Consider the following 115,343-nt stretch of genomic DNA (forward strand, 5'->3'; position numbering starts at 1 on the left):
CGGGAACGCACGCCCGGCGAACCCAACTCGACCGCCCTCTCTGCCGGCCGCTGCAGGTCGCTTTTTCGCCGAGCAAAATGCCGGTCTCGCCGAAGGCCCGAAGTCTCGGAGCCCCACGCCGGCGGCGGACCACCACCGACCCGGGCCGGCCCCGCACCGGCCACCCGCAACCGAAAGCCCTCAACCCACCCGAAACGGCCGCGCACGGTCCGACCCCATTTCCGTTCGAGCCCCCGTCGTCCTTTCCCCTTCGGACGACGAGGTCTCGGCGCGTGGTCGTCTACCCCGCGGCCGCCGCGCAGACGTCGGCCAGTTCGTCGAGGGTGCCCTCGAAGTCGGGGGTCAGGGTCGTGAAGACGACCCAGGCCTCCGGGTTGGGGCCGATTCGCTTCGCGAGTCGCGCGAGTGCGGGGCGCGGGGCGGCCTTGGACCAGTGGTTGGTGTCGATCGAGGTCAGGGCCGCCAACGCGAAGCGGACCGGGCGGGCGTGGCGGACGACCTCCTCGCAGTCGATGTCGCCGTCCGCGGCCGCTGTGACGAGCCAGGAGTGCCACTGTTCGAGGGGGCTGTCCCGCAGTCGCTCGCCCGGGGGGCGGCGGTGCTCCGGGACGGGGGGTTCGGTGCGTGGGCCCCGGTCCCACTTGGCGCGCAACTCCCTTAGGGGCGCGGGGTCTTCGGCGGCCAGAGCCGCCTCGGCCGTGGTCCGGATCCGGTCCGGGAACAGGTCGCGGTGGCGGGTGAGGACATCGCGCGCGACCCGGGGGTCGGCGCGCTCCCACAGGTTCAGCACCACGTCGATCCAGTCGATGCGCCGCAGCTTGCGGGCCTCGCAGCGGGGCAGCGCGAAGTCCACCACGGCCGGATCCCCCGACCGGGCCATCGCCTCGTACTCGGCGCTGTACGCCGGAGTCTCCAGAAGCCGCGTGCGCAGATCCGGGTGCATCGGGACAAGGGGCCGCCCAGGTCGCCGGCCGGTGTAGATCTCCCGGCGCAACTCGGCGGTGACCCCCGAGTCGTTGTTCACCAGGAGCAGGTCGAGCGAGTCCTCGCCGAGGTCGCGCAGCCGGGTCGCGTACTGCCGTCCCACATGCTGGTGTTCGGCCAACGCGGCCAACAGCGCGGGGTGGCCGCACCGCAGCGCCGCCTCGGCGACGTGGGTCAGCGGCGGGACGTTGCCCGGGAGCAGCGCGACGGCCGTCGCGTCGTCCAGGTGCGGGATGACGGCGGTGAGTTCGTCCTCGTCCAGACGACGCAGCAGGAAGCCCACCGACGGGCGTACGGCGGCCGGCACCCGGATCGCGGCCTCGCCGGTGTGCGCCGTCGACTCGGCGAAGAGCTCCGGCAGGGTACCCGCGAATCGCCCGAGCGCCCGGGACAGATGCGCCCACGCGGCCGAACTCGTGCCCAGGGTTTCCACGATCATGGGCCGCAGCAGCTCGTGCACGGCCATCTCGCCCGTGACATAGGCGTGTTCGCGCGCGACCACCGCGAGCACCTGGGCCGCGACCCGGGCCGGACGCATCCGGAGCAGGATCTCGCGCGGCGCCGACACCCCGGCCCGCAACGCGGATCGGGCCTGGTCCAGGGCCTCGGTACGGGTCACCGGCGCGTCGGGCGAGTGCAACAGGCTCACGCTCCCCGCCTGGCGCGCGGTGTGCGCGAGGACGGGATGGGCGCGCAACAACTCGACGGCCCGCCCGGCGGATGTGCCGGGCCGCCGCAGCTCCGCCCGCCCCCGATCGAGCCCGCCCGCCGAACCGTCGACCGCGGAGCCCTCACCGCCCGCATCGGCCGGCGCCCCGCCCCCCGGCGACTCGACGTCCGGAGGAAAGGCCCCGGCCACCACCGCGTCGCCCCCGGCCTCGATCAGCAGGCACAGCTGACGTGCCGTCAATCGAGGGTTGGCGGCGGCCCGTACCAGCTCCGCGCCGCTGCCGATCCGGGCGATCTCGGCCACCACCGCGTCCGACAGACACACCTCGTTCGGCATCATCGCGTCGATCCCGCGCAGTCCCGCCAAGCGCGGGAAGACACCCGCCGCGTCGGCTTCGGAAAGCTCGCGCAGCACCAACACCAGGCCCCGGTCCATGTATGTCCTCCCTCGGGCGCACACGCTAACGCCCGCCTCGGACGCCGACCCGAGGCGCCCCGGGGGCCGATCCTCAGCTCAGCACCAGCCGCAGGATCCGGTCGTCGCCCTTCCGGGGCGTGCCCCGGCCGTCGGTCGCACCGGTGACCAACCACAACTCGCCACCCACGGCGACCACGGTGCGCAACCGGCCGTAGCGGCCCTGGAAATACGCCTTGGGCTCGCCGACGGTGGAGCCCAGGATCGGAGCCTGCCACAGCCGTTCGCCCTTGAGGCCGGCCAGGTAGACCACGTCGCCCAGGATCGCGATGCCGCTCGGCGACGCGTCGTCGGTGGCCCACTGGGCGACCGGGTTCATGTACTCGGGCCGGTCGCTCGCGCCCTCCACCTCCGGCCAGCCGTAGTTGGCGCCGGAACGGATCAGGTTGAGCTCGTCCCAGGTGTCCTGGCCGAACTCGCTCGCCCACAACCGCCCGGTGGAGTCCCAGGCGAGGCCCTGCACGTTGCGGTGCCCCAGGCTCCACACCGGCGAGTTCGGGAACGGGTTGCCGGGCGCCGGGCGGCCCTCGGGGGTCAGCCGCAGGATCTTGCCGCCGAGCGAGGATTTGTCCTGGGCCGCCTCCTTCCGCCCGGCCTCGCCCGTGCCCGCGTACAACATGCCGTCCGGGCCGAACGCGATCCGGCCGCCGTTGTGGTTCGAGCCGGCCGGGATCCCGTCGAGCAACACCTCGGGTTGGCCCAGCGGTTGCCCCGGCACGTAGGTCATCCGGACGATCCGGTTGTCCCGATCGGTGGTGAGGTACGCGTAGAGGAAGTGATCGGTCGCGAACTTCGGCGACACCGCGATCCCGAGCAGACCCCCCTCCCCACGATGCACGGAGCCCGGCACCGTCCCGACCGGCACCGGCGGCACCGTGCCCGGCCCGAACCGGGTGATCGTCCCGGTGTCGCGCGAGGACACCAGCGCGTCCCGATCCGGCAGCACCGCGACACCCCACGGCGTGTTCAGGTCCCGGGCCGATTCCCCGGCGACGACCGGCTCGGGCGGCTTGGCCGCGGTCGGCCCGGTCGGCACGTTCGGCGCCCCGGTCCCTGGCACGGGCGGGCCCGAACGCCCGGGCGTGGCCCGGTGATCGGCCGACCCGCCGTCACCTCCGCACGAGGTGAGCCCGGTCGCCAGCGCGACGACGAGCACGAGGGAGGACCAGCCGGCCCTCGGACGCCTACTGCGCACCGGAAACACCACCCACCATCTCGGAACTCCTCGACCCTAATGCGCCCCCGCCCCCCGGCGGATGGATCGCCGTCCGACATCTACAGTTCCTGCCATGGTCAGCGACGGCAGGATCTGGGTCCCCTACAGCCTCGAACAACTCGCCCCCATCCCCGCCGCGCTGAGCGGCGCGGGCGGCGCGGACGGCTCGGGCTCCCGCATCGACGTCTACGACGGAGCCGACGGCCCGGTCCCCGACACCGCCGCCGAGGTCGAGCTGTACGTGCTGCCCTACACGTTCGCCCCGCACACGCTGGAGCGGATCGCGGACATGCCCCGCCTCCGGATGATCCAGACGCTCACCGCCGGCTACGAGCACGTGCTGCCCTACCTGCCGCCCGGCGTCCTGCTGTGCAACGGCCGGGGCATCCACGAGACCAGCACCGCCGAACTCGCCCTCGCCCTGACCCTCGCCGCGCTGCGCGACATCCCGGGCTTCGTCCGCGGTCAGGACGCGGGGGAGTGGCGCTTCGGGTTCTACCCCGCGCTGGCCGACAAACGGGTGTTGATCCTCGGGTACGGCGCGATCGGCGAGGCCGTCGACCGCCGACTCCAGGGCTTCGAGGTGGACGTGGTCCGGGTCGCGCGCACCCCGCGCGACGGCGTGCACGGACCGGTCCGGGCGATGAGCGAACTGCCCGACCTGCTGCCGCACACCGACGTGATCATCCTCACCGTGCCGCTCACCGAGGACACCCGCGGCCTGGTCGACGCCGACTTCCTGGCCCGACTGCCCGACGGCGCGCTGGTGGTCAACGTCGCGCGCGGCCCCGTCGTGGACACCGGGGCGCTGCTCGCCGAGGTGCGGAGCGGCCGGCTCCGGGCGGCCCTGGACGTCACGGATCCCGAGCCGCTGCCCGCCGACCACCCGCTGCGCTTCGCCCCCGGTGTGTTGATCAGTCCGCACGTCGGCGGCAGCTCGTCCGCCTTCCTGCCGCGCGCCCTGCGATTGATCCGTCGGCAGCTCGAACGCTGGTCCGAAGGGGTGACTCCGGCCAACATCGTGCGTCGTTGAGCAACCAAGACCGTTCGATCGCGCTCTGCTGGGACGTGGGGCCGGCACCGATACGGTGTGCCCCGCGCACGCGACCGGGACGGAGAGACATGGACGACAGGGGGATGGCGCACGGCGCTGTTCACGAGCGGTTCGAGGCATCGGGACCGGCCGCGCCGGGCGATGCGCCAACCGCCCCGGCGGTCGCGGAGGGGGCGATCATCGCCCCCCGATCGGGTGAACACGACCTCCGCCTGCGCACCGTGGTCGAGCGTGCCCGGGGCCGGATCGGCCCCGGCGGCCTCCCGTACCTGCTCGCCGCGATCTTCTTCGCGATCTACGCGGCCCACTCGCTGTTGCGCCACCGCCGGATGGAGACGCACGCGTACGACCTGGGTCTGTTCGAACAGGTGGTCCGGTCCTACGCGCACTTCGAGGCGCCGGTGTCGGACATCCGGGCGCCCGGGTTCAACGTGCTCGGCGAACACTTCCACCCGATCCTGGCGCTGCTCGGCCCGATCTACCGGATCTTCCCCGGCGCCGCCACCCTGCTGGTGGCCCAGGCGTTCCTGGTCGCGATCTCGGTGGTGCCGATCACCCGGATCGCCGCGCGCGCGTTCGGCACCCTCGGCGCCGCCGGCGTGGGCATCGCGTACGGGCTGTCCTGGGGCATCCAGTCGGCGATCTCCTTCGACTTCCACGAGATCGCGTTCGCGGTGCCGCTGCTCGCCTTCGGCCTCGACCGGTTCCTGCTCGGCCGGCATGTCCAGGCGCTGGCCTGGTGGTTGCCGCTGGTCCTGGTCAAGGAGGACCTGGGACTGACCCTGGCCGCCGCGGCCGTACCGCTGCTCGTGCTGCGCCGCTGGAGGTTGGCCCTCGTACATGTGCTGATCGGCGTCACCGCGTTCGCGCTGGCGATCTTCGTCCTGCTGCCGGCGATCAACCCCAACGACACCTACGCGTTCTGGGGGAACCTCGACTCGTCCCAGCGCTCCGGCGCCGCCGACCCGTCCACCTCGCTGAGCCAGGTGCCGCTCACCGATCTGGTGATCGAACTGCCCAAGTCGATGGTGTTCCCCAGCGTCAAGTGGATGACCCTGTTCATGCTGCTGCTGCCCACGGGGTTCATCGCGCTGCGCTCGCCGCTGGTGGCGATGATCGCGCCCACCATCCTGTGGCGGTTCACCTCCAGCAACACGTTCTACTGGGGCACCTACTTCCACTACAGCGCGGTGCTGATGCCCATCGTGTTCGCCGCGTTCGTGGACGGCGTGGTGAAACTGCGCGCGTCGCACGTGGACTGGCTGCGGCGCTACGCGGTCAAGGCGGCGATCGTGCCGTTGGCGGTGTCGATGGCGTTCGCGCGCGACTTCCCGCTGATGGACCTGCTGCACAAGCGCACCTGGATGGTCCAGGACCGGGTGCACTCCGCGCACAAGGTGCTCGACCGGGTCCCGGACGACGCCACGGTGTCGGCGACGATGAGCTTCTCGCCGCAGTTGACCTCACGTGCGCGGGTGACCGACTTCCCGACGATCCTGCCCGGTCCGGGTTACGCGGCGATCGAGGTGTGGGGCGACAACAAGGACTGGGCCCGGTACTGGATCGCCTTCCTGATCGGGCAGGGGTTCGCCGAGGTGGCCCGGGAGCCGGGCGCGGTACTGCTCAAGCGGAACTGAGGCGGAGCGGGCGGGCGGTGGAACCGACCCGTTCCCGCGAGACCGCGTCCCCGCCGTCCCGCCGTCCCCGCCGCGAGCCCACCCCGTGAGCCCCGTCCCGCCCCGCCCGTGAGCCCTCCGCGCCGGTTCCGCGCTCGGCCGTCCGAGTTCTCCCGCCGCGCCGCCGGTCGCCGAGTCGGGCATCGGTCGGCGACCCCGATCGAGCCCCGTCGTGCCCTTCGGAGGGGTGCGAATCCGCTCCCGGGGCCCGCGACGGCCCGTGGACGCTCCTTGAAACTCCCAGGTTTTCCCTGATCAGAGCCCCTTTTTCCGCCCAGTGTCGGGACTTTGTCACAAATGCGCGGGAAGGGACTCCCATGCCAGGCATCATTAGTTACTCTGTGTTGAGAAAGACAAGCTCACAGTGACGGGTTGGTGTATCGTCCGAGTCGTGGGGCGTTGAGAGACGCGCACGGTCGGGTGTCGCCCCCCCGTCGCGCCGGCGCCGACCGCCCCGCCTCACGGCTGGGGTGTGAGGGCCGGTGCAGTGCCATGAAGCGCCGTGGCGGCGACTTCGGGCGGAGGGGAGTGCGGAATGCCGGGGGACCACTGCCGGAGTGGCCGAGCCACGACGACCCGGTGCGGCTGCTGATCTTGGCCGACACCCCTGCGCAGCGGCAGTTGAAGTACCTGATCGTGCCGTTGTGCCTCGTGTATGCGATCGGTGCGCTCCAGGGTTGGGGCAATCCGACGCTGTCGCTCGCGATGGGCGACTTCGGCCTGGCCGCCGCCGCGGCCGTGGCGGCGGTCTCGTGTGCGCTCAAGGCCGTGCACGAATCCGGCCGGGCCCGGTTGTCCTGGGCGCTGTTCGCGTTCTCCGCCACGATGGTCTCGCTCGGCAACGGCATCTGGGGCTGGTACGAGGTCGTGCTCGGTGTCCCGGTGCCCACGCCGGGGCCGACCGACGTGATCTTCCTGCTGTTCGCGCCGCCCACCATCGTCGGCCTGCTGCTCGTCGCGCAACGCCCGCGCGGGATCGCGGCCTGGACCTGCATGGCCCTGGACGGCTGGCTGATCGCGGGCTCGCTGTTCACCCTCGGCTGGAGCCTGGCGCTGGCCCGCAGTACCAGCGGGGATCGTTCGGACATCATCAAGATCGTGCTCACGCTCGCCTATCCGGTGCTCGACATCCTGATGATCAGCATGGTCCTCGGATTGCGATTTCGGGCCGGTTCCGGAGATCGCGCGGCGCTGAATCTGGCCCTGGTCGGCCTCGCGGTCACGGTGATGAGCGACGCGTTGTGGACCACCCCCGGGCTGAACAGCGGATATCGCTCCGGAGGGCTGCTCGACGCGGGTTGGTTCGCGGGCAGCCTGCTGCTCGCCATCGCGCCGTGGACGGGCCAGGGGGTCGAGGCGCACGAGCGGCCCCGGCACCGGACCATCTCGATGTTGTCCGCGCTCACCCCCTACATCGCCGCCGCGGTGTGCACCGCCGGTGTGCTCGGCGGCGCGGTGGCCGGCCACGCGCCGGACACGGTGGTGCTCGGGGTCGGCGCGACCGTGCTGGTCACGCTGGTACTGCGGCAGGCCATCACGCTGGTCGACAACGTCTTCATGGCCCAGGAGTTGTCCGCCAAGGAGAGCCACTTCCGCTCCCTCGTCCAGGGCTCCAGCGATGTGATCATGATCGCGGCGAGCGACGGCGTGCTCCAGTACGTCAGCCACGCGGTCCGCCGGGTGTACGGGTTCGAGCCAGAGGAACTGGTCGGCACCCGGCTCGAACTGCTCATCCACCCGGAGGAGAGCGCCCGGGTGCAGCGCGAGTTGCGGGCGTTCCTGGACGGTGCGCTGCCCGCGGGCGAGGCGGACCCCGCGATGGTGCGGGTGGAGTGCCGGATCCGCTCGGCGGGCGGCACCTGGCTGCACACCGAGTCGGCGGTCAACCGCTACGGCGACGGGCTGATCTTCAACAGCCGCGATGTCACCGACCGGATCAAGTTGCAGACCCAGCTCGAACACGACGCCTTCCACGACCGGCTCACCGATCTGCCCAACCGGGCCCTGTTCGAGGACCGGATCCAGCACGCGCTGGCCCAGCGGCGCGGGGTCACCCCCACCATCGCGGTGTTGTTCGTGGACCTGGACGGGTTCAAGGCGGTCAACGACAACTACGGGCACACCGCGGGGGACGAACTGCTCGTCCAGGCCGCGCGCCGGCTGGAACACGCGGTCCGGATCGGCGACACCGTGGCCCGGTTCGGCGGCGACGAGTTCGCCGCGCTCCTGGTCGGCGACCCGAGTCCGCGCGCGATCCGCGAGATCGCCGAGCGGTTGTTGTCCACGCTGTCCTCGCCGTACCGGATCGCCGACGGCGAGGTCCGGGTCGCGGCCAGCATCGGAATCGCCTTCTCCGCGCCCGGGATCGCCCCGGCCGACCTGATGCGGCACGCCGACGCCGCGATGTACCGGGCCAAGGACGGCGGCAAGGGCCGCGTCGAGGTCTACACCCCGGACATGGACGCCGACGTCGAACGCCGGGCGGCCCGGGCCGCGGGCCGCCGACGGGTGGACCGCGACGGACGGCTGGCCGTGTCGTACCAGCCGGTGGTGGACCTGGACACCGGCCGGGTCCACGACGTCGAGGCGGCGCTGTGCCGCGTCGAGGACGGCGCGGTGCCCGCCCGGGCCGACCACGTGCGGTTGACCGCGGGGGTCGACGGGCGGCTGTCACCGGTGGGTCGCCGCCTCCTGGAGGAGAGCGCGCTCGCCGCCGCGACCTGGCGCGCGGGCGGCCACGAGATCGGCGTCACGGTCGGGCTCGCCGCCCGCCAGCTCACCGGTCCGGGCTTCCTGGAGGTGCTGGAGGAGACGCTGCACACGGCCGATCTGCCGGCCACCGCGCTCACCCTGGAGATCATCGACAACGTACTGCCCGACGGCGACGAGTTGTTGCTCGGTCGGATCGCGGTGCTGCGGCGGCTGGGCGTGCGGTTGTCGCTGGACGACTTCGGCACCGGCCACTCCTCGCTGACCTACCTGCGCCGGCTGCCGGTGGACGCGCTCAAGATCGACCGCTCGTTCGTCGCCGAGGTCGGCACGTGTCCACACCTGACGGTGCTCACCTCGACGATCGTGCGGCTCGGCCTGGAATCCGGGCTGACCCTGGTGGCGGCGGGCATCGACAGTCACGCGCAGGTCGACATACTCCGCGAAATGGGCTGTCAACGGGGCCAGGGCACATGGTTCCACCCGGCGGTCCCCGGCGACGCCATCTTCGACGTCCTGGGCCAAACCCCCCTGGGCAACAGCGCCGTCCGAGGCCCGAGACCCGACCCCCTCCCGGAAGCCCGCACCCCCCTGCCGGTCCAGGTCCCCCGCCCCCAGACCTGACCTTCGCGGCTCTGCCCGACACCCGTCCCCGTCTCCCACCGCGCCCCGCCGCCCGTGCCCCCTCGCCGGCCTGCGAGCTTGATCAAATCTGGACATCGAGTCTCGCATGGTGAGACGTGCGAGAGCCCGGCTTGACACGTATACCGGCGCAGAGGGAGAGTCGCGGGCATGCAGACCCGAATCCTCGTACTTGAGAAGCGCGTGAACTGACCACCGAGTCGGTTCGCGCGCCCCCCTCGCTTGCCTAACGGCACGGGGGGTTTTTTTGTTGCAGTCCGACGGGTCCGGGCCTCGCGCCCCACTCGATATGCCGACTTCAGATCGAGAAGAGACGACAGCATGACCGATCAGGTGACAGGAGCCCAAGCGCTGATCCGCTCCCTGGAAGCCGCAGGGGTGGACACGGTCTTCGGCATTCCCGGGGGCGCGATTCTTCCCGCCTACGATCCGATGATGGACTCGACGAAGGTGCGCCACGTCCTGGTCCGGCACGAGCAGGGTGCCGGCCACGCCGCCGAGGGATACGCCCAGGCCACCGGCAAGGTCGGGGTGTGCATGGCCACCTCCGGCCCCGGCGCGACCAACCTGGTGACCCCGATCGCCGACGCGCACATGGACTCGGTGCCGATCGTCGCCATCACCGGCCAGGTGGCCAGCGCCGCGATCGGTACGGACGCCTTCCAGGAGGCGGACATCTGCGGCATCACGATGCCGATCACCAAGCACAACTTCCTGGTCACCGATCCGGCCGAGATCGCGCCCACCATCGCCGCGGCGTTCCACATCGCCTCCACCGGCCGGCCCGGCCCGGTCCTGGTCGACATCTCCAAGGACGCCCTCCAGGCGACCACGGACTTCGTCTGGAACGGCACCCCCGAACTGCCCGGCTACCGCCCGGTCACCCGGCCGCACGCCAAGCAGATCCGCGAGGCCGCCCGGCTGCTCGGCGAGGCCAAGCGCCCGGTCCTGTACGTCGGCGGCGGCGTGCTCAAGGCACACGCGTCGGCCGAGCTGAAGATCCTCGCCGAGCTGACCGGCGCACCCGTGGTCACCACGCTGATGGCGCTCGGCGCGTTCCCGGACAGCCACCCGCAACACCTGGGCATGCCCGGGATGCACGGCACCGTCGCCGCGGTCACCGCGTTGCAGAAGTCGGACCTGATCTTCGCCCTGGGCGCCCGCTTCGACGACCGGGTCACCGGCCGGCTGGACACCTTCGCGCCGCACGCCACCATCGTGCACGCGGACATCGACCCCGCCGAGATCTCCAAGAACCGCACCGCCGACGTGCCGATCGTCGGCGACGCCCGCGAGGTGATCGCCGACTTGGTGGTCGCGGTCCAGGCCGAGCACGAGGCCGGCCGGTTCGGCGACTACCAGGAGTGGTGGACCGCGCTGAACCGCTGGCGCGACACCTACCCGCTGGGCTACGACCTGCCGGCCGACGGCTCGCTGTCGCCGCAGCTGGTGATCGAGCGCCTCGGCGCGATCTCCGGCCCGGACACGATCTTCGCCTCGGGCGTCGGGCAACACCAGATGTGGGCCTCGCAGTTCATCCGCTACGAGAAGCCGTACACCTGGCTCAACTCCGGCGGCGCCGGGACCATGGGCTACTCGGTGCCCGCCGCGATGGGCGCCAAGGCCGGCATGCCGGACACCACGGTGTGGGCGATCGACGGCGACGGCTGCTTCCAGATGACCAACCAGGAACTGGTCACCTGCGCGGTCAACGACATCCCGATCAAGGTCGCCATCATCAACAACGGCACCCTGGGCATGGTCCGCCAGTGGCAGACGCTCTTCTACAACGAGCGCTACTCCAACACCGACCTGCAGAGCCGCCGGCTGCCCGACTTCGTCAAGCTCGCCGAGGCGATGGGCTGCGTCGGACTGCGCTGCGAGAGCCCGGACCAGCTGGACGAGACCATCCACAAGGCGATGTCGATCAACGACGCGCCCGTGGTCATCGACTTCGTCGTCCACCAGGACGCGATGGTGTGGCCGATGGTCGCGGCCGGTTCCTCCAACGACGAGGTCATGGCGGCGCGCGACGTGCGTCCCGACTTCGGCGACTCGGACGACTGAACAGGCCGACAGGGCATCAGGAAGGCATAGGAGTCCAGCGATCATGTCCAAGCACACCCTCTCGGTCCTCGTCGAGAACAAGCCCGGTGTCCTCGCCCGGATCACCGCACTGTTCTCGCGCCGGGGCTTCAACATCGACTCGCTCGCGGTCGGCACCACCGAGCATCCGGACATCTCCCGGATCACCATCGTGGTCAGCGTGGTCGAGGAACTGCCGCTGGAGCAGGTGACCAAGCAGCTGAACAAGCTGGTCAACGTGCTCAAGATCGTCGAGCTGGACCCGCCCGCGTCGGTGCAGCGCCAACTCCTGCTGGTCAAGGTGCGCGCCGACCACGAGACCCGCTCGCAGGTGGTGGAGATCGTCCAGCTCTTCCGCGCCAAGACCGTCGACGTCTCGCCGGAGGCGGTCACCGTCGAGGCCACCGGCGGCCCCGACAAGCTCGCCGCGATGTTGCGCATGCTGGAGCCGTTCGGCATCAAGGAACTCGTCCAGTCCGGCGTCGTGGCCATCGGTCGCGGCGGCCGCTCGATCACCGACCGCTCGCTGCGGTCGGTGGAGCGCTCGGCCTGACACCGGCTCGGCCGGACCCCGTACCCCCGGTCCGGCACGGTCCACATTGCAGACCGCGGACCCGCGCCCCGCTCGTGATTTGGGAAGATGACGAGCGGGGCGTGGCCCCCCGGAAACACCCGTCTTGAAGGAGAACCCCGAAGTGGCCGAGCTGTTCTACGACGACGACGCCGACCTGTCCATCATTCAGAACCGCAAGGTCGCGGTGCTCGGCTACGGCAGCCAGGGCCACGCCCACGCGTTGTCCCTGCGGGACTCCGGCGTCGACGTGCGGGTCGGTCTGCTGGAGGGCTCGAAGAGCCGGACCAAGGCCGAGGAGGCCGGTCTGCGCGTGGTCACCCCCGCCGAGGCCGCCGCCGAGGCGAGCGTCATCATGATCCTCACCCCGGACCCGGTCCAGGCCAAGGTCTACGCCGAGGCCGTGGAGCCCAACCTCCAGGACGGCGACGCGCTGTTCTTCGGGCACGGCTTCAACATCCGGTTCGGCTTCATCAAGCCGCCGGCCAACATCGACGTGTGCATGGTCGCCCCCAAGGGCCCGGGCCACCTCGTGCGCCGGCAGTACGAAGAGGGTCGCGGCGTGCCGTGCATCGTCGCGGTCGAGCAGGACGCGTCGGGCGAGGCCCTCGCGCTCGCGCTCTCCTACGCGAAGGGCATCGGCGGCACCCGCGCCGGCGTGATCAAGACCACCTTCACCGAGGAGACCGAGACCGACCTGTTCGGCGAGCAGGCGGTGCTCTGCGGCGGCGCCTCGGCGCTGGTCAAGGCGGGCTTCGAGACCCTGGTCGAGGCCGGCTACCAGCCGGAGATCGCCTACTTCGAGTGCATGCACGAGCTGAAGCTGATCGTCGACCTCATGTACGAGGGCGGCCTGGAGAAGATGCGCTGGTCGGTCTCCGAGACCGCCGAGTGGGGCGACTACATCACCGGCCCCCGGATCATCACCGCCGACACCAAGGCGGAGATGAAGAAGGTCCTCGCCGAGATCCAGGACGGTTCGTTCGCGACCGCGTGGATGGCGGAGTACGAGGCGGGTCTGCCCAAGTACAAGGAGTACGTGAAGGCGGACGCCGAGCACAAGCTGGAGACCACCGGCAAGGAACTGCGCAAGATGATGAGCTGGGTGACCAACGAGGCCTGATCCTCGACGAGTTGCCCGCCACGCGGCGGCACGGGTGCCCCGGACCGGATCGGTTCGGGGCACTTTCCGGATCGGGCCCCCGTCGTTCACGCGGGCTTCACCACGCGACGGTTTCGAGCGCCATCCCATGATCGCTTGACTCGGCGATCATGAGTGATCCCTCCAAGATCCGGACCGTCCTGAACCCCGGTATGCCGCAGAGCGTGATCCCGCCCGGCAACGGCGGCACCACCGGCCCGAACGACAAGACCAAGGTCGAGGCGCAACAACTGCGCACCTCCGCCAAGACGTTGCACCTGACCGCCGGCGAGGTGAACACCGTGCGGTCGGTGCCGGACGCGCTCGGCGCCAGGACCGCGTGCGCCGGTTGGCGGTTGGCCGCCCCGCTGACCACCGCACGGTGGAAGGACCAGATCGCGCGGCTGACCGCCGATCTGGGCGAGATCTCCGAGGGTCTGTACTCGATCGCCGACAACTACGACCGCAACGAACACGCCGTCACCATCTCCCTTGCCGGGAAGGTGGGTTGACCGTGGTCGACTTTGCCCGGCTGCGCGACCTGCGGATCGAGGCGCTGCGCGAATCGGCCCAGGAGTTCTACGACTTCGCGTCCTGGCTGGACCACAACCAGCAGCTGATCCGGGTCGACGCAAGGGCGTTGACGGTGACCGGACAGTGGGACGGCCCCTCCGCCAAGGCCACCCTCGCCCGATACCGGGGCCTGGACGAGGTGTTCGAGGGCGGCAAGACCGAACTCCGGGCGATCTGCGCGATCCTGCGCGACGCGGCGGACGACATCGGCGGGGCGAAGAAGCGACTGACGGACGCCATCGCCGACGCCCGGGCCCACGAGTTGACGGTGGGGAACGACGGCTCGCTCACGTGGGGACCGCTCGAGCAGCAGGGCCATCAGCCGGATCCGCAGGACATCGAGGCGCACACGAACAGGATGCGGGGACTGGCGGAGGAGTTCCGGCACAGGTTCGCGAGCGCGCTCGACGACGCGACCGACGCCGACGCACGTGCCGCCTCGGCGCTCACGGGCGACATCGGCGCCGACGGCACCTCGTTCAACGCGAACGCGGTCGGCGGCGGCGAACTGCCCGACTCGATCCGTGCCGCGGAGTTGGCCAAGCGGGTCGACTCGCTGACGCCCGAGGAGGTGGAGGAACTGCGCAACCTGCTGCACGGCAACGAGAAGTCGTCGATCTTCGCCACCAACCTGCTGAACACCCTCGGTCCCGAAGGGCTGTTGCACCTGGAGACCGACGTGGTGAACAAGGGCCGGAACGGGACCGGCGTCGACATCCCCGAATCCACCATCGCCGAGCTGCGCGCGATCCAGGACTCGCTGGGCGCCAACCTGGCCACCGCCACGCGGTCCACCGAACGGCCGCACGTCACGCAGACCTGGATCGACGGGCTCAAGGCGGCCGGCCGCGAGTCGTACGAGCTCCGGGACATCCCCACGCACCACCTCGCCGGGTACCAGCTGATCGGCAACTGGCTGCACCGGGGCGACTGGGACACGCGGTTCCTCGCCGACGTGGGCAAGGACATGGTCGCCTTCGACCGGGACGGCTACCACCCGCACGAGCCCGTCCCGCTGACGTCCGACCGGTTCCCGGTGTTGGCGGCGGCGATGGGACCCGACGGGCACGACCTCGATCAGCTGTCCGGTCTGATGCACGCGCTCGGCCGCGATCCGAGCGCCGCCGAGCAGGTCTTCGACCCGAAGTCGGGCGACAACCTGCACTACCTGATGAAGCGGCGGGACTGGGGCAACGAGACCGGACCCGGCTCGCCGGCCGACCTGTTCGGCCAGGCCTTCGAGGCCGCCGCCACCGGGCATCCGGCGGGCGCGACCGCGGGCGGCGCGCACACCGAGGCGGGCGCGCGGATCTTCGCCGACGCGATGCACACCGTGGGACAGGAGGGCCCCGGCGGGCACTTCGCCGACTACCGGGACAGCGTCACCAACGCGGTGGCCTCGTACATGCCCGACATCCACAACGAGTTGCGCAACGACCGCGCGGGCGGATCCCCGGGCCCGGACCCGCTGTTCCCGAACTCGGGGGAGGCTCGGGCCGCTTTCCTCGGCGGCACCCCCGACCACGACCTGATCCGCACGATGGCGGTCCTCGCCGAGGACCCCGGGGCGTTCCGGCGGATGGCCGACGCCGAACACGCCTTCATCGCGGTCGGCCTGGAACGCATCTCGACCGGCAACCCGCCGGCCGGCATCTCCGCCGATCAGCATCTGGCCGACTCGGCCCAGGTGGTCGGCATGCTGGACGAGGTGCGCACCGAGGCGATGCGGCACCAGCAGGTGGTCGCCGACGAGGAGTACAACGACCGGACCACCTGGACCGGCAAGGGCGCCGCCAACGTGGTCGCCGGCGCGGTCAAGACGAGTCCGCTGCCGACCATGGTCGCCGAGCCGCTGTCCCGGGTGGTCACGCTGACCGCCGACTACGCCGCGCAGAACAGCCAGGTGGACACCTCGGCCCAGGCCGACCGCGAGATCGCCGACCAACACGCGTGGGGGCGCGGCTACATGCAGCAGATCGCCGCCGACTGGGCCCACACGCACGGTCGGGACGACGAACTGCCCGGCTACGACACCACGTCGAACATCAACTTCACCGTCGGCAAGGACCGGGCCCGGGAGGCGATGGGCCGGCCGTGAGGGCGATCCGCCCGACCGCGCGCCCGGGCGCAACCCCCGCGCGCCGGCGCGCGTGTGCACCGTACCGGACGTGTCACACGGCCCGGCAGGGTGAGTGACGGGGGATGCACGACCATGACCGAGGAGGAGGCGATCGCCGGTGTGTTCGGCGCGTTCGAACGTGATGTGGGTCGCCTCCTCGCCGCCGCTCCGGGCGCCGGGCGCCCCTCGATCCGAGCGCTGTGCGCCCGGCGCGGGCACGTCCGCCGGATGTGGCTCGGCGCCGGTCTGACGGTGGCGCTGGTATGCGTCGCCGGGACTCGGCTGGTCGGTACACGGAACCGATCACCGCTTCGCGTGCGTGGGTGGGGGAGAGAAACCCGGGCCGGGGATTCGGCGACCCGAACCGGGATCGGATGCCCGCCCGGGGCCGGATAAAGTACCGGGTCACGGCAGGACGAAACACGCCGCGACGGGACGCGGGGGAACACAATGGGACGGGACAAGGGCGATCGCCCCGATTTCGACGTGTTCTACGCGGAGAGCCACGGCGCCCTGGTCGCCCACCTGTACGCGCTGACCGGGGATCTCGGCGAGGCCCAGGAGGCCGCGCAGGAGGCGTACATCCGGGCCTGGAAGGACTGGGACCGGATCAGCTCGTACGAGAACCCGGTCGCGTGGATCCGGCTCGTCGGCCAGCGCATCGCGGTCAGCCGCTGGCGGCGCACCCGGACCGCGCTCAAGAGCTGGATCCGACACGGTCCGGACCGCGACCTGCCCGCGCCCGGCCCCGAATCGGTCGCGCTGGTCACCGCGTTGCGGCAGATCCCCGAGGCGCAGCGGCGCGCGGTGGTGATGCACCACATGGGCGGTCTGTCGGTGGCCGAGATCGCCGCGCACGAGGGGGCGCCGGAGGGGACCATCAAGGCCCGCCTCTCGCGTGGCCGAGCCGCGCTCGCGGGGCTGCTCGCGGACGGCTCGGAAGCGGTCCGGACCGGGCGGTCCTGAACCCGTGTGCGAACCCCGCGTCGAACCCGCGTGCGCGTCGGGTGTCGGTGCGCGCCGGCCGGGCGCCGTGCCGGGGCGCGCGCGGGGGACCGTCGCCCGCGCGATCCGGATGCGTCGAAGCCGGCGGATCCGGGAAACCCGAAGGAATTGGCCTCCGGTTCACATGCCACCGGCGTATTCGAGGCAGCATGCTTGAACGAGGCAGTGCTATCGCCGCACCGGACTTGCCGTTCCGGTCCGACATCGTGGAGCGTGAGACACATGAGGGGCAGAGGGGACTCGGGTCGGGAGACGACCGTGCCGGCTCGCGGTGGCTTCCCGGAACGGACGCTGCGGCAGGACGAATTGCGCGCGGAGCGGCCGGCCGCGGTCGACGACGACATCTTCGGCGACCTCTACCTCGACTTCGAGGACGCGCCGACCCGGGCGCCGGTCGAGCCGCCGGCCGCACCGGAGCCCGCGGCCGAACCCGCCGTCGAGGCGCGGGCGCCACGGGGGTTCGACGACACCTTCGCGGCCGGGACGGATGACCCGGCGGACCCGGCGGACCGGCCGGAATTCGACCACGACGCCGACCCGGCGCGGCGGCCGGATCCCGACCACGCGCCGACCGCGGTCGGCGAGCCCGACGGCGCGGCGCGGGCGGCGTCCCCGTGGGACCGGGCGCCCCGACCGGCCGAGACCGTCGGGGCCGGGGGGCAGGACGCCGCGCCCGACCCGGTGCCGCACACGGTGACCCCGCCCGCGGTGCGCTCCGAGTCCCGGGCCGAGGCGGTGCCCCCGCCGCCCACGATCGCCGCCGCCGGTTCCACCGACACCACGCTCGCCGCCGCGCACGCGGTGCCGCCCCTGCCCACGGTGCCGCCGATGCCCACGGCGCCGCCGCGCGTGCCGGAGCCGCCGTACGCGCCCGAGGCGGCCCGGGTGCCGCAGACGCCGTACGCGCCCGAGGCGGCGCGCGGGCCCGAGACGCCCCACGCGCCGGAGGAGGCCCCGACGCCCGAGTCGCGGACCGAACTGCTGCCGGTCGCCGTGCCCGTCGACGAGGCCGCCGAGGGGGCCGCCGAGGAGCCCGACGAACTCGACGTGCCCACCACCTCGCGCAGCGACAGCCTGCGCCGCGCCGAGGCGACCGAGGAGGAGATCCGGGCCCGCAGCGGCCCGCCGCTCGGCGTGCAGGCGTCCGCCTGGTCCACCTCCTCCCACCCCGGCCGTCGCCGGGCCGCCCGCCGCGAACGGCGCGGCCTGGGCCCGGAGCTGACCGCCCGGGACAACGACGACCGCTACGCCGCGACGGGCGAGGTGTTCATCGTCGCCGACGGCCTCGGCGGCCACCCCGCCGGTTGGTACGCGGCCGACGTCGCGGTCCGCACCCTGGTGTCCGAACTCGCCGCCGCCGACCTGGCCGCGGGCTGGAGCGACCGGCTCGGCGCCGCGATCGCGGTGGCCGACCTGGCGGTGCGCCGGCACGGGGTCGCGCAGTACGAGGGCATGCGCACCACCGTGGTGGCCGCCGTCCTGCAACACGGCCGCCTGCACCTGGCCGGGTGCGGCGACAGCGTGTGCTGGCTGGTCCGCGGCGGCCGGGCGTTCCGGCTCACCGAACAGGGCAACGCCGCCGAGTTCGGCCGCCCCTGGCTGCTCACCTCCACCCCCCTCGGCGGCTCCCAGGCGCCCGAACCCGAATTGCAGCGCATCGAACTGCACCCCGGGGACCGTGTGGTCCTCGCCACGGACGGCGTCGGCCACCTGCCCGACGAAACGGTCGCCGACCTGGTGCACGGCGACCCCTTCCACGCCGCAACGACCTTGACCAGGACGGCCGTCGAGAGCGGTGACGACGACGCCACGGCGGTCGTGGTCGAGTGCGACGCACTGCCCGTTCCGGAAGGTCATCGCTCCGGCGCCGACCCCAGGGAACAATCGGAGGATGCGTCGGGTACCCCCGGGGCCCTACGGTCGGACGGCGGAACGGCCTGGTGACGGTTCACCGGGCGAAGATGGGCGATGCCCCAGGGCGGGGCACGAGACCGGACGGATGGCGATGCTCGAACTGATCCTCACCGTGGCGACGTCGGACGACGCCGACCAGCAGGAGTCGGACCTGGCCCGGCCGCGCACGGTGAAGGTGCAAAGCGAGCCCGGCAAGAAGATCGCGATCGGCCGGGACCCGTCGCGCTGTGGCCTGGTCACGCCGAAGGACTGGCGCTTCGTATCGCGCGTGCACCTGGAGTTCGTCTACTCCCTGGAACGCGGCTGGAGCGTGGAGTGGCTCCAGGGTTCGCACCCGCGCCCGGTGGCGCTGGTCCAGATCGACCGCGAGGGCGTGTCCGAACCGGTGCCCTACGGCGCGACGCTGCCGCTGGGTTCGCTGCGCCCGGGCCGGGTGGTGGTCACCGACCTCGCCCGGCGACGTCGGGTCCTGGTGGAGTGGCGGGTGTCCCTGCCGCAACGCCCCGGCGAGGAGCCGACCGAGCCCGACGTCGGCGTGCCCGAGACCCAGGACGTCGCGCCGTTCGTGTTGCAGAACCGCCTCTCCGAGACGGAGATGGAGGTGCTGGCCGCGCTGTCCTGCGACTGGGTGCACGGCCGTCCGGTCAAGCGCGCCAAGTCGACCAAGGAACTGTGCGACCTGCTGCACCTGTCGGCCGCCACGGTCGAGCGGTACAAGACCAAGTTGCGCCGCGAGTTCTACAGCTCCGGCCTGTGCCCGGAGCTCAACTCCCTGCTCGGTCCGAACTACCTCGACACCGTGCGGCACGTGCACGGCGGCTGGGACCTGATAGCGCAGACGGCGGTCACCCACGGAATAACGGGACGCGGTCCCTGCCCGTGTGGTGCCGACGCCCCGCACGCGGGTACCAGGTGAGCGGTGGGACCCGGGAGGGGGCGAGGGGAAAATGCTCGAACTGAACATGTCGTTCACGGCGTTGGAGGACGGTCGCGAGGCGGAACGTGATCCGCTGCCGAACCCCAAGAGCGTGCGTACGCCCGGTGTGGCGGGCACGCGGGTGTTCGTGGGCCGCGATCCCAGCACGTGCCGACCGCTGCTGACTCCGCACGACTGGCTGTTCGTCTCCCGCAAGCACCTCGTGTTCGAGTACAGCGAGGACCGCGGCTGGACGGTGGAATGGCCGCGCGGGACGCGGGACACACCGGTGGCGATCGTGCGGATCAAGCGCGGCGAGACGTCGCAGGACATGCCGTACGGCGCGATCCTGCCGCTGCCGGCGCGGACCAGCGGCAGCATCCTGGTCAGCGATCTGGCCCGTCGACGCAGCGTGGTGCTCGCGTGGCGGGCGATGCAGCCGATCCGGCCGTCGGACCCGGCCGGTATCGCGCGCGGCGCCGGGGTGGACACGACCGACGTGGGCCCGGAGCAGTTGCGCGCCAAGCTGCACGGGGTGCGTCTGGAGGTGCTGGCGGCGATGTCGTGCGACTGGATCCACGGCCGGGCCACCAAGCGCCCCCGCACCACCGACGAGTTGTGCGAGATGTTGTACATGGCCAAGGCCACGGTCGAGCGCTGCAAGACCGAATTGCGCAGGGATTTCTACAGTTCGGAGCTTTGCCCCGAACTGAACCATCTGTTGGGACCCGACTATCTGGACACCACCCCGCACGTCCACGGCGGGTGGGACCTGATCGCGCAGACCGCGGTCGTCTGCGGCATTGTGGGTGGCGAACCGTGCCCGTGCGCCCGGCGCGGCGGGTCGATCGACTGAACGGCGAGCCGGCCCGAGGGGTGGGACGGCACGGGGGACCGACCGAGGATCTGACGACCAGGAGCGTGGGGGAGGAACCGGTGCTCGATCTCAACATGGCGTCGACGTCGGGGGCGGACGACGCGGCGACGGTTGCCATGCTGATGGCAAGCGCGCCGAGCCGGCCGGGGGCGACGTTGGCGGTCGGTCGCGACGCGACCCGCTGCCACCTCGTGACACCGGCCGACTGGCTGTTCGTGTCCAGGGTGCATCTCGAATTCCAGTGCGGCGACGACGGCATCTGGTGGGTCACCTGGCGGCGCGGCTCGCAGGACGCGCCGGTGGCCGAGGTGCAGGTCGACGACGGCGAGGCACGCCTGCTGCCCTACGGCGGCACCGCGCCGTTGCCCCGGCCCGGGTCCGGCGAGGTGGTCATCCTCGACCTCAACGGGCAGCGCCGGGTCACCATCGGCTGGTTCCTGGCGGCCGACTGAGCACCGCCGCGGGCCGCCCGGAGCGGCCCCGCCGATCGGCACCTCGACCTGACTGACCATCAGAAATTGTGCCTCGTCCGCCCGCGTCCACACATCGGACATCTGTGAAGTCCTTCACAAGGCGGCGGTAGGATCGGCCACGCGTCAGGCCACCCGTCGTGCGGCTTCGCGCGCGACCACCCGTCATCGCAGCAGGCGAAGGAAAACCGTGAGCAAGCCCGTCGTTCTGATCGCCGAGGAACTGTCGCCGGCCACCGTCGACGCCCTCGGACCCGACTTCGAGATCCGCCACTGCGACGGTGCCGACCGCGGTGAGCTGCTGTCCGCGATCGCCGACGTCGACGCCATCCTGATCCGCAGCGCCACCAAGGTGGACGCCGAGGCGATCGCCGCGGCCCGGCAGCTCAAGGTCGTCGCGCGCGCCGGTGTCGGTCTGGACAACGTCGACGTCCCCGCCGCCACCAAGGCCGGCGTGATGGTCGTCAACGCGCCGACCTCCAACATCGTCACCGCCGCCGAACTGGCCTGCGGCCTGATCATCTCGGTCGCGCGCAACATCCCGCAGGGCAGCGCCGCGCTCAAGAACGGCGAGTGGAAGCGCAGCAAGTACACCGGTGTCGAGCTGTCCGAGAAGACCCTCGGCGTGGTCGGCCTGGGCCGGATCGGCGTCCTGGTCGCGCAGCGCATGTCCGCGTTCGGGATGAACATCGTGGCCTACGACCCCTACGTGCAGCCCGCGCGCGCCGCGCAGATGGGCGTGCGACTGCTCACCCTGGACGAGGTCCTGGAGCAGTCCGACTTCATCACCGTGCACCTGCCGAAGACCCCGGAGACGCTGGGTCTGATCGGCGAGGACGCGCTGCGCCGGGTCAAGCCGACGGTGCGGATCGTCAACGCCGCGCGCGGCGGGATCGTCGACGAGGTCGCGCTGGCGTCCGCGCTCAAGGAGGGCCGGGTCGCCGGCGCCGGGCTCGACGTGTTCGCCAAGGAGCCGTGCACGGACAGCCCGCTGTTCGAGTTCGACAACGTGGTGGCCACGCCGCACCTGGGGGCGAGCACCGACGAGGCGCAGGAGAAGGCCGGCGTCGCGGTGGCGAAGTCGGTGCGGCTCGCCCTCGCCGGCGAGCTGGTCCCGGACGCGGTCAACGTGCAGGGCGGCGTGATCGCCGAGGACGTGCGCCCGGGTCTGCCGCTGGCCGAGAAGCTGGGCCGGATCTTCACCGCCCTGGCCGGCGGCGTCGCGGTCCGCCTCGACGTCGAGGTGCGCGGCGAGATCACCCAGCACGACGTGAAGGTGCTGGAGCTGGCGGCGCTCAAGGGCGTGTTCGCCGACGTGGTGGAGGAATCGGTCTCCTACGTCAACGCCCCGCTGCTCGCCCAGGAGCGCGGCGTGGAGATCCGGCTGACCACCGGTTCGGAGAGCCCCGACCACCGCAACCTGGTCACCGTGCGCGGCACGCTCGCCGACGGCGAGGAGATCTCGGTCTCCGGCACGCTCGCGGGCCCCAAGAACATCGAGAAGATCGTCGAGGTGCACGGCTTCGACGTGGACCTGGTGCTCACCGCGCACATGGTCTTCCTGCGCTACGCCGACAAGCCCGGCGTGGTCGGCGTGATCGGCCGCCACCTCGGCGAGGCGGGCGTCAACATCGCCGGCATGCAGGTCGCCCGCGCCGCCAAGGGCGGCGAGGCGCTGGTCGCGCTCACCGTCGACACCACGGTCGAGCCGCACATCCTCAACGCCATCGCCGAGGAGATCGGCGCCGCGTTCGTGCGCTCGGTGAACCTGGAGGACTGACCGCGCTTCGCGCGGCCCCTTGTCGCCGCGCCGCGCGACACGACGTCCGCCGCTTCGTCCGCAAGGCCCGGGAGGTTTCCTCCCGGGCCTTCGGCATTTCGTCCGGGGCCGTGTCCCGTCGGCCGGACCACGCCTGGGCCGTTCGGGGGGAGTCGGTCTCAGATAGTAGGAACTCCGAGTAAATTGCAGACATCGATGTCGTTCGTCGCCTACCGTGAAGGAAGACGGCTCCTTCCGTTTCCGGAAATCCCCGTACGGCAGGAAATTTCGGCACGCCCACAAGGCCCTCGCACGTGTCCGTCGCACACCGTGTAGTCGCCAGCCTTGTGAAGGAAGTGCAGTCATGGACGAAACCACGCGCCGCAACGCCGCCCGAGCCCTCCAGCGCGCCCTCGACCGGCGCGACAACGGAGGCCCGGCCGACGAGGAGCGCTGAGCGTCCCATCATCCGGACGCCACATGTCGGCCCATGGGACGAAAGGTAGGGTCCCCGCATGTCTCGCAGCATTCGTCTCGCAGTGGTTCCCGGTGACGGCATCGGCCAGGAAGTGGTCGCGGAGGGCCTGAAGGTCCTTGGCGCCGTACTCCCCGCCGACGTCAAGGTGGAGACCACCGAGTACGACCTCGGTGCCCGCCTGTACCACCGCACGGGAGAGACGCTGCCCGACAGCGTGCTCGCCGAGTTGCGCGACCGGGACGCGATCCTGCTCGGCGCCATCGGCGACCCGAGCGTGCCCTCGGGGGTCCTGGAGCGGGGCCTCCTGCTCAAGCTCCGCTTCGCCTTCGACCACCACGTCAACCTGCGCCCGGCCCGCCTGGCGCCGGGCGTCGTCTCACCCCTCGGACCCGACGCGAAGATCGACTTCGTGGTGGTCCGCGAGGGCACCGAGGGCCCGTACACCGGCAACGGCGGCTCGCTGCGCACCGGCACCGAGCACGAGGTGGCCACCGAGGTCAGCGTCAATACCGCGTTCGGCATCGAGCGGGTCGTGCGCGACGCGTTCGCCCGCGCCCAGGCCCGGCCGCGCAAGAAGCTGACCCTGGTGCACAAGAACAACGTGCTGGTCCACGCCGGACACCTGTGGACCCGGATCTTCCAGGCCGTGGCCGCCGACTTCCCCGACGTCACGACCGACTACCTGCACGTGGACGCGGCGACCATCTTCATGGTCACCCAGCCCGAGCGCTTCGACGTGATCGTCACCGACAACCTCTTCGGCGACATCATCACCGACCTCGCCGCCGCCATCGCCGGCGGCATCGGCCTCGCGGCCAGCGGCAACATCAACCCGTCGGGCGAGTTCCCGTCCATGTTCGAGCCGGTGCACGGCTCCGCGCCGGACATCGCCGGCCAGGGCAAGGCCGACCCCACCGCCGCGGTGTTGTCGGTGGCCATGCTGCTCGAACACCTCGGCCGGACCGAGGAGGCCCGCCGGGTCGAGGCCGCCGTGTACGCCGACCTCGCCGAGCGGGCGACCCTCGGCGCGCGCACCACGTCGCAGATCGGCGACGCGCTCGCGGCCCGAGTAGCCGGCTGACTCGCCGGCACCACCACGTCCGTCGACCGGGACCGTCGACGCGTGCCCCCTGCCGGACCGGCGAGTCGGTCGTTCGGCGGGACGGGGGCCGCGCCTGTCGGGATCCCGGTCGACTGCGTTAACGTCTCACCGGGTGGAACGCGGGTGCGGTTCCCGGGACACTTCCAGTACGTCCATGTGCGGGAAGCCGGGTACCCGCAGCCCCAGCCCCGCCATACTCCACGGTGAAGGACGAGAACCAGCCATGACGACTGCCGCCCCACAGGAGCCCGCCCTCCAGGCATCCCTGTCGATCGACCTCAAGCCCACCGCGCATCCGCTGAGCGACACCGAACGCGCCACGCGCCTGGAGAACCCCGGCTTCGGCCGCGTGTTCACCGAGCACATGGTCACGATCAAGTGGAGTGCCGGACGCGGTTGGTACGACGCGCAGCTCACCCCCTACGCGTCCCTGGACATCGACCCCGCGAACATGACGCTGCACTACGCGCAGTCCATCTTCGAAGGGCTCAAGGCCTACCGCCGCCCCGACGGCGGCGTGGCCACCTTCCGGCCCTACGCCAACGCCGAGCGCTTCCAGCGCTCCGCGCGCCGCCTGGCCATGCCGGAGCTGCCCCAGGACCTGTTCGTGGCCGCGGTGGACGCGCTGATCCGCCAGGACATCGCCTGGGTGCCCGGCGAGCCCGAGGAGAGCCTGTACATCCGGCCCTTCATGTTCGCCACCGAGGTCGGACTCGGCGTGCGCCCCTCGAACGAGTTCCTGTTCGTGGTCATCGCCTCGCCCGCGGGCCCCTACTTCGCGGGCGGCGTCAAGCCGGTCTCGGTCTGGCTCTCCCAGGAGTACGTGCGCGCGGTGCCCGGCGGCACCGGCGCGGCCAAGTGCGCCGGCAACTACGCCGCGTCCCTGGTCGCCCAGGCCCAGGCCATCGAGCAGGGCTGTGACCAGGTGGTCTGGCTGGACGCGGTGGAGCGTCGCTGGATCGAGGAGATGGGCGGGATGAACCTGTACTTCGTGTACGGGGAGGGCGAGGACGCGCGGATCGTCACCCCGCGCCTGACCGGCTCGCTGCTGCCCGGCATCACCCGCGACTCGCTCCTGCGGCTGGCCGCCGACCGCGGCTACGCCGCCGAGGAGGCGCAGATCTCGGTCGACGACTGGCGCGAGGGCAACGCGAACGGCACCCTCACCGAGGTCTTCGCCTGCGGCACCGCCGCGGTGATCACCCCGGTCGGCTCGGTCAAGTCCAGCACCGCGAGCTGGACCGTCGGCACGGGCGAGGCGGGCCCGATCACGATGGAACTCCGCAAGGCCCTGGTCGACATCCAAACCGGCCGGGCCGAGGACGTGCACGGCTGGACGCACACGATCGCCTAGGCACGACGGCGGCCTCCGACCGACCCCCGGCACCGACGAGCCGGGGACGCGGCCGGGGGCCGTCCCCGCGGTGATCCGCGGCTCGCACCGACCACATGGTGAGACCGCCCGACCACGCGCCGCCGAGTATGCCAAAATCATGAACCATGCAGCAGTGGCTCATTATTAGCCGCAGCGTGCCGGCAACGGGCCGATCCCCCCACAAGGGGTGAGCGAACCGCCCACCGCCCGCACGCAGACCTCTCGCGACCGCGAGGGGTCTTTTTGTTTGCCGCGCCACCCATGCGGTGAGCACCCGCGCGCGGGCCCGCCATTTCTGACCTATGGGAGAACCCATGCACCCCACGACGACCGACCCGAGCTCCTTCCACGTCTTCGACACCACGCTCCGGGACGGTTCACAACGCGAGGGCATCAACCTCACGGTGTCCGACAAGCTCACCGTGGCCCGCCATCTGGACGACTTCGGCGTCGGCTTCATCGAGGGCGGCTGGCCCGGCGCGGTACCGCGCGACACCGAGTTCTTCCGCCGGGCCAAGGACGAACTGCGGTTGGTCAACGCCGTCCTGGTCGCCTTCGGCTCGACCCGCAAGGCCGGTACCACCGCCGCCGCCGATCCCCAGGTGCAGGCCCTGCTGGACTCCGACGCGCCGGTCGTGTGCCTGGTGGCCAAGTCGCACGACAAGCACGTCTCGCTCGCGCTGCGCACCACGCTCGACGAGAACCTGGAGATGGTCCGGGACACCGTCGCGCACCTGTGCGCGCAGGGCCGCCGGGTGTTCGTCGACTGCGAGCACTTCTTCGACGGCTACCGGGCCAACCCGCGATACGCGCTGAGCGTGGTCGCCGCCGCGCACGACGCCGGGGCCGAGGTGGTCGTGCTGTGCGACACCAACGGCGGCATGTTGCCCACCGGGGTCCGCGAGATCGTCACCGAGGTACACGCGAGCACCGGGGCCCGCCTCGGCATCCACGCGCAGGACGACACGGGCTGCGCGGTGGCCAACACCCTCGCGGCCGTCGAGGGCGGCGCCACGCACGTCCAGTGCACCGCCAACGGCTACGGCGAACGTGTCGGCAACGCCAACCTGTTCCAGGTGGTCGGCAACCTCGAACTCAAGCAGGACATGCGCGTGCTGCCCGAGGGCAAGCTGCGCGAGATGACCCGGATCTCGCACGCGATCGCCGAGGTGGTCAACCTCGCCCCCTCCACCCACCTGCCCTACGTGGGCGTGTCCGCGTTCGCGCACAAGGCCGGCCTGCACGCGTCCGCGATCAAGGTCGACCCCGACCTGTACCAGCACATCGACCCGGCCCGGGTCGGCAACGACATGCGCATGCTGATCTCGGACATGGCCGGCCGCGCCTCGATCGAACTCAAGGGCCGCGAGCTGGGCTACGACCTCTCCGACGACAAGGACCTGGTCGGCCGGGTGGTCAACCAGGTCAAGGAGCGCGAGGCGGCGGGCTACACCTACGAGGCCGCCGACGCGTCGTTCGAACTGCTGCTGCGGGACGAAAGCCTGGGCCGGGCACGGTTCTTCGCCCTGGAGTCGTGGCGCGCGATCAGCGAACAGCGCGGCGACGGGGTCCCGGTCAACGAGGCGACGGTGAAGCTCCACGCCAAGGGCGAGCGGATCGTGGCGACCGGTGAGGGCAACGGCCCGGTGAACGCGCTCGACCGCGCGCTGCGGCTGGCCCTGGAGCGCATCTACCCGCAGCTCGCGACGTTCGAGCTGATGGACTACAAGGTTCGGCTGCTGGAGGGCCGCCACGGCACCGACGCGATCACGCGTGTGCTGGTGGAGACCACCGACGGCAAGCAGGAGTGGAGCACCGTCGGGGTCGCGGAGAACGTGATCGCGGCGTCCTGGCAGGCCCTGGAGGACGCGTACACCTACGGACTGCTCAAGGCGGGCCTGACCCCCGGTGTACACCACACCGAGGGTCCGAACGGCGCGTAGCGGCCGATGTGATGAACCGTCAGGGGCGGCCGGGGCGGAACGAACGCCACCCGTCGCCCCACGGTTCGTCCCAACCCGCCGGCAGCGGCGACAGGGCCCCCGGCGGCGGGGCCGGCAGCACGGACGGAGCGGGCGGGGCGGGCGGAGCGGCGGGCGGCACGGGAGTGGCCGGCGTCGCCCGGGGCTGCGGCGGAGTCGGCGGGGCGGGCGCGCGCACGGGGGAGGAGGCCAGCGGACTGGCCGCGGTCATCGGGTTCGGCGGCAGCAGCGGTTCGCTCTCCTCGAGACGTGCCAACTCGCGTCCGACGGCGAAGCGTTCCAGGCGCCCCCGGACCTCTTCCGGCTCCCGGGAGACCGATAGCTCCCGATCGAGGCCGAACTCCTCGGCCGCCGCGCCCGGCAGCAGGTTCGCCTGCGGGGGCCTTCGCGGCAGCCCCGATTCGGTCGTACCGTCGACCATCGGAAGGCGGGCCGCTTGTGCCGCGCGCCTGCTGTTGTCGTCCACCGAACCCCACCTCGGTTCGTTGTTGGGCCTGCGCCTCAAAACGTTCTGATATCAATTGGGCAACAGATGGCTATGGGAGGACCCTAGCAATGCGTGAGCCGAGGCGGGGACTCGGCCGGGCATGTCGCCGCGTCCTGTCACACGTTTGTCGAATTCCCCGTACAACCCTCGGGAATCCCGCCCCGTGCGTTCGCACGGCGACAACACCTCAGGCGAACCCCGCAATGGGATTCGCCTGAGGTGTGTTGGTGCACGATACGAAAAAAACAGGTGGAACAGGTACCGAAGGTCAGCGCAGGCGAGCCATCAGAGCATGCTCGACCAGCGTGATCAGGGTCGACTTGGCCGATTCGCGGCGCCGTGCGTCACAGCTCACGATCGGGGTGTCGGGCCCTATTTGCAATGCCTCGCGGACATCCTCCGCGTGGTGGGTCTGCAATCCGTCGAAGCAGTTCAACGCGACGATGAACGGCAGACCGCTGTTCTCGAAGTAGTCGATCGCGGGGAAACAATCGGCGAGTCGGCGGGTGTCCACCAGAACCACGGCGCCGATCGCGCCGCGGACCAGGTCGTCCCACATGAACCAGAATCGGTGCTGACCCGGAGTACCGAACAGGTACAGGATCAGATCCTCGTCCAGCGTGATGCGACCGAAGTCCATCGCGACCGTGGTGGTCTGCTTGTCCGGCGTCGCCGACAGGTCGTCGACCCCGGCGCTGGCGGACGTCATGACCGCTTCGGTACGCAGCGGAGCGATCTCCGAGACGGCACCGACGAGCGTGGTCTTGCCCACGCCGAATCCGCCGGCGACGACGATTTTCGCCGACGTGGTGGAGGACCTGGCGGGGACCGGGCCCGGGCTAGAGCTTGCGAAGTCCACTGAGCACCCTTTCGAGCAGCGTGACGTCCGGCTGCCCCTGGTCGTTCCCGGGCTGGTGGATGACCACCAGGCCGGCTTCGGCGAGATCCGCGACGAGGACGCGGGCGACACCGAGCGGGATGGTGAGCAGAGCCGAGATCTCGGCTACCGACTTGACCTCCCGACACAGCGCGCAGATGCGCTGGTGCTCGGGCAACAGGCCGGGTGGATTGGCCACCTGAGGTGTCGTGGTGACCAAGGCCTCCAGCGCGAGCTGATAGCGAGGCCGGGTACGACCACCGGTCATGGCATACGGGCGGACCAGGGTCTCGTGAAACTCCTGGTCCCCGTGATCGGACATATCCGAAGGTGTCATCGCGGCAGTGCACCTTGGAGTTCGGCGCGCAGCGCCGGCGTGAGCACGGCGCCCGCGCGATCGACGAGCAGGGCCATCTCGTAGCCGATCAGGCCGATGTCGCACTCCGGCGACGCCAGCACGGCCAACGAGGAGCCGTCCGAAATCGACATGATAAAGAGGAAACCCCGTTCCATTTCCACGACCGTCTGGGTGACGTGCCCGCCCTCGAAGATACGGGACGCACCCTGGGTCAGGCTGGTCAAACCCGATGCGACGGCGGCGAGCTGGTCGGCCCGGTCGCGAGGGAAGCCCTCGGACAGGGCGAGCAGCAGGCCGTCCGCGGAGACCACGACCGTGTGCGACACCCCGGGGGTGTTGTCCACGAAGTTCGTGATCAGCCAGTTCAGGTTCTGCGCGGCCTGGCTCAACGACTTCTCAGTCATGCCTGCTCCTGGTTGTTCTCGTCACGAGGTCGAGGGGCGGATCCCCCGGCCCCGGCGGTGCGACCCTGCTGGATGCCCCGGCGGAAGTTGGTCAGCCGTCCACGGACCTCGTCGGGCGACCGGGACAGGCCCGGCCCGCTCGGCGCGGTCGGTCGACCCGGCTCCCGACGGGACCCGGCCGCGGCAGAGCCCGCACCCGTGTGACCCGGGGCCTGAGCCCCGCCGGACTGCTCGACGCCGCCCGGCACCAGGTTGGCGCGGGGTACACGTCGGGGCAGGCCCGCTCCGGTGGTGCCACCCGAGGACGGCTCACGAGCGGCCTCGGCCGCGCGCCAACCGTCGTCACCCGCGGAGTACCAACCCGACTGCGGCCCCTGCGGGCCGCCGGCGGGAGAGACCGCGGCGGACTGCTCGACGACCTCGTCCGGCTCCGTCGGCGTCCCGAACATGTCGGTGGCGGGCTGCTGACGCCCACCTCCGAACGCCGGTGCCGGCTCGGCCGGTGCCTGCGGCGGATTGGTCGCCATCGGCACCCGACGGTCGAGATCGCCCAACGGACCCGGATCCGGGAGCGCCTGCTCGCCTGCCGGTACGGCTCGCTCCCCGCCTCGCGGCGTGGAACGGACCTGCGCGGCACGCATCCGACCGCCGCGGTTGCCCTGGCGGTGGAACCAGTCCGACTCGAGTGTGTCGAAGATGGGAAGCCTACCGTCGTCCCCGGTGCTCGGGGGCGCACTCATGTCCAACTCGGACGGAGCAGGCACCTGTTCGGCGATTTCCTGCGCACCGACGGGCGCGAACGGACCGGTTTCCGAGCGACCCGGACCGGCCGGCTCGAACGGCGAGACCGTCGGACGCACATCACCCTGCGGGCCGCGGACCTGCTCGGCCCGGGTGTGCTCGTCCTGCTCCGACCGCACCGGCAGGGGACGCGCCTGCGCCGGACCGCGCAGCACGGGCAGCGCGTCGCCGGTGTCCATCCCGAGTTCGTCCCCGGACTCGGTCGCCCGCTGCGGCAGTTCGTCGCGACGGGTCAACTCCTCCCGGCGCGGCGCGTCGTAGCCGGACGGCACCTCGGCCGGCGGCGCGACGGGCTCGATCGGCGGCAGCGGTGCCACCGGGGTGAGTTCGTCGTACTCGGTGCCCCAGGTCGGACGCTGCGGCTCGTCCCGCAGCGGTGCGAGCTCCGCACCCGGGCCGCCGAACGGCTGCCCGGACTGCTCGTATCCGAGCGGGTCGACGTCGGCCGCGGGGCGCGGCTCGTCCGCGTATCCGAACGGGGACGCGAACTGCGAGGTGTCGCCCGCGCGTACGCTCCCGTCGCCGAACTGCGGCGCGGCCGGGAAGGACCCGGTGTCGGTGCCGAACGGCGCCTGCTGCGCCTCGACGCCGAGGTTGTCCTCGACGGTGCCGAACATCGGCGCCGGCGGCGCGGCCGGGAAGGCGCCCGTGTCCTGGTCCCGGGCCGGCGGCCCGACCGGTGCGAACGGGTTGTCCGAACCGGGCGTGGCCGGCGGCGGCGAACTCGGCGCGCGGTGCGCGCCGGTGCTGTGTACGCCCGGCTCGCCCGCGAACGGGTTCACCGTGCCCGGGTACGGCGTGTCCTGCCCGGTGGAGGCGTCCTGGAAGGAGGGTGCCTCGAAGGACTGGGTGCTGCCGTAGGACGGCTCCTGCTGCACCGGCGCCTGGGCGGGCCGGTCCTCCGCGACCGGCGTCGGCTGGGGCGGCTGGTTGATCGGCTGTACCGGCGTCTCGGCGCTGCGCTGCGGCAGTTCGCGCCGCCGGTTGCGCTCCTGCGCCCGGCTGCCCACCCGGGGACCGGGCAGGGCGGGCGCGGCGGGCGTGGCCGAGGGCAGTTCCTCGCTCCAGCCGGACACCGCCGCCGCGGTCTTGTCGCCGCCCTTGCTCCACCCGTCGCCGCCACCGGGGCGGTCGCCCTGGATGAGCTCGATCGGGAGCATGACCAGCGCGGTGGTACCGCCACCCTCGCCCGGCCGGAGCTGGACGCGGATGCCGTGCCGGGTGGCCAGTCGGCCGACCACGAACAGACCCATGCGACGCGAGATGGAGACGTCCACCACCGGCGGACGGGCCAGCCGCTGGTTGGCGTCGGCGAGGTCGTCGCCGGTGAGCCCGATGCCGTTGTCGTGGATCTCGATCAGCGCCCGGCCGTCGGGAAGGATGTGGCCGGTGACGCGGACCTTGGTGTGCGGGCTGGAGAACGTGGTCGAGTTCTCCAGCAACTCGGCGAGCAGGTGCACGAGGTCGTTGACCGCGCGACCGGCGATGTCGGTGGTGGGCAGTGCGCCCAACTCGACCCGCTCGTACTGCTCCACCTCGGAGGCCGCGGCGCGCAGCACGTCGACCAGCGGAACCGGTCGGGTCCAGCGCCGGCCCGGCTCCTCGCCCGCGAGCACCAGGAGGTTCTCACCGTTGCGGCGCATGCGGGTGGCGAGGTGGTCGAGCTTGAACAGGTTGGCCAGCTGGTCCGGGTCCGCCTCGCGGTTCTCCAGGTCGGAGATGAGCGCGAGCTGACGCTGGATCAGGCTCTGGCTGCGGCGCGAGAGGTTGACGAACATCGAGTTGACGTTGCCACGCAGCAGGGCCTGTTCGGCGGCGAGTCGTACGGCCTCGGCGTGCACCGCGTCGAACGCGCGCGCCACCTGGCCGATCTCGTCCCGGGACAACACGCCGATCGGCTCGATGGCCAGGTCCACGTCGCCGGGGTCCGACTCGGAGAGCCGGCGCACCGTCTCGGGCAGCCGCTCCTCGGCGACCTCGAGCGCGGACCGACGCAGCGTGTTGAGCGAACGCACCAGCGAGCGGGCCACGATCACGCCGAGCAGGATGGTGATCAACAGCGCGCCGACGACGAGGATCGTGTTGACGAGGGCGTCGGTACGGGCCTGGTCGCGCAGGTCCTTTGAGGTGGCGATCAGCTTCTTGCCCAGCTGGGCCTCGACCTGACCGAGCGCGCCGATCTTGTCCGTGGACAGCGTCCACCAGGTCTGCTGGTTGAAGTCGGCGATGTTCTCCAGCTTGGCGTTGCCGCCGGGCTTGGGAGCGGACACCGCGGCGCCGACCATGCCCTTGAACTGCTGGAAGGCCTCTTCGACCAGGGTGATCTTGTCCCGGCTGACGCCCGACTTGTACAGCGCGCTCCAGTCGGTGGGGGCGACGCTGGTGAACGCGCGGATCGCGTTCTGCTCGCCCTCGTTCAGCCGCGCGAGCGTCTCGCCCGCCTCCAGCGGGAGGTCGTTCGGCTTGAGCGCGTACGCGACGACCGCGGCCCGCTGCGAGGACGCGTACGCCTTCGCCTCGCCGAACGAACCCAGCGCGCGGGCGCCCTGGATCAGGTCGGCGTCACGGGTGATCTCGGGCGCCTCCTGGTTGATCTGCAGCAGCTGCAGGATCATCTTGTTGTAGGCGTCGATCGTGCTGCGGGTGCTGGTCTTGAAGGCGTCCTGACGGGTGCGGTTCAACTCCGTCAGCGAGTGGCCGATGTCCTTGAGCGTGGCACCGAGCACCGGCATCGAGTCGGTGTTCAGCTTCGCGGCGGTCGCGTTGTAGACGGTGACCTGGTCGTCGGTGGTCTTCTTGGCCTTGTTCACCTCGCCCGTCAGATCCGCCGGCGGAGCCACGCTCGCCTGCGCGAGCAGGTCGCGTTCCTGCTCCAGCCACGCGGCCAGCGTCGACGCCTGGTCGATGATGGCCGATGCCTTTTGCACCGTGTCCATCTCTTGCGTCTTGTCGATCGACGACTGGATACGCAGGCCGCCGAGCAACGCGGCGACCACGACCGGGAGCAGGAGCAGCGCGGTGATCCGGGTACGGATGCGCCAGTTCCCGATCGAGAACAGCAACTTGAGCCGGGACGGTGCCGCCCCGGCGGGCCGGGCTGCCCCGGCGCCGGCTATGGAATCCCCGACGGGGTCGGGGGTCTCGTTGGCGTCCTGGGGTCCGCTGGCTTGCTGCGGGGCTCGCACCTCCGGCGTGGCGGGGCCGGCCGTGGCCGGGGCCCCTGCGGAGTCGTGCTGCTTCTTCCGACGTCCCTGCACTAGCGTCGCAACCTCTTGTGACCAGTCGTTAGACCCGCCGGTAAGGCGAGGCTCGTGTGCGCGTAAATCCCTGGATTCGCGTTCTTCCCAGGGCACCTCCGTCGCGCTCGCGCGACAAGGTGAAGGAACTCCGCTTGTTGGGAACCACCCCCGTGGTCGCAGGCATTTCAGCACAGCCACGGGGCCGCAACAAGATAGCGGGGTCCTGACAAACCATGATTCAACCCGATCTCGGCAGTTAAGCCGTTTCGGGTGGTAATCGACCGGTATTAACGGACGATCAGGGGCAAAATGCCATACGTTTGTCGAGGTTCCGGGGAGGTGAAAATCACATATTGATGTGCCGGCTCGAACACCTGGTGTAAACCGTGATGTGCGGTCGGTAAGCAGCAGCCGTGGGTGACCCGTGACCACCCCCGACGTAACCACGGGTAATCTTGGCGGGCAAGACCGCACAGGGTGCACGACATCGCACCCCGCGCGCATCTGTGGACGAGAACGAGCGAGAACCGGGAACCGTGGACACCATCAGCACGCACCGCCCCAGCACGGCCAACCCCAGGCGTACGCAGGTCGACGCGGTGCTGCCGCGTCAGCGCACGGCAGAGGCCGCGCAGTCGGTCATCGCCGAGGTGCGCACCGCGAACCCCCGGCGGACGAACCTGATGGACGCCCCGGTCGACGCCGCCGCCTCGGTCTGAGCCGCCGCCGACCCGGATCCACCGCCGGCCGCACTCGTCACACCCCTCGCGCCCTTCGTACCGGTCACACCCGTCGCCCCCGCACCCGTCGCGGCGCGACGCCGAGCCGGGTCGGGCCCGCGTAGCCTTGGGCACGTCTCGTTCGTGACTCTCCGGCAAGGGTGACCCCATCGTGCGCATCGCCAGGTTCTCCACCGACGATTCCGTCTCCTTCGGGGTGGTGACCGGCGACGCCGACCGACCCGAGTCGCTGGTCGTGCACGCCCTCGCGGGCCACCCCTTCGGCGAACTGCGGCCCACGGGCGCGCAACACGCGCTGTCCTCGGTACGCCTGCTCGCGCCGGTGCTGCCCAGCAAGGTGGTGGCGATCGGCAAGAACTACGCCGCGCACGCCGCCGAGATGGGAAGCGCGCTCCCGGACGCGCCGATCACCTTCCTCAAGCCGTCCACGTCCGTGATCGGACACGGCGACGGCATCGCGTACCCGCAGATCTCCGACGAGGTGCACCACGAGGCCGAACTGGCCGTGGTGATCGGCCGGATGTGCCGCGACGTGCCCGCCGAGCGGGTGGCCGAGGTGATCTTCGGCTTCACCTGCGCCAACGACGTGACCGCGCGCGACCTGCAGCGCACCGAGGGCCAGTGGGGCCGGGCCAAGGGCATGGACACCTTCTGCCCGCTGGGCCCGTGGGTGGAGACCGACATCACGCTCGACCAGGTCACCGACGGCGAGGGGTTGACCGTGGCGTGCACGGTCAACGGCGAGGTGCGCCAGGCCGGCGGCACCGGGCAGATGATCCGCACCGTCGCCGAGTTGATCGTGCACGTCACCCAGGCGATGACGCTGCTGCCCGGCGACGTGCTGCTGACCGGCACACCGGCGGGGGTCGGACCGCTGCACGTGGGCGACCGGGTCTCGGTCACCGTGGGTGGCGTCGGCACACTCACGAACACCGTGGTCAAGCGCGGCTGAACGGGTCGTCCGGGCACGTCGTGGGCGGGCCGGCCGGACTTGTGGTGGTTCGAACGGGGGGTCGGTAACCCGTTTTGGTCACGCGCGCCTCATCGGGTAAAGTTCTTCTCGTGCCGCCCCGCAAGGGAGCGGCACGGAGCGAAGTCCTCGCAAAAGCCCCCGGGTAATGCGAAGGACCGAGCATTGGGGTATGGGGTAATTGGCAGCCCGACGGTTTCTGGTTCCGTTAGTCTAGGTTCGAGTCCTGGTACCCCAGCCGCATCGCCTTCGGGCGATGTCGCTGGTAAGAGTTGATGATTGCGATCTGGCCCCGTTGTGTAGTGGCCTAGCACGCCGCCCTCTCAAGGCGGTAGCGCGGGTTCGAATCCCGTCGGGGCTACCAGATCGTCACCGTGTCGCCTCGGCGGCCCGGAGCAACACCGGCAATACGAGGCCCCGTTGTGTAGTGGCCTAGCACGCCGCCCTCTCAAGGCGGTAGCGCGGGTTCGAATCCCGTCGGGGCTACCTCGAAGAAGAAGACCTCTCGCAGTCGCGGGAGGTCTTCTTCGTTTTCCCGGGCGCGGGTGCCGATGTGGGCGGCGACGCGGGAGACGCGTGGGTGGTCGGGTGCGCGGGCCGCGTCGGGGGATCGCGCCGGCGGTGGTGGCCCGGACGCCCGGCGGCGTCCGGGGCGGACGGGCGTCAGACCTCCACCTGGGCCCGGCGCAGTGCGTCGGACAGCTTGGCGGCGGCCTCCATCACGGCCTGCGCGTGCAGCCGCCCGGGGTGCCGGGTCAGCCGCTCGATCGGACCGGAGACGGACACGGCGGCCACCACGCGGTTGCTGGGGCCGCGCACGGCGGCGGAGACGGACGCGACGCCCGGCTCGCGTTCGCCGATGCTCTGCGCCCAGCCGCGGCGCCGCACACCGGAGAGCGTGGTGGCGGTGAACCGCGCGCCCTGCAGGCCCCGGTGCAGCCGCTCCGGCTCCTCCCAGGCGAGCAGGCACTGCGCCGCCGAACCGGCCTTCATCGGCAGCGTGCTGCCGACGGGGACGGTGTCGCGCAGGCCGGAGAGCCGCTCGGCCGCGGCCACGCACACGCGCATGTCGCCCTGGCGTCGGTAGAGCTGCGCGCTCTCGCCCGTGATGTCGCGCATGTGCGCGAGCACCGGGTGCGCGGCGGCCAGCAGCCGGTCCTCGCCGGCCGCGGCGGCCAGCTCGGCCAGTCGCGGGCCGAGCACGAAGCGGCCCTGCATGTCGCGGGCGACCAGACGGTGGTGCTCCAAGGCGACCGCGAGTCGATGCGCCGTGGGCCGGGCAAGACCGGTTATGGCGACGAGTCCCGCGAGCGTGGCGGGACCGGCTTCGAGCGCGGCCAGCACGACAGCGGCCTTGTCGAGAACGCCGACTCCGCTAGAGTTGTCCATGCCTTGATATTGCCGTCTCGGATTACGAGACGCAAGTCCGCGCTCGGCCCCGGTGCCGGCACAGTGGCGCAACGCGCCGAGCCGACCACCGGAGAACAGCCGGGAAGCGTCGGGACGTGGGCACGCGTCAGGGCGTCGATCGCGGATACGGAATCAGCCGCACCCGCGCGACACGAGGGACACACAGCGCCGGCAATGGCGCCGGCCGGAGGGACAGCGATGGGACGGACACTCGCGGAGAAGGTCTGGGACGCACACGTGGTGCGTCGCGCGGAGGGCGAGCCGGACCTGCTCTACATCGACCTGCACCTGCTGCACGAGGTGACCAGTCCGCAGGCGTTCGACGGTCTGCGTCAGGCCGGTCGTCCGGTCCGGCGCACCGATCTCACGATCGCGACCGAGGACCACAACACGCCGACGCTCGACGTCGACAAACCCATCGCGGACCCGGTCTCGCGCGCCCAGATCGAGACGCTGCGCAAGAACGCCGCCGAGTTCGGGGTCCGGATCCACTCGCTGGGCGACGTGGAACAGGGCATCGTGCACGTGGTCGGCCCGCAGCTCGGGCTGACCCAGCCGGGTACGACCGTGGTCTGCGGCGACAGCCACACCGCGACCCACGGCGCGTTCGGCGCACTGGCGTTCGGCATCGGCACCAGCCAGGTCGAGCACGTGCTGGCCACCCAGACGCTGCCGATGGCGCCGTTCAAGACGATGGCGGTGACGGTCGAGGGCGCGCTGCCCGAGGGCGTCGGCGCCAAGGACCTGATCCTCGCGGTGATCGCGCGGATCGGCACCGGCGGCGGTCAGGGCTACGTCATCGAGTATCGCGGCCAGGCGATCCGCGACCTCTCGATGGAGGGCCGGATGACCGTGTGCAACATGTCGATCGAGGCCGGCGCGCGGGCGGGCATGATCGCCCCGGACGAGACCACGTTCGCGTACCTGGACGGCCGCCCGCACGCGCCGCGGGGCGCCGACTGGGACACCGCCGTCGCGCACTGGCGGAGCCTGGTCACCGACGAGGACGCGGTGTTCGACAAGGAAGTGGTGATCGACGCCGCCGAACTCTCGCCGTTCGTCACCTGGGGGACCAACCCCGGCCAGGGCGCGCCGCTGGCCGAGTCGGTGCCGGACCCGGTCGCGATCGTGGACCCGGTCGAGCGCGCGGCGGCCGAGAAGGCCATCGCGTACATGGGTCTGACGGCGGGCCAGAAACTGCGCGACATCGCGGTGGACACGGTCTTCGTCGGCTCGTGCACCAACGGCCGGATCGAGGACCTGCGCGAGGTGGCCGACATCGTCAAGGGCCGCAAGGTCGCCGACGGTGTGCGGATGCTGGTCGTTCCCGGCTCGGTGCGGGTCTCGCTCCAGGCCGTTTCCGAGGGCCTGGACAAGGTGTTCACCGAGTTCGGCGCCGAGTGGCGCTACGCGGGCTGCTCGATGTGCCTGGGCATGAACCCCGACCAACTCGCCCCCGGCGAGCGCAGCGCGTCCACGTCCAACCGCAACTTCGAGGGACGGCAGGGCAAGGGCGGCCGTACCCACCTGGTCTCGCCGCAGGTCGCGGCCGCGACCGCCGTGCTGGGCCACCTGGCCGCCCCCGCCGACCTGAGCACCGCAGGAGTCTGAGCCATGGAAGCCTTCACCACCCACACCGGAACGGCCGTCCCGCTGCGCGAGAGCAACGTGGACACCGACCAGATCATCCCCGCGCACTGGCTCAAGAAGGTCACCCGCGACGGTTTCGAGGACGGTCTGTTCGAAGCCTGGCGCAAGAACCCGGAGTTCGTACTCAACCGCCCCGAGCGCGCCGGTGCCACGGTTTTGGTGGCCGGTCCCGACTTCGGCACCGGGTCCTCCCGGGAGCACGCCGTATGGGCGCTGCAGAACTACGGGTTCAAGGCGGTGATCTCGGCGCGCTTCGCGGACATCTTCCGCGGCAACTCGCAAAAGGGCGGGCTGCTGACCGTGGTGCTGCCGCAGGAGACCGTCGAACGCCTGTGGGCGCTGACCGAGGCGGACCCGACCGCCGAGATCACCGTCGATCTGGTGGGTCGTCAGGTGCGCGCGGGCGAGCTCGTCGCCGACTTCGAGATCGACGACTACACCCGCTGGCGCCTCCTGGAGGGGCTGGACGACATCGGTCTGACCCTGCGTCACGAAGACGACATCACCTCGTTCGAGGCGGACCGGCCCGGTTGGCTGCCGCGCACCCAGCCGGTGGGCTGATCACGAACTCCCTTGCGCAGTAGGCCGATCGGCCGAAAATGAACGGCGGGACGCGGTCGCGTCCCGCCGTTCGCGTGTTCGGGGTTCGCCCCAATGGCCGCCCCGTTGTGCCCATAGCCGGATGAGCTGTCACAATTGCGGTGTGGAGCACCAAGGCCGACACGTGAACGAGTTCGAAGAAGTGGAACTCTTCGCCGAACTGGCCACCCGGTTGAAGGTCGCCCACGCCCGGGTGCGTAGGCTCCGACTACCGAACGAGGCGAAAGTGGCGCTAATACGCCGCTTGTTGGTCATCACCGACGCGGCAAAGCATGATTTGGCGGACGCCGACCGGCGACTGACCAAGTTGATGGACGAGTTGGACGCGGGGCCCGCGAGTTCGCGGGACACCGCCGAAGCCTGAATCCGTTGCGACACAAGGGTGATTCGCCCGTTCGGTAATTGCTTCGGCACTTTTGGATGCTTAGCGTGCCCAATGCCGGCTGAACTGTCCCGGCATCGGTTTCCGAAGGGGAAGACGTGAACAAGGCGCAGCTCGTCGAGGCGGTCGCTGACCGACTGGGTGGCCGCAAGGCCGCCGCAGAGGCAGTCGATGCCGTCCTCGACACCATCGTTCGTGCGGTGACGGCGGGAGACCGGGTGTCCATCACGGGCTTCGGCTCGTTCGAGAAGGTGGACCGTCCGGCTCGATACGCCCGCAACCCGCAGACCGGTGAGCGGGTGCGCGTCAAGAAGACCTCGGTGCCGCGCTTCCGCGCGGGCCAGGGCTTCAAGGACTACACCAGCGGGACGAAGAAGCTCCCGAAGCCCAACGTGAAGAGCGCGGCCGCCAAGAGCAGCCCCACTCCGCGCGTGGTCGCGACGGACGCCGCGGCGCCCGCCGCGAAGGCGACCACCCGCAAGACCACCGCGACGACCAAGGCGTCGGCGAAGCCGGCGACCTCGCGCGCCGCCGCGGTCAAGACCCCGGCCGCCACCACGCGCAAGACCGCGGCCGCGGCCAAGACCACGGCGACCGCGAAGCCCGCCGCCAAGAAGGCGACCAAGGCGCCCGCGACCAAGGCGCCCTCGACCAAGGCGGCGACCAAGCCGGCCGCCGCGAAGAAGGTCACCGCCAAGGCCGCGACCACCACCAAGGCCACCACCACCAAGGCCGTCAAGAGCACCCCGGCCGCGGCCAAGGCTCCGACGACCAAGGCGAAGGCGACCAAGGCCGCGCCGAAGGCCGCGACCGCCAAGCCGGCCGCGGCCAAGCCCGCCGCCGCCAAGGCGCCCGCGGCCAAGAAGCCCGCGACCAAGCGCGCGGCCAAGAAGGCCTGACGCGACGGACTTCGCGAGTCGGCGGTAGCCGTACGACGGCGACGGGCCGGAATCCCCACCCCGGGGTTCCGGCCCGTCGCCGTATGTCCGATCGTGGCCCGGTCCGTCGGCGCGGGTCGCGGGCGGTGCGGCCGGCGAGGTCAGCGCGGCGGATCCGGCAGTGTGTACAACGTCACCAGCACCACCCGATCGCCCGCCGGGTCCAGGGTCATCCGAACCCGCTGGCCGGGGCGCAGGAAGCGCATCCCGCCGGCGTCGAACGCCGCCGCGTCGAAGGGCACGGGAGAGCCGTCGTCGAGCAGCACGACGCCCTCACGCGAGTCGGTCTCGAAGGTGTACACGGTGCCCTGCATGACCCCATTGTCACCGGCGTCCGGACCGCCGCGGAACCGACGCGGCGTCAGGAGGCGGCCGCACGCGGCAGAAACGGCACGGACGGGAGCACCGCGGCGGTGGCCGCGCCGACCCCGAGCCCGATCGCGGTCCGCAGATCCTCGCCGGTGTCCACGTCCCGGCGCACCGAATCCACGTCGTAGGGCGTGAGTTCGATCGCACCCGAGGCCAGGTGGCGGGCCCGCGAGGGGCCGCCGAAGCCCGGCGCCAACGCCACCCCGGGCGCGGCCGCGAGCAGCGTGGTGCCCACTCCCGCCGCGTCCGCCAGGAAGGCCCGCCGCACACCCGTCGCGGCGGCCAGCACCCGATCCAACTCCTCGGCCCGCAACGCCGGGAGGTCGGCGGACAGTGCCGCGACGCCGGTGCGCGGTCGGGCCGCGCCGGCGATCCGGGCACCGTGCGCGAGCGCGGCGTTCAGCCCGCCGCCGACATCGGCCACGACGTCGGCGCCCAGCCCCCGGATCGCCGCGGCGACCCGGGCGTCGTCGGTGACCACGAGCACCCCGTGCACCCGGTCGCAGGTCAGCGCGGTGCGGACGGTATCGAGTGCGAAGGCGAGGGCGAGTTCGGGGCGATGGCCGGGACCGATCGCGCCGGCGAGGCGACTCTTGGCGATCGACAGCGGCTTCACCGGCACCACGAGCCGCCATCGGGGCGGGGCGGGGCGGACGCGGTCGCCGCGGCCCGCGGCGCGGCGCGGGGCGGTGGAACCCGTGGCGGGGGACATCGGCAAGATCCTCGCATCCGTACCGTAAGCCCATATCCTCATCGGTCGACGAGGACGTTTCTCGACAATGCGGAAGGCCCAGGGGAAACTATGGGGTCCGCCCGTACAGCATCGATGTTCCGCCAGCATCGATGTTCCACGCCGCACGCGGGGAACGTCGATGGTGTGAGGAGCGACACGGCCGCGGAACATCGCGGTGTGCGTCCGCGCCGACACACGTACGAATTCGAACCACATGAACGGGAGGAACGCCGGTGGCCCGCCGAAGGATCGGTTTCTGGTACCGCCTGGCGGTCGTGGTGGTCAAGCCCCTGCTGTTGCTGTTCACCAAACGCGACTGGCGGGGCACCGAGAACATCCCGACGTCGGGCGGGTTCGTCACGGCGGTGAACCACATCTCCTATGTCGACCCGCTGACCTACGCGCATTTCCAGTACGACACCGGCCGAGTGCCGCGCTTTTTGGCCAAGTCCGGCCTGTTCAAGATTCCGTTCGTCGGGCGGGTGCTGGCCGGCGCCGGGCAGATCCCGGTGTACCGGGACTCCGCCGACGCCGCGCTCGCGTTCCGCGCGGCCGTGGAGGCGGTCGAGAAGGGCGAGTGCGTCGCGGTCTACCCGGAGGGCACGATCACCCGGGACAAGACGTTGTGGCCGATGCTCGGCAAGACCGGCGCGGCCCGGATCGCGCTGACCACCGGTGCGCCGGTGATCCCGGTCGCGCAGTGGGGCGCGCACGAGTTGTTGCCGCCGTACACGAAGCGACCCCGGTTGTTGCCGCGCAAGACCATGCACGTGCTGGCCGGTCCGCCGGTCGACCTGGACGAGTTCCGGGGGCGCGAGTTGACCGCCGAGGTGCTGCGCGGGGCGACCGACCGGATCATGGAGTCGATCACCGAACTGCTGGTCGAACTGCGGGACGAACCGGCCCCGCCGAACGCCGGCGTGCGCCGGGGGTCGGGCCGCAGGAGCGCGGTCGAGGGCGCCGGCGTCGAGCCGACGGCCGCCGAGGCCGCCGAGGCCGAGCCGTCGGATGCCGGGTCCACGGGTGCCAAGCCCACCGAGGCCGACGGCATCGACACCGACGGCGCCCGGGGCGGTCGCGCATGACGCGGTGCGCGGTATTCGGCATGGGGTCCTGGGGGACCGCCTTCTCGGTCGTGCTCGCCGAGGCGGGGTGCGACGTGGTGATGTGGGGGCGGCGCCCGGAGCAGGCCGACGCGATCAACGCGCGGCACGAGAACGAGGAGTACCTCCCCGGCATCGCGCTGCCGGTCGGGATCGAGGCCACCACCGATCCCGCCAAGGCCGCCGAGGGCGCGGAGTTCGTGGTGTTGGCGGTGCCGTCGCAGACCCTGCGCGGCAACCTCACCGCGTGGGCGCCGATGTTGTCCGACGACGCGATCCTGGTCAGCCTGATGAAGGGCGTCGAACTGGGTACCGCGAACCGGATGAGCGAGGTGATCCGCGAGGTCGCGGGCGTGCCCGAGGGCCGGATCGCGGTGGTCAGCGGCCCCAACCTGGCGATGGAGATCGCCCAGCGCCAGCCCGCCGCGAGCGTGGTCGCGTGCACCGACGAAGAGGTCGCCCGGCGACTTCAGGAGGCGTGTCACACGTCCTACTTCCGCCCGTACACCAACACCGACGTGGTCGGCTGCGAACTCGGCGGCGCGGTCAAGAACGTGATCGCGCTCGCCGTCGGGATGGCCGACGGCATGGGCATGGGCGACAACACCAAGGCGACGCTGATCACCCGCGGTCTGGCCGAGACCGCCCGCCTGGGCGCGGCGATGGGCGCGGACGCGCACACCTTCGCGGGCCTGGCCGGCCTCGGCGACCTGGTGGCGACCTGTACCTCGCCGCTGTCGCGCAACCGCACCTTCGGCGAGAAGATCGGCCGCGGCACGCCGATCGAGGAGGCGGTCCGGGACAGCCGCCAGATCGCCGAGGGCTTCAAGTCGTGTGAATCGGTGCAGATGTTGGCCCGTCGGTACGGCGTCGAGATGCCGATCACCGACGTGGTCGTGTCGATCATGCACGGCGGCAAACCCCCGACCGTCGGCATGGCCCTGCTCTCCCGCTCCGCCAAGCCCGAGCGGTAGCCGTACTCCGCGCGGTGCCGGCCGCGCCGGGGAGCGGCCGGTCGGTGTCTCGGCGCTCCGACCCGGTCGACCCGCCCGTGCCGGGCGTCGACCGGGTCGGGGCGTCCTCGCCGCGGTCCGGTCGGCGGCGTCCCGGCGGGCCGTTCCTGCACTCGAACGCGCTCCGGGATAGGGTTGTTCGACCATGAACGACCTTTCGGGCACCCCCCACTTCTCCTCGCGCCCCCGCGTCGCGGTCGTCTTCGGCGGCCGCAGCTCCGAGCACGCGGTCTCCTGCGTCACCGCAGGGAGTGTGCTGGCCGCGATCGACCGCTCCAAGTACGACGTGTTGCCGATCGGGATCGGTACCGACGGGCGCTGGATGCTCGTCGGGGACGATCCGGCCCGACTGGCGATCCAGGGCGACCGGTTGCCCGAGGTCGCCGACGTCGCGGAGTCCAGCGCGCCGCTGATCCTGGCCGCCGACCCCACGGCGCGCGAGATCACCGTGCTCGAACCCGGCATGCTGCCCAAGCTGCTGGGCGAGATCGACGTGGTCTTCCCGCTCCTGCACGGCCCCTACGGCGAGGACGGCACGTTCCAGGGCTTCCTGGAACTGGCCCAGGTGCCCTATGTCGGGTCGGGTGTGCTGGCCAGCGCGGCGAGCATGGACAAGGAATACATGAAGGCCCTGTTCGCCGGCTTCGGCCTGCCCTCGGGTCCGTACGCCACGGTCCGTCCCCGGGAATGGGAGCGCGACCCGGCCGCCGTGCGCGAGGCGGTGTCCTCGCTGGGCTTCCCGGTGTTCGTCAAGCCCGCCCGGGCCGGCTCCAGCATGGGCATCACCAAGGTGCACCGGATCGAGGACCTGGACGCGGCGATCGAGGAGGCCCGCCGGCACGACCCCAAGGTGATCGTCGAGGGCATGCTGACGGGCCGTGAGATCGAGTGCGGCGTACTGGAGTTCGAGGACGGGCCGCGGGCGAGCGTGCCCGCCGAGATCCGGGTCGGCGGCGGTCGTGAGTTCTACGACTTCGCGGCCAAGTACCTGCCCGACAACGGCACCGAGTTGGACGTGCCGGCGGCGCTGAGCAAGGAGCAGACCGCCGAGGTGCAGCGACTCGCGATCGCCGCCTTCGAGGCGCTGTCCTGCGAGGGCCTGGCCCGGGTGGACTTCTTCCTGCTGGAGAACGGCCAGTTCGTGATCAACGAGGTGAACACGATGCCGGGCTTCACGCCGGTGTCGATGTACCCGAGCGTGTGGCAGGCCACCGGCGTGGACTACCCCGAGCTGATCGACCGGCTGATCTCGGCGGCACTGCGCCGCCCCAACTCGCTGCTGCGCTAGCCACGTGTGCGGCGGCCGATCGTTCGGTCGCCGCTCACCGCTCCGACAGGTCCAGCGTGACCGGCACCGCGCGGCTGACCGCGTCCGCGACGTCGGCCAGCGGCGCGGCCGGCTCGGCGAACTTCTCCGGCACCGACACCTCGACGTTGGCCCGACGGTAGACGGTGGTGAAGCGCACTCCGCCGGCGTACTTCGAGAACGCCCACGTCACGCCGTTCACCTCGACCGAGTCGGCGGGCTCCGAGTTCACCTTGGTCGGGTCGATCACCCGCATCGACGCGGGCAACCCCACCCCGCAGCGCAACACGATCGCCGGATCGCCCCACGCGGCGGTCAGCGGGGACTTCGGCGAGACCTCGCGCGGCCCGGCGTCCATCACCCTGCTCGGCAGCGCGTCGTGCAGGGCCCGGCACGCCTCGGTCGCCGCCCCCGGCGCCGGCGTCGGCGCGGTCACGTCGACCCGCCCCGATCCGTCGGCGCACCCCGTCGCGGTCAGTACGAGGACCGGAAACAGGCATGCCAGAACACGGGAAGAGCGCACGCCCTCGATCCTAGGCGCGTCGGGTGCGGCACTCCGTCGCCGGGTCAGCCCAGATTGACCACCGGACAGGTCAGGGTGCGGGTGATGCCGTCGATGCGCTGCACCTCGGCGACCACCAGGCGACCCAACTGGTCCACGTCGGTGGCCTCGGCCCGCACGATCACGTCGTAGGGGCCCGTGACGTCGTCGGCCCGGGTCACCCCCGGCAGTGCGGCGACGGCTCTGGCCACCGACGCCGAACGGCCGACCTCGGTCTGGATCAGGATGTATGCCTGTACCACCACGGCCTCCCGGCGCGCAGGATGATGGGATCTTGACGGGACCCCCGCTGCTGCGACCATTGTCGGCCCGGCGGGGCTCGGCGACCACAGCGGGAGCCGATGCATCACGGGCGACGGTTCCCGAACCGGCGTCCCGTACGGGCAATCCCGAACGAACACCCCGAACAAACATGGTCGACGAGGCGGATCAGGGCTGATGGGCATGGCAGGAGAGCGGCGATGAGCGGGACGCTGGGCGATCTCGGCGAGTTCGGCCTGATCGGGGCGCTGGTCGCGCGCGTGCCGACGGGGCCGCACGTGTCCCTGGGGCCGGGCGACGACGCCGCGGTGGTCACCGCCGCCGACGGTCGGGTGGTGGCCACCATGGACCTGCTCGTCGAGGGTCGGCACTTTCGGCGCGACTGGTCGACCGCGTACGACGTGGGCCGCAAGGCCGCCGCGCAGAACCTGGCGGACGTCGCGGCGATGGGCGCGGTGCCGACCGCGCTGCTGATCGGGCTGTGCGGACCGCCGGACCTGCCCACCGGATGGGCGCTGGAACTGTACGACGGCCTGCGCGACGAGTGCGCGGTGGTCGGCGCGGGCGTGGCGGGCGGCGACGTGGTCGGCGGCGACACGGTCACGGTCGCGGTGACCGCGCTCGGCGACCTCCAGGGGCGCGCCCCGGTCGTGCGCTCGGGGGCCCGGCCGGGCGACGTGGTCGCGGTCGCGGGCTGGCTGGGCTGGTCGGCGGCGGGGCTGGCGATCCTGGGCCACGGGCACCGCGCGCCGCGCGCGTTCGTGGAGGCGCACCGCCGGCCCGAGCCGCCCTACGACGCCGGGCCCGGCGCGGCGGTCCTGGGCGCGACCTCGATGATCGACGTCAGCGACGGGCTCCTCGCCGACCTGGGACACGTCTCGCGCGCGTCCGGGGTGCGCGTCGACGTGCTGTCCGGCCGGCTGGACGTACCGGCGCAGATGCGCGACGTGGCGCGTGCGCTCGGCGCCGATCCGCTCAACTGGGTGCTCACGGGCGGTGAGGACCACGCGCTCGCGGCCACCTTCCCAGCGGGCACCGCGCTGCCGGCGCGCTGGCGGGTGATCGGCCGGGTGCACGCGGGTACGGGGGTCACCGTGGACGGGCGCGACCCCGACGTCGCCGGCGGGTGGGATCACTTCGACCGGGGCTGAGGGACGTCGGGTCGAAGGTCGGTCGGGCCCGTCGGGGGCGGGAAAGTGGGCCCGAAACGGGCGCGGATAGGCTGCACGGCATGGTGCAGACTCCTCCGCGTGTGCTGACGGTGGCCGGCTCCGACTCCGGCGGCGGCGCCGGGATCCAGGCCGACCTGAAGACGATGCTGGCCCACGGCGTGCACGGGATGAGCGTGATCGCCGCGGTGACCGCGCAGAACTCGCTCGGCGTCCAGGGCTACTGGGAACTGCCGGCCGAGGCGGTGCGGGCCCAGTTCCGCAGCGTGGTGGACGACATCGGCGTGCAGGCGATCAAGACCGGGATGCTCGCGTCGCCGAACCTGGTGGCGGTGGTCGCCGAATTGCTGGGCGACGTACGGGCGCCGGTGGTGGTCGACCCGGTGGCCTCGTCCAAGCACGGCGACACGCTGCTCGCCAACGACGCGCTGGAGACCCTGCGCACCCGGCTGCTTCCGGTGTCCACGCTGGTCACCCCCAACCTGTACGAGGTCGAGTTGCTGACCGGCCACAAGGTGCGCGAGCGCGCCGACATGCGCGGCGCGGCCGAGGCGATGCTCGGCTTCGGCCCGAGCTGGGTCCTGGTCAAGGGCGGCCACCTGGAGGGCGAGGCCGCGGACCTGCTCTTCGACGGCACCGAGGAGCGGTGGTTCACCAGCCCGCGCTACGACAACCGGCACACCCACGGCACCGGCTGCACGCTCGCGAGCGCGATCGCCTCGCGGCTCGCGCTCGGCGACACCGTGCCGGACGCGGTGGCCGCCGCGAAGGAGTACGTCACCGGCGCGATCCGGGCCGGCTTCCCGCTCGGCGAGGGCATCGGTCCGGTGGACCACGCCTGGCGGTGGCGCGACGGGTTCTGAGCGACGGACGGGCCCGGGCACACGCGCCCCGGGCCCGTACCGACGCACCCGCCCCGGACATGCCGAAGGGCCGGTCCACCCAGGGGTGAACCGGCCCTTCGAGAAGTCGAGCAGTCGCGCGACTAGCGGGAAACCTTGCCCGCCTTGATGCACGAGGTGCAGACGTTGAGGCGCTTCGGCGTGGCACCGACCTTCGCACGCACCGTCTGGATGTTGGGGTTCCAGCGACGGGGCGTCCGGCGGTGAGAGTGCGAAATGCTGTTGCCGAAGCCCGGCCCCTTGCCGCAGACGTCGCAGTTGGCAGCCACGGGAACACTCCAAAGACGAATGGGAATTGCGTACGAACACGTGCCGGCGAATGCCGGACAACCGCAGAAGAGTAACCGACGGACCGGGCGATGCGCGAACCCGGGATGATCCGGGCATGGGCAATCGGTCGATCTCGCCATGCTTCCCGCCAAGCCTAACCCATCCGGGTCGGCCGCTTCACCGCTCCCCGTCTCGATAACCTGCCGGCGAACGGGACGCGCACAATCGGATTCGTACAGGAGGTGGGCGTGCAGGGCCTGCTGGGAGAGCTGGACGGTCCGGCGGTACGCCGCTGGGGTCGCGTCGCGCTGGAGTTGATGGGCCGGGCGCGCGAGGAGATCGACGCGCTCAACGTGTATCCCGTGCCCGACGGCGACACCGGCACGAACCTGTTCCTGACCCTGGAATCGGGAACCGCCGAGGTCGACGCGCTGTTCGGCGCCGACCTGCCCGAACCCGACCTGCCGACCGCCTTCCGGGCGCTCGCGCACGGTGCGCTGATGGGCGCGCGCGGCAACTCCGGGGTGATCCTCAGCCAACTCCTGCGCGGCATGGCCGAGCGGTTCGAGGCCGAGCAGGCCGCGGCGCGCGAGAGCGGCCGGGAGGTGCCCGCCGGACTCGCCCTCGCGCACGCGCTGCGCACCGCCGCCGACGCCGCGTACGCCGCGGTGGCCCGGCCCGTCGAGGGGACCATGCTCACCGTGGCCCGGGCCGCCGCCGACGCCGCGGCCGGGGCGGGCGAGGAGATCCGACCGGTGGTGCGGGCCGCCGCGACCGCCGCCCGCGGCGCGCTGGCGCGTACCCCCGAGCAGCTGGACGTGCTGCGCCGGGCCGGAGTGGTGGACGCCGGCGGGCGCGGGTTGACCGTGCTGCTCGACGCGCTGCTGGCGGTGGTCACCGGCGAGCGTTCGGCGTACCGGATCCACCCGCACCAGGTGCAGACGCCCGTCCCGGTCCCGTACGCCGACCCCGTCGGGTCCGGGGAGGACGCCGGCGGCGGGCCCGGGTTCGAGGTGATCTACCTGCTCGACGCGCCCGACGACGCGCTGCCGGCGCTGCGCGAGCGGCTGGGCGCGCTCGGCGACTCGCTCGTGGTGGTCGGCGGCGAGGGGTTGTGGAACGTGCACGTGCACGTGGACGACGCGGGCGCCGCCGTCGAGGCGGGCATCGCCGCGGGCCGCCCGCACCGGATCCGGATCACCCACCTGGAGCGGGTGCTCGTCGGCGCCGCGGCGCCCGAACCCGCGGCGACGCGCGGGATCGTCGCGGTCGCCCACGGCGACGGCCTGGCCACGCTGTTCGCGGAGAACGGCGCGCACGTCGTGCAGGCCGGGCCGGGCCGGGGACCGTCCACGAGCGTGCTGGTGGACGCGATCCGGCGGACCGAGGCGCGCGAGGTGGTGCTGCTGCCCAACGACGCCGACTGCCACGCGGTGGCCGGGGTGGCCGCCCAGCAGGCCCAGGCGGCGGGCGTACGGGTCCAGGTGATCCCGACCAAGGCGGCCGTCCAGGGCCTGGCCGCGCTCGCCGTGCACGAGCCGGGTCGGCGCTTCGACCAGGACATCGTCGGGATGACCTCGGCCGCCGGCGCGACCCGCTACGGCGCGCTCACCGTCGCCGTCCGCGAGTCCTGGACGATGGCCGGCGTATGCCAGGCGGGCGACGTGCTCGGCGTGATCGAGGGCGACATCGCGGTGATCGGCCAGGACCAGCGCGAGACCGGCACGGTGGTGGTGGACCGGATGCTCGCCGGCGGCGGCGAACTGGTCACCCTGGTCACCGGCAGCGCCTGCCCGCCGGGCCTGGCCGCCGCGATCGAGCGCCACCTGCGGGCCACCCGGCTCGGCGTGGACGTGATGGTCTACGAGGGCGGCCAGGAGGTGTATCCGCTGCTCATCGGCGTCGAGTAGGCGTGGAACCGTACCGATGACACCGCCGCCCAGTACCGTTGGGCGGCATGTCGCGCCTTGACGAACCGCTGAAGAAACTCGTCGGCGACCGCACGGCGACGGTGCTGGCCAAATCCCTCAAGCTGGACACCGTCGGTGATCTGCTGCGCCACTACCCCCGGCGCTACGCGGAGCGCGGGCGCCTGACCGACCTCTCGCGCCTGGAGCCCGAGGAGCACGTCACCGTGATGGCGGAGATCGCCAAGGTGACCAAGCGCCAATTCCGCAACCGGCGCGGCAACCTGCTCGAGGTCGAGGTCACCGACGGGCGCGGCAAACTCACCCTGGTCTTCTTCAATCAGGCCTGGCGCGAGGAGGAACTGCGGCCCGGCCGGCGCGGGTTGTTCGCGGGCAAGGTGGGCCGGTTCAACAACGTGATCCAGCTCAGCCAACCCGACTACCAGCTGGTCGGCGAGGACGACGAGGACGGCGTGGCGAACCTGTTCGCGGGCGCGCTGATCCCGGTCTACCCGGCGGCGGCGAGCATGCCGTCCTGGAAGGTCGCCCAGTGCGTCGGCATGGCGCTGGACACGCTCGGCGAGATCGGCGACCCGCTGCCCGCCGAGATGCGCACCCGACGCGGCATGCCGGGCCTGGCCGAGGCCCTGGTCCGGGTGCACCGCCCCACCTCCTGGGAGGACGTCGCCGCGGCCAAGGACCGGCTCAAGTGGGACGAGGCGTTCGTCCTGCAGATCGCCCTGGCCCGCCGTCGACGCGACGCCCGCGCCCAGTCCGCGGTGGCCCGCCCCCGCCGCCCCGACGGCATCCTCGACGCCTTCGACGCCCGCCTGCCGTTCGAACTCACCGACGGCCAGAAGGAGGTCTGCGCCGAAATCGAGGCCGACCTGGCCACCGAACACCCCATGCACCGCCTCCTCCAGGGCGAGGTGGGGGCCGGGAAGACGCTCGTGGCGCTGCGCGGGATGCTGGCCGTGGTGGATGCCGGGGGGCAGACGGCGTTGTTGGCGCCCACCGAGGTGTTGGCCCAACAGCACTACCGGTCGATCGTGGAGATGCTCGGGCCGCTGGCCGAGGGGGCCGGCATGTTGGGCGGATCCGAGGTCGGGACCAAGGTGACCCTGCTCACCGGGTCGATGGGGGTGCCCGCGCGCCGGGCCGCGCTGCTGGATCTGGTCACCGGTGAGGCCGGGATCGCGATCGGCACGCACGCGTTGATCGAGGACAAGGTCGAGTTCCACGACCTGGGTCTGGTGGTGGTCGACGAGCAGCACCGGTTCGGCGTCGAGCAGCGGGACGCGCTGCGCGGCAAGGGCAAACGACCGCCGCACCTGCTGGTGATGACCGCGACGCCGATCCCGCGCACCGTGGCGATGACCGTGTTCGGCGACCTGGAGACCTCGATCCTGGCCCAACTCCCCTCCGGGCGTTCGCCGATCGCCACCCACGTGGTCCCGGCGAAGGAGAAGCCGCACTTCCTCGACCGCGCCTGGGAGCGGGTGCGCGAGGAGGTCGGCAAGGGCCATCAGGCGTACGTGGTCTGCCCGCGGATCGGCGACGAGGAGGACGATCCGAAGGCGAAGAGGAAGGCCGGGACGAAGGCCGCGCGCAAGGGCGCCCGCAAGCGCGACGAGGACCTGCCCGCCGAGGCGTACCTGGACGACCCCGACGACATCGGCGCCGACGCCGAGGGCGGGGCCGAGGAACGTCGGCCGCCGCTGGCCGTACTGGACATCGCGGCCGCGCTCGGCGAGGGCCCGCTGGCCGGTCTGCGGATCGCGGTGCTGCACGGCCGGATGGCGCCCGAGGACAAGGACGACGTGATGCGCCGGTTCACCGCCGGCGAGGTGGACGTGCTGGTCGCGACCACGGTGATCGAGGTCGGCGTCAACGTACCCAACGCGACCGCGATGGTGATCATGGACGCCGACCGGTTCGGCGTCTCCCAACTGCACCAGCTGCGCGGCCGGGTCGGCCGCGGCAGTGCCCCCGGACTCACCCTCCTGGTCAGCGAGATGCCCGGCGGCACCTCGGCGCGCGAGCGCCTGGACGCGGTGGCGGCGACCCTGGACGGCTTCGAGCTGTCCCGGATCGACCTCGAACAACGCCGCGAGGGCGACGTGCTCGGCGACGCGCAGTCCGGCTCCCGGTCCTCGCTGCGCATGCTGGAGGTGGTCCGGGACGAGGACCTGATCGTGGCCGCCCGCGAGGAGGCGAGCTCGATCGTGACGACCGACCCCGACCTGACCGAGCACCCCGACCTGCGCAGCGCGCTGGCCAGCATCCTGGACGACGAGCGCGCGGAGTACCTCGACAAGGGCTGACCGCCCTCGCTCCGCTCCGACGCGCCCCCCGCGATCACCCGTTCGGATCACGCGCGACACCCGGCCGGTTGGCTACCAATGGGCCATGGACGCACGTACGGGGGACGAGGGCTTCGACGCGCTCTTCTGCGGGTTGCTCCCTCGGTTGTACCGACGGGCCGTGTTGCTCGCCGGCGAGGGCGGCGCCGAGGACGCGGTGCACGAGACCTACCTGAAACTGGCCCGCAGACCCGACCGGCTCCTGGGCCACCCGGAGCCGTACGCGTACGCGTTCCGCGCGCTGGTCAGCGTCACCCGCGACATATGGCGGGTGCGCAGCCGACAGGTCCTGCTGGCCGAGCCGCCCGAACCGGAGCACGCGCACGCGGGCGCCGTCGACCCGATCGCCCGGCGCGAGGCCGAGTGGGAGGCGGTGCGGATGCTCGGCTCGCTGCCCGCCAAGCAGGCCGCGGCGGTGCTGCTGGTCGACCTGGACGGCTACACGATCGATCAGGCCGCCGAGATCCTGGGCGTGCACCGCGGGACGGTGTCCCGCTCGCGCGAGCGCGCCCTGACCCGACTGCGCGCCGGCCTGGGCGGCCCCACCGGCCGGTTCCGCCGCCGGGACCGGCACGAAGGAGTGACCCGGTGAACCCGTCGCCCCCCGATCTCGACGACCCCGACGTCGCGGTCCGCGAACTGCGCGTCCGGCTGCGCGACGCGGACGCGGACTGCGCCGAACCGCCCGGCCTCGCCGCGCGGGTGGTGCGCCGACCGGCACCGCGCCCGAGGTGGCGCGGGGCGTTCGCGACGGCGCTCGCGGCCGTCGTGGTGGTCGCCGTGGTCGGCCTGAGCGCGTTCCTGGCCGGGCGGCACAATCCCGCCGAGCGGCCGACGCCCAGGCCGCCCGCCGAGCGTGCGGCCAGTGTGCAGGGCGAGGTGCACAACTCGGAGGAGCCGTGTCGGGCGCTGCGCACGATCGAGTGCTCGCTCGGCGTCTTCCGGAAGCCGGCCCTCTCGTCGCGGACGGCCGACCTGGCCGACCGGGTCTGGCACGGCGACCGGGTGCTGCTGATCTGCCTGCTCGCCGACGGCCCGCGCGTCACCGACGAGACCGGCGTCGCCTCCCGACACTGGTATCGGGTGGTGGTCCTGGGCACCGGCGCCGAGGGCTGGCTGCCCGGCGTACGCACCCGCAACGAGACCGAGGTCCCGGACTGCACGTGAGCCGCGGCCGACCCGGCACACGAGCCCGGGCCGTCCCGGCACGGGCCGGACGGCCGGACGCGGCCGGGGGAGGGGACACCCGCCCCCGGCCGCGCCGGGTTGTTCCGGTCAGCAGTGGTACATGCCCGGCATCGGGTCCTGCGGGGTGAGCACCCGCTGCGCGGGCAGGAAGCCGTGCCCGCCGTCGTCACCGTCGGTGTGGTACCAGATGTCGTTGCCGCCCGAGTGCGGGTCGCCCTCGGTCCAGCAGTCGAAGTAGCTGTAGGTGGTGGTCAGCCGGCTGACCACGGGGGCCTGGAAGTGGGGCTCCGGGCGCAGGTCGCTCGCGCCGTTGCCGCAGTGCAGGGTGCCGTTGCCGTCCACGTGGCAGTTCGCCGCGGCGGTCCGCGGGGCGGCCGCGGCGACCGCCGGGGCCGTGCCGGACGCGGCAAGCGCGACGCCCGCCACGGCCATGGCGAGAAGGGTGCGGAGCATCATCGGGATCTCCCGGTGCGTGGGGTGGATGTCGCCGAGCCGCGTCGATCGCACGGATCGACGCGGCGGATCGACGCGGTCGTCGCACGGCGGTGGCGCCCCCGCCGTGCACACCCTCCATACGATCGGGAACCTCCGCGTGTATGACACGTCACGCACCGTATTCGGGCCCGGATGCCGTCGGACGCGACCAGTCGATAGCGTGGACGCCATGCCGGACACGTACGCCGAACCCGCCCCCGTCGCCGCCCACGCGGCCGTCCCACGACCGCGAGTGCGCGGATGACCCGGGTGATCGCCGGCGCGGCGCGCGGCCGTCGGCTCGTCACCCCGCCGGGGGAGAACACCCGGCCGACCTCGGACCGGGCCCGCGAGGGGCTGTTCTCCACCCTCCAGTCGCTGCGCGGCACCATGCACGGCGCGCGGGTGCTCGACCTGTTCGCCGGCTCCGGCGCGGTCGGTCTGGAGGCGCTGTCCCGCGGCGCCGCGCACGCCCTCCTGGTCGAGTCCGACACCGGGGCGGTCGGCGTGGTCCGGGAGAACATCCGCCTGGTCGGCCTGCCCGGCGCGGAACTGCGGCCGGCCCGGGCGGAGAAGACGGTCGGCGCGCGTTGCCCCGCCGAGCCGTACGACGTGGTTTTCCTCGATCCGCCGTACGCGGTCACCGACGGTGAGGTCGGCGCGCTGCTCGACACGCTCGCCGAACACGGCTGGTTGGCGGCCGACGCGCTGATCGTGGTCGAACGGTCCACGCGGGGTGGGCCATTCGCGTGGCCCGCCGATTTCGTCGAGATCAGATCCCGTCGCTACGGCGAGGGAACGCTCTGGTACGGTCGCGCCGCGCAAGCCTGATCAGGCGACCGGACCATCGGGTCCGGACCCGCCGGCACCCGATTTCGAGGGGAACCTCCGTTGCGTCGAGTCGTCTGCCCCGGTTCGTTCGACCCGGTCACCAACGGTCATCTGGACATCATCGGCCGGGCCTCCAGCCTCTACGACGAGGTCTATGTGGCGATCGGCTTCAACCGCGCCAAACGTTCCGGTCTGTTCACCATCGAGGAGCGCATCGACATGCTCCACGAGGTGGTCGAGCAGTACGGGAACGTCAGGGTCGAGGCGTTCGAGGGGTTGCTGGTCAACTTCTGCAAGGAGCGCGGGATCCCGGCCATCATCAAGGGCCTGCGCGCGGTCACCGACTTCGACTACGAGTTGCAGATGGCCCAGATGAACTACGGTCTTACCGAAGTGGAGACCCTGTTCGTCGCGACGAACCCCCTCTACAGCTTTCTGTCGTCGAGTCTCATCAAAGAGGTCGCGACGTACGGAGGCGACGTGTCCGGCCTGGTGCCGGAGACGGTGCTACGTCGGCTCACCGAGCGGCTCGCGCAGGGCTGACGCGGCACGTGCCTCGTCGCCGGGCCGACCGCCCGGGGCGAGTCGGTCCGTCACGCGATGCCGGCGAACACGACGGCTACCGTCGGTTTGAGGAGAGAGAGCAAGCCCGTGGACGTGCAGCCCAAGCTCGATGAACTGATCGCCCTGGTGGAGAACGCCCGCTCGATGCCGATGTCGGCGTCCTGCGTGGTCAATCGTGCGGACGTGGTGGCCCGGCTCGAGGAACTCAAGAACCTGCTGCCCGAGGAGTTCCATCACGCCCGCCGGGTGCTCGGCGACCGCGAGTCGGTGATCGAGGAGGGGCGTCGCGAGGCCGAGCGGGTGCTGGCCAAGGCGCGCGAGGAGCGCGGTTCGCTGGTCGCCGACACCGAGGTCGCGCGCGAGGCGTACGGCGAGGCGGAGCGGATCCTGACCGAGGCCCGCCACGAGGCCCAGCGCATCCGCGAGGAGGCCGACGACTACGTCGACCAGAAGCTGGCCAACTTCGAGGTGGTGCTCACCAAGACGCTCGGCGCGATCGGCCGGGGCCGGGACAAGATGCGCGGCCGGCGGCCCTCCGACGAGCTGGGCGAGTACATGCAGGCGCAGGAGCTGGCCGACGCGCAGGCCAAGGCCCGCCCCGGCAGCCTCCAGGCCCAGCTCGACGGCCACGAGGAGACCTTCGCCGCTCCGCAACAGCCGCAACAACAGCCGCAGCAGCCCGGCCTGCCGGAGTACCCGAGCGCGCCGCCCGCCGCGCCGACCGTGCCCGCGCAGGCCGGCCCCTACGGCCAGGACACCTACGCGCAGCCCGGCTACGGACAGCCCGCCTACGCGCAGGGCGGCGGCGTGGACAACGGCTACGCCGGCGGCTACGAGGGCCAGTACGACATGGCGCAGTACGATCAGCACGGGCAGCCGCAATATCCGGGCCCGCACGACCAGGCACCGCACCACGCCGGGCCGAACACCGGACAGCAGCCCGCCTACGACCCGCAGGGCGGCTACGGCCAGTCGCTGGACGAGACCAGCTTCTTCGACACGAGTCTGATCGACGTGCGCCAGTTCCAGCAGGACGGCGGCCGGCAGTAGCCACCCCGCCCGACCGGCTCCGGCGTTTCGCGCGGCCCGCTCGAATGGCCCCGTTTGGGGCCTGGCGCGCGGGCTGCGATACTCTTACGGACCGACCCTGCCCGAGGCGTGTTTTTCGCGTGCCCCGAGGGTCGGCACCCTGACCATTCGAGCCTCCCGGCGACGGGAGGTGGCATTGCATGAGGTAGGACACCCTGGACCGCTTGGATCACCGCGCACCGCTCGTCGTCGACACACGCGAGCTGGGGCGCCGGCCTGGATCCATGCTGAAGGTGTCCCGCACCGTGCCGGCCCCGGTGGACATGGGTGTGGCGGATGTGATCGGCGCTCCCGAAGGTGTCCCGATCCGGCTGGGTGTCCGGCTGGAAGCGGTCATGGAGGGTGTGCTGGTCACCGGCGTCGCGCAGGTGCCGCTGACCGGTGAGTGCGTCCGGTGCCTGGAACCGCTCGAGCGCGAGCTCACGGTGCGTTTCCAGGAGCTGTACGTCTACCCGGACACGGACGCCGACGAGGACGCCCTCCGGCTGCAGGACGACCTGTTCGACCTGGAGCCGGTACTGCGGGACGCGACGGTGCTCGCACTGCCGCTCTCGCCGCTGTGCCGGGAGGATTGCCCGGGTCTGTGCTCCGAGTGCGGAGCGCTGCTCGCGGAGGACCCCGACCACAGTCACGAGCTCGCCGACCCCCGGTGGGCGAAGCTGACCAGCATCTTCGACGGACCTTCCGCCGAAGCCGACGTTGACGGCGCCTCCGGCGCCGACGAGAACCAGGAGAAGTAGCCGTGGCTGTTCCGAAGCGGAAGATGTCGCGCAGCAACACCCGGCACCGCCGGAGCCAGTGGAAGGCCACTGCCGCCAACCTGGTGACCTGCGAGCGCTGCCGTGAGCCCAAGCTGTCGCACATCGCGTGCCCGAGCTGCGGCACCTACAACCGCCGCCAGGTCCTCGACGTCTGATCAGGCCGGTGGTCGTTCCGGTGACGGAATCACTCGCGCAATACGCGGATCTGGAAGGGCGGCTGGGCTGGTCGCTCGACGCCGCCCTTCTGGAACGCGCCCTCACCCATCGTTCGTACGCCTACGAACACGGCGGGTTGCCGACCAACGAGCGCCTGGAGTTCCTGGGCGACTCGGTGCTCGGCCTCGTCGTCACCGACACGCTCTACCGCAGGCACCCCGACCTGCCCGAGGGCCAGCTCGCGAAGCTGCGGGCCGCGGTCGTCAACTCGCGCGCCCTCGCGGGCGTCAGTCGGCGACTGGACCTGGGCGCCTTCATCCGGCTCGGCCGCGGTGAAGTGGGGACCGGCGGGCGGGACAAGTCCTCGATCCTGGCCGACACGCTCGAGGCCATCCTCGGCGCGGTGTACCTGGACCAGGGCCTGGACGCGGCGACGGAGCTGATCCACCGGTTGTTCGATCCGCTGATCGAGCAGTCGGCGAACCTCGGCGCGGGCCTGGACTGGAAGACCAGCCTCCAGGAGCAGACCGCCGCGGCGGGCATCGGAGTGCCCGAATACGTGGTCTCCGAGACCGGACCCGACCACGAGAAGACCTTCACGGCCCTGGCCCGGGTCGCGGGTGTCGATTACGGCACCGGCGTCGGACGGAGCAAGAAGGAGGCGGAGCAGCAGGCCGCCGAAAGCGCTTGGCACTCGATCCGCGCCAAGTACGGAGACGGTTCCGGCACCCCGTCGGCCACCGCCTAGTCTCCGAGCCGAATGCCTGCCGATAGGTAAGTTCGAACCGGTCGACGACCCCCGTGGTCGCCCCGGCACGACCTCACCTACCGGCAGGCATTTTCGCATTCCCGAACCCGGCCCCGCCGGGTCCGGCTTCCTCAGTCGCGCCGTCTCCAGGGGGAGTGCCCACGTGCCCGAACTGCCCGAGGTCGAGGTCGTCCGTCGCGGACTGGAGACGTGGGTGGTGGGCCGCACCATCGCACGTGTCGAGGTCACCCACGAGCGGGCGATCCGCCGCCATCTCGCGGGCGCGGCGGACTTCGCCGACGCGCTCGTCGGCACCCGCGTGCACGCCGCGCGCCGCCGCGGCAAGTATCTGTGGCTGCCCCTGGTGGCACCCGGCGCCGACGAGCCCGACGACGCGCTGCTCGCGCACCTGGGGATGAGCGGCCAACTCCTCGTGCAACCGGCCGAGGCGCCCCGGGAGAAACACCTGCACGTGCGCTTCGGCTTCACCGACGGCGGGCGCGAGTTGCGCTTCGTCGACCAGCGTACGTTCGGCGGGCTCGCGGTCGAGCGCGGCGGCGCCGAACTGCCGCCCTCGATGGCGCACATCGCGCGCGACCCGCTCGATCCGCTGTTCGACGACACGCTCTTCCACGCCGCGCTGCGCCGCCGCAACACCGAGGTCAAGCGCGCCCTCCTGGACCAGTCGCTGGTCAGCGGCATCGGCAACATCTACGCCGACGAGGCGCTGTGGCGCAGCCGACTGCACGGCGCGCGGCCGACCGGACGGTTGACCCTCGCGCAGACCACGCTGCTGCTCGCCTCGGCCCGCGACGTGATGAACGACGCGCTCGCGGCGGGCGGCACCTCGTTCGACAGCCTGTACGTCAACGTGAACGGGGAGAGCGGCTACTTCTCCCGCGGCCTGGACGCCTACGGCCGCGAGGGCGAGCCGTGCAACCGGTGCGCGACGCCGATCCGGCGCATCTCGTTCATGAATCGCAGCAGTTACTTCTGTCCGTCCTGTCAGCGCACGCCACGCAGGGCGACGGTCGGGGCGTAGGCACGGTAGTCAGGGAGCGTGTCATGGGATTCAACGGGGACATCGTCGTCGTGCGTGGGGCACGACCGTTGTCCGAGTTCGCGCCGCACGTGGACACCGCGGCGCACCCGGCCCGAACGATGTGGGAGTCGCCGGACGGCTGGACCGCGACGCATGTGCGGCACGACGACGATCCCTTCGCGTTCGAGCGGCCGTGGGTCGCCGCGCTGGCGGCCAAGGCCGATTCGCCGGTGCTGGTGTGCTGGGTGTTCGAGACGCACGTGGTGCACGTCCAGGGGGTGAGCGAGGCCGGGGAGTGGGAGGCCTGGCTCAACCCCGGCGAGGCGGCGGCGCATCTGGCGATGAGCCGGCTCGAACTGGAGGCGGCGCGCACCGGCGACGACGTCTTCGACCGCGACGGCGACCTGCTCCGGCCGGCGCGTTACGCCGAACTGCGCGACGAGGTGGCCGAGGTGCTCAATCGGGCCCGGCCGAAGGTGGCCGCGGCGGCGGTGCGCTGGGCCCGGGCGGCGGGTCGGCCCACCACCCGGCCGGCGATCGAGGGGGTACTCGCGCGCAACCAGGGCGAGTCGGGACTGCGCGTGTTCGGCCTGCTGGCGGACCGACTCGGGGTGGGCCCCTGCTGACCCGAGCCCGCGGTGTCGGTGTGCGTGGAGCGGGTCAGCGGCCGAACTCCTGCGTCCACCACGGGCCGCCGGTGCCCTCGTGGATGCCGACGCCGAGTTTGGTGAGCGAGCAGTCGAGGATGTTGCGGCGGTGGCCCGGGCTGTTCATCCAGGCGCGCATCACCGCGTCGGCGGTCTTCTGGCCGCGCGCGATGTTCTCCGCGCCCAGATAGGTCACGCCGGCCTTCTCGGCCCGGTCCCACGGGGTCTGCCCGTCGGGCGTGTTGTGGTCGAAGTAGTCGCGGGCGGCCATGTCGGCGCTGTGCGCGCGGGCCAGCGCGACCAGCTTCGCGTCGTTCTTGACCGGACCGCAGCCCGCGCTCGCCCGCTCGTCGTTGACCAGCGCGAGCACCCGCTCCTCGGGGTCGCTCGGCAGTTTCGGCGCGCTCGTGGACGGCGTCGCCGCGGGCTTGCTCGGCGCCGGGGTGCTCGGGCTCGGCGTGCCGGTGCCGGCGGTGCTCGGGGTGCTCGGCGGCGCGGTCGTGGCGGGGGCGGTACCGGCGCCGGGATCCGGCAGGGCGGTGCGGCCGGTGGTCGCCGCGCCCGGCAGCAGGCTGCGGGACGCCTCGTCGCCGGTGCGGTCGGCGCCCGCGGCGCCGGCCGGCCCCGATCCGTCGACGGGCCGCCCGGCCCGGTCGCCCTCGGCGCCGCTCGCGTGCCGCGTGGACGACTCGCCGGCGTGTTCCGAGACGACCATGCCGGCCACCGTGCCGCCCACGGCGAGTACGGCCAACAGGGCGAGCAGGGGCGCGAGTCGTCGCCGTCGCGACCTCGCGCGTCGTCGATGCGGGTGTGCCGACGTCGGAGTGCGACTGTGCCGGGCCATGGAGGGTCGAGTCACCTTCCGGCAGGGGATTTCGATTCACCCGAACGGGTGTGGTGCCGGTGTGACTCTAGGGCACGGCTGTCGGGAGTTGGCGGACAACCGGAATCTTCTTGACGCCGACGTCGAAAGATGATCTCGTACACCCAGCACGACGACCGTCGCCCCAGTCCGCGGAAAAACCGCGTTGATCGGGTGAAGGTCCCGTTATCGTGCCGTTATGATATTGACCTCCTGCGCTTTTGATGCGACGCTGGAAGCCCGCGCACCCTATCAGGAGCCTTGCGGCCGGGTGCCACATTTAGACCCGCGAATCTGCGTGGTCATTCATTTTCAGCGTGGAGGACCCTCTCATGGCGAAGGCGCTTCTCGGTTACGTCGGTGGCCCCGATCCCCGACTGCTCGCCGAGAATCGACGGCTCCAGCAGCGTGTTCGTGACCTGGAAACGGAACTTGTCCGTGCCCAGGAGCGTAACGACGCGCTCAACGCCGCCGCTTCGGACGAGCTGCTTGCCGGCTTCGACGTATCCGCGGCGGAACCCGCGCTGTCGCGAGCGTAGGTCCGTAAGCGATAACCAGGGACGCCTTCAGGCGTCCCTTTGTCGTTTCCGGGTCGTCTTCCTCGGGTTCGTCTCGGGTTCTTCTTCGGTTCGTCTTCCGGGAGGTGTCGTTTCCGACCCCGTTCCCCGTTCCTTCGGTCCCCGCGCGACCCGTGTGCGGCGCGCCCGCCGATCCGCGCGCCCGGTGTTTTCGCCAACCGCCCCGTGTGTCGTCCCCGCCCGTCCCCCTTGCCCGCCCACCCGCTCGCTTCCAGCGTTTGATACCCCCATCCGGGGCACTCGACACGCCGTGCCGTCGACGGAGCACGGCAATCGTGTGGGCACCGCCGACTACCCTTTCGTCGCGTGCACCTCAAGAGTCTGACCCTGCGTGGCTTCAAGTCCTTCGCGTCGGCGACGACGCTGCGCTTCGAGCCCGGCATCACGTGCGTGGTCGGGCCCAACGGCTCCGGCAAGTCGAACGTGGTCGACGCGCTGTCGTGGGTGATGGGGGAGCAGGGCGCCAAGACGCTGCGCGGCGGCAAGATGGAGGACGTCATCTTCGCCGGCACCGCCGGCCGGCCGCCGCTCGGGCGGGCCGAGGTGAGCCTGACCATCGACAACACCGACGGCGCGCTGCCCATCGACTACGCCGAAGTGACCATCACCCGGCGGATGTTCCGCAACGGCGGCTCCGAGTACGAGATCAACGGCAGCACCTGCCGGCTGCTCGACATCCAGGAACTGCTCTCCGACTCCGGGATCGGTCGGGAGATGCACGTGATCGTCGGCCAGGGCCGGCTCGACTCCGTGTTGCAGGCCGACCCCACCGGGCGGCGCGCGTTCATCGAGGAGGCCGCGGGCGTCCTCAAGCATCGCAAGCGCAAGGAGAAGGCGCTGCGCAAGCTGGACGCGATGCAGGCGAACCTGAACCGGGTCCAGGACCTGACGGGCGAGCTGCGCAGGCAGCTCAAGCCGCTCGGCAGGCAGGCCCAGGTGGCCCGGCGGGCGGCGGCGATCCAGGCCGACCTGCGGGACGCGCGGCTGCGGCTGCTCGCCGACGACCTGGTGGGGTTGCGGCGGGCGCTGGCCGAGGAGGTCGCCGACGAGACGGCGCTGCGCGAGCGGCGCACGGTGGTCGAGCGCGAGTTGGGCGCGGTCCAGGCCCGGGAGGCCGAACTGGAGGCCGAGGTGCGGGCGATGGCGCCGCGCCTGGCCCGGGCGCAGGAGACCTGGTACACGCTGTCCGCGCTGGCCGAACGGGTGCGCGGGACGGTGGGCCTGGCAGGCCAGCGGGTACGGCACGCGAGCGCGCCGCCGGCCGACGAGCGGCGGGGGCGCGATCCGGAGGAGATGGAGCGCGAGGCCGAGCGGATCCGCGAGCAGGAGGCGGAGCTGGCCGCCGCGCTGGAGTCGGCGCAGGTCGAACTCGCCGAGACGGTGGAGCGGCGCGGCGAGCTGGAGCGGGCCCTGGACGCCGAGGAGGGTCGGCTCAAGGTGGTGGCCCGGGCGCTCGCGGACCGCAGGGAGGGACTGGCCCGGCTGGTCGGGCAGGTCGGCGCCGCGCGCAGCCGGGTGGCCGCCGCGGAGGCCGAGATCGGGCGGCTGGCCGGCGCCCGGGACGAGGCGCGCGAGCGGGCGGTCGCGGCGCGGGAGGAGTACGAGGAGCTGCGACTCGGCGTCGAGGGTTCGCCGGACGACGGTGACGGCGGGTCCGGGCTCGCCGCGATCGAGGCCCGGTCGGCGGTCGCCGAGGAGGCGCTGGTCGCCGCGGAGGAGGCGTTGGCCCGGGCGCGTGACGCGGAGCAGGCGGTGGAGCGGGAGCGGTCGGCGGTGACCGCGCGCAAGGAGGCGTTGGAGCCGGCGTTGCGCCGCCGGGACGGTACCGGCGCGCTGCTCGCGGCCGGTGACCGGCTCGGTGGCGTGCTGGGCACGGTGGCCGCGCTGATCACGGTGGAGCACGGCGCCGAGCAGGCGGTGGCGGCGGCGCTGGGGGCGGCCTCGGAGGCGATCGCGGTCGACGGCGTGGAGCCGGCGGTGGACGCGCTGCGGCTGCTGCGCAAGGACGACGCGGGGCGGGCGGCGCTGGTGCTCGCCGGAGCGGCGGCGGAGGGGCCGGCGGCCGGGGGGCCGGAGGGGTGGCCCGCGTTGCCCGCGGGCGCGGTGTACGCGACGCGGCTGGTGGTCGTACCCGAGGCGTTGCGCGGGGCGCTGGCCGCGCTGCTCGATCGGGTCGCGGTGGTCGACGACCTCGGCGCCGCGGCGGAGCTGGTTCGGGCGGTGCCCGGGGTGCGGGCGGTCACCCGGGACGGGGATCTGGTCGGCGAGGGCTTCGCGTACGGCGGGTCGGCGGGCGCGCCGAGCCTGCTGGAGGTGCGCGCCGCGGTGGACGAGGCGGTCGCGCGGCTGGACGTGTTGACCCGGGGGTGCGCCGCGGCGAAGGACGCGCTGGCCGACGCGGTGGCGGGTCGGCGGGAGGCCGCGGCGACGGTCGAGCGGACCCGGGCGGAGCGGCGCGAGGCGGAGCGCCGGGCGGCCGCGGCCGCGCAGCAGCTGGGTCGGCTCGGCGGACAGGCCCGGGCGGCGGCGGGCGAGGCCGAGCGGTTGGCGGGCGCGGTGGCCGCGGCCGAGGCGGCGCGGGAGCAGGAGGCGGCGAAGGCCGAGGAGTCGGCGGCCCGGTTGGAGAGCGCCGAGGAGTACAACGCGGCCGAGGGCGACGAGGAGCCGGACCACGCCGAGCGCGACCGGCTCGCGGGCGCGGCGAGCGGCGCGCGGCAGGCCGAGATGGAGGCCCGGCTGGCGGTGCGCACCCACGAGGAGCGGGTGCGCTCGCTCGCGGGTCGCGCCGACGCGCTGGACCGCGGCGCGCGGGCGGAGCGGGAGGCGCGCGCGGCGGCCGCGCGGCGCCGGGAGCGGTTGGCGGTGGAGGCGCGGATCGCGCGCGCGGTGCTCGTGGGCGCGGAGGCGCTGCTGCGCCACGTCGAGGCGTCGTCGGCGCGGGCCGGCGGCGAGCGTGCGGCGGCGGAGGCGGCCCGGGCCGCGTGCGAGGCGGATCTGGCCCGCGAGCGCGGTCGGTCCCGGGAGTTCGCCGCCGAGTTGGAGAAGTTGACCGACTCGGTGCACCGGGACGAGATGTTGCGGGCGGAGAAGCGGTTGCGGGTCGAGCAGTTGGAGGCCCGGTCGTTGGAGGAGCACGGGATCGAGGCCGAGGGGCTGGTCGCCGAGTACGGTCCCGACCGCCTCGTGCCCCCGTCGTTGCCGGCCGAGGGCGAGGTACGCGATCCGGATTCGGCCGAGGCGCGGCCGCGTCCGTACGTCCGGGCCGAGCAGGAGAAGCGGCTGCGCGCGGCGGAGAAGGCGCATGTACGGCTCGGCAAGGTGAATCCGCTCGCGTTGGAGGAGTTCGCCGCGCTGGAGGAGCGGCACAACTTCCTGACCGAGCAGTTGGAGGATCTGAAGAAGACCCGTCGCGACCTGATGACCGTGGTCAAGGAGGTGGACGAGCGGGTCGAGCAGGTCTTCACCGCGGCCTTCCACGACACCGCGCGGGAGTTCGTGGGGGTGTTCGCCCGGCTGTTCCCCGGCGGCGAGGGGCGGTTGGTGCTCACCGACCCGGAGGACATGCTGACCACGGGCATCGAGGTCGAGGCCCGGCCGCCGGGCAAGAAGGTCAAGCGGCTGTCGCTGCTGTCCGGCGGCGAACGTTCGCTGACCGCGGTGGCCCTGCTCGTGGCGATCTTCAAGGCCCGGCCCAGTCCGTTCTATGTGATGGACGAGGTCGAGGCGGCGCTGGACGACATGAACCTCCAGCGGCTGATCGGGATCTTCGCGGAGCTGCGGGAGAGTTCCCAGCTGATCGTGATCACCCACCAAAAGCGCACGATGGAGGTCGCCGACGCGCTCTACGGCGTCTCGATGCGCGGCGACGGCGTGACGACGGTGATCAGCCAGCGGTTGCGGCAGGAGGATCGGCGGGAGGCGACGGAGCACGCCGAGCCGATGAGCGGGGCGGTGCGCTGAGACCCGCCCGAGGGCCGCGCCCCGGGGTGGGGCGCGGCCCTCGGTACGGGTGTCACGCCGGGACGTTGCGCGGCATGACCTTGTCGTTGAACAACTGCAGGCTGGCCCAGCCCGCGTCGATCGGCAGGCCGCCGACCAGCGGGTGCAGGATCAGCGCGTCGGTGAGGCCGCCGACCTGCCCGATCTCGACGCACTCGTCGGGGGTGAGGCAGCAGTAGATGCCCTCCTCGCGCAGCGCCGCCACGGTGGTGGCCGCCGATTCGACGACGGAGGCTATGTCGGGGGTCTGCCAGCCGGCGTACGTGGTGGCCTCGTGCAGGAAGTATTCGCCGTACTCGGCCCACGCCTTGTCCGGGTCCTCGGTGCAGAAGATCATCCGGGTCTTCACCGGCGGCAGGATCGCGAAGCCGCCCTCGAAGCCCTCCTCCGCGGCGAGTTCGTAGTAGTACTGCTCCAGCTCCGGGATCGGCGCCGCCGCGTAGAAGGGCAGGCGCAGCCGGACCGCGCGGCGCACGGACGCCTTCGCGGTGCCGCCGACCATGACCATCGGGTGCGGGTCGGTGAACGGCTTCGGGGTGACCCGCACGGTGGTGCCGCGGTATTCGAACGGCTCGCCGGTCCAGGCCTTGAGCAGGGTCTCCAGGACCTCGTCCTGGATCTTCCCGCGCCGCTTCCACTCCTTGCCGAGTGCCGCGTACTCCTCGGGTCGGTAGCCGATGCCCGCGACCAGGGAGAGCCGGCCGCCGCTGATGTTGTCCAGGACGGCGATGTCCTCGGCGAGCCGGATCGGGTCGTAGAGCGGGGCGAGCAGGGCGCAGACGATCACGCCGATGCGCTCGGTGGCGCCGAAGATCGCTCCTGCCGTGCTCAGCGGTGACGGGCTCCAGGCGTTGTCCGCGCCGTGGTGCTCCTCCAGGCTGATCATGTCGAACCCGTTCTTGTCCGCGAAGGCCGCCATCTCGACGGTGGCCCGATAGCGGGCGGACATCTCCTGCCGGTCGAGACCGGGGAGGACCTGGTTGAACCGCAGATTCGTGACAGCCATGGACCGTGAACACCTTCCGGGTCGAGCCGAAGCCGTCTCGGACACGTGTCGTCGGCCGGACGGTGCTTGGCATCGGCAAGCTATCTGACGCAGTGTCAGGATTCAACGGTCTTCGGGTGATCACGCCGCCCGTCCGGCGCGGACCCGCCGGAGGCGGCCGGTCGCGGTTCGCCGCCGGGCGGTCTGGGAGACTGGAGGTCCTATGGAGACTGTGATCCTGATCGTCGTCATTGCCCTTGTCGTCCTCGGCGCCGCCGGCTGGTTCGTGGTCGGCTCGCGCCGCAAGGGCGTACCGTCGGCGCCGCCGCGCACGCCGGTCGAGCCGGGTGTCGGTGACGAGGCCGCGCCGAGTGTCGAGGCGCCGAGGCGTACCGTCGCCACGGTCGACCTGCCGGAGACCTCGGTGGTGGTGCCGGCCGAGCCGGAACCGGCGCCGCTGGAGATTCCCGACCCCACCGCCGGTCGGCTGGTCCGGCTGCGGGCCCGGCTGGCCCGTTCGCAGACCTCGTTGGGCAAGGGGCTGCTGGCCCTGCTCGCGCGCGAGCACCTGGACGAGGACACCTGGGAGGAGATCGAGGACACCCTGCTCACCGCCGACGTGGGCGTCGCGTCCACGCAGGAGCTCGTGGACCGGCTTCGTACGCGGGTGAAGGTGCTCGGTACCCGGACGCCGACCGACCTGCGGGCGCTGTTGCACGAGGAGCTGCTCACGCTGGTCGGGCCGGACCTGGACCGTACGCTGAAGACCGCCCGGCACACCGGGGAAGAGGCGGGCGACCGGCCGGCCGTGGTGCTGGTGGTGGGCGTCAACGGGACCGGCAAGACCACCACGACGGGCAAGCTGGCCCGGGTGCTGGTGGCCGACGGGCGCAGTGTGGTGCTGGGTGCGGCGGATACGTTCCGGGCGGCGGCGGCCGACCAGTTGCAGACGTGGGGCGAGCGGGTGGGCGCCCGTACCGTGCGGGGGCCGGAGGCCGGGGACCCGGCCAGCGTCGCGTTCGACGCGGTCAAGGAGGGCATCGCCGAGGGTGTGGACACGGTGCTCGTGGACACCGCCGGGCGGCTGCACACCAAGACCGGTCTGATGGACGAGCTGGGCAAGGTCAAGCGGGTGGTGGAGAAGCACGGGCCGGTGGACGAGGTGCTGCTGGTGCTGGATGCCACGACCGGGCAGAACGGGCTGGTCCAGGCTCGGGTGTTCGCGGAGGTGGTGGACATCACCGGCATCGTGCTCACGAAGCTGGACGGGACCGCCAAGGGGGGCATCGTGGTTTCGGTGCAGCGGGAGTTGGGCGTGCCGGTGAAGTTGATCGGGCTCGGGGAGGGGCCGGACGACCTGGCGCCGTTCGAGCCGTCGGCGTTCGTGGACGCGCTCATCGGGGAGTAGGAGCGGTTCGGCGCGGAGCGCGCGGGTCTTCGGACCGCGGTCGGGTTTCGCCGCGCCGGGTTTGTCCTCAGACGCCGGACGGGCTGACGGGGGTTTGGTGCTCCCGGTGCCGGGGGCTGCGGTTGGTGGTGGCCTCCGGCCCGGTGTCCTCAAGCGCCGGACGGGCTGGTGTGGCCGGTTGGGTTCCGGGGCCGGGCTGCGCCCTGGCTGTCCTCAAGCGCCGGACGGGCTGAGGGGGTTTGGTGCTCCCGGTGCCGGGGGCTGCGGTTGGTGGTGGCCTCCGGCCCGGTGTCCTCAGGCGCCGGACGGGCTGGTGTGGCCGGTTGGGTTTTGGGGTCGGGCTGCGGGTCTGTTGTCCTCGAGCGTCGGGTGGGCCGGGGTCAGGAGGCCAGCCACAGGCGTTGGCCTGTGGGGGAGGTGTCCTGGCGGTGGCAGGTGTAGGCGAGGGTGCCCAGGAGTAGGCGGGCCTCGGGGAGGGGTGGGGCGCCCGGGGACGGGGGGCGGATCCATTCGACCGGGCCCAGCATGCCCATGGGGGACGGTGGGGCGAAGACGTAGTCGCCCGCGCCGTGGCAGCGCAGGTCCAGCTCGGCGTCGTCCCAGCCCATTTGGTAGAGCAGGTGTGGGAGTTCGGCGGCGGCTCCGGGAGCGACCAGGAACGCCACCCGGCCGGTCGGGGTGGCCAGGACCGGACCCAGCGGGGCGCCCATGCGTTCCAGGCGCACCAGCGCCCGCGCGCCCGCCGCGCGCGGCACGCTGATCGCGTCGAAGACCCGACCCGTGGGGACCACCACGGTGCTGTCCGGCCATCGCGACCACAGATGCCGCACCGCCGCCGGCGACGCGGTGGCCCGTTCGGACCAGCGCGGGTCGGCCGGGTGCATGCCCGGCGCGGCACACGTACCGCGGCCGCACGAACAGTGGGTGCCGCGTCCGTCGCGGACCAGATGCGCACCCTGGGCCACCGGCCAGCCGCGTTCCTCCGCGAACTCGGCCACGGCCTGCCACAGTGCGGCCCGCGTGCGCCGGCGCGATCCGAGCATGATGTCCATGTCCTCCCCAACGGCACTCATTACTTTTGGTTACGCTGTGATCGCACAAGGTCACCTCGACGATCGTGGTGTCCGCGCGATATGAACGGCGGCACGGGCAGCCGTCGGTGACACCGCGTCGCCGATCAGTCAAACGTGGCCTCCCCCGTAGCGCGTCCCGGGCGCGTGGGGTGGCGAAGCGTGGCGTTTGCGGTATCGATCGACACCTGCACGCGAGTCGGAATACGTTCGGCGAACGGGCCTGAGCGTACGGTTTCCCATCGGGGCCCGACGCCTGACCGGCCGGACCGCTGAGGGCAGGGGGCGATGCGGTGGCGACGACGCGAGGGCGGGACGGCGGGTGCGCCGACGAACCCGAGCCGGACGGCGGGCGGCAGCCCAACGATCGGCTCTCGGCCTGGTTCGCGCGCAGCGGCTGGTCGAAGGGCGAACTGGCGCGCCAGGTGAACCGCCACGCGCGGGCGATGTCCGCCCCGCACGTCAGCACCGACACCTCGCGGGTGCGCCGCTGGCTGGACGGCGAGCAGCCGCGCGAGCCGATACCGCGGATCCTGGCCGAGTTGTTCACCCGGCGTTTCGGCCGGGTGGTCAGCGTCGACGAACTCGGGCTGCGCGAGCCGGACGAGCCGCACGGCGACTTCGGCGTGGACCTGCCGTGGACCGTCGAGACGGTGGTGGACATCCTCGGCGAGTACACGCGCGGCGATCTGCTGCTCGGCCGCCAGGAGTTCGTCGGCCCCGCGCTGCGGCTCGCCGCGGGCCGGGACCTGGTCGAGCCGCTGCAACGCTGGTCGGCGCCGCCGGCCGGATCGCCCCCCGCGATGGCGCCGGGTCGCCCGGGAGGCGTGTCGGGCGCCGGGACGCGGCGCTTCGCGCGGTTGCCGGCCGGTGCGACCGAGCACCTGGACGAGACGGTCCGGCTGTTTCGGCGATGGGACATGCAGGGCGGCGGCGGACTGCGGCGCAAGGCGGTGATCGGGCAGCTCAACGGGCTCACCGACCTGCTGCGCGACGAACATCCGCCCGCCGTGCGCGCCCGGCTGTTCGGACTGACCGCCGAACTCGCGCTGCTGGCCGGGTGGATGTCCTACGACACCGGCTTGCAGCCGGGCGCGCAGAAGTACATGGTGCTCGCGCTGCACGCCGCGAAGGAGTGCGACGACGCGCCGTTCGGGGCCAATGTGCTCGGGGTGATGTCGCGGCAGATGATCCACTACGAACTGTCCGAGGACGCCCTGGAGTTGATCCATCTGGCGCAGTACGGCAGCCGGGACACGGGCGGTACCGCGCTCCAGGCGATGTTGTACGCGCTGGAGGGCCGGGCCTATGCCGCGCTCGGCGACGCGGATCGATGTCGGCGCGCCCTGGGGCTGGCCGAACAGGCGCTGGCCGACACCAGGGCGGAGTTCGAGCCGGACTGGATCCGCTACTTCGACCGGGCCGAACTGCTCGCCGAGAGCGGTCACGCGTTCCGGGATCTCGCCTACACCAGGCCGGTGTTCGTGGCCCCGGCGAAGGAGCGGCTGGGCGAGGCGGTGCGGCTGCTCCTGGGCACCGGCGAGTACGTGCGCAGCCTGGCGCTCGCCCGAGTGGGGCTGGCCACCGTCTTCCTGATCGAGCGGAACCCGGGGGCCGCGGTGGAACAGGCGGCGGAGGCCCTGGAGATCGCCTTCCGGGTGCGCTCGGAGCGGCTGATCGTGCGGTTGCGGCGCACCGTCGAGGCCCTGGTCGGCGCCTTCCCGGCGGACGCGGCGGTGCGCGCGCTGGCCGCCCGGGTGGCGCGCGAGCTGCCCGAGGCGCCGTTTCCCACCGCGTGACGCGCGTCGGCCCCTCCCGGGAACGGAAGGGGCCGACGCGCGCGAGGGTCGTGCGACTACTTGAACCCGATGCGGTCCATGAAGAAGACGCCGGTGTTGAACTGCACGACGCCGGTGACCTTCTTGTTGGAGATCGCCGCGATCGAGGACTCCGCATAGGTCCACGCCGGCAGGTCGGCGACCATCGCCTTGCTCAGGTCCGAGGCGGCCTTCTTGCGCACCGCCGGGTCGGTGGAGTTGCGGCCGGCCAGCAGCGCGCCGTCGACCACATCGCTCTTCCAACCGACGAAGTTGGTCGGGCTCTTGGAGAACCAGTTGTTGAACGTGACCGGTTCCGGGTCGGCCAGCCACTGCTGGAAGAGCATCGCCTGGAAGTCCTTGCGGAACGCGTACTTCTCGACGTACGCGCCGATCTCCAGCGGCTCCAGCTTCATCGACACGTTCTTGTAGTCGGCCAGCTGGGTCTGCATCCACTCGGCGACCTTGACCGACGACGGGTTCTGCGGCAGCAGGTAGGTGAACTCGACCTTCTTGCCCTCCCGTTCCAGCTCGTCGAAGAGCTGCTTGGCCTTGGCCTTGTCCGGTGCGGCCTGCACCGCGGCCGGGTCGTAGAACGGCGACTTCTGGGCGAAGAAGCCCTTCGCCGGCACGTAGCCGTTGGCGAGCGTCCTGGGGATGCCGGCCGGGTCCAGGGCCAGCGTGATCGCCTGGCGGGCCCGCAGGTCGTCGAACGGCGGCCGGGTCATGTTGAACTGGATCATCTGGCCGCCGTCCACCGAGCGCTGGACGACGCCGATCTCCTTCTCCGCCTGCGCGATGGTGGCGTTGTCGGAGCTGACGAACACGTCGGCGCCACCGCTGTTGACGGTGTTGTACTGCTGCTTGATGTCCGGCACGTTCTTGATGGTCAGCTTGTCCAGCTTGGGCAGACCCTTGTCCTTCTGCCAGTACCGGTCGTTCTTGACGAAGACCTGCTGGCTGCCGCGCGTCCAGCTCTCCAGCTTGAACGGCCCCGCGCCCACGGGCCGGTTGCGGTACTCGTCCGGACCCTTGGCCAGCGAGGCGGGCGAGGCGATGTAGGTCAGGTCGATCGCGATCGCCCGGTCGAGGTTGGCGTTCGGCATGCCGAGCGGGGTGATCTCGACGGTGGTCGGGTCCACCACCTTGGTGGTCAGCCCGGCGGCGATCTGGCGGTGCAGCGACTGCACGTCGGCCTTGGCGTGCATGTCCCAGTTGACCTTGACCGCCTCGGCGTTCAGCGGTGTGCCGTCGGAGAACACGACCCCGGGACGGAGCTTGAGCAGCCACGTCTTGCCGTTGTCCGAGGTGGTCAGGGCCTCGCCCAGGTGCGGCTTGACCGAGTTGTCCTTGTCTATGTAGAACAGCGGGTCGTACAGCGCCGCCAGGCGCGGCTCGTCCGCCACCGCGACCGAGGAGGCCTTGAACGGGTCGAGCGAGGCGGAGTCCTGGACGGCCAGCATGGTCATGCTGCCGCCGGACTTGGCCTCGCCCTGGACCGCGGACTGATTGCCGCCCGAGGACTTCGAGTCGTCCGAACCGCCACACGCGGTGGCCGTGATGCCGAGAGCCAGCGTCATCGAGACCAGAGCAGTGCGACGTGCGGTCGTGCGTCGTGCAGACAACGTTCTTGCCACCTCCGCCGGGGAACAACACAAGTGGTGCCGGGAGCCTTGAGCGTGGAGCGTGGAGCGGGGACTGCCGAATCGGTACTGCGTGCGGCACACCGTAGATCCACTCGGCGCAACATGCACGACCTGTACGCCGATCTGTTACATCGTTACAGGCAGTTGTCGACTCGTGTCGGAACCTCGCCCCGCACGGCCCCGGGGAACCGGCCGGGAAGCCCGTTCGCGATGTGCGAACGAGCCTCCCGGACACCGTCGGTGACGATGCGTCGGATCCGGCCGGGGACGATCCGGCGCGAGGGATCGGCTACTTCAGCCCGACCCGATCCATCAGCATGCCACCGTCCTGAACGCCGACCACACCCACGGCCCGGGGGCCGGAGATGATGTTGGTGACCGCCTCCTGGTAGGCGAGCATCGGCAGATCCTTGACCAGCGCCTTCTGCAGATCCGCGTAGGCGGCCTTGCGCACCGTCTCGTCGGTGGTGGAGCGGCCCTTGATCAGCGCCGCGTCCGCCTCGGGGCTCTTGTAGCCGGTGAAGTTCAGCGGAGTCTGCGAGAACAGGCTGTTGAACAGGATCGGTTCCGGGTCGCTGGACCAGATCTGGTACAGCGCCGCGGTGTAGTTCTTCTGCACCGTCAGTCGCAGGTAGTAACTGCCGACCTCGGCCTTGTCGAGCTTGACCTCGACGTTCTTGAAGGCGTTCAGCGCCGTCATGGTGTACTCGGAGGTCGCGTTGGAGGTCGGGTTCTCCGGGACCAGGTAGCTGAACTTGACCGGCTTGCCCTCACCCGCCAACTCGTCGAAGAGCTTCTGCGCCTCGGCCTTGTTCGGGCTCGGCTGCACGGCGGTGGGGTCGGTGAAGTTCTTGCCGCTGTGGAAGATGCTCTTGGCCGGGGTCGCCGTGCCCGCGAACATCTTCTGGTTCAGGTCGGCCGGGTCGAGCGCGAGCGCGACCGCGCGCCGGGCGCGCGGGTCGTCGAACGGCGCCTGCGAGGTGTTGAACACGATCATCTGGCCGCCGTCGAGGGTGAACGGCGTGACGCCCAGGCCGGCCTCCTGGGCGGCCTTGGTCTTTTGCGCGTCGATCGTGAAGGTGATGTCGGCGCCGCCGGCCTTGATCGTGTCGACCTGCTGCTTGACGTCGTTGACCACCTTGATGGTCAGCGTGTCCAGATACGGTTTGTCCGCGCCCTGCCAATAGTTGGGGTTCTTCTCGAACACCATCTGGCTGTCCCGGTTCCAGGTCTTGAGGATGAACGGCCCCGCGCCGACCGGCCGTTCGCCCTTCGGGTCGATCCCGTACTGCTTGGGCGACTCGATGTAGGACAACTCCGTGGCCACGGTGCGGTCGAAGTTGGCGTTCGGCATCGGCAGGGTGACCTTGAGCGTCAGCGGGTCGGCTACCTCCAACCCCAGGCCCGACGCGGCCGGGCGGTGCTGGCTGAGCACCTCCGGCTTGGCGTGCATCTCCCAGTTGAACTTGACCGCCGCGGCGTCCAGCGGGGTGCCGTCGCTGAACTTGACGTTCGGCTTGACCTTGAGCACCCAGGTCTTGCCGCCGTCGTCGCTCTTCAGGCTCTCGCCGATCTGCGGGACGACCTTGTTCTGCGTGTTGTCCACGTAGAACAGCGCGTCGTAGACCGCGAGCATGCGGTTGAGGTCGGTGACCGCCGCGTAGGACGCGTTGAACGGCGTCATGCTGCGGGCGTCGGACACGGTCAGCAGGGTGAGGTTGCCACCCTTCTTCGCGCCCGCCGAGGCGTTCGGGTCCGCCTTTCCGCCCGCGGCGTCGTCACCGCCGCCGCACGCGGCGAGGGTCAGGGCCAGGACCGAGGCGCCGGCGAGGACCGCCGCGCGCCGTCGTGCGATGGTGCCGTGGTGCTTGCTCATGTGACTCCTCCGTTGTCACAAGGCACACCGGTCCCCGTTCGGACCGGATGTGGTGGTGCGGTGGTGCACGGCCGGGCGGTGCCCGCGGCGCCCGTGACGCGGCGTCGTGGCGGCCGCCCGGCCGGGTCTGTGGGGTCAGCCGTCCATCAGCGCCGCCCGATGGCGTCGAAGTGGATCAGCCCGTCGTTGTACAGCTGGATCCCGACCACGTCGGAGCGGTGGACCGCGCCGATCACCGCCGACGAGTAGACCCAGAACGGCAGATCACGATTGACCTGGTTCTGCAGCCGGGTGTAGGCGTCGCGTCGCGAGGCGGCGTCGGTGGAGCGTCGACCGTCCTCGAGGGCGGCGTCCACGATGTCGTTGGCATAGCCGGTGATATTGCTCAACCCGGCCTTGCTGTACAGGAACTGATAGATCGTCGGTTCCACGTCGTCGGCCCACAACTGGCACACCGTGGCGTCGAAGTCGTTGCCGGCCAGCCGGGTCACCAGCGAGGCCATGTCGGTGACCTCGACGATCACGGTCACGCCCGGATAGCCCTCCAGGGTCTGCCGGATGTATTCGGCGGTGTCCCGCATCTTGCCCGCGTCGGGCACCAGATAGCGGAAGACGAACGGCTTCTTGCCGTTCGCGGTGATCTGCGCGAACAGCGCCCTGGCCTCCTCCGGTCGGTTCTCCGGCGCGGCCAGGTTGACGTTCGCCAGCGGCGAGGAGGCGTCGAAGATGCCCCGCGCCGAGTCGTCCCGGCCGCCGTAGAAGCGCCGGTTGATCTCCGTACTGCTCAGCGCGAGCGCGACCGCCCGGCGGGCGTTCGGGTCCTGGAAGGGGCCCTTGCGCACGTTGAAGGCGACCATCAGGCCGCCGTTGAGCCGGGCGTCCTCGACGACGAGGCCGTCCGCGCGGGCCTGGGCGATGCTCTGCGGATCGGTGCTCAGCGTGAGGTCGGCCCGCTTCGCGCGGATCGTCTTGTTGCCCGACTCCGAGTCCTTGTCGACCCGGAAGACCACCTCGTCCAGATAGGGGCGATTGTGTTGCCAGTACTGGGGGTTGCGCTCCAGGCGCAGCTCCTTGCCCGGCTCCCAGCTCTTGAGCTTGAACGGGCCCGCGCCGACCGGCGCGTGCTTGAGCTCGAAGCGACCCTCCGGGGTGGCGGCCAGCCGCCGGGGCGCCACGAACGACAGGTTGCGGGCAACCGTGTGGTCGAAGTTCGCGTTGGGAGACGGGAGTTCGATCCTCAGTTGGAGCGCCGACACCTCGGTCAACTGCACCTTCTGCAGCGGACCGCCGACCAGCGAACGCACCGAAGGATCGCGATGCGCCTCCCAGTTGGCCTTCACCGTGCCGGCGTCGAGCAGGCTGCCGTCGGTGAAGCGCACGTCCGGGCGCAGGGTCAGCGTCCAGATCCGGGAGGTCTGGTCCGACACCAGCGACTCGGCCAGCTTCGGACGCACCCCGCCGGTGGTCGGATCGGTCCACACGAGGACGTCGTACAGCGCGGAGAGTCGGTTCGAGTCCGCGACGCTGGAGTAGGACGCGGTGAACGGATCGAGTCCGCGTTCCTCCCCCGGCATCAGGATCGTCACCGAACCGCCGTGCGGGGGCTCGCCGGACGAGCCCTTGGAGTCGGGAGAGTCCAGCCCGCAGCCCGCCGTGGCCAACACCGTCGCCGCCGCGAGCGCGAGGGCGAGCGAGAGCAGGCGGCGTGGGCCGCGGCGTCCTGGTGGTAAGGGTGTCTTCTTATCGGGTACCACTGCCGGCCTACCTACCTATCACTGTGGGGTTCGAACGTGCGTCGTGCGTCGGTGCAGTCGTGCAGTCGTTCCAAAAGTGCGGTAGCGCTGTGGTGCGGATCGGCGGAGGGATCGGGCCCGTCCGCGGTTCGGGGGAGGGACGGACCCGGATGCGCCGGAGGCGTCCCGCCCGGATTCACGGATTCCGGGCGGGACGGGGTGGACGACTAGCCGGTGGTTCCGATCCGGTCCCACAGGACGATGCCGTCGTTCATCAGCTGGACGCCGGTGATCCCGGGGGCGTAGATCGCGGCGGTGACCGCTTCCTGGTACACCCAGAACGGCATGTCCTTGTTCACCTGCAGCTGTACACGCGTGTACGCGTCGCGTCGGGCCGCGGGGTCGGTCGTCCTGCGCGCGTCCTCGAGCGCGGTGTCGACCGAGGCGTTCTCGTAACCGCTGTTGTTGGTCATGCTCTTGCCGTGCAGGAGATCGTAGATGCCCGGCTCCGGGTCGTCGATCCACTGCTGCCCGAGGGCGGCCTGCCACTCGGTGCTGCCGCCGCCGCGGACGGTCTTGACGTAGGTCGCGATGTCGACGACCTTGACCTCCATCTCGACACCGGCATACGTGCCGAGCACCTGCTTCATGTACTCCGCGACCCGGATCGAGGCCGGGGCCTGCGGCACCCAGTACGTGAACTTGATCGGCTTGGTGCCGTTCGCGGTGACGTCGTCGAAGAGTTCCTTCGCCCGCTGCTTGTCGTTCTCCGACGCGGCCAGCTGGATGTTGGCGACGGGGGAGGACGCCGCGAAGATGCCCTTGGCGGGGATGCCCTTGGCGCCGAAGAACTTCTGGTTGATCTCGGCGCCGCTGAACGCGAAGACGAACGCGCGGCGGGCGCGCAGGTCCTTGAACGGCGCGACGTTCATGTTGAACACGACCATCTGGCCGCCGTTGAGGCCGATCCGCAACACGCCGAGCTTCTTGTCCTCGCCCTGCGCGACGGCGAGGGGGTCCACCGCGACGGTGAGATCGGTCTTGCCGTCGTCGACCGCGGCCACCGAGTGGGTGACGTCCGTGTCGACGGTGATGGTCAGGCTGTCCAGGTGCGGCAGCCCCTTCTCGCGCTGCCAGTAGTCGGGGTTGCGGGTGAAGGTCTGCTTGACCCCGCGCTCCCAGGTCACCAGCTTGTAGGGGCCCGCGCCGACCGGCTTGTCGGCGATTCCGGTCGGGCTGGCCCGCAGCGCGGTGGGCGAGGCGATGAAGGCGAGCGAACGGGTCACCAGGTGGTCGAAGTTCGCGTTCTCGGAGATCAGTTTGACGTCGAGGGTGAGCGGGTCGGTGACGGTGAGCGAGAGGATGTTGCTCGCCGCGCCCCGCTGGAAGGAACCGACCTTGGGGTCCTTGTGTCGGTCCCAGTTGAAGCGGACCGCCTCGGCGTCCAGCACCGTGCCGTCGCTGAACTTCACGTTGGGCCGGAGCTTGAGTCGCCACGTGTCGGCTTTGGTGCCCAGGACGGCCAGCGACTCGGCGAGCTGCGGGCGCACGCTGCCGGTGGTGGGATCGGTCCACACCAGCGAGTCGTAGAGCGCGGACATCCGACTTCCGTCGGCGACGTTCACGTACGAGGTGGAGAACGGGTCCAGGCTCGTGGAGTCGCCCGGGAGGCTCATCGTGAGCGAGCCGCCCTGCTTGGGCGTGCCCGCGGCCGATGGTTTGGTGTCGTCGTCGTTCCCGCAGCCGGCGAGGGCGCCGGCCAGCGCGGTCGCCGCGATCAGCGCGACTATTCGGCGGCGGTTACGACACGAGGATCGAAGGGACAACAGGGAAGTACGAGTCACTGCAAGGCCAACCTTCACCTGACGGACCGTCCGGGCAACCGGGCCCGGGCGGCGGACGTGCTTGGTGCCGGGGGCGCCGGCCGACTCGGGGGGAGAGGGCGACGGTGCCCCGGGTGGAGCATGGTGGTGCGTCCGTGCGGTTGTGCTGTCGTGCGGTGGTACGGGGTCTACGGGGGTACTCGACGGTCTGCGACCCGGAGACGAGATGCGTGAAGGCCGGGAATCGAGGAATGATTCCCGGCCTCCACGAACCGACTGGTAAGGGCGCCGTCCCTTTCTACTGCCTTCCGGCGAACGGGTCCATCAAGATCGGGTCACCGTTGTACTTCTGATGACCAGTCAGCCCTTTTTGCCGAGCCGGTCGAACAGGAAGATGCCGTCGTTGCACAGCTGCACGCCGGTGACCCCGGAGTGGAACACGCCCGCGACCACCGCCTCCTGGTAGACCCACAGCGGCATGTCCCGGTCCAACTGCAGCTGGAGCTGGGTATAGGCGGCGCGCCGGCGGGAGGGGTCGGTGGTGTTGCGCGCGTCGTCGAGCGCGCGGTCCACCGCGTCGTCGCCGTAGAAGCAGCAGTTGCTCGGGCTGCCGCGGTGCAGGTACTGGTAGACCACCGGCTCCGGGTCGTCGGCGAGGAGCTGGCTGACCTTGACGTCGAACGCGTCGGCCAGATTCGATCGTTTGACGAACTCGGAGAGGTCGGCGGTCTCCACGTCGAGGGTGACGCCGGGGAACTTCTCCAGCGTCTCCTTCATGTACCGGCCGAGTTCGTCGATCGCGGCGCTCTTGGGCGCGATGAACTTGATCCGCATCGGCTTGGCGCCCTTGTCGGTCACCTTGGCGAACAGCTCGGCCGCCTGCTGCGGCTTGTTCTCCGGCGCCGACAACTGCGGATTGGCCAGCGCGGTGGCCTGGTTGAAGATGCCGCGGGCGGGGGTGCCGGCGCCGCCGAACACGCGCCGGTTGATCTCCTCGCTGCTCAGCGCCAGCACGATCGCGCGCCGCACGTCCGGGTTGGCGGTCGGGCCGCCGGAGGTGTCGAAGCTGAGCAACTGTCCGCCGGACAGCGCCAGGGACTCGACACCGACCCCGGCCGCGCGCGCGGCCTTGAGGGTGAACGCGTCGCTGACGTTGGCGACGTCCGCCTTGCCCTTCTTGACCCGGTCGACCGCCGCGGTGCCGCTCGACTCGTAGCGGAACGTGATGGAGTCCAGATACGGCTTGGCCGGACCCTGCCAGTAGGTCGGGTTCTTCACCAGGGTCAGGTGGTCGCCCTTGACCCAACCGCCCGGGGCCAACATGAACGGACCGGCGCCGACCGGGTGTTCGGCCAGCTTGTCGACGCCCTCGGCGATCGCCTTGGGCGAGGCGATGAAGGACAGGCTGCGCGCGACCAGGCGGTCGAAGTTGCCGTTCGGCTTGTCCAGGATGATCCGCAGCTCCAGCGCGTCCGCGCCGATCTGGCTCTTCATCCCCACGGTGGCGTCGCGCTGGCGGGAGTTGGTGGTGGGCACCGCGTGCGTGTCCCAGTTGATCTTGACGGCCGCGGCGTCGAAGACGATGCCGTCGGTGAACTTCAGATTGGGCCGCATGCGCAGGCTCCAGATCTTGTTCCCGCCGCCCTCCACCGGGGTCAGGCTCTCCGCCAACTGCGGCTGTACGGAGCCGGTGACCGGGTTCGTCCACAGCAGGCTGTCGTACAGCGCCGCCATCCGGTTGCCGTCGGCCTGCGCGGCGTAGGAGGGCAGGAAGGGGTCGAGGCTGCGCGCGTCGGAGGTGGCCAGGATGTCCAGCGAGCCGCCGGCCCGGGGCGTGCCCACCGCGCTGGGCGGCTCACCGGAGTCGGAGCCGCAGCCGGCCGCGGCCAGCAGGCCGATCACCGCGACGACGGCGGCGGCGCGGCGGCGGGCCCGAAGGGCGAAAGGTCGTGCGTGTGCCACAGAAAACGTCCTCAAGCGTGGAGCAGGCCGGCCGGAGGCCGGTCGCCGCGCGAACAGCGCGGTCAGCGCCGTGAGGCTATAGCTCGACACGTGTCGTATCGAGGGCGGGATGCCCGATTAGGACCCCGATCGACCGGCCCGGACACGGCCGTGTACGCACAGCGACGCGGTACGGCCGGTCGTGGGCCGTACCGCGTCGGACGACGGCGTGTCAGTCCTGCTTCGGGGCCTCGGACCCGGGCTCCGCGGCCGGTTCGGCGGCCGCGGCCTCCGCGCCGGCGGGCGCGGCTTCGGCCTCGGGCGCGCCGGCGGTCGCCTCGCCGGCGAACACCGCCGCCTCGCCCACCAGTGGGAAGTGACACGCGACCCGGTGTCCCGGCGCGATCTCGCGCAGCGTGGGCACATGCGCCGCGCACTCCGCCCGGGCGATCGGGCAGCGGGTGCGGAACCGGCACCCGCTGGGCGGGTTCATCGGCGAGGGGATCTCGCCGCCGAGCGCGGGACCGGAGGGGGCGGCCGCCGGGTCGGGCGCGGGCACCGCGTCCAGCAGGGCCCGGGTGTACGGGTGCGCCGGCGTGTCGTAGATCGCCGCGGTGTCCCCGGTCTCGGCGATGGTGCCCAGATACATCACCGCGACGTCGTCGCTGATGTTGCGCACCACGGCGAGGTCGTGCGCGACGAAGATCATCGACACGCCGGTGCGGTGCTTCATCTCGTCGAGCAGGTCCAGCACCTGCGCCTGTACGGACACGTCGAGCGATGCCACCGGCTCGTCGCAGATCAGCAGGTCGGGGTCGACGACCATGGCCCGGGCGATGGCGATCCGCTGGCACTGGCCGCCGGAGAACTGGTGCGGCCGGCGATCGGAGACCAGCTCCGGATCCAGCCCCACCTGGCGCAGCACCGCCTCCACGCGCGGGCGGATCTGTTCGGCTGGCAGGCCGGAGATGACCAGGCCCTCGGCGACGATGTCGAAGATCTTCCGGCGCGGGTTCAGCGCCGAGATGGGGTCCTGGAACACCATCTGGATGCGCCGGCGCATGGTGCGCAGGCCCGCCTTGGGCAGTGTGGTCAACTCCTGCCCGTCGAAGCGCACCGAGCCCTCGGACGGCTTGGTCAGCTGCAGGATCGCGCGCGCGAGGGTGGACTTGCCGCAGCCGGATTCGCCGACCAGGCCGAGGGTGCGGCCGCGGCCGAGTTCGAAGCTGACCCCGGCGACCGCGTTCATCATCCCGCCGGGCACCCGGAAACGCTGGACCAGGTCGGTGACCGTGAGCAGCGGGTCGGTACCCGTGGCGGCCGCGGGCTTGTCGTCGAGGGCGAGCGCGCCCGGCGCGGTGTCGTCGGCCGTCATGCGGGGGTCTCCTTCATCAGGGACGGCTTCTCGTCGGCGCCGTCGCCCGAGGCGGCGTCGGCGCCGGCCGGCGCGTCGGTGCCGACCGGGTGGTGGCAGGCGAACCGGTGCGTGCCCAGATCCTCGCCCAGTTCGGGGCGTTGCGCGCGGCACAGGTCGTCGGCCGCGCCGCAGCGGGCCGCGAACGCGCACCCGGAGGCGAGCGTGATCAGGTCGGGCGGGCTGCCCGGGATCGCGCGCGGCCGCTGCTCCCGCGGCACGTCCAGGCGCGGCACGGCGCCGAGCAGGGCCTCGGTGTAGCGGTGCCGGCGATGCGCGAACAGGTCGGCGGTGGGCGAGTGTTCGACCATGCGACCGGCGTACATCACGGCGATCTGGTCGGTGCGTCCGGCCACCACGCCCAGGTCGTGGCTGACCAGGATCATGCCCATGCCGCGCTCGGCCTGGATCTCCTGGAGCAGGTCGAGGATCTGCCGCTGCACGGTCACGTCCAGGGCGGTGGTGGCCTCGTCCGCGATCAGCACGTCGGGGTCGCAGGCGAGCGCCATCGCGATGGTCACCCGCTGACGCATGCCGCCGGAGAGCTGGTGCGGGTAGCTCCGCGAGCGCTTGAGGGGTTCGGGGATGCCGACCAGCGTGAGCAGTTCGATCGCCCGCTCGTTGGCCTCCTTCTTGCCCAGGCCCAGGTGCAGCCGCATCGACTCGGTGAGCTGGCGGTCGATCCGCAACACCGGGTTGAGCGAGGTCATCGGGTCCTGGAAGACCATCGCGATCCGGTTGCCCCAGATCGTGCGGGCCTCCTTGCGCGGCACCCCGACCAGTTCGCGTCCGTCCAGGCGCACGCTGCCCCGGATCCGGGCGATCGAGGGGCAGATGCCCATCAGCGAGCGCACCAGCATCGACTTGCCCGAGCCGGACTCGCCGACCAGGCCGAGGGTTTCGCCGCGTTCGATGGCGAAGGACACGCCGTCCACGGCCTTGAGCAGGCCGCGTGGGGTGTCCAGGTGCACCCGCAGGTCCTCGGCCCGCAGCAGGGGTTCGTCCGGCGTGGGCGAGCCGGTCGTGGTCGGCTCCGCCATGGTCACCACGCCACCTTCGTGCCGCGCGGCCGTTGGATCCCATTCATGAGAGCGGTCCCGTCTGTGTGATGGGGTCGAAGCAGGGCACCGGCGACGGCCGTTCGGGAGGGTCCGTCGCCGGTGCCGCGGCTACAGCTTGGTGTCGCGGACGTCGAACTTCGCGCGCAGCCGGTCGCCGATGACGTTGAGCGAGAAGACGGTCAGGAACAGCACGGCACAGGGCACGAACACCTGGGACGGATACAGCGACAGATCGTCCTTCGCGGAGTTGATCATGCCGCCCCAACTGGGCATCGGCGGCGGGATGCTGAGCCCGAGGAAGGACAGCGAGCCCTCCGCGACGATCAGCACGGCCATCACGATCACCGAGTAGGACATCACCGCGGGGAAGGTGTTGGGCAACAGTTCCTTGAAGATGATCCGGCCCGGGCCCGCGCCCATCGCCTTGGCCACCGTGACGTATTCGCGGTTGGACTGGGCGATCGCGCTCGCCTTGGTCAACCGGGTGAAGCCGGGGATGGTGAGCACGGCGAGGCCCGCGGTGATGCTGGTCTGCGACGGCTCGTACACCGAGGACAGCGCGAGCAGCAGGATCAGCGGCGGGAAGGCGAGCAGCGCGTCGGAGAACAGGTCGATGACCATCTCGGTGACGCCGCGGAAGTAGGCCGCGACCAGGCCGAGCAGGCCGCCGACGAGCACGCCGACCACGACCGACACCAGCGCGACGATCATCGACACGCGCGCGCCGAAGGCGAGCCGGGTCAGGTGGCTGCGGCCGAGGCCGTCGGTGCCGAGGAATTCCGGCCAACTGGAGAACGGTGCCTGCTTGGCCTCGCCGAACGCCTTGTCGTACCCGTGCGGGAAGACGTCGGAGGCGACCAGGCTGAGCAGCGCGCCGAGCAGTACGAGGGCCATCCACGCGATGGCGAACCAGAGCAGGAAGCTCGGCCGCTTGCGGGCCTTGCCGCTCTTGGCGGCGGCCGCCGTCGCGGGGGTCTCGCCGACGGCGGGGGCGGTTTCGAGTGTGCTCATCGGGCCCTCACTCTCGGGTCGATGAGGGAGTAGCCGATGTCCACGAGCGTATTGAGCAGCACGTAGATGAGCGCGATGACCACGACCGTGCCCTGCACGACGGGGATGTCCTTGCCGTTGATCGCCTGGTACATGCCCTGTCCCAGTCCGGGGATGGCGAAGTAGGACTCGACGATGACGGTACCGCCGATCAACCGGCCCAGGGTCAGCCCGGAGACGGTCAGCAGCGAGAACGACGAGGGCCGCAACGCGTGCCGGAAGAGCACGTACGGCGTGGACAGGCCCTTGGAGCGCGCGGTGAGGATGAAGTCCTCCTGCAGCGTGGCCAGCATGTCGCTGCGCAACAGGCGCTGGAACTGCGGGATCTCGGCGAGCGCGAGGGCCAGCGCGGGCAGGAACGCGAACTCGATGTTCTTGGCGAAGTCGACCGAGATGTACTCCCATCCGGTCGGCTTGAACGCGAGCATCATCTTCGGGTTGGCGAAGAAGTAGACGAGGATGAACACGCTCACGAAGGTGGGGATGGACAGCAGCCCGGAGGAGACGCCGCCGATCACGCGGTCCACCCGGCCGCCTGCCTTGGCGGCCGTCCACACGCCCAGCGGCACGGCCACGATCAGGGCCATGAGCAGGGCGAAGACGGCGAGTTCCAGGGTCACCGGGAAACGTTCGGCGATGCCGTCCATGACGGAGGTCCGGGTCTTCAGGGACTCCCCGAGGTCGCCGGTGAGCGCATTGCCCACCCAGGTCACGTATCGGACGGGCAGCGACTTGTCGTACCCGAACTCGTGCTCCAGGTCCTTGAGGTCCTGCGGCGTGGAACCGGGGCCGAGCATCTGGGCGACCGGTGAACCGTCCACCAGGTCGGGCAGGGCCGTGGTCGCGAACGTGACCAGGAACAGCACCGGAATCAGGGCCAGCAACTTGCGACCGAGCAGGCGCAACACGACGGTGTCACCCCCTCTCGCTGGTCTGGTCGGTTGACGAGGTCTGTTGAGCATTCCGTGCGGTGGTGCGGTCGCGCCGGCACGACGAGGCCCGGGTCGGCCGGATCACCGGTGGTGACACGTGCCTTGACGGGTCGTCAGTTAAGCGCGGTGATTAATTACGGCAGTGGGCGCGATCAATGTCAATGGATTCATCGCAACCGTTAGCGGGTCGAAAACGTCCGTCGCGAGCCGGCCGTCGGCACGTGTCGACCTGCGGGAACAAGGTGTGGAGAGCAGCTAACTGACGGTGCGTCAGATGTCGTCGACGGGCCGTGTGCGGGACGCGTTCCGCTCACCCCGCGGACATCCCTCGGACACTCCCGGCGACCGGCCGGGTCGGTCTCGGTGACCGGCTCGACGGCCGCGGGTGACCGTCCCGGATGCTCCCGGTGACCGCCCCGAACGCTCCCGGTGACCGGTGGGATCCGGCCGACCGGGGACGTGAGCGGACGTTCATCCGTCGGAAACACTCGTGCGGCAAGCGTCACGTCGGCGAAACACGGGGCGCCACGGCGTGAAACCTCACACCCCGAAGCTCCTTCCCATGAGCTCCCGGAGGTCGGCCGGGGCCACGGAGAAGAGAGGCAGAGTATGGACACGGGTAACACCGCATTCGTACTCCTGAGCGCCGCACTGGTGATGCTCATGACGCCCGGGCTGGCGTTCTTCTACGGCGGCATGGTCCGCGTGAAGAGCGTCCTGAACATGTTGATGATGAGCTTCATCTGCCTGGCTGTCGTGACGGTGCTGTGGGTGCTCTACGGGTTTTCGATGACGTTCTCCACGGACGCCTTCGGCGGCCTTGTGGGCGACCTGGACTGGTACGGCATGCGCGACATCGGGGTCGCGGAACTGTGGGACGGCTACACGATCCCGGTCACGGTGTTCGCGGCCTTCCAGCTGATGTTCGCGATCATCACCCCCGCGCTGATCAGCGGCGCCGTCGCGGACCGCACCAAGTTCACCGCCTGGGCCCTGTTCGTCGCGTTCTGGGTCACCCTGGTCTACTTCCCCGTCGCGCACTGGGTCTGGGCCGCGGACGGCTGGTTGTTCGAGAAGGGCGTGATCGACTTCGCCGGCGGCACCGCCGTGCACATCAACGCGGGTATCGCGGCACTGGCCCTGGTCCTGGTGATCGGCAAGCGGGTGGGCTTCAAGCGCGACCCGATGCGCCCGCACAACCTCCCGCTGGTGATGATCGGCGCCGGACTGCTGTGGTTCGGCTGGTTCGGCTTCAACGCCGGCTCCTGGCTGGCCGCCGACGGCGTCACCGGACGGGCCCTGATCAACACCCAGATCGCCACCGCCGCGGCCATGCTCGGCTGGCTGTTCCTGGAGAAGATCCGCGACGGACACCTGACCACCCTCGGCGCCGCCTCCGGCGCGGTGGCCGGCCTGGTCGCGATCACCCCCGCGTGCGGCGCGCTCAGCCCGCTCGGCTCGATCGCCCTGGGCCTGGTCGCGGGCGCGGTCTGCGCCTGGGCGGTGGGCCTGAAGTACCGGCTCGGCTACGACGATTCGCTCGACGTGGTCGGCGTGCACCTGGTCGGCGGCGTGATCGGCTCGCTCGCCCCCGGCCTGTTGGCCACCGGTCACGTCCAGAGCGACGCGAAGGGCCTGTTCTACGGTGGGGGCTTCGACCAGCTGGGCAAACAGCTGATCGGCGTCGGTGCCGTCCTCGGTTACTCCTTCGTGGTCACGTACATCCTGGGCACGGTCATTCACAAGACCATCGGCTTCCGGGTGTCCGAGGACGACGAGGTGGCCGGCATCGACCGGGTCGAGCACGCCGAGACCGGGTACGACTTCGCCGCTCTCGGCGGTTCCACCCGACCGACGGCGGGCATCGGCACCGCTACGGGCGCGGGTGCCGCGGCACCCGCCGACACGAAGGTGGACGCGTGAAGCTCATCACGGCGGTGATCAAGCCGCACCGGCTCGACGACGTCAAGAACGCCCTCCAGGCGTTCGGCGTGCACGGCCTCACCGTGACCGAGGCGAGCGGCTACGGCCGGCAGCGCGGCCACACCGAGGTCTACCGGGGCGCCGAGTACCAGGTCGACCTCGTGCCCAAGGTCCGCATCGAGGTGCTCGCCGACGACGAGGACGCCGAGGAACTGCTCGAAGTCCTGGTCAAGGCCGCCCGCACCGGCAAGATCGGCGACGGCAAGGCCTGGATCGTCCCCGTGGACAGCGTGGTCCGGGTCCGCACCGGCGAACGCGGCCCGGAAGCCCTGTAGGACCCGATGGCCGGACCCGCCCCGAAGCGCATCCTCGGGGACGGGTCCGGCCGTCGGCCTTTCGGGTCGAGCGCGCGGCGCGCGTCGATGCCCGTGAACGAGGGAGCAGACACCATGGAACCGACCGCCGGCTCGCGCTACACCCGGGCCCGGGACGACCTCCTGGCCGATCCGGCCGGGCCCGCCGGCGCCGCCCGCCGGCAGGCGCTCTGCACGCTGACCGACCGCTGGCTGACCGAGTTGTTCGGCGCCGCCGGCGCCCCGCCGCGGGGCGTGGCCCTGGTCGCCGTCGGCGGCTACGGCCGCCGGGAGTTGTCCCCGGGCAGCGACCTCGACGTGGTCCTGCTGCACGACGGCCACGCCGGCATCGCCGAACTCGCCGAGGCGATCTGGTACCCGGTCTGGGACGCGGGCATCGCCCTCGACCATTCGGTGCGCACCCCCGGCGAGGCGCGCCGGGCCGCCGCCGACGACCTGCGGGTACAGACCGGCCTGCTCGACATCCGACACATCGCCGGCGACCCCGAACCGACCGCCGCGCTGCGCACGTCGATGTTCACCGCGTGGCGCGCCGCCGCGGTGAAACGCCTGCCCGAACTGCACCGGGCCGGCCGCGAGCGCGCGGAACGCCACGGCGAGGTCGCCTTCCTGCTCGAACCCGACCTCAAGGAGGCCCGCGGCGGGCTGCGCGACGCCACCGCGCTGCGCGCGATCTCCGCCTCCTGGATCGCGGACGCGCCGCACGAGGAGGTGGACGCCGCCCGCGCCACCCTGCTCGACGTGCGCGACGCGCTGCACCTGGTCACCGGGCGCGGCGCGGACCGGCTGCTGCTCCAGGAACAGGACGCGGTGGCCCGCCGGCTCGGCCTGCTCGACGCGGACACCCTGCTTCGCCGGGTCTCCGAGGCGGCCCGGGCGCTGGCCTACGCCGGCGACGTGACCTGGCGCGAGGTGTCCCGGGTGCTGGCCGCGCGCGAGGCGGGCGCGGGGCCGCGTCTGTTGCGCCGGGCGCGCACCGGCGGGTCCGCCCGTACCCCGCTGGCCGAGGGCGTGGTCGAGCACGCCAGCGAGGTGGTGCTCGCCCAGGCCGCCCGGCCCGCCCGGGATCCGGTCCTGCTGCTGCGCGCCGCGGCCGCCGCGGCCCGGGCGGGGTTGCCGCTGTCCCGGCACACCGTGGACCGGCTGGCGAGCGAGTGCCCGCCGCCGAGCGATCCGTGGCCGGCCGACGCGCGCGAGGCGTTCGTGGCGCTGATCGGCGCCGGGCGCGACGTGCTGCCGGTCTGGGAGGCGCTGGAGTCGAGGCGGCTGATCACCCGGCTGTTGCCGGACTGGGAGCGGGTGCGCTGCCGGCCGCAGCGCAACGCCGTCCATCGCTTCACGGTCGACCGGCACCTGATCCAGACCGCGGTCGAGGCCGCCGCGCACACCCGCCGGGTGGCCCGGCCCGACCTGCTCCTGGTGGCCGCGCTGCTGCACGACATCGGCAAGGGCTGGCCCGGCGACCACAGCGTGAGCGGCGAGGTGATCGCGCGCGAGGCGGCCACGCGGATGGGCTTCGCCAAGGACGACGTGGACGTGATCGGCACGCTGGTGCGCCGACACCTGCTCCTGGTGGACACCGCGACCCGGCGCGACCTGGACGATCCGACCACCGTGGCGGCGTTCGCCGAGGCGGTGGGTGGCGTGGAAACCCTCGAACTGCTCCACGCGCTCACCGAGGCCGACGCCGCCGCCACCGGACCCGCCGCGTGGAGCGACTGGCGGGACGCCCTGGTCCGGGACCTCGTCGCCCGGACCAGGGCGGTGTTCGCCGGTCGCCCGGCACCGGCGGCGCTCGCGCTGCCGGCCGAGCGGATCGTGGTCGCCGAGGTCTCCGGCGACCTGCCGGTGGTGCGCCTGGAGCCGCTGTCGTTCGGCGCCGAGGTGACCATCGCCGCCGCCGACCGGGTCGGCCTGCTGGCGCTGGCGGCGGGCGTCCTCGCGCTGCACCGGCTCACCGTGCGCTCGGCCGCGATCGACGTGGTCGACGCGCTCGGCGTCACGGTGTGGACGGTGGAGACCGAGTTCGGCCGGCTGCCCGACCCGGCGGCGCTGCGCGAGGACGTGCGCAAGGCCCTGGACGGCGGCCTGGACGTGGCCGCCCGGCTGGCCAAACGCGAGGCCGCCTACCCGCCCCGGCGCGGCGCCCCGCGCGCCCCCGCCCGGGTCGAGGTGATCCCCGACGCGTCCGCCACCGCGACGGTCCTGGAGGTACGCGCCCCCGACAGCCCCGGTCTGCTGCACCGGATCGGCCGGGCCCTCGCCGACGCGCACGTCAGCGTCCGGCAGGCCCGCGTGGGCACCCACGGCGCGGACGCGGTGGACGCCTTCTACGTGGTCGCCCCCGACGGCGCGCCGCTGGCCGCCGCCGAGGCCCGCGGCCTGGCCAGGACCCTGGAGAAGGCGCTGGCGCCGTGACCGGTCGGGCCCGCCGCCGGCGGAACCGGGACGCGTGCCCCCGTCACGACCGCCCGGTGGGCGGTTAGGCTGGGCCCGACACCACCCGTATCTGACGAAGGACCTCTGCCGACGTGTTCGACACTCTCTCCGACCGCCTCGCAGCGACCTTCAAGAACCTTCGCGGCAAGGGGCGGCTCTCCGAAGCCGACATCGACGCCACCGCCCGCGAGATCCGGGTCGCCCTCCTCGAGGCCGACGTGGCGCTCCCGGTGGTCCGCGAGTTCATCGCCCGGGTCAAGGAACGCGCCCGCGGCGCCGAGGTGTCGGGCGCGCTCAACCCGGCCCAGCAGATCGTCAAGATCGTCAACGAGGAACTGGTCGGGATCCTCGGCGGCGAGACCCGCCGGCTGCGCTTCGCCAAGACCGGCCCCACCGTGATCATGCTCGCCGGCCTCCAGGGCGCGGGCAAGACCACCCTCGCGGGCAAGCTGGGCAAGTGGCTCAAGGCGCAGAAGCACCAGCCGCTCCTGGTCGCCTGCGACCTCCAGCGCCCGAACGCGGTCAACCAGCTCTCCGTGGTCGCCGAGCGCGCCGGCGTGGCGGTCTACGCGCCCGAGCCCGGCAACGGCGTGGGCGACCCGGTCAAGGTGGCCCGCGACTCGATCGAGTTCGCCAAGACCAAGCAGTACGACGTGGTCGTCGTCGACACCGCCGGCCGGCTCGGCATCGACGCCGAGATGATGCGGCAGGCCGCCGACATCCGCGACGCGGTCAAGCCGGACGAGATCCTGTTCGTCGTCGACGCGATGATCGGCCAGGACGCGGTGGTCACCGCGCAGGCGTTCCTCGACGGCGTCGGCTTCGACGGCGTGGTGCTCTCCAAGCTCGACGGCGACGCGCGCGGTGGCGCGGCCCTGTCGGTCGCCTCGGTGACCGGCCGGCAGGTCATGTTCGCCTCCAGCGGGGAAAAGCTCGAGGACTTCGACGCGTTCCACCCCGACCGGATGGCCTCGCGCATCCTGGGCATGGGCGACATGCTCAGCCTGATCGAGATCGCCGAGGCCAAGTACGACCAGGACCTCGCGCTCAAGGCCGCGGAGAAGCTGCACGGCGGCGGCAACAACTTCACCCTGGAGGACTTCCTCCAGCAGATGGAGCAGGTCAAGAAGCTCGGCTCGATCTCGAAGCTGCTCGGCATGCTGCCCGGCATGGGCGCGATGAAGGACCAGATCGACAACATCGACGACCGCGACCTGGACCGGGTCGCGGCGATCATCAAGTCGATGACGCCGGCCGAGCGGGCCGACGTGAAGATCCTCAACGGCTCGCGCCGGGCGCGCATCGCCAAGGGCGCCGGCACCGAGGTCAACGCGGTCAACAACCTGATCGAGCGGTTCGTCGAGGCCCGCAAGATGATGGGCCAGATGGCCAAGGGCGGCGGCATGCCGGGGATGCCCGGCATCCCGGGCATGGGCGGCGCCGGCAAGAAGAAGGGCAAGGCGCCCAAGCAGGCCAAGGGCAAGCGCCAGTCGGGCAACCCGATGAAGCGCAAGCAGGAGGCGGCGGCCGAGGCGGCCCGGCGCGAGGAGCGCGCCGCCAACCCGTTCGGGCTGCCGGCGGGCAACGGCGCGGGCGGCGCGGCCGACTTCGAACTGCCCGACGAGTTCAAGAACTTCCTGCCGCCGGGGCAGAAGTAGCGGCGGGGCACCATCGGCGGGCGGGGCCGCGACGTGGGCGGACCACGTCGCGGCGCACCTCCCGGAGGCGCGGTCCCGATCCGCTCGGACGACGAGGCGAGGATGGAGATGACGGGGGCCATGGACCTGTACACCGTGCCCGGTTGCCGGGTGGGCGTGCGCGCGCCGACCGGGGCCGACGTGGCCGCCTCCGCCGAGGCGATCCGCCGCTCCGAGCACATCTCCCGCTGGAATCCGGCCGACCCGAACGACCTGCCGGACCTGATCCGCCGCCAGGGCGACACCTTCCGCACCTTCCTGGTGGTCGACATCGCCGAGCGCGGCCTGGCCGGCCGGATCAACGTCTCGAACATCGTGCGGGCGCGCTTTTGCAACGCCACGCTCGGCTACGACGCCTACACGCCCTACGCGGGCACCGGCCGGATGACCGAGGCGCTGGCCCTGGTGATCGATCGGGTGTTCGCCGCGGACGGCCTCGCGCTGCACCGCCTGGAGATCAACGTGCAACCCGGCAACGACGGTTCGATCGCGCTGGCGCGCCGGATGGGCTTTCGCCACGAGGGCTTCACCCCGCGCATGTTGTTCCTCAACGACGCCTGGCGCGACCACGAGCGCTTCGCGCTGACCGCCGAGGAGTGGCCGGGCGCGGAGAAGACCATTCTTCCCTCGTAGGGCCGGACGTGGCAGGCTGCCCGCCCATGACGTACGAGGTCGAGCCTGCCGTTCATCCAGAACTCGCCGCGCACACCGCGCACTTCGCCAAGCGCGTATACACCGTGGCGGGACACGTGCACGTCGCCGTGGGCTGGTCCTCGGCCAACGCCGCGGTGATCGAGGGCCCCGAGGGGCTGGTGGTGGTCGACACCGGCAGCGGGGCGGACCTGGCCGCGGTGATCGAGGCCGAACTGCGACCGCAACTGCGCGATCCGAAGGCCCCGGTGCGGGCCGTGGTGGTCACCCACCACCACCCCGATCATGTGAACGGACTGAGCCACTGGGCCGCGACGCCCGACGTGGACGTGTACGCGCACCGGACCTTCCTGGCCGCGCTCACCGACCAGTCCGGGCCCACGCTGCACATCATGGGCCTGCGCTCGGTGTACTCGCTCGGCAACCTCCTCGGCCCCTCGGACACCGAGGGCGTCAACGACGCGGTCGGCCCGCACGCCGGGGTGGGCACGCCGTCGTTCGTGATGCCCACCGTGCTGGTGGGGGACGCGCTGGAGACCGAGGTCGCGGGGGTGCGACTGCGGCTGTTCCACAATCCCGGCGAGACCGACGACGCGATCAGCGTGTACCTGCCGGACAGCGACGTGCTGCTGTGCGGCGACACCATCCAGGGGCCGACCCTGCCCAACATCCACACCCTGCGCGGTTGTCGCTACCGCGACCCGATGCAGTGGGTGCGCAGCATCGACGCGCTGCGCGCGCACGGGGCCGCGCATCTGATCCCCAGCCACGGGCAACCGGTGTCGGGGGCGGACCGGGTCGCCGAGGTGCTGGCCGTGGAGCGGGACTGCATCCAGTACATCCACGACCAGACCGTGCGCCGGATGAACGAGGGGCTGACCCCGGACGAGTTGGCCGAGACGATCGAACTGCCCGAACACCTGGCCTCGTACGCGCCGTACGCGCGGGAGTACTACGGCACCGTCAAGCACACCGTGCGGCAGATCTTCTTCGGCTACCTCGGCTGGTTCGGCGGCGATCCGGTGGATCTGGATCCGCTGCCCCGAGCCGAACACGCGCGCCGGACGGTGGCGCTGATGGGCGGCCGGGAGCGGGTGCTCGGCGCGGCGACCGAGGCGTACGAGGCGGGCGAGTACCAGTGGGCGGCCGAGTTGGCCACGCACCTGACCCGGATCGACCGCGAGGACGCGGACGCGCGGGCGGTCAAGGCCGCCGCGTTTCGCCGACTCGGCTATGCCCAGCTCAACGTCAACTGGCGCAACTGGTACCTGACCAGCGCGGACGAGTTGGAGGACCGGATCCAGCCGATCCTGCCGCTGATCAACTTCGCCGCGGTCTTCGCGCCCAGGGACCTGGTCGCCCGGATCCCGGCCGCGTGGCTGATCGAGCTGTACACCACCCGGCTGCGCGCGGAGGAGGCGCTGGAGGTGGACGCCGTGCTCGGCTGGCGGGTGCTCGGCGGTGTGCACGGCGAGGAGGAGGTGGCGCTGCACGTCCATCGGGGCGTGGCCCGCTTCCTGCGGGAGATCCCGGCGGACGCCGCCGTGGTGCTCGAACTGCCGCGCGAGACCGTGGAGTCGCTGCATCTGGGCCGCACCGATCTGCGCGGTGCGCTGGCCGGCGGGGACGCCCGGACGATCCGGGGCGGTGCGGCGGAGGCGGCGGCCCTGCTCGACCTGTTCGACCCGCTCCAGCCGCGCAGGCCCACCGAGTTGACGCTGCGCTGACCGGCTCGCGGCACCGTCGGCGGGGGTGCTCGGCGCACGATCACGGCGGCGGACGTCGATCGGCCACGCGCCGGACGCCCCGGCCGACCCCCGCACGCCGAGCGCCCCCGCCGGATGTGTGCGGCGGGGGCGCTCGGCGTGTCACGCGGGGTCAGCTCGCGTCGAGGACCAGCTTGCGCACGTACTCGACCGCCTCGGCGACCGGCACCAGCGCCTTCTCGCCGCTCGCGCGCGAGACGATCTCCACGTTGCCCTCGGCCAGGCTGCGGGCGCCGACGGTCACCCGGAACGGGATGCCGACCAGTTCGATGTCCTTGAACTTCACCCCGGGCCGCTCGGCGCGGTCGTCCAGGATCGTGTCCACCCGCTGCCGCCCCAGTTCCGCGTAGATCTCCTCGGCGGTGGTGCGCGACTTCTCGTCCTCGACGTCGAGCAGCGCGACCGCGACCTCGAACGGCGCCACCGCGACCGGCCACACGATGCCGTTCTTGTCGTGGTGCGTCTCGACCATCGCGGCCATCGCGCGCTCGACGCCGATGCCGTAGCTGCCCATGACCGGGGTGATCCGCTCACCGTCCGCGCCGAGCACGTTCACCCCGAGCACGCTGGTGTACTTGTCGCCGAGCTTGAAGATGTGGCCGATCTCGACCGTCTGCTCGACCTCCAGGCCGGTGCCGCACTTCGGGCACGGCTCGCCGGCCACCACCTCGCGCAGGTCCACCCAGCGACCCACCGTGATGTCCCGCTCGACGTCCACGCCGCGCACGTGCGCCTTGTCGACGTTGGCGCCGGTGACCATGTCCCGGCGGCCACGCAGCGCCTCGTCGGCCAGGATCGGCAGGTCGCTCACGCCGACCCCGCCCAGGCTGCCCGGGTACGCGCCGAGCGCGGCCTTGATCTCGTCCGGCGTGGCCGGGCGCACGTCGTTGGAGCCGGTGGTGTCGATCAGCTTCTGCTCGACCAGCGCGTGGTCCCCGCGCAGCAGGGCCAGCGTGAGCTGCCCGCCGACCATGTAGACCAGCGTCTTGATCTGCCGGTCGGCCGCGACGCCGTGTGCCCTGGTCAGGTTCTCGATGGTCTTGACGCCGGGGGTGTCGAACCGCTCCGGCGCGTCGAGCCCCGGACCGTCCTCGATCGGCGCGAGCGTGGACGTGGCCTTCTCCACGTTGGCCGCGTAGTCGCAGTTCGGACAGTGCACGACGAGGTCCTCGCCGGCCGCCGACGGGCACATGAACTCGGTCGAGCCGCTGCCGCCCATGGTGCCGCTGGACGCCTGCACCGCGATCGCCGGGATGTTCAGCCGCTGGAAGATGCGGACGTACGCCTGCCGGTGCGCCTCGAACGAACGGTCCAACCCCTCGGCGTCCAGGTCGAAGCTGTACGAGTCCTTCATGGTGAACTCGCGCACCCGGATCAGGCCGCTCTTGGGCCTCGGCTCGTCGCGGAACTTGGTCTGGAACTGGTACCAGGTCTGCGGCAGGTCGCGGTAGGAGCTGAGTTCGAGCGCGAGGGTCGTGAAGATCTCCTCGTGCGTCATGCCCAGGGCCAGGTCGGTGCCCTTGCGGTCTTTGAGCCGGAACATCTCGTCGCCCATGACCTCCCAGCGACCGCTCTTCTGCCAGATCTCGGCCGGATGCATCGTCGGCAGGATCATCTCCTGCGCCCCGATCCGGTCCATCTCCTCGCGGATGACCCGCACGACCTTCGCGCGCACCCGCACCGCGAGCGGCAGCAGCGAGTAGTGGCCGGCCATCAGCTGCCGGATGTAGCCCGCGCGCACGAGCAGACGGTGGCTGACCGCGTCGGCGTCGGCGGGGTCCTGACGGAGAGTGGGTACGTACAGTTCGGACCAACGCATGAGACCGTGGCGACCTAACGACTAGGGGGAAGGGCGTGCGACCTGCATTCTAAAAGCCGCGCGAGGCTCGGCCACCCGGGTTTTCCCCCGGCCGACGCCCCGGCTTTGGTCGGTGCCCGGAAGTCTGGCAGAATGGCGAGCTGAGTACCCGGGGCATTGCCGGACCCTCTCTCCGCATGCTTACCGTGTCCACGATCAGCCGAGCCTCATGTCCCCACGTGAACGCCGGCTGTTCACCCACGTCAAGATGCAGGAGACACCACTCTCGTGGCAGTCAAGATCAAGCTGAAGCGCCTGGGCAAGATCCGTTCGCCCCACTACCGCATCGTCGTCGCCGACGCCCGCACCAAGCGTGACGGTCGGGCGATCGAGGAGATCGGTATCTACCACCCGATGGAGAACCCCTCGCGCATCGAGGTCGACTCCGAGCGTGCGCTCTACTGGCTGGGCGTCGGCGCGCAGCCGACCGAGCCCGTCGCGCACATCCTCAAGCTGACCGGCGACTGGCAGAAGCACAAGGGTCTGCCGGCCCCGGCCCCGCTGCTGGTCGCCGCGGAGAAGGCCGACAAGAAGTCGCTCTTCGAGGCCGCCGCCCGCGAGGCGATGGACGAGCCCAAGGACGGCGCCACCACGCCGAAGGCCAAGAAGGAGAAGAAGGTCGAGGCCGCCGCCGAGACCGAGACTCCGGCCGCCGAGGGCGAAGCCGCCGCCGAGACCGCCGCTAACGAGGGCTGACCGTGCTCGAGGAAGCCCTCGAACACTTGGTCAAGGGCATCGTCGAGCATCCGGACGAGGTCAAGGTACGGGCGCGTAATCTTCGCCGCGGCCGCATTCTCGAGGTCCGGGTCCATCCCGAAGACCTCGGGAAGGTCATCGGGCGAGGTGGCCGCACCGCGCGTGCGCTGCGTACCGTCGTGACCGCGCTCGGCGGCCGGGGAGTCCGCGTCGACCTCGTCGACGTCGACCAGGTTCGCTGACGTACCCGGACAACACGTCCAACCGGGAGCTGCCCGGCGGAGTCACATCCGCCGGGCAGCTTCTTGGCATTTCCGGTCCTCGGACCATCGGGTTCCAGGGTTTCCGGGCAGAGATTGAGGAGTCGCAGGTGCAGCTTGTGGTCGGCCGTATCGGCAAGGCACACGGCATCAAGGGCCAGGTGACCGTCGAGGTCCGTACCGACGAGCCCGAACTGCGGCTCGCGCCCGGAGCGGTGCTGATGACCGACCCGCCGTCGGTCGGTCCGCTGACCATCGCCGACGGCCGGGTGCACAGCGGTCGACTGCTGTTGAGCATCGAGGGCGTGACCACCCGCAGCGGCGCCGAGGCGCTGCGCAACACGCTGCTGATCGCCGAGATCGACCCGGACGAACTCCCCGAGGACCCCGAGGAGTTCTACGACCACCAGTTGATCGGGCTGGATGTGGTCACGGTCGACGGCGAGGCGGTCGGCGAGATCACCGAGGTGGCCCACCTGCCCTCGCAGGACCTGCTCATGGTCCGCCGGGCGGACGGGCGCGAGGTGATGATCCCGTTCGTGCGGCAGATCGTGCCGGAGATCGACCTGGAGAACCAGCGCGCGGTGATCACCCCGCCGCCGGGCCTGCTCGACGCGGCGGACGCGGTGCTCGCGGTGCCGGACCCGGCGGAGGGCGACACGTCCGAGGACCCCTCGTGAGGATCGACGTCGTCACCATCTTTCCCGAATACCTGGCCCCGCTGGACGTCTCGCTGGTCGGCAAGGCGTGCGCCAAGGGCCTGCTGGACGTGCACCTGCACCAGCTCCGGGACTGGACGTACGACGTGCACAAGACCGTCGACGACACCCCGTACGGCGGCGGCCCCGGCATGGTGATGAAGCCCGAGCCGTGGGGGCTCGCGCTGGACGCCGTGCTGGAGCAGGGCGAGAGCGCGGCGGCCCCGGTGCCCCGGATGATCGTGCCCACGCCGTCCGGCCGGCCGTTCACCCAGGACCTCGCGGTCGAACTGGCCGAGGAGCCGTGGCTGCTGTTCGCGCCCGCCCGCTACGAGGGCATCGACCGGCGGGTCCTGGACGAGGCGGCGACCCGGATGCGGGTGGACGAGGTCTCCATCGGCGACTACGTGCTCGCGGGTGGCGAGGTGGCCGTGCTGGTCATGGTCGAGGCGGTGGCCCGGCTGCTGCCGGGTGTGCTGGGCAACGCGGAATCGCATCGGGACGACTCGTTCGCGCCCGGCGCGATGGCCAACCTCCTGGAGGGGCCGGTGTACACCAAGCCCGCCGAGTGGCGCGGGCGTGAGGTGCCGCCGATCACGGTCTCCGGGAACCACGGCGCGATCGCCCGCTGGCGGCGGGACGAGGCACTGCGCCGGACCTCGGCGCACCGGCCCGATCTGATCGGCCGGATCGATCCCGCGGCGGTGGACAGGAAGGACCGGGCGCTGCTCGCCGAGCTGGGCTGGGTCGAGCGGGACGGCCGGTTTCATCGGGCCGACCCACCTGTGGCAGACTGAGACGCTGTTGCCATGTCCCGATCCGGACCGGGTTCCCCGGGAGCCGGACGGCACCCCTGCCACAGGGGGAGCGCCATTCGGGACCGGCGACCCCCCTTTCGTAACCACGATTCCCCGTGGGTGACCTGTGGCACCCCCGAGAAAGCGACGCGAGATGAACAAGCTCGACCACATCGATGCCGCATCCCTGCGGGACGACGTCCCGGACTTCCGTCCCGGTGACACCCTCAAGGTGCACGTGCGCGTCATCGAAGGCAACAAGTCCCGCGTCCAGGTCTTCCAGGGCTTCGTGCTGCGTCGCCAGGGCGACGGCGTCCGCGAGACCTTCACGGTCCGCAAGGTCAGCTACGGCGTCGGCGTGGAGCGCACCTTCCCGGTGCACACCCCGGTGATCGAGAAGATCGAGCTGGTCACCCGCGGCGCCGTGCGTCGCGCGAAGCTCTACTACATGCGTGACCTGCGCGGCAAGGCCGCGAAGATCAAGGAGAAGCGCTCGGACCGTCCGACGCGCTGAACCGTGCGCCACACCCGGGGTGCCTCGCCCATGGCGAGCCGACCCGGACGCTAGGCTCGTTCGTGATGGACGACGCAGAGCAGAGCAGAGGCCGTGCCTCCACGGCGGAGGAATCCGCCGGTACCTCGTCCACCGAGGTCGTGGAGGCGCGGCCTTCGCGTGTCCTGGGACGGGCGTCGGGCGGGAACGGTCACGGGGGCGGCCTCGACGGGGCGCTCGGGACCGTGCCGGAGGCGCCGAAGTCCCCTGATTTCGCAAAGGATTCGGTGGCGGGCGCGGCCGACGGCACGGGCGTGGCCTCGGCCGTCGAGGCGGGTGCGGACGTGCGGTCGAAGGGGCCGGAGAAGGCCGACACCCCCGAGGACGGGGCGGGTTCGGCGGTCGAGACCGCACCCGAGCCCGGGACCGAGCCGGCGTCCGGCACCGGGACCGCATCCAAGCCCGGGACCGCATCGGGGACCGCGACCGGGGCCGTATCCGACACCGGGACCGAGACCGACACCGGGACCGACACCGGGACCGAGGCCGGGACCGCGACGGCATCGGGGACCGCGACCGACACCGGGATTGCATCGGGGACCGCGACCGCGACCGCGTCCGGGACGGCGACCGACTCCGAGGCCGACGCCGTCGCCGGGAGCGAGCCCGACGTCGACCCCGAGGCCGATTCCGAGGCCGGGTCGGGCGCCGAGGCCGAGGGCGCCCCCGATGCGCCTCGGCGGCGGCGGATGCCCGCGTGGGTCGAACTCCCGCTCCTGGTCGCGATCGCGATGGTCGTAGTCCTCGTGGTGAACTCGTGGGTCGCCCAGCCGTTCGTGATCCCCAGCGGCTCGATGGAGAACACGCTCGAGGTCGGCGACCGGGTCCTGGTGAACAAACTCGCCTACAAGTACGGGGACATCCACCGCGGCGACATGATCGTCTTCGACGGGCGCGGCTCGTTCACCCCCGAGGGCACCGGCTCGCCCAACCCGGTGACCGGCGCGCTGCGCAAGCTCGGCGGGGTGTTCGGCTTCACCAACCCCGACGACAACGACTTCGTGAAGCGGGTGATCGGGATCGGCGGCGACGTGGTCAAGTGTTGCGACACGCAGGGTCGGGTCACCGTCAACGGGGTGCCGCTGGACGAGGGCGACTACCTGCATCCGGGCGACAAGCCCTCCGACTTCCCGTTCGAGGCCGCGGTGCCCAAGGGAAAGCTCTGGGTCATGGGCGACCATCGCAGCAACTCGGCCGACTCGCGCGACCACCTGGGCGACCCCGGCGGCGGCATGGTGCCGGAGAGCCGGGTGATCGGGCGCGCGCAGTGGATCATCTGGCCGTTCGGGCGGATCCAGGGCGCGGATCGGCCGAAGACGTTCGATCGGTCGGACTTCGACCGCCGTGGGTAAACGCGGCAAGCCCAAGGGCGCCCGGGCCGCCGATCCGGTGCCCGCGCGGCCGAGTGCCCACCCCGACGGCGGGGCCGGTCCGCCCCCGATTCCGGAGGTCGCGGGCGCGGTGGCGCTCGGTGAGGCCGAACCCGTCCGCGCCGCGCCGTCGGTCGAGGTGCCGACCCCCGCCCCCGCACGCCGACGTCGGGGCAGGCGTTCGCGGCGCAAGGACAAGGTGGTGCCGCTGTGGCGCGAACTGCCGATGCTCGCGGTGATCGCGCTCGCCCTCGCGCTGCTGATCAAGACGTTTCTGGTGCAGGCGTTCTACATCCCTTCGGGGTCGATGGAGCACACCATCGACGTCGGCGACCGGGTCCTGGTGGACAAGTTCTCGCCGTGGTTCGGGTGGACCCCCGAGCGCGGCCAGGTGGTCGTCTTCAAGGACCCGGGCGGCTGGCTGGGCAAGAAGAACACGGACGACCCGCCGCCCGGACTCAAGCAGGTCAAGCAGGGACTCGTGTTCGTGGGCATGTTGCCCTCGGACGACGAACAGGACCTGATCAAGCGGGTGATCGGGGTCGGCGGCGACACGGTGGCCTGCTGTGACCCGTCCGGGCGAATCACCGTCAACGGTGTTCCGCTGGACGAGCCCTACCTGTACAAGGGCAACGCGCCCTCGGAGAAACGCTTCAGTGTGACCGTGCCCAAGGGGCGGCTGTGGGTGATGGGCGACCATCGCGGTGACTCGGCCGATTCGCGGGCACATATGGATCGGCCCTATCAGGGCACGATCCCGGTGGACGATGTGGTCGGTCGGGCCGTCCTGGTGGCCTGGCCGCTCGGGCGTGCGCATCGGCTGCCGGTTCCGGAGACGTTCGGGAACAAAGCCCTGTCGGTTGCGATTCTCCCGCCCACCCCGGTCGTTATGGGAATGGTGGGTGCGGTTCCGCTGGTCCTGCTACGCCGACGTGTACGCTCGCGCCGGCGCATGCCGGCCCCGTGGGGTCGACATCGACCCGGCGACGTGCGCGGCACGGGTCGGAAATCATCAAGACAGAGCTGTGGGCAGCCGGTGGACAGCCCCGACCGGGTGCCGTGTGGCCTGCACGGGTACGAGGAGGCGCCGTGGGGGAAGTCGTGATCGGAGCGCGATCCGCTGGTGGAGACGACGATCGTGGGCGGGAGCCGCACGAGCGGCATCCGACCGACGCGCCGCACGATCCCGGAGCGCCACCGACCCAACCAACGACCGGGGACGGGCCCCGGCAGTCGCCCGATCTGGTGAAGCACCCGAAGAACGGGGCCGGCGCCGACGCGGCGCCGATCTTTCCGCCGGTGGCGCCGACCCCCGCGACCGGCGGTCCGGGTACGGGCGGTCCGCCGGACGCGGACGGCCCCGGCGGTCCGGGCGACTCCGGCGGATCGGGCGGCTCCGGCGAGCCGGAGGGTGCCGGTGAACCGGAGGGGTCCGGCGCCGACGAGGGCGCCTCGGACTCGGGCGAACGGCGCAAGAAGAAGGGGTCGTTCTGGAAGGAGCTGCCGCTGCTTCTGGTGATCGCGGTGGTCCTGGCGCTGCTCATCAAGACCTTCCTCGTGCAGGCCTTCTCGATTCCGTCGGAGTCGATGGAGAACACCATCAAGGTCGGCGACCGGGTCCTGGTGAACAAGTTCTCGCCGTGGTTCGGCGCGGAGCCGGAACGCGGCCAGGTGGTGGTCTTCCACGACCCGGGCAACTGGCTCCAGGAGGCGCCGAAGCAGTCGGACAACGCGGTGGTGCGCGGGCTGCAGAAGGGCATGTCCTGGGTCGGCCTGATGCCGTCCGCCGATGAGAAGGACCTGATCAAGCGGGTGATCGGGGTCGGCGGCGACCGGGTCCAGTGTTGTGACGCGCAGGGCCGGCTCATGGTCAACGGCAAGCCGTTGGACGAGAGTTCGTACCTGAAGAAGGGCGTGGCCCCGTCGACGAAGGTGTTCGACGTGACCGTGCCCAAGGGCCGGATCTGGCTGATGGGCGACAACCGGGACAACTCGTCCGACTCGCGCTATCACATGGACCAGCCGTTCAACGGCACGGTGGACAAGGACCAGGTCATCGGGCGCGCGTTCACCGTGGTGTGGCCGCTGAACCGGATCCACGGCCTCGGCGTGCCGGGCACCTTCGACCAGCCGGGCCTCGGGCTCGACGTGATCGGCGGCACCCCGATGGTGGCCGGGCTGATCGGGGCGGTGCCGCTGGTGTGGTGGCGGCGCAGGCGGCGCGGCGGGCCCGAGGAGCGTACGGCCACGCGCCCGCCCTCGGCGGCGCCGCCGGCCTGACCGCCGACCTCTCGCATTCGGCCGGGCGCTCGGGAATCCCCTCCCGCGCGACCCGGCCGTTCGCGGCTCGGGGCACAATCCGGGGATGACGACTCAACCCGTGTCATGGCCCGGAGACGTACCGGAGCCGGTGCCGGACTACCCCGCCGACCTGGCTCCCGACCTGGAACGACGCGCGGTGCGCGTGGTGATGCTCGACCCCGACGACCGGGTGCTGCTGTTTCGCACCCGGGTGCCCGAATCCGACCCGTCCGACTGGTACGACCTGCCGGGCGGCGGCCTGGACCCCGGGGAGACCTATGTGGACGCGGCCGTTCGGGAGATCCGGGAGGAGACCGGCCTGCGGATCGAGCCCGCCGAGGTGGGGCCGCCGACCTGGCGGCGGAGTGTGACGTGGGTGCGGCCGGGGCATCGGCGGGTGCAACACGAGTTCGTGGTCCTGGTCCGGGTCGCCGAGCGGGCGCCCGCGGTCTGCGAGGACCGTTCGTTGTGGACCGCGGACGAGCTGGCCGAGTACCAGGAGGCGGTGTGGTGGCCGGTGGACGAGATCCGGGCGGCGCCGGCGCGGTTCTACCCGGGCCGGCTGCCCGAGCTGCTGCCGAGGTTCCTCGCCGGCGAGCTGATCGACGAGCCGTTCGAGTGGTGGAACGGCTGAGCCCCGCGGCGCCGGCGGGTCGACGGCCGGTCGATGCGGGCCGTCGGGAGTGTCCCGGACGGTTGTGCCATGGTGCGCCGGTGGGCGCGAGGGTCGCCGGTACACAATGGGAGGCGTCAGCGAAGCGCAGGAGCGAGGGGCGCGCATGAGTGCGGAAGATCTCGAAAAGTACGAGACCGAGATGGAGCTGCAGCTCTACCGCGAGTACCGCGACGTCGTGGGTCTCTTCAAGTACGTCATCGAGACGGAAAGGCGCTTCTACCTCACCAACCAGTACGAGCTGCACGTGAGGTCGGCCGACGGGGAGGTCTTCTTCGAGTTGTCCATGGCGGACGCGTGGGTGTGGGACATGTATCGACCCGCGCGATTCGTGAAGAACGTCCGGGTTCTCACCTTCAAGGACGTCAACGTCGAGGAATTGACCAAGAGCGAATTCGAGATGCCCGCGGGCAACGAAGGGTTCGGCGGCTGAGCGGACCCCGCGCGCCCGCAAGGGCGGTATCCACAACGACCGGTTTGTCCACAGGTCACGGTGGGTCGACACACGACCACCTCCGGCTCCGGCAGCGTCGAGCCCGGAGGTGGTCGTTGTGCGGACCGATGCGGGTGGCAGGGAGGGTCGGGGCGGTCCGGCCCGGCAGTCCCGGAACGGCGCGGTGGGGCGCTACGGCGAGCGGGTCGCGGCGCGCTATCTGACCGAGGCGGGCATGGCCGTTCTGGCGCGCAATTGGCGCTGTCGGGACGGCGAGATCGACATCGTCGCGCGCGACGGGCCGGTTTTGGTCGTGTGCGAGGTCAAGACCCGGCGCGCGGGCGGGTTCGAGCACCCGCTGGAGGCGATCGGCCCGGCCAAGGCCGCCCGGCTGCGGGTGCTGGCCGAGCGCTGGCGGGCGGCGCATCCGCTCGCCGGGCCGCCGGGGCGCGAGGTGCGGATCGACCTGGTCGCGGTGGTCGCGTCGGTGCGCGGGGCGGCCGGGGTCGAGCACGTCCGGGGGGTGTGCTGAGTGGGCTTCGCGCGCACCCGGTCGGTCACCCTGGTCGGGGTGGACGGCGTCGTGGTGGAGGTGCAGGCCGACCTGGAGCCGGGGGTGACCACGTTCACCCTCGTGGGCCTGCCGGATCGAACCCTGGTGGAGTCCAAGGAGCGGGTCCGGGCGGCGGTGGTCAACAGCGGCGAGGAGTGGCCGCAGCGCAGGCTGACGGTGGGGTTGTCGCCGGCGACGGTGCCCAAGACCGGATCGGGCTTCGACCTGCCGATCGCGGCGGCGATGCTGGCGGCGGCGGGCGTGCTGGATCCGCGCGCCATCGAGGACCTGGTGATGATCGGCGAGCTGGGCCTGGACGGGCGGCTGCGGCCGGTGCGCGGGGTGTTGCCGGCGGTGATGGCCGCCGCGGCGGCCGGGTGCGCCCGGGTGGTGGTGCCCTCCGTGGCGGCCGGCGAGGCCGAGTTGGTGCCGGGGGTCGCCGTGTGGGGGGTGACCTCGCTGCGGCACCTGCTGGCGAGGCTGCGCGGGGAGCCGGCGCCGGCCGAGCCGGAGGCGGTGCGCGACATCGGTCTCGGCCCCGATCCGCTCGCCGTGGTCGGCACCCTGACGGCGGGCCCGCCGGCCGGGTCGGCGCCCGCCGATCTGGCCGACGTGGCCGGTCAGGGCCGGGCCCGCCGAGCCCTGGAGGTGTGCGCCGCGGGCGGGCACCACCTGTTCCTGCTCGGCAGTCCGGGCGCGGGCAAGACCATGCTGGCCGAGCGGCTGCCCGGGATCCTGCCGGCGCTCGACGGGCCGGCCTCGCTCGAGGTCAGCGCGGTGCACTCGATCGCGGGCACGCTGCGTCCCGACCTGCCGCTGGTGACCACGCCGCCGTTCTGCGCGCCGCACCACAGCGCGACGATGCCCGCGATCGTCGGCGGCGGCAACGGCCTCCCGCGCCCGGGCGCGGTCTCCCTGGCCCATCGGGGCGTGTTGTTCCTGGACGAGAGCCCGGAGTTCGGCGGGCGGGTGCTGGACGCGCTGCGCCAGCCGCTGGAGTCCGGCACGGTCACCGTGGCGCGCAGCGGGGGGATGTTGTGCTTCCCGGCGCGGTTCCTGCTCGTGATGGCGGCCAACCCGTGCCCGTGCGGGCGGTTCTCCGGACGGGGTCTGGACTGCACGTGCTCGTCGCTGATGCGGCACAAGTACCTGGCCCGGCTGTCCGGGCCGCTGATGGACCGGATCGACGTGCGGGTCACCGTGGACACGGTCTCCCGCGCCGAGTTGTTCGCCCCGGAGGGGGCGGGGGAGCGGTCGGAGGTGGTGGCCGCACGGGTGCTCGCGGCCCGGGAGCGGGCCGCGCGGAGGCTGGCCGACACGGGGTGGACGGTCAACGCGGAGGTGCCGGGGCGTGAGCTGCGCACCCGGTGGACGGTCGACGCGGACGCCCTCGACCGGGCGGCGCGCGACATGGAGCGCGGCTTCCTGACCGCCCGAGGCCTCGACCGGGTCCTCCGCGTCGCCTGGACCCTCGCCGACCTGCACGCCCACCCCCGCCCCACCCGCTCCGACGTGGACACGGCCCTCGAACTCCGCACGGGAGTGATCCGAGGCGACACGGCGAACGACGACGGATACGAGGGATGAGGAACCGCCGACACGACGCCTCGGCCCACCACGGCCATCGGCCCGCCCGCCCCCACGCGCTCGCGGCTTCGTGCGCGGCGGGTGGGGCGATGCGGACGCGCAAGGCGGGTCGGCGGAAGCGGGACGGGTGGGAGTCGCGACGGCTTTGGTGGGGGCAGGCGGGTCGGCGCCCAGAGGATCCCGCCGCCACCCGTCCCTGGCGCCGCCGTCGACCTGCTCGCCCCGAGGCATCGGTGACGCGCGGCCCACGGCCGGTCCGCGTCCGTTGCGGGCCGACGTTCGGGTCGCTCCGTCACCGGGTGGATCCGGCCGCGCCGTCGACCCGTTCGTCCCGGGCGGCTGCGGGGCGCGGTTTCGGGTCGGTGCGCGTCTGTTGTGGGGCGACGTTTGGGTTGCTCCGTCATCGGGTGGATTCGGGAGCGGCGTGGACCCGCTTGTCCCGGGCGGCTGCGGCTTCGGATCGGCCTGTGTTCGGCGCGGTCCGCTCGGCCGGCCGCCTCCCCCGGGTGGCCGGTGTGGCGGTCGGAGTGGGCGGAGCGTGCGAGCCGACGCAGGTGCGGGCGGTCGGCATCCGGGGGTGGTGGTTTTTCGGAGGGGGTGCGGGGTCGAGGTGGGGAGGCGGGGCGCGTCGGGGGTGCCGGCGGGAAGCGTCGAGGACGGAAGGTGTGGGGGTGGGTGGGGTGGAGCCGTTGCCTTGGGGGGACGGGGGCTTTTCCGAGCGGGACGCGGAGGGGGAGCGGGTGGCTCGGGCGGTGTTGAGCCGGTTGGTGGAGCCCGGGGACGCGGTGTTCGGGCGGGCGGTGCGGGTGTACGGGGCCGCTCGGTTGTTGCGGGACCTGCGGGGGCGTGGGCCGTTGCCGGGGGAGTTGGCCCGGCGGGATCCGGCGGGGTATCGGGTTCGGCTCGGGTCGCGTGATCCCGACGAGGACACGGCTCGGCTCGCCGAGGTGGGTGGGAGCTTCCTGGTTCCCGGCGATCCGGGGTGGCCCACCCAGCTCGACGACCTCGGGGACGCCCGGCCGCTGGGCCTGTGGACGCGGGGCGCGACCCCGCTGCGGCTCGCCGCGCTGCGGTCGGTGGCGGTGGTGGGCGCGCGGGCGTGCACCGACTACGGCGCGCACGTCGCGGGGGCGCTCGCGGCCGAGCTGGCCGAGGCGGGCTGGACGGTCGTCTCCGGTGGCGCGTACGGGGTGGACGGCGCCGCGCATCGGGGGGCGCTCGCGGTGCGCGGGTCCACCGTCGCGGTGCTGGCGTGCGGTATCGACGTGAACTATCCGCGTGGGCACGAGCGGCTGCTGACCCGGATCGCCGAGGAGGGCGTGCTGGTCACCGAACTGCCGCCGGGCGCACATCCGACCCGCTACCGCTTCATCGAGCGCAATCGGGTGATCGCGGCACTGACCCGGGGCACCGTGGTGGTCGAGGCGGCGTTGCGGAGCGGTGCGCTGATCAGTGCCCGCCGGGCCGCGCTGCTCGGCCGTCAGGTGATGGGCGTGCCGGGTCCGATCGGCTCGCCGAGTTCGGCGGGCGTACACGTGCTGCTGCGCGAGCCGGGGTCGGTCCTGGTGACCCGGGCGGCCGAGGTGATCGAGCAGGTGGGGGTGATCGGCGACGACCTCGCGCCGGTCCTGGTCGGCCCGAGTCGCCCGGGGGACGATCTCCCGCCCGAGCTCCGCCGGATCCTGGACGTGGTGCCGTGGCGCGGCGCGCTGTCCACGGCCGCGATCGCGCACGAGGCGGGATCGGCGCCGACCGCCACGCGACGCCGACTCGACGTGTTGGCGGCCCGCGAACTCGTCGATCGCACCTCGAAGGGGTGGCGTCGCCGTGGCGGTGCTTGACCTGGGGCCGCAGTGATCATCACCGTGAGGGGAGGAGGCCCGATCGAGGAGGTGTGCCACACCCGTGACCGACGAGCGCGCGCCCGAGAACGCCGCCCCGGACAGGATCACCCCACCGGCGACCGCCGTCGCCCCGACAACGACCCGACGCCGTCCCCCGGGACCCACCCACCGCACTCCGACGGAGCCCGCGGCGGCACCCGCTCCCGAGCCCGCCCCCCACCGCACCGCCGGACCCGGAGCGGACATACGAGCGGGTGCAACCGCCCCGGTTCGCACGCCGACGGCCGCCCTCGTCGTCGGCCGGCCCACGGGACCCACCCGCGGCCCCACCGCCCCGTCCCGCGGCGGCGCGGCCGCACCGGGGCCCGGCGCCGATGCCGTGCCGGCGGGTGGCCCCTCCACACGCGCCACCCGGGGTGTCGGTTGCTCGCGCGCCCGTGCCGGGGTGTGGGGGCGTGCGGGGGTCGGGGTGTGCGCCCCCCGGGGCGCAGGGCGACCCCGAGCGACCCCTTCGCCTCGGTCCGAGACGGTTCGGCGCGCGCCGGGCGGCTTCGGGTGGGATGCCGTGATTCGGGCGACCGGGGCCGAGCCCCGCCGTTGTAGCGCTCGGGAGTCGTCAGGTCACGCTACGCTCGCGAGGACCCAGATCTACACGCACGTTTCCGTGGAACGACACAAGGCCACGTATGCCCAAGCACACCCCAGGGCGTAAGAGCGCCACCGCGGCCGCGTCCGAGGACGGACCGGCCGTCACCGTCGAGGACGGTGGCGCTTCCAACCGCGCGCTGGAGAACCTTTGGAGCGACTTCAAGCGCTCGGGGGACCCCACCCTGCGGGAACGCCTCATCCTGAATTACTCGCCGCTCGTGAAGTACGTCGCCGGGCGGGTCGGCGTCGGCCTTCCGGCCAATGTGGACCAGGCCGATTTCGTCTCGTACGGGATGTTCGGCCTGATCGACGCGATCGAGAAGTTCGATCTTGATCGCGCGATCAAATTCGAAACCTATGCGATCAGTCGCATCCGCGGCGCGATCATCGACGAACTGCGCGCGCTGGACTGGATCCCCCGATCCGTCCGACAGAAGGCCCGCGCGGTCGAACTGGCGTACACGGGACTGGAGGCCAAGCTCAACCGCACCCCTTCGGAGGTCGAGGTGGCCCGTGAGATGGGCATCGCGCTCGAGGACCTGCACGCGATCTTCAGCCAGCTCTCGCTGATCAACGTGATGGCCCTCGACGAACTCCTGCACACCGGCCAGGACGGCGGCGACCGGCTCAGCCTGGTCGACACGCTGGAGGACACCACCGCCGACGACCCCGTCGAGGTGGCCGAGAGCCGCGAGATGCGCCACCTGCTCGCCCGCGCGGTCAACGCGCTGCCGGAACGGGAGAAGACCGTGGTCACGCTCTACTACTTCGAGGGACTGACCCTGTCCCAGATCGGCCAGGTGCTCGGGGTGACCGAGAGCCGCACCTGCCAGATCCACACCAAGGCCGTGCTCCAACTGCGCGGCAAGTTGTCCGACGCGCGGTGAAGGCTTCGCGCAGTGTTCGCGGCCCGGCCTTCGTCGAATGTCGGAGTGGTTCCTTAATGTGGACAAGTGGACAGCACATCGGCAGACGCGGCGACACCCCGTTCCGTACCGCGACGATACGGACCCGACGACCTCGCCCGCTGGGTCCCCGAGCCCAACAAACGACGCGGGCGCACCGCGTTCCAGCGGGATCGGGCCCGGGTGCTGCACTCGGCCGCGCTGCGCCGACTCGCCGGCAAGACCCAGGTGGTCACCCCCGGCGAGAGCACCCCGGCGGGCCAGGACAGTCCGCGCACCCGGCTCACCCACTCGCTCGAATGCGCCCAGATCGGCCGTGAGCTGGGCCAGGCGCTGGGCTGCGACCCGGACCTGGTGGAGACCGCCTGCCTCGCGCACGACCTGGGCCACCCGCCGTTCGGCCACAACGGCGAACGCGCCCTCGACGAGGCGGCCAAGAGTTGCGGCGGCTTCGAGGGCAACGCGCAGAGCCTGCGCCTGCTCACCCGACTCGAGCCCAAGACGTTCGGCCCCGACGGCCGCAGCGTCGGCCTCAACCTGACCCGCGCCGGCCTCGACGCGGTGCTCAAATACCCGTGGCCCCGGCGCGAGGACAAGCACGCCTACGGCGCGTACGACGACGACCGGGCCGTGTTCGACTGGGTGCGCGCGGGCGCCGACCCGAGCCGCCGCTGCCTGGAGGCCCAGGTGATGGACTGGTCCGACGACGTCGCCTACTCCGTGCACGACCTGGAGGACGCGGTCCAGTCGCACCGCCTCGACCTGGTCCGCCTGCGCGACGCGGGCGAGCGCCGCGAACTGCTCGACCTCACCGTGCGCCGCTACCGCCCCGACTGCGTGGCCGACGAACTCGGCGAGGCGCTGGACCGGTTGCTCGCGCTCGACTTCTGGCCGGCGGGCTACGACGGCTCCCGCCGCGCCCAGGCCCGGCTCAAGAACGCCACCAGCGGCCTGATCGGCCGCTTCTGCCTGGCCGCCGAGCACGCCACCCGGGAGCTGTACGGCACCGCACCGGCCCTTCGCTACGCCGCCGACCTGATCGTCCCGCGCGAGATCCGGCTCGAATGCGCGGTTCTCAAGGCGGTCACCGCGCGCTACGTGATGGCGCGCGAGGGCGCCGAACAACTGCGCGAGCGCCAGCGCACCGTCCTCACCGAACTGGTCGAACTGCTCGCCGCCGGCGCCCCCGAGCGACTGGACGCGTCACTGCGCGACGACTGGATCGAGGCCGACACCGACGCGGCCCGGCTGCGCGTGGTGATCGACCAGGTCGCCTCCCTGACCGACCGCGCCGCCCTCACCCTGCACGCCACGCTGACCACCCGATGAGAACGGGCCGACCGGTCACCGCCCCCGTGTGTCGGACGGACCCGTAGACTCGACGATCGTGGCCGGCCGTATCCGTGAAGAAGACGTCAGGCGGGTCCGCGAGACGGCACGCATCGCGGAGATCGCCGAACAACACCTGCAACTGCGCAACGCGGGCGGAGGAAACTTCAAGGGGCTCTGCCCCTTCCACGACGAGAAGTCCCCGTCCTTCCAGGTCAGCCCGGCCAAGAACCTCTGGTACTGCTTCGGCTGCGGCGAAGGCGGCGACGTTCTCGACTTCGTCATGCGCCTGGACCACACCACGTTCTCCGAGACGGTGGAGCGGCTGGCCCAGCAGTACGGCATCGAACTGCACTACGAGGAGGGCGGCTACACCCCCGGGCGCCAGCAGGGCCGGCGCACCCGCCTGGTCGAGGCGCACCGGATCGCCGCCGCGTGGTTCGCCGAGCAGCTCGGCACCCCCGAGGCGGAGACCGCCCGCCGATTCCTCGCCGACCGGGGCTTCCCGCAGGACGCCGCGGAGCGGTTCGCGCTCGGCTACGCGCCCAAGGGCTGGGAGAACCTGGTCCGATTCCTGCGCGGCAAGGGCTTCACCCCGCAGGAGATGCTGGAGGGCGGGCTGGCCGGCGAGGGCCGCAACGGTCCGAGGGACCGCTTCCGCGGCCGGCTGGTCTGGCCGATCCGCGACATCACCGGCGACGTGATCGGCTTCGGCGCGCGCAAGCTCTACGACGACGACAACGGCCCCAAGTACCTGAACACCCCCGAGACGCCCATCTACAAGAAGTCCCAGGTGCTCTACGGCCTCGACCTGGCCAAGAAGGAGATCGCCAAGTCCGGCCGGGCGGTCATCGTCGAGGGCTACACCGACGTGATGGCCTGCCACCTCGCCGGCGCCGGCACCGCGATCGCCACCTGCGGCACCTCCTTCGGCGACGAGCACATCAAGGTGCTGCGCCGACTGCTGATGGACTCCGGCGAGTTCCGCGGCGAGGTGATCTTCACCTTCGACGGCGACGCCGCCGGCCGCAAGGCCGCGCTGCGCGCGTTCGAGGAGGACCAGAAGTTCGTCACCCGCACGTTCGTCGCGGTCGAGCCGGGCGGCCTGGACCCGTGCGACCTGCGCCTGGAACAGGGCGACGAGGCCGTACTCGCGCTGATCGACGCGCGCGTCCCGCTCTTCGAGTTCGCCATCCGGAGCCGGATCGAGGGCCACGACCTGTCCACCGCCGAGGGCCGGGTCGCCGCCCTCGACGCCGCCGCGCCGGTCATCGCCGGCATCAAGGACCAGGCACTGCGCCATACCTACGCGGTCCGACTCGACTCGATGCTGGGCTTCCTGGACGAGAAGTTCGTGGTCGGCCGAGTCGCCCAGGTCAACCGCTGGCAGCGCGAACGGGCCGCGCGCGGCGAGCGCGGCGGCGGCCCCACCCAGGGGCCCGCCGCCCCGGCGAACGGCCGACAGCCGGCGGCCCCGCAGCGGCCCGCGGGCTTTCGACCCGACCCGCGCGACATGTGCCAGGCGGTCCAGCGCGAGGTGCTCAAGCTCGCGCTCCAGACGCCCGCGCTGGTCGCGCCCGCGTTCGACCACTACGAGGCGGACGAGTTCACCGCCCCGCCGTACGCGGCGGTGCGCACGGCGATCGCCGCCGCCGGGGGGGTGTGCTGCGACCTCGCCCAGACCCCGAACTGGGTCGGCGAGGTGCGCGCCGCGGCCCCCGACGACGCCGTGCGGCACATGGTCACCGAACTGGCCGTGGAAAACATGCGGTTGAGCAGCGACCCGGACCGGGCGTACGCCGACGGCAACCTGGTCCGGCTGCGGGTGTTCTCCGCCGAACGCCGGATCGCCGACGCCAAATCCCGCCTGCTGCGCCTGGACCCGGGCCGCGACGCGGAGGAGTACGGCTGGGTCTGGCAGGAACTGACCACCCTGGAGACGTACAAGCGGGCCCTGATCGACCGAGGCGCCGAGGCCCTCTACGCCCCGGGCGGCTGACCGCCGCCCGCCCGGCCGGCCGAAGGACCCGCACCGGCGCCCGGCCCCGCCGAATCGGGCGAACAGCCCACACCAGGCGAGATTTCCCCGCCCGGACTCTCGGCTACAGGCCCCCTCGTACAGCAGACTGGGGAAGGTGCATCGGCACACCAGAGGGGGGAAAACGCCCGGCGGCGACCCCGCCCACACGGAACGGACGGATGAGCCTGAACCGGGCCCGGCCACCGTCCTCACGAAGCACGTCACCCCAGGAACCGCGCCACCCACCCCGATCGCGGTCGAGGCGACCACCGCGCCGGCCGCCGACGGCGAACCCGACGAACTCTCCCGCCCCGCCGAATCCACCGGCTCCTCCGCCGACCTGCTGCGCCAGTACCTGCGCGAGATCGGCCGGGTGCCGCTGCTGAGCGCCGTCGACGAGGTCGACCTGGCGCGCCGGGTCGAGGCCGGACTGTTCGCCGGCGCCCGCCTGCTCGACGACCCGCCCGCCGACCCCGCCGCCCGGGACGCGCTCGCCACCCTGGTCCGCGACGGCGAACGCGCCAAACGCCGGCTGATCGAGGCCAACCTGCGCCTGGTGGTGTCGATCGCCAAACGCTACGTCGGCCGCGGCCTGGGCCTGCTCGACCTGGTCCAGGAGGGAAACCTGGGGCTGATCCGGGCGGTGGAGAAGTTCGACTACACCCGGGGCTTCAAGTTCTCCACCTACGCCACGTGGTGGATCCGCCAGGCGATGAGCCGGGCGCTGGCCGATCAGGGCCGGACCATCCGGGTCCCGGTACACGTGGTCGAACTGATCAACCGGGTCATCCGGGTCCAGCGCCGACTGTTGCAGGAGCGCGGCGAGGAACCCACCGCCGAGGACGTCGCCGCCGTGCTCGACCTCACCGCCGAGCGGGTCACCGAGATCCTGCGACTGGCCCAGGAGCCGGTGTCGCTGCACACCCCCGTCGGCGAGGACGAGGTGCTGCTCGGCGACATCGTCGAGGACACCGACGCGACCGCCCCGGCCGAGGCCGCCGCCTACCTGATGCTGCGCGAACACCTGGAGGCGCTGCTGTCCACGCTGGGCGATCGCGAGCGGCAGGTGGTACAGCTCCGCTACGGGCTCGCCGACGGCGAACCGCACACGCTCGAGGAGATCGGCCGGGTCTTCGGGGTGACCCGGGAGCGAATACGCCAGATCGAGTCACGCACGCTGTCCCGGCTCCGCGAGCGGTCGTACTCGGAGCAACTGCGGGGCTATCTCGACTGATCCCTGGCGTTTCGGCTTACGTCTGGTGTCAGAATTCGCCCATGCCGACAAGCCCACCCACCCTCGTCGCCGGGGTGCACTGCTCAGCGCACCAGTTGCGCATTCTCGTCTGCGACGCCGCGACCGGTACGCCGCTGCGCCAGGGGCGCGCCGCGTACGCGGAGGGCGCCTCGACCACGCCGGGCGCGTGGTTGCGGGCCTTCGGCGAGGCCGCGGCGGGCGGTCTCCTCGACGGCGTGGCGGCGATCGCGGTGGCCGCGCAGAACCACGGCGCGGTGCCGCTGGACGCCCAGGGGGTGATCCTGGGGCATCCGCTGCCCGACGAGGACCCCTCGGCCTCCGGTGCCGCCGCCGACCTGGTCGACGCGCTCGGCGGCCCGGCCGCGTGGACGGCCGCCACCGGCGCGGTGCCGGGCTCCTCGTCGGCGATCGCGCAACTGCGCCGGTTCGCCCGATTCGAGCCCGAGGCGGTGACCCGGATCGCCACCGTGCTGCTGCCGCACGACTGGGTGACCTGGCAACTGCTCGGCTGCCCGCCGGACCCGGTCACCGACCGGTCGGACGCCTCCACCACGGGCTACTACGCGACCACGGGGGAGTGGCGCGAGGACCTCATGCACCTGGCCATCGGCCGGGTGCCGCGCACGCCGATCGTGCTGCCGCCGGGCACCACCGCCGGGCGCACGCCGGAGGGGATCCTGGTCGCGCCCGGCACCGGTGGCGAGGCGGCCCTGGCCCTCGGCGCGGACCTGGCCGACGGCGACGTGGTGGTGGCGCTCGGCACCACCGGCGTCGCGTTCGCGGCACACCCCGTGCCGCTGGCCGACCCCGCCGGCGTGGTCGGCTCGTACGCCGACGCCACCGGGCGATACCTGCCGCTGGTGCGCACCCTCAACGCGGCCCGGGTGCTGCGCGGCACCGCCTCGATGCTGGGCGTGGACGCCGAGGAGTTCGATCGCATAGCGCTGGAGTGCACGCCGGGCGCGAGCGGATTGGTCCTGCTCCCCTACTTGGAGGGCGAGCACATCCCCGACCTTCCGCACGCGGCGGGCACGCTCACCGGGCTGCGCCGGGAGAGCATGACCCCGCCGGCCCTCGCGCGTGCCGGGGTGGAGGGCATGTTGTGCGGTATCTCGGACGCGTTGGACGCGCTGCGCGACCGGGACGTGGCGGTGGAGCGGCTGATCCTGATCGGCCCGGGAGCACGTTCGGCGGCGGTGGCGGGGATCGCGCCCGCGCTGCTCGGCGTACCGACCGCGGTGCCCCCGGCGGCGCTCGCGGGCCGGTTCGTGGCCCGGGGCGCGGCCCGGCAGGCGGCCTGGGCGCTGTTCGGGGTGCTGCCGGAGTGGCCCGCGGACATCGACACGTTCGTCGAGCCCGACGAGGACGAACTCGCCCTCGGCGACGCGGTCCGAGCCCAGTACCGCGAGGTACGCAACCGCCTGCACCCGGGCGCGGTGACCCCACCACGAGAAAGCGCCGAGACGAGCGGCCGCCACCGAAGAGGCTGACCGCCCCCCCGAACCACGACCCCCGAATCTCCACCCGACCACAGCGGCCCGCGACCTCGCCGTCCGCCGGGGCCAACGCCCGACCGCCGACGCACCCGCACTCCCGTCGGTCGGCCAGGCCGTCGGGGTGTTTGTCCGACCGCCGGCATCCGCGACGTCGCCGGCCGGGCAAGCCGCCGGGTTCCGAGCGGGCTACCGGCTCCAGGCCCGGCCGCAGCTGCCCGCGACCTTCCCGGCCGGGCACGCCGCACGGGTTGCATGCGGGTCGCCGGGTCCATGTCCGGTCGCCGGTGCCCGTGACCTTGCCGATTGGGTGTGCCGCCGGGGTCCGTGCCCGCTATCGGGTCCGTGCTCGGCCGCGGTGCCCGCGGATCCGTGGAGGCGGGTGGGCATGCCGGCGGTCGCGCCCGTGCCGGCAGGACCCGACGGGCCCACGGGTGCCCCCGTGGGTCCGCCCGGGCCTGCCGTGGGCGCCGTCCGAGGTGCTACAGCCCCTGTCCGTGGCGCGACGACGTCACCGAGGTGCCGTTCGTGCCGTGTCCGCCGAAGCGGTCCGGCAGGTGCCGCCCCACCCGCTCGGGGAGGTGCTCGCCGAGCGCGCGGCCGGCCTTGGCGCCCGCCTCGCGGCCGAGCCCGGCCGCCGCGTGCCCGGCCTTCTGCGCCGGCGGGCTGCTCGCCACCGTGCCGGTGAGCTTGCGGATCTGCTCGTACCGCTCCCGCCCGGCCTTCGCCCCCAGGACGTAGCCGATGGCGAGGCCGGTGACGAAGGTGAGCTTGTTGATCATGGTGTCCTCCGCGGTCGTTTGTCCCGCCCGTGCACGTCAGCGCCTACCCGGGCGACGTGCGTAGGCAACCTGTGAGGTCCTACCGGAAAAACCCTGGTGCGGGCCACCCCTCGGAATGCGCTAATGTATTCCACGCA

At 71.8% G+C, this 115,343-nt stretch carries 95 protein-coding genes, 3 tRNA genes and 1 pseudogene; 71 read left to right on the forward strand and 28 right to left on the reverse strand.

The annotated features are described in order from the left end of the window. Nucleotides 1–280: 280 nt before the first annotated feature. Entirely contained in the window at nt 281–2,089 is a 1,809-nt protein-coding gene (locus tag EMA17_RS43645; protein WP_126642786.1) for a hypothetical protein, read from the reverse strand. Nucleotides 2,090–2,162: 73 nt separating this feature from the next. Further along, complete coding sequence (locus tag EMA17_RS43650) at nt 2,163–3,323, reverse strand: PQQ-dependent sugar dehydrogenase (RefSeq protein ID WP_126642787.1); 1,161 nt, start codon at nt 3,321–3,323, stop codon at nt 2,163–2,165. 94 nt (nt 3,324–3,417) lie between these two features. Between EMA17_RS43650 and EMA17_RS43655 the strand changes: the two genes are divergently transcribed. The 17 genes from EMA17_RS43655 to cimA all read left to right on the forward strand — a co-directional run bounded on the left by EMA17_RS43655 (nt 3,418) and on the right by cimA (nt 27,753). After that, a complete protein-coding gene (locus EMA17_RS43655) occupies nt 3,418–4,377 on the forward strand; it encodes a 2-hydroxyacid dehydrogenase (protein ID WP_126642788.1) in 960 nt (319 codons plus the stop codon). A gap of 89 nt (nt 4,378–4,466) precedes the next feature. Continuing rightward, a complete protein-coding gene (locus tag EMA17_RS43660; RefSeq protein ID WP_126642789.1) occupies nt 4,467–6,035 on the forward strand; it encodes a DUF2079 domain-containing protein in 1,569 nt (522 codons plus the stop codon). Between the two features lie 618 nt (nt 6,036–6,653). After that, nucleotides 6,654–9,407 carry a putative bifunctional diguanylate cyclase/phosphodiesterase gene (locus EMA17_RS43665; protein WP_160161783.1) on the forward strand — a complete coding sequence of 918 codons (2,754 nt, stop codon included), beginning with the start codon at nt 6,654–6,656 and terminating at the stop codon, nt 9,405–9,407. A 240-nt stretch (nt 9,408–9,647) separates the two neighbouring features. Then, complete coding sequence (locus tag EMA17_RS43670) at nt 9,648–11,492, forward strand: acetolactate synthase large subunit (RefSeq protein ID WP_170222350.1); 1,845 nt, start codon at nt 9,648–9,650, stop codon at nt 11,490–11,492. Between the two features lie 43 nt (nt 11,493–11,535). After that, nucleotides 11,536–12,063 carry an acetolactate synthase small subunit gene (ilvN, locus tag EMA17_RS43675; protein ID WP_020556335.1) on the forward strand — a complete coding sequence of 176 codons (528 nt, stop codon included), beginning with the start codon at nt 11,536–11,538 and terminating at the stop codon, nt 12,061–12,063. Between the two features lie 142 nt (nt 12,064–12,205). Continuing rightward, nucleotides 12,206–13,204: a ketol-acid reductoisomerase gene (gene ilvC, locus EMA17_RS43680; RefSeq protein WP_126642865.1), complete on the forward strand. Its 999-nt coding sequence runs from the start codon at nt 12,206–12,208 to the stop codon at nt 13,202–13,204. Between the two features lie 149 nt (nt 13,205–13,353). After that, complete coding sequence (locus EMA17_RS43685) at nt 13,354–13,734, forward strand: WXG100 family type VII secretion target (protein WP_126642792.1); 381 nt, start codon at nt 13,354–13,356, stop codon at nt 13,732–13,734. 2 nt (nt 13,735–13,736) lie between these two features. Next, nucleotides 13,737–15,893 carry a DUF6571 family protein gene (locus tag EMA17_RS43690; RefSeq protein WP_126642793.1) on the forward strand — a complete coding sequence of 719 codons (2,157 nt, stop codon included), beginning with the start codon at nt 13,737–13,739 and terminating at the stop codon, nt 15,891–15,893. 471 nt (nt 15,894–16,364) lie between these two features. Next, on the forward strand, nt 16,365–16,880 hold the full coding sequence (locus EMA17_RS43695; protein WP_218043254.1) for a SigE family RNA polymerase sigma factor: 516 nt from the start codon (nt 16,365–16,367) through the stop codon (nt 16,878–16,880). Between the two features lie 261 nt (nt 16,881–17,141). Then, complete coding sequence (locus EMA17_RS43700) at nt 17,142–18,863, forward strand: PP2C family protein-serine/threonine phosphatase (RefSeq protein ID WP_126642794.1); 1,722 nt, start codon at nt 17,142–17,144, stop codon at nt 18,861–18,863. Nucleotides 18,864–18,924: 61 nt separating this feature from the next. Next, nucleotides 18,925–19,749 (forward strand): hypothetical protein, encoded by an 825-nt coding sequence (locus tag EMA17_RS43705; protein ID WP_246127281.1) that lies wholly within the window; start codon nt 18,925–18,927, stop codon nt 19,747–19,749. A 31-nt stretch (nt 19,750–19,780) separates the two neighbouring features. Continuing rightward, nucleotides 19,781–20,605 (forward strand): FHA domain-containing protein, encoded by an 825-nt coding sequence (locus EMA17_RS43710; protein WP_126642795.1) that lies wholly within the window; start codon nt 19,781–19,783, stop codon nt 20,603–20,605. A gap of 80 nt (nt 20,606–20,685) precedes the next feature. Continuing rightward, complete coding sequence (locus tag EMA17_RS43715; RefSeq protein ID WP_078979204.1) at nt 20,686–21,078, forward strand: FHA domain-containing protein; 393 nt, start codon at nt 20,686–20,688, stop codon at nt 21,076–21,078. A gap of 208 nt (nt 21,079–21,286) precedes the next feature. Further along, nucleotides 21,287–22,876, forward strand: coding sequence for a phosphoglycerate dehydrogenase (gene serA, locus EMA17_RS43720; RefSeq protein WP_126642796.1), 1,590 nt, complete (start codon nt 21,287–21,289; stop codon nt 22,874–22,876). Between the two features lie 494 nt (nt 22,877–23,370). Then, a complete protein-coding gene (locus EMA17_RS43725; protein WP_078975292.1) occupies nt 23,371–24,414 on the forward strand; it encodes a 3-isopropylmalate dehydrogenase in 1,044 nt (347 codons plus the stop codon). Between the two features lie 244 nt (nt 24,415–24,658). Further along, nucleotides 24,659–25,789: a branched-chain amino acid aminotransferase gene (locus EMA17_RS43730; RefSeq protein ID WP_126642797.1), complete on the forward strand. Its 1,131-nt coding sequence runs from the start codon at nt 24,659–24,661 to the stop codon at nt 25,787–25,789. A 335-nt stretch (nt 25,790–26,124) separates the two neighbouring features. Continuing rightward, entirely contained in the window at nt 26,125–27,753 is a 1,629-nt protein-coding gene (cimA, locus tag EMA17_RS43735) for a citramalate synthase (RefSeq protein WP_126642798.1), read from the forward strand. Nucleotides 27,754–27,772: 19 nt separating this feature from the next. Here cimA and EMA17_RS52795 read toward each other — a convergent pair whose 3' ends face one another. The 5 genes from EMA17_RS52795 to EMA17_RS43760 all read right to left on the reverse strand — a co-directional run bounded on the left by EMA17_RS52795 (nt 27,773) and on the right by EMA17_RS43760 (nt 33,976). Next, the gene (locus EMA17_RS52795; protein ID WP_170222351.1) at nt 27,773–28,258 is read right to left on the reverse strand and encodes a hypothetical protein; all 486 of its coding nucleotides are present in this window, start codon (nt 28,256–28,258) and stop codon (nt 27,773–27,775) included. 289 nt (nt 28,259–28,547) lie between these two features. Next, nucleotides 28,548–29,138, reverse strand: coding sequence for a GTP-binding protein (locus EMA17_RS43745; protein ID WP_078975288.1), 591 nt, complete (start codon nt 29,136–29,138; stop codon nt 28,548–28,550). Beyond that, the gene (locus EMA17_RS43750; protein ID WP_371863148.1) at nt 29,119–29,598 is read right to left on the reverse strand and encodes a DUF742 domain-containing protein; all 480 of its coding nucleotides are present in this window, start codon (nt 29,596–29,598) and stop codon (nt 29,119–29,121) included. Before EMA17_RS43750 ends, EMA17_RS43745 begins: the two co-directional genes overlap by 20 nt. Continuing rightward, nucleotides 29,490–29,918 carry a roadblock/LC7 domain-containing protein gene (locus EMA17_RS43755; RefSeq protein WP_020553297.1) on the reverse strand — a complete coding sequence of 143 codons (429 nt, stop codon included), beginning with the start codon at nt 29,916–29,918 and terminating at the stop codon, nt 29,490–29,492. The genes EMA17_RS43750 and EMA17_RS43755 overlap by 109 nt, the downstream gene beginning before the upstream one ends. Then, nucleotides 29,915–33,976: a sensor histidine kinase gene (locus tag EMA17_RS43760; RefSeq protein ID WP_160161784.1), complete on the reverse strand. Its 4,062-nt coding sequence runs from the start codon at nt 33,974–33,976 to the stop codon at nt 29,915–29,917. The genes EMA17_RS43755 and EMA17_RS43760 overlap by 4 nt, the downstream gene beginning before the upstream one ends. A gap of 518 nt (nt 33,977–34,494) precedes the next feature. Here EMA17_RS43760 and EMA17_RS43765 point away from each other — a divergent pair. From EMA17_RS43765 to EMA17_RS43785, 5 genes are all read left to right on the forward strand, one after another. Further along, nucleotides 34,495–34,677: a hypothetical protein gene (locus tag EMA17_RS43765; protein ID WP_126642800.1), complete on the forward strand. Its 183-nt coding sequence runs from the start codon at nt 34,495–34,497 to the stop codon at nt 34,675–34,677. 172 nt (nt 34,678–34,849) lie between these two features. Continuing rightward, complete coding sequence (locus EMA17_RS43770; RefSeq protein ID WP_126642801.1) at nt 34,850–35,650, forward strand: fumarylacetoacetate hydrolase family protein; 801 nt, start codon at nt 34,850–34,852, stop codon at nt 35,648–35,650. Nucleotides 35,651–35,834: 184 nt separating this feature from the next. Next, nucleotides 35,835–35,906: transfer RNA gene (locus tag EMA17_RS43775), tRNA-Gln, on the forward strand. A gap of 50 nt (nt 35,907–35,956) precedes the next feature. Continuing rightward, nucleotides 35,957–36,032: transfer RNA gene (locus EMA17_RS43780), tRNA-Glu, on the forward strand. Nucleotides 36,033–36,081: 49 nt separating this feature from the next. Next, nucleotides 36,082–36,154 (forward strand) — tRNA-Glu (locus tag EMA17_RS43785). Between the two features lie 177 nt (nt 36,155–36,331). On the opposite strand, the gene EMA17_RS43790 is transcribed toward EMA17_RS43785, so the two are convergent. After that, nucleotides 36,332–37,057 (reverse strand): IclR family transcriptional regulator, encoded by a 726-nt coding sequence (locus tag EMA17_RS43790; protein WP_026218813.1) that lies wholly within the window; start codon nt 37,055–37,057, stop codon nt 36,332–36,334. A 219-nt stretch (nt 37,058–37,276) separates the two neighbouring features. Here EMA17_RS43790 and leuC point away from each other — a divergent pair, with 219 nt between their 5' ends. From leuC to EMA17_RS43810, 4 genes are all read left to right on the forward strand, one after another. Beyond that, a complete protein-coding gene (gene leuC, locus EMA17_RS43795) occupies nt 37,277–38,689 on the forward strand; it encodes a 3-isopropylmalate dehydratase large subunit (protein WP_126642802.1) in 1,413 nt (470 codons plus the stop codon). Nucleotides 38,690–38,692: 3 nt separating this feature from the next. Further along, complete coding sequence (gene leuD, locus EMA17_RS43800) at nt 38,693–39,289, forward strand: 3-isopropylmalate dehydratase small subunit (protein ID WP_126642803.1); 597 nt, start codon at nt 38,693–38,695, stop codon at nt 39,287–39,289. A 142-nt stretch (nt 39,290–39,431) separates the two neighbouring features. Beyond that, the gene (locus EMA17_RS43805; protein WP_371863149.1) at nt 39,432–39,692 is read left to right on the forward strand and encodes an SCO5555 family protein; all 261 of its coding nucleotides are present in this window, start codon (nt 39,432–39,434) and stop codon (nt 39,690–39,692) included. Nucleotides 39,693–39,808: 116 nt separating this feature from the next. After that, nucleotides 39,809–40,609, forward strand: coding sequence for an HU family DNA-binding protein (locus EMA17_RS43810; RefSeq protein ID WP_126642804.1), 801 nt, complete (start codon nt 39,809–39,811; stop codon nt 40,607–40,609). 140 nt (nt 40,610–40,749) lie between these two features. Here EMA17_RS43810 and EMA17_RS43815 read toward each other — a convergent pair whose 3' ends face one another. Both EMA17_RS43815 and cofC read right to left on the reverse strand, forming a co-directional pair. Beyond that, entirely contained in the window at nt 40,750–40,962 is a 213-nt protein-coding gene (locus EMA17_RS43815; protein ID WP_126642805.1) for a hypothetical protein, read from the reverse strand. A gap of 47 nt (nt 40,963–41,009) precedes the next feature. After that, nucleotides 41,010–41,729 (reverse strand): 2-phospho-L-lactate guanylyltransferase, encoded by a 720-nt coding sequence (gene cofC, locus EMA17_RS43820; protein WP_170222352.1) that lies wholly within the window; start codon nt 41,727–41,729, stop codon nt 41,010–41,012. 254 nt (nt 41,730–41,983) lie between these two features. Between cofC and EMA17_RS43825 the strand changes: the two genes are divergently transcribed. From EMA17_RS43825 to EMA17_RS43835, 3 genes are all read left to right on the forward strand, one after another. Further along, nucleotides 41,984–42,835 carry a lysophospholipid acyltransferase family protein gene (locus tag EMA17_RS43825; protein WP_126642806.1) on the forward strand — a complete coding sequence of 284 codons (852 nt, stop codon included), beginning with the start codon at nt 41,984–41,986 and terminating at the stop codon, nt 42,833–42,835. Continuing rightward, entirely contained in the window at nt 42,832–43,827 is a 996-nt protein-coding gene (locus EMA17_RS43830) for an NAD(P)H-dependent glycerol-3-phosphate dehydrogenase (RefSeq protein WP_126642807.1), read from the forward strand. The genes EMA17_RS43825 and EMA17_RS43830 overlap by 4 nt, the downstream gene beginning before the upstream one ends. A gap of 184 nt (nt 43,828–44,011) precedes the next feature. Then, entirely contained in the window at nt 44,012–45,154 is a 1,143-nt protein-coding gene (locus tag EMA17_RS43835) for a D-alanine--D-alanine ligase family protein (RefSeq protein WP_126642808.1), read from the forward strand. Between the two features lie 34 nt (nt 45,155–45,188). Here the strand turns inward: EMA17_RS43835 and EMA17_RS43840 are convergent, their stop codons facing one another. Next, nucleotides 45,189–45,695: a DUF3515 domain-containing protein gene (locus EMA17_RS43840; protein ID WP_246127282.1), complete on the reverse strand. Its 507-nt coding sequence runs from the start codon at nt 45,693–45,695 to the stop codon at nt 45,189–45,191. Between the two features lie 44 nt (nt 45,696–45,739). Further along, nucleotides 45,740–45,976: an Lrp/AsnC ligand binding domain-containing protein gene (locus EMA17_RS43845; protein ID WP_126642809.1), complete on the reverse strand. Its 237-nt coding sequence runs from the start codon at nt 45,974–45,976 to the stop codon at nt 45,740–45,742. A gap of 219 nt (nt 45,977–46,195) precedes the next feature. Here EMA17_RS43845 and EMA17_RS43850 point away from each other — a divergent pair, with 219 nt between their 5' ends. Then, on the forward strand, nt 46,196–47,146 hold the full coding sequence (locus EMA17_RS43850) for a thiamine-phosphate kinase (RefSeq protein ID WP_126642810.1): 951 nt from the start codon (nt 46,196–46,198) through the stop codon (nt 47,144–47,146). 80 nt (nt 47,147–47,226) lie between these two features. After that, entirely contained in the window at nt 47,227–48,027 is an 801-nt protein-coding gene (thiD, locus tag EMA17_RS43855) for a bifunctional hydroxymethylpyrimidine kinase/phosphomethylpyrimidine kinase (protein WP_126642811.1), read from the forward strand. A gap of 122 nt (nt 48,028–48,149) precedes the next feature. Here thiD and rpmB read toward each other — a convergent pair whose 3' ends face one another. Then, a complete protein-coding gene (gene rpmB, locus EMA17_RS43860) occupies nt 48,150–48,335 on the reverse strand; it encodes a 50S ribosomal protein L28 (RefSeq protein ID WP_078975273.1) in 186 nt (61 codons plus the stop codon). 249 nt (nt 48,336–48,584) lie between these two features. Here rpmB and EMA17_RS43865 point away from each other — a divergent pair, with 249 nt between their 5' ends. The 4 genes from EMA17_RS43865 (at nt 48,585) to EMA17_RS43880 (ending at nt 53,773) form a co-directional block, all read left to right on the forward strand. Further along, nucleotides 48,585–50,246, forward strand: a complete 1,662-nt coding sequence (locus EMA17_RS43865; RefSeq protein ID WP_503826247.1) for a DAK2 domain-containing protein — start codon at nt 48,585–48,587, stop codon at nt 50,244–50,246. A gap of 47 nt (nt 50,247–50,293) precedes the next feature. After that, complete coding sequence (gene recG / locus EMA17_RS43870) at nt 50,294–52,567, forward strand: ATP-dependent DNA helicase RecG (RefSeq protein WP_126642813.1); 2,274 nt, start codon at nt 50,294–50,296, stop codon at nt 52,565–52,567. 85 nt (nt 52,568–52,652) lie between these two features. Further along, the gene (locus tag EMA17_RS43875; RefSeq protein WP_126642814.1) at nt 52,653–53,198 is read left to right on the forward strand and encodes an RNA polymerase sigma factor; all 546 of its coding nucleotides are present in this window, start codon (nt 52,653–52,655) and stop codon (nt 53,196–53,198) included. After that, nucleotides 53,195–53,773, forward strand: coding sequence for a hypothetical protein (locus tag EMA17_RS43880; RefSeq protein ID WP_126642815.1), 579 nt, complete (start codon nt 53,195–53,197; stop codon nt 53,771–53,773). The genes EMA17_RS43875 and EMA17_RS43880 overlap by 4 nt, the downstream gene beginning before the upstream one ends. A 108-nt stretch (nt 53,774–53,881) precedes the next feature. Here the strand turns inward: EMA17_RS43880 and EMA17_RS43885 are convergent, their stop codons facing one another. Next, nucleotides 53,882–54,301: a hypothetical protein gene (locus EMA17_RS43885; protein ID WP_126642816.1), complete on the reverse strand. Its 420-nt coding sequence runs from the start codon at nt 54,299–54,301 to the stop codon at nt 53,882–53,884. A 219-nt stretch (nt 54,302–54,520) separates the two neighbouring features. Here EMA17_RS43885 and rsmD point away from each other — a divergent pair. The 8 genes and pseudogenes from rsmD to EMA17_RS43925 form a co-directional block, all read left to right on the forward strand. Beyond that, nucleotides 54,521–55,099, forward strand: a pseudogene (gene rsmD / locus EMA17_RS43890) (16S rRNA (guanine(966)-N(2))-methyltransferase RsmD); the annotation flags it as partial. 60 nt (nt 55,100–55,159) lie between these two features. Beyond that, the gene (gene coaD / locus EMA17_RS43895; protein ID WP_126642818.1) at nt 55,160–55,642 is read left to right on the forward strand and encodes a pantetheine-phosphate adenylyltransferase; all 483 of its coding nucleotides are present in this window, start codon (nt 55,160–55,162) and stop codon (nt 55,640–55,642) included. 108 nt (nt 55,643–55,750) lie between these two features. Beyond that, nucleotides 55,751–56,713: a cell division initiation protein gene (locus EMA17_RS43900; RefSeq protein ID WP_126642819.1), complete on the forward strand. Its 963-nt coding sequence runs from the start codon at nt 55,751–55,753 to the stop codon at nt 56,711–56,713. A gap of 263 nt (nt 56,714–56,976) precedes the next feature. Beyond that, nucleotides 56,977–57,492: a YceD family protein gene (locus EMA17_RS43905; protein ID WP_246127283.1), complete on the forward strand. Its 516-nt coding sequence runs from the start codon at nt 56,977–56,979 to the stop codon at nt 57,490–57,492. A 2-nt stretch (nt 57,493–57,494) separates the two neighbouring features. Then, nucleotides 57,495–57,668: a 50S ribosomal protein L32 gene (gene rpmF / locus EMA17_RS43910; RefSeq protein WP_026218805.1), complete on the forward strand. Its 174-nt coding sequence runs from the start codon at nt 57,495–57,497 to the stop codon at nt 57,666–57,668. An 8-nt stretch (nt 57,669–57,676) separates the two neighbouring features. After that, nucleotides 57,677–58,417 carry a ribonuclease III gene (gene rnc / locus EMA17_RS43915; protein WP_126642820.1) on the forward strand — a complete coding sequence of 247 codons (741 nt, stop codon included), beginning with the start codon at nt 57,677–57,679 and terminating at the stop codon, nt 58,415–58,417. A gap of 163 nt (nt 58,418–58,580) precedes the next feature. Continuing rightward, complete coding sequence (gene mutM, locus EMA17_RS43920) at nt 58,581–59,459, forward strand: bifunctional DNA-formamidopyrimidine glycosylase/DNA-(apurinic or apyrimidinic site) lyase (RefSeq protein WP_126642821.1); 879 nt, start codon at nt 58,581–58,583, stop codon at nt 59,457–59,459. Nucleotides 59,460–59,482: 23 nt separating this feature from the next. Next, complete coding sequence (locus EMA17_RS43925) at nt 59,483–60,085, forward strand: hypothetical protein (protein WP_126642822.1); 603 nt, start codon at nt 59,483–59,485, stop codon at nt 60,083–60,085. A 34-nt stretch (nt 60,086–60,119) separates the two neighbouring features. Here EMA17_RS43925 and EMA17_RS43930 read toward each other — a convergent pair whose 3' ends face one another. Next, entirely contained in the window at nt 60,120–60,857 is a 738-nt protein-coding gene (locus tag EMA17_RS43930) for a CAP domain-containing protein (protein WP_246127285.1), read from the reverse strand. A gap of 443 nt (nt 60,858–61,300) precedes the next feature. On the opposite strand from EMA17_RS43930, the gene EMA17_RS43935 reads away from it, so the two are divergent. Together EMA17_RS43935 and smc are read left to right on the forward strand one after the other, a co-directional pair. After that, a complete protein-coding gene (locus tag EMA17_RS43935) occupies nt 61,301–61,507 on the forward strand; it encodes a hypothetical protein (protein ID WP_078975259.1) in 207 nt (68 codons plus the stop codon). 345 nt (nt 61,508–61,852) lie between these two features. Next, complete coding sequence (gene smc, locus EMA17_RS43940) at nt 61,853–65,506, forward strand: chromosome segregation protein SMC (protein WP_126642824.1); 3,654 nt, start codon at nt 61,853–61,855, stop codon at nt 65,504–65,506. Between the two features lie 52 nt (nt 65,507–65,558). On the opposite strand, the gene EMA17_RS43945 is transcribed toward smc, so the two are convergent. Further along, nucleotides 65,559–66,551: an LLM class flavin-dependent oxidoreductase gene (locus EMA17_RS43945; RefSeq protein WP_126642825.1), complete on the reverse strand. Its 993-nt coding sequence runs from the start codon at nt 66,549–66,551 to the stop codon at nt 65,559–65,561. A gap of 202 nt (nt 66,552–66,753) precedes the next feature. On the opposite strand from EMA17_RS43945, the gene ftsY reads away from it, so the two are divergent. Next, nucleotides 66,754–67,938 carry a signal recognition particle-docking protein FtsY gene (gene ftsY / locus EMA17_RS43950; protein WP_126642826.1) on the forward strand — a complete coding sequence of 395 codons (1,185 nt, stop codon included), beginning with the start codon at nt 66,754–66,756 and terminating at the stop codon, nt 67,936–67,938. Nucleotides 67,939–68,318: 380 nt separating this feature from the next. Here ftsY and EMA17_RS43955 read toward each other — a convergent pair whose 3' ends face one another. After that, nucleotides 68,319–69,011 carry a bifunctional DNA primase/polymerase gene (locus EMA17_RS43955; RefSeq protein ID WP_126642827.1) on the reverse strand — a complete coding sequence of 231 codons (693 nt, stop codon included), beginning with the start codon at nt 69,009–69,011 and terminating at the stop codon, nt 68,319–68,321. A 290-nt stretch (nt 69,012–69,301) separates the two neighbouring features. Between EMA17_RS43955 and EMA17_RS43960 the strand changes: the two genes are divergently transcribed. Then, nucleotides 69,302–70,807: an NsdA family TPR-like regulatory protein gene (locus EMA17_RS43960; RefSeq protein ID WP_126642828.1), complete on the forward strand. Its 1,506-nt coding sequence runs from the start codon at nt 69,302–69,304 to the stop codon at nt 70,805–70,807. Between the two features lie 56 nt (nt 70,808–70,863). Here EMA17_RS43960 and EMA17_RS43965 read toward each other — a convergent pair whose 3' ends face one another. The 9 genes from EMA17_RS43965 to EMA17_RS44010 all read right to left on the reverse strand — a co-directional run bounded on the left by EMA17_RS43965 (nt 70,864) and on the right by EMA17_RS44010 (nt 84,277). After that, nucleotides 70,864–72,405: an ABC transporter substrate-binding protein gene (locus tag EMA17_RS43965; protein WP_126642829.1), complete on the reverse strand. Its 1,542-nt coding sequence runs from the start codon at nt 72,403–72,405 to the stop codon at nt 70,864–70,866. Between the two features lie 355 nt (nt 72,406–72,760). Then, nucleotides 72,761–74,347, reverse strand: coding sequence for an ABC transporter substrate-binding protein (locus EMA17_RS43970; RefSeq protein ID WP_126642830.1), 1,587 nt, complete (start codon nt 74,345–74,347; stop codon nt 72,761–72,763). 146 nt (nt 74,348–74,493) lie between these two features. Continuing rightward, nucleotides 74,494–76,101, reverse strand: coding sequence for an ABC transporter substrate-binding protein (locus tag EMA17_RS43975; protein ID WP_126642831.1), 1,608 nt, complete (start codon nt 76,099–76,101; stop codon nt 74,494–74,496). A gap of 206 nt (nt 76,102–76,307) precedes the next feature. After that, nucleotides 76,308–77,924 (reverse strand): ABC transporter substrate-binding protein, encoded by a 1,617-nt coding sequence (locus tag EMA17_RS43980; protein ID WP_126642832.1) that lies wholly within the window; start codon nt 77,922–77,924, stop codon nt 76,308–76,310. A gap of 339 nt (nt 77,925–78,263) precedes the next feature. Beyond that, entirely contained in the window at nt 78,264–79,865 is a 1,602-nt protein-coding gene (locus tag EMA17_RS43985) for an ABC transporter substrate-binding protein (RefSeq protein ID WP_126642833.1), read from the reverse strand. Between the two features lie 211 nt (nt 79,866–80,076). Continuing rightward, nucleotides 80,077–81,219 carry an ABC transporter ATP-binding protein gene (locus EMA17_RS43995; protein ID WP_246127286.1) on the reverse strand — a complete coding sequence of 381 codons (1,143 nt, stop codon included), beginning with the start codon at nt 81,217–81,219 and terminating at the stop codon, nt 80,077–80,079. Then, complete coding sequence (locus tag EMA17_RS44000) at nt 81,216–82,298, reverse strand: ABC transporter ATP-binding protein (protein ID WP_126642869.1); 1,083 nt, start codon at nt 82,296–82,298, stop codon at nt 81,216–81,218. Before EMA17_RS44000 ends, EMA17_RS43995 begins: the two co-directional genes overlap by 4 nt. 129 nt (nt 82,299–82,427) lie before the next feature. After that, a complete protein-coding gene (locus tag EMA17_RS44005; RefSeq protein ID WP_126642835.1) occupies nt 82,428–83,330 on the reverse strand; it encodes an ABC transporter permease in 903 nt (300 codons plus the stop codon). Further along, the gene (locus EMA17_RS44010) at nt 83,327–84,277 is read right to left on the reverse strand and encodes an ABC transporter permease (RefSeq protein WP_126642836.1); all 951 of its coding nucleotides are present in this window, start codon (nt 84,275–84,277) and stop codon (nt 83,327–83,329) included. Before EMA17_RS44010 ends, EMA17_RS44005 begins: the two co-directional genes overlap by 4 nt. Before the next feature lie 633 nt (nt 84,278–84,910). Here EMA17_RS44010 and EMA17_RS44015 point away from each other — a divergent pair. From EMA17_RS44015 to EMA17_RS44040, 6 genes are all read left to right on the forward strand, one after another. Further along, a complete protein-coding gene (locus EMA17_RS44015; RefSeq protein ID WP_126642837.1) occupies nt 84,911–86,224 on the forward strand; it encodes an ammonium transporter in 1,314 nt (437 codons plus the stop codon). After that, the gene (locus EMA17_RS44020) at nt 86,221–86,559 is read left to right on the forward strand and encodes a P-II family nitrogen regulator (RefSeq protein WP_078975244.1); all 339 of its coding nucleotides are present in this window, start codon (nt 86,221–86,223) and stop codon (nt 86,557–86,559) included. Before EMA17_RS44015 ends, EMA17_RS44020 begins: the two co-directional genes overlap by 4 nt. A 114-nt stretch (nt 86,560–86,673) precedes the next feature. Next, complete coding sequence (locus EMA17_RS44025) at nt 86,674–89,016, forward strand: [protein-PII] uridylyltransferase (RefSeq protein WP_126642838.1); 2,343 nt, start codon at nt 86,674–86,676, stop codon at nt 89,014–89,016. Nucleotides 89,017–89,129: 113 nt separating this feature from the next. Continuing rightward, entirely contained in the window at nt 89,130–90,695 is a 1,566-nt protein-coding gene (gene ffh, locus EMA17_RS44030) for a signal recognition particle protein (RefSeq protein ID WP_126642839.1), read from the forward strand. A gap of 108 nt (nt 90,696–90,803) precedes the next feature. Next, nucleotides 90,804–91,367, forward strand: a complete 564-nt coding sequence (locus EMA17_RS44035) for a GNAT family N-acetyltransferase (protein WP_126642840.1) — start codon at nt 90,804–90,806, stop codon at nt 91,365–91,367. Between the two features lie 26 nt (nt 91,368–91,393). Then, nucleotides 91,394–93,112, forward strand: a complete 1,719-nt coding sequence (locus EMA17_RS44040; RefSeq protein ID WP_126642841.1) for an alkyl sulfatase dimerization domain-containing protein — start codon at nt 91,394–91,396, stop codon at nt 93,110–93,112. Nucleotides 93,113–93,263: 151 nt separating this feature from the next. Here EMA17_RS44040 and EMA17_RS44045 read toward each other — a convergent pair whose 3' ends face one another. Continuing rightward, nucleotides 93,264–94,970: a proline--tRNA ligase gene (locus EMA17_RS44045; protein ID WP_126642842.1), complete on the reverse strand. Its 1,707-nt coding sequence runs from the start codon at nt 94,968–94,970 to the stop codon at nt 93,264–93,266. 267 nt (nt 94,971–95,237) lie between these two features. Here EMA17_RS44045 and rpsP point away from each other — a divergent pair, with 267 nt between their 5' ends. The 18 genes from rpsP (at nt 95,238) to EMA17_RS44135 (ending at nt 114,421) form a co-directional block, all read left to right on the forward strand. Further along, nucleotides 95,238–95,705: a 30S ribosomal protein S16 gene (rpsP, locus tag EMA17_RS44050; RefSeq protein WP_126642843.1), complete on the forward strand. Its 468-nt coding sequence runs from the start codon at nt 95,238–95,240 to the stop codon at nt 95,703–95,705. Between the two features lie 2 nt (nt 95,706–95,707). Beyond that, entirely contained in the window at nt 95,708–95,947 is a 240-nt protein-coding gene (locus tag EMA17_RS44055) for an RNA-binding protein (protein WP_020553237.1), read from the forward strand. A 128-nt stretch (nt 95,948–96,075) separates the two neighbouring features. After that, on the forward strand, nt 96,076–96,645 hold the full coding sequence (rimM, locus tag EMA17_RS44060) for a ribosome maturation factor RimM (protein ID WP_126642844.1): 570 nt from the start codon (nt 96,076–96,078) through the stop codon (nt 96,643–96,645). Then, nucleotides 96,642–97,460, forward strand: coding sequence for a tRNA (guanosine(37)-N1)-methyltransferase TrmD (trmD, locus tag EMA17_RS44065; protein WP_126642845.1), 819 nt, complete (start codon nt 96,642–96,644; stop codon nt 97,458–97,460). Before rimM ends, trmD begins: the two co-directional genes overlap by 4 nt. Nucleotides 97,461–97,614: 154 nt before the next feature. Further along, nucleotides 97,615–97,974: a 50S ribosomal protein L19 gene (gene rplS / locus EMA17_RS44070; RefSeq protein WP_078975236.1), complete on the forward strand. Its 360-nt coding sequence runs from the start codon at nt 97,615–97,617 to the stop codon at nt 97,972–97,974. A 65-nt stretch (nt 97,975–98,039) separates the two neighbouring features. Further along, entirely contained in the window at nt 98,040–99,365 is a 1,326-nt protein-coding gene (gene lepB / locus EMA17_RS55870) for a signal peptidase I (protein WP_307721594.1), read from the forward strand. Further along, a complete protein-coding gene (lepB, locus tag EMA17_RS44080; protein WP_126642846.1) occupies nt 99,358–100,488 on the forward strand; it encodes a signal peptidase I in 1,131 nt (376 codons plus the stop codon). Before lepB (EMA17_RS55870) ends, lepB (EMA17_RS44080) begins: the two co-directional genes overlap by 8 nt. A 140-nt stretch (nt 100,489–100,628) precedes the next feature. Beyond that, nucleotides 100,629–101,663 carry a signal peptidase I gene (lepB, locus tag EMA17_RS44085; protein ID WP_246127287.1) on the forward strand — a complete coding sequence of 345 codons (1,035 nt, stop codon included), beginning with the start codon at nt 100,629–100,631 and terminating at the stop codon, nt 101,661–101,663. A gap of 85 nt (nt 101,664–101,748) precedes the next feature. Next, complete coding sequence (locus EMA17_RS44090; protein WP_126642847.1) at nt 101,749–102,318, forward strand: NUDIX hydrolase; 570 nt, start codon at nt 101,749–101,751, stop codon at nt 102,316–102,318. 145 nt (nt 102,319–102,463) lie between these two features. Beyond that, nucleotides 102,464–102,790, forward strand: coding sequence for a DUF2469 domain-containing protein (locus tag EMA17_RS44095; RefSeq protein WP_078979196.1), 327 nt, complete (start codon nt 102,464–102,466; stop codon nt 102,788–102,790). Nucleotides 102,791–102,908: 118 nt separating this feature from the next. Further along, nucleotides 102,909–103,322 (forward strand): YraN family protein, encoded by a 414-nt coding sequence (locus EMA17_RS44100; protein ID WP_246127288.1) that lies wholly within the window; start codon nt 102,909–102,911, stop codon nt 103,320–103,322. Continuing rightward, the gene (locus EMA17_RS44105; RefSeq protein ID WP_126642849.1) at nt 103,323–104,930 is read left to right on the forward strand and encodes a YifB family Mg chelatase-like AAA ATPase; all 1,608 of its coding nucleotides are present in this window, start codon (nt 103,323–103,325) and stop codon (nt 104,928–104,930) included. 671 nt (nt 104,931–105,601) lie between these two features. Further along, complete coding sequence (gene dprA / locus EMA17_RS44110) at nt 105,602–106,771, forward strand: DNA-processing protein DprA (protein ID WP_126642850.1); 1,170 nt, start codon at nt 105,602–105,604, stop codon at nt 106,769–106,771. A gap of 689 nt (nt 106,772–107,460) precedes the next feature. Then, complete coding sequence (gene whiG, locus EMA17_RS44115; protein WP_126642851.1) at nt 107,461–108,309, forward strand: RNA polymerase sigma factor WhiG; 849 nt, start codon at nt 107,461–107,463, stop codon at nt 108,307–108,309. A gap of 66 nt (nt 108,310–108,375) precedes the next feature. After that, nucleotides 108,376–109,656 carry a deoxyguanosinetriphosphate triphosphohydrolase gene (locus EMA17_RS44120; protein WP_126642852.1) on the forward strand — a complete coding sequence of 427 codons (1,281 nt, stop codon included), beginning with the start codon at nt 108,376–108,378 and terminating at the stop codon, nt 109,654–109,656. A 58-nt stretch (nt 109,657–109,714) separates the two neighbouring features. Beyond that, on the forward strand, nt 109,715–111,655 hold the full coding sequence (gene dnaG, locus EMA17_RS44125; RefSeq protein WP_126642853.1) for a DNA primase: 1,941 nt from the start codon (nt 109,715–109,717) through the stop codon (nt 111,653–111,655). Between the two features lie 136 nt (nt 111,656–111,791). After that, a complete protein-coding gene (locus EMA17_RS44130; protein WP_126642854.1) occupies nt 111,792–112,910 on the forward strand; it encodes an RNA polymerase sigma factor in 1,119 nt (372 codons plus the stop codon). Between the two features lie 41 nt (nt 112,911–112,951). Further along, complete coding sequence (locus tag EMA17_RS44135) at nt 112,952–114,421, forward strand: FGGY-family carbohydrate kinase (RefSeq protein WP_126642855.1); 1,470 nt, start codon at nt 112,952–112,954, stop codon at nt 114,419–114,421. 485 nt (nt 114,422–114,906) lie between these two features. On the opposite strand, the gene EMA17_RS44140 is transcribed toward EMA17_RS44135, so the two are convergent. Beyond that, entirely contained in the window at nt 114,907–115,206 is a 300-nt protein-coding gene (locus EMA17_RS44140) for a YtxH domain-containing protein (RefSeq protein WP_126642856.1), read from the reverse strand. Nucleotides 115,207–115,343: the final 137 nt, after the last annotated feature.

The organism is Embleya hyalina (assembly GCF_003967355.1).
Taxonomy (GTDB): domain Bacteria; phylum Actinomycetota; class Actinomycetes; order Streptomycetales; family Streptomycetaceae; genus Embleya; species Embleya hyalina.

Excerpts from the sequence above, each read along its gene's own strand:
- EMA17_RS43705 (WP_246127281.1), top strand. The coding sequence starts at position 18,925 with ATGCTCGAACTGATCCTCACCGTGGCGACGTCGGACGACGCCGACCAG.
- EMA17_RS43725 (WP_078975292.1), top strand. The coding sequence starts at position 23,371 with ATGTCTCGCAGCATTCGTCTCGCAGTGGTTCCCGGTGACGGCATCGGC.
- EMA17_RS43655 (WP_126642788.1), top strand. The coding sequence starts at position 3,418 with ATGGTCAGCGACGGCAGGATCTGGGTCCCCTACAGCCTCGAACAACTC.
- EMA17_RS43935 (WP_078975259.1), top strand. The coding sequence starts at position 61,301 with ATGGCGAAGGCGCTTCTCGGTTACGTCGGTGGCCCCGATCCCCGACTG.
- EMA17_RS43710 (WP_126642795.1), top strand. The coding sequence starts at position 19,781 with ATGCTCGAACTGAACATGTCGTTCACGGCGTTGGAGGACGGTCGCGAG.
- EMA17_RS43700 (WP_126642794.1), top strand. The coding sequence starts at position 17,142 with ATGAGGGGCAGAGGGGACTCGGGTCGGGAGACGACCGTGCCGGCTCGC.
- EMA17_RS43645 (WP_126642786.1), bottom strand. The coding sequence starts at position 2,089 with ATGGACCGGGGCCTGGTGTTGGTGCTGCGCGAGCTTTCCGAAGCCGAC.
- EMA17_RS44095 (WP_078979196.1), top strand. The coding sequence starts at position 102,464 with ATGAGTGCGGAAGATCTCGAAAAGTACGAGACCGAGATGGAGCTGCAG.
- rplS (WP_078975236.1), top strand. The coding sequence starts at position 97,615 with ATGAACAAGCTCGACCACATCGATGCCGCATCCCTGCGGGACGACGTC.
- EMA17_RS44140 (WP_126642856.1), bottom strand. The coding sequence starts at position 115,206 with ATGATCAACAAGCTCACCTTCGTCACCGGCCTCGCCATCGGCTACGTC.
- recG (WP_126642813.1), top strand. The coding sequence starts at position 50,294 with ATGTCGCGCCTTGACGAACCGCTGAAGAAACTCGTCGGCGACCGCACG.
- EMA17_RS44015 (WP_126642837.1), top strand. The coding sequence starts at position 84,911 with ATGGACACGGGTAACACCGCATTCGTACTCCTGAGCGCCGCACTGGTG.
- ftsY (WP_126642826.1), top strand. The coding sequence starts at position 66,754 with ATGGAGACTGTGATCCTGATCGTCGTCATTGCCCTTGTCGTCCTCGGC.
- whiG (WP_126642851.1), top strand. The coding sequence starts at position 107,461 with ATGCCCAAGCACACCCCAGGGCGTAAGAGCGCCACCGCGGCCGCGTCC.
- EMA17_RS44035 (WP_126642840.1), top strand. The coding sequence starts at position 90,804 with ATGACGGGGGCCATGGACCTGTACACCGTGCCCGGTTGCCGGGTGGGC.
- ilvN (WP_020556335.1), top strand. The coding sequence starts at position 11,536 with ATGTCCAAGCACACCCTCTCGGTCCTCGTCGAGAACAAGCCCGGTGTC.
- EMA17_RS43660 (WP_126642789.1), top strand. The coding sequence starts at position 4,467 with ATGGACGACAGGGGGATGGCGCACGGCGCTGTTCACGAGCGGTTCGAG.
- EMA17_RS43695 (WP_218043254.1), top strand. The coding sequence starts at position 16,365 with ATGGGACGGGACAAGGGCGATCGCCCCGATTTCGACGTGTTCTACGCG.
- EMA17_RS44135 (WP_126642855.1), top strand. The coding sequence starts at position 112,952 with ATGCCGACAAGCCCACCCACCCTCGTCGCCGGGGTGCACTGCTCAGCG.
- EMA17_RS43905 (WP_246127283.1), top strand. The coding sequence starts at position 56,977 with ATGCTGAAGGTGTCCCGCACCGTGCCGGCCCCGGTGGACATGGGTGTG.
- EMA17_RS43955 (WP_126642827.1), bottom strand. The coding sequence starts at position 69,011 with ATGAGTGCCGTTGGGGAGGACATGGACATCATGCTCGGATCGCGCCGG.
- EMA17_RS43945 (WP_126642825.1), bottom strand. The coding sequence starts at position 66,551 with ATGGCTGTCACGAATCTGCGGTTCAACCAGGTCCTCCCCGGTCTCGAC.
- EMA17_RS43850 (WP_126642810.1), top strand. The coding sequence starts at position 46,196 with ATGAGCGGGACGCTGGGCGATCTCGGCGAGTTCGGCCTGATCGGGGCG.
- EMA17_RS43925 (WP_126642822.1), top strand. The coding sequence starts at position 59,483 with ATGGGATTCAACGGGGACATCGTCGTCGTGCGTGGGGCACGACCGTTG.
- EMA17_RS43965 (WP_126642829.1), bottom strand. The coding sequence starts at position 72,405 with ATGACGCTGGCTCTCGGCATCACGGCCACCGCGTGTGGCGGTTCGGAC.
- EMA17_RS43830 (WP_126642807.1), top strand. The coding sequence starts at position 42,832 with ATGACGCGGTGCGCGGTATTCGGCATGGGGTCCTGGGGGACCGCCTTC.
- EMA17_RS43755 (WP_020553297.1), bottom strand. The coding sequence starts at position 29,918 with ATGACTGAGAAGTCGTTGAGCCAGGCCGCGCAGAACCTGAACTGGCTG.
- thiD (WP_126642811.1), top strand. The coding sequence starts at position 47,227 with ATGGTGCAGACTCCTCCGCGTGTGCTGACGGTGGCCGGCTCCGACTCC.
- EMA17_RS43730 (WP_126642797.1), top strand. The coding sequence starts at position 24,659 with ATGACGACTGCCGCCCCACAGGAGCCCGCCCTCCAGGCATCCCTGTCG.
- leuD (WP_126642803.1), top strand. The coding sequence starts at position 38,693 with ATGGAAGCCTTCACCACCCACACCGGAACGGCCGTCCCGCTGCGCGAG.
- EMA17_RS44005 (WP_126642835.1), bottom strand. The coding sequence starts at position 83,330 with ATGAGCACACTCGAAACCGCCCCCGCCGTCGGCGAGACCCCCGCGACG.
- cimA (WP_126642798.1), top strand. The coding sequence starts at position 26,125 with ATGCACCCCACGACGACCGACCCGAGCTCCTTCCACGTCTTCGACACC.
- EMA17_RS43970 (WP_126642830.1), bottom strand. The coding sequence starts at position 74,347 with ATGAGCAAGCACCACGGCACCATCGCACGACGGCGCGCGGCGGTCCTC.
- cofC (WP_170222352.1), bottom strand. The coding sequence starts at position 41,729 with ATGTCCCCCGCCACGGGTTCCACCGCCCCGCGCCGCGCCGCGGGCCGC.
- EMA17_RS44040 (WP_126642841.1), top strand. The coding sequence starts at position 91,394 with ATGACGTACGAGGTCGAGCCTGCCGTTCATCCAGAACTCGCCGCGCAC.
- EMA17_RS44000 (WP_126642869.1), bottom strand. The coding sequence starts at position 82,298 with ATGGCGGAGCCGACCACGACCGGCTCGCCCACGCCGGACGAACCCCTG.
- EMA17_RS43875 (WP_126642814.1), top strand. The coding sequence starts at position 52,653 with ATGGACGCACGTACGGGGGACGAGGGCTTCGACGCGCTCTTCTGCGGG.
- EMA17_RS44045 (WP_126642842.1), bottom strand. The coding sequence starts at position 94,970 with ATGCGTTGGTCCGAACTGTACGTACCCACTCTCCGTCAGGACCCCGCC.
- leuC (WP_126642802.1), top strand. The coding sequence starts at position 37,277 with ATGGGACGGACACTCGCGGAGAAGGTCTGGGACGCACACGTGGTGCGT.
- EMA17_RS43835 (WP_126642808.1), top strand. The coding sequence starts at position 44,012 with ATGAACGACCTTTCGGGCACCCCCCACTTCTCCTCGCGCCCCCGCGTC.
- EMA17_RS43790 (WP_026218813.1), bottom strand. The coding sequence starts at position 37,057 with ATGGACAACTCTAGCGGAGTCGGCGTTCTCGACAAGGCCGCTGTCGTG.
- EMA17_RS43685 (WP_126642792.1), top strand. The coding sequence starts at position 13,354 with ATGAGTGATCCCTCCAAGATCCGGACCGTCCTGAACCCCGGTATGCCG.
- lepB (WP_307721594.1), top strand. The coding sequence starts at position 98,040 with ATGGACGACGCAGAGCAGAGCAGAGGCCGTGCCTCCACGGCGGAGGAA.
- EMA17_RS43995 (WP_246127286.1), bottom strand. The coding sequence starts at position 81,219 with ATGACGGCCGACGACACCGCGCCGGGCGCGCTCGCCCTCGACGACAAG.
- EMA17_RS43815 (WP_126642805.1), bottom strand. The coding sequence starts at position 40,962 with ATGCAGGGCACCGTGTACACCTTCGAGACCGACTCGCGTGAGGGCGTC.
- EMA17_RS44090 (WP_126642847.1), top strand. The coding sequence starts at position 101,749 with ATGACGACTCAACCCGTGTCATGGCCCGGAGACGTACCGGAGCCGGTG.
- EMA17_RS44025 (WP_126642838.1), top strand. The coding sequence starts at position 86,674 with ATGGAACCGACCGCCGGCTCGCGCTACACCCGGGCCCGGGACGACCTC.